Consider the following 115,343-nt stretch of genomic DNA (forward strand, 5'->3'; position numbering starts at 1 on the left):
CGACGTCGATCTCGACGACATGATTGCCCAATTCGAAAAGAGCGACAAGCTCGCCTGCTTTCTCGCTGTCAGACCGCCCCTCACCTACCACCTGGCGGAAATCGACGAGAGCGGAAGGGTCCGGGAATTTCGGTCGTCGGAAACATCCGATATGTGGATCAACGGCGGCTACTTCCTGATGCGGCCGGAAATTTTCGACTACATGCGCGAGGGTGAAGAACTCGTGCTGGAACCGTTCTCGAGGTTGATTTCTGAAGACAAATTGATGGCCTACAAACATGAGGGTTTCTGGCGGTCAATGGATACGCTGCGCGACTGGCAGACGTTGGAGGCGATGGTCGAGCGTGGTGACATGCCATGGATTGGAGACGATGGATCAATGGCACGCAAGTCGTCAAACACGAAACTGCTGCCATGAAAAACATGTCCCTCGCCTCCGCCGGTGATCGCCTGTCGATCCTTTGTCTAGGAGCTCACTCCGACGACATTGAGATCGGCGTCGGAGGCACCGTCCTCAGCCTGCTTTCAAAGGGCGTGTTGCTTGATGTCTATTGGTGCGTCCTCAGTGCCGGCAACGAGCGGGCCCTGGAAGCGCGCAGTTCCGCCGAAGCTTTTCTTGCAAAAGCAGCATCCTACTCGATTGAGCTCGCATCGTTTCAGGACAGCTACTTTCCCTCGCAAAGCCGCGAGATCAAGTCATGGCTGCTGACATTGCGCGACAAAGTCAGCCCTGACGTCATATTCACACATAGTCGCGAGGACGCGCATCAGGATCACCGCGAAATCAACAGGCTCACATCCAACATCTTCAGAAATCACCTGATCATGGAATACGAAATCCCGAAATGGGACGGCGATTTCGGCAGGCGAAATGCCTATGTGCCGTTGAGCGAAGACGCGATGAACATGAAGGTCGAGCTTCTCTTGCAGCACTTTGGAACACAGAGATCCAAGGACTGGTTTGACGCAGATACCTTTCGCGGCTTGGCGCGGCTGCGGGGAATGGAATGCCGTGCGCCTACACGTTTTGCGGAAGCCTTTACCGTCAGAAAGCTGACGTTCGCCTGAAACAGGCCAAAGCCTGTTGACGTTACGAAATCGACGTTTTTCGGAAATTAAAAGAAACCAAAAACAATACAGGGGGCATTTTCGTCATGATCCATAACCACATCTCCGAGAACCCACCGGAAGGCGCACCGCATCCGCAGGCCGCATCAAGTGCGGCTGGCTATATCGGCATCATAGATCGTCGCATGCTCGAGCGGGAATGCCTCGCCCATAGTCTCAACTATCAATATGCGGACAGGCGCATCCTGACCTTCTCCAATCTCGGCGAATGGCAACAGGCACGCGCGGAAATCGGCATGCCTGCGGCAGTTCTGGTCAGTGCCTGGCCTGGTCCGTCGGCAGAGACAAACAGCGAGCTTGCGGAGATTGTCGCTGCGGTTTCGCCGGCCGCCGTCGTCGTGCTCTCCGACGATCAGGATATCAATACTATCCTCGATACGATCGCTCTTGGCGTGCGCGGGTATATATCGAGTTCCGTCAGCGTCGATGTCTGCGTCCAGGCGATCAGTCTTGCAATCGCGGGCGGCCGTTTCATACCGGCCAGCAGCGTCATGAACATGAAAAGTCTGTTCGGCCTGACGGCACACGCCGCCATACCGCCGATGAAATTTACAAGCCGTCAATCGGCTATCGCGGAGGCCCTGCGGTGCGGAAAGGCCAACAAGGATATCGCTCTGGAGCTGAACCTTTGCGAAAGCACCATCAAGGTACATATCCGCAACATCATGAAGAAGCTTGGGGCAACCAACCGCACTGAAGTTGCCTGCAAGATCGGCGACATGGCGTACGAGCGCTAAGCACACGCCCCTCACCGACCGCTACCGAATGCTCCGCTCACAGCAGGAACCGTCATGATCCAGTCGTCATCATCTCCGGGTGAGCAGGAAGGTATTTCCCGCTTCATATCCATCCTGCGGGAGCGGCGCAGAGCCGTCTTCATCTGTTTTCTCGCCAGTTTCACAATCGCGGCAATCGGCTATGCGCGAACCCCGATCCGATACAAGGCCGAGGCGACCCTTGCACTTGATGTCCGCAAGCTTCAAGCACTCCCCACCGAATCCGTTGTCTCTCCACTGCCTCAGGAAAGCCCGGTGCTTCGAACCGAACTCGATATCATCGGGTCGAGGTCCATGGCCGAACGGGTTCTTGTCATCCTGCAGAAAGATCGACTGTTCGAAGGGCGGCAAACCAAATCAGACCGGGCGACCACCGACGCGACCGTGCTTGGCAACGACGCAGAGACATCGAAAATGATCGATAACCTCATGACCAACGTTCGTGTGATGAATGATGGCCGGTCGTATACAATTTACATTTCCTATTATGCCGGCGATCCGGCGCTTGCCGCGAAAGTCGCGAATGCGTTCGGGGAAGCGTATATCGACTATCAGATCGATCTCCAGACAACCGCAACCCGGCGTGTCAGCGCATGGCTCGGGGAGCGGCTGGTCAGTCTGCGGACGGAACTAGAGGAGTCCGAACGCCAGGCGTCGCAATTTCGCGAGAAATCCGGATTGATAGACACTGGTGGTCTTCCGCTGCAGTCGCAGCGTCTCTCAAGTCTGAACGTCGAGCTGACGACGCTACAGGCCAAACTGGCGGGGTCAAGGGCGCGCCTGGCCACAGCGCTCGAACTGCAGAAAAGCGGCGATGGGCTCGGGATCACCGAAGTTCTGTCCTCACCAACAATCCAGCTTTTAAGGGCCGAGCAGGCGAGGGTCATCAGAGCCATCGCACAGATCGATGAAAGCGGCGCTGTCATGAGCCCTGAGCGGCCGCAATTATCCTCCCAGCTCAGTTCACTTAACAAACAGATCGATTCAGAGATCGCCCAGATCATCGCTGCCTTGCGCAACGAGATCGAGGTCAACGAAAAACAGCGGCAGGAAGTCGAGGCAAGCCTCAATGATGTGCAACGCGCCATTTCCACGACGGATATGGCAATGGTTCAATCCGGGCAACTTGACCGGGAAGCAGCAGCGAACCGCTCGATCTACGAGACGTACCTGGCACGCTACAAGCAGACCATCGAACAGGACGGTATCGCTACTGCCGAGGCGCGGATCATATCGAGCGCCATGCCGTCCCGTAAGCCCACCAGTCCTGACGAGGGTCTCTGGGGCCTGATTGCGCTTCTTCTGGGCTGCAGCACCGGTTTGGCAACGGCTTTCATCCTGAATTTTACGGACCGGTCCGTTGGCTCCATCACGTCTCTTCAACAGAAAACCGCACTTAATGTCATCGGGCGCATTCCGCGCATTTCCTTCGGAGAGTTCCAGAACAAGCCCGGGAAATTCAGCAGCGGCGCGGCGGACTTCTACAGCGCGTTTGCCGACCTGCAGACCCACATACAGTTAGCCGAGAGCAAGGCCAAAGTGATCGCCTTCACCTCTTCGGCCGATGGAGAAGGCAAGACGTTCGTGATTGCCAACCTTGCCAGATCTCTTGCGATGAGCGGCGTGAAGCTGCTGCTGATCGATGCCAATCTGCGAAACCCGGCTCTCGGAGCGGAATTCGATGTGGGATCGACGTCGCATGTTGCCCAGGCGGTCAGCCGCGAGGTGTCCCTGGACGACGTCATACAACGCGATCAGGTCTCCGGGGTCGACATCATCGTCGCCGAGAAAAGCGACCTGCCGCCAAATCTTGTTCTTGGAAGCAAGCGCTTCGCCGGCCTGATTGCAGAGGCGAGACAGCGATACGAACTAGTATTGATCGAGGCCCCATCCGTTGCCCATGACCTCGACCTTTTGCGGATCGCCAGTCTGTCTGACGCCGTATCCTTTGTAGTCCGACAGGACGTCGCCGATGGCACGGGCATGAAAAACGCCGTCATCAAGCTGCGGGTCGCGGGCCGGCCGATCACGGGCATCATCCTCAACGGAATACGACGCCCGAGAAAGCGTCAACCCCCGGTCTGGCCGAGGATTTTCCGGGACTGGAATACTCATTTCAAGCTGCGGAAACGGGCGACCAGTCTGCGCCCCCCGGCTGTCGTCCATAGCGAGAGGTGAAACATGCGCTTCGTGACAAGGTCCAAGGGCTTTTCCCTGATGATGGCCAGCACCACCTTTCTGTCTCTGGCCGTTTGCCAATTACCGGCCGCTGCAGATGGCACCAACTACAAGGTCGCTACCGGCGACGTCTTGACGATCTCCGTCTATGGCGACCCGGGCCTGACCGGCCTCTTCCCAGTCAGTGCAGATGGAACGATCGGTTATCCGCTTCTTGGCAACGTCAACGTGGTCGACCAGACGGTGAACGAAATCGGTGCGCGGATCAGCCGCGATCTGGCAAGCCATGTGGCAAACCGCTCCGTTGCCGTCGCGGTCAAGGAATATGCTCCGATCTTCGTTGTCGGTGACGTCCAGAAGCCGGGAAAATATGAATACCGTCCCGGCATGATCGTGCTTGAACTCTTCGCACTCGGCGGGGGATTGCGCGAGTCGAATGCGCAGAGGGATACCTCGGGCATACAGTTGATCGCTGCCCAGCAGGAATATGAAGATATGTCGATGCAACTCCTGTCGCAGGATATCCGGCGCGTCCGGCTGGAAGCGGAACTGAACGACACCGAATTCGAATATAGGGGCGATGAAATCGGACTTGTCCGGGATCGCACCGCGTTGGAGAAGATCGTCTCATCTGAAACAAGTCTGTTTCGCCTTCGCCTCTCGGCGCAGCAGGACGAAAAGACCAATCTCGAGGTCCAACGACAGAACTTCATTCAGGAAATAGACACGCTTCAGAAAAGCAACGTCATGCGCAGCCAGCAACTGGAGTTGCTCGACATGGACGTGAACGCCTCGAAGGAACTTGTCACACGCGGCGCAGCCTCAGAGTCAGCCCTAAGAGAGCGCAAGCGCGAACTGCTATCCATGAACCAGCAGGTGCTGGAATCAACATCGTTCCTGGCGCGCGCGCAACAAAACAAGAGCGAGGTGGAGCGGCGTATTCTGGAGCTGAAGAGCAAAAGGCATAATGACGCCGCGACCGAATTGCGGGAGACCTCCCTGGACATTATGCGTCTGAAGAAAAAGCTGGCCTTCAGCCTTCAATCCATGGCCGAGATCGGCTCGACGGCGCGGCGGGTTTCCAGCCTCGAGGACATGATCCAAACCAAATTCTTCATCGTGCGTCAGGTTGCAGGCACATATAGCGAAATCGCTGCGGACGAGCATACGCAGGTCCGCGCGGGGGACGTCGTCCGTGTCCGCCTGTCGGTATCCGGCAGAGATCCGGTTTCGGCAGCCGTCGTCACAGGAAGCGTCAACTAGAGAGACGAGCGTCTCTGATGCCCTCGTTTGAGCGGCCCTGTAAAGCAGCTACCGCTTTTGGAGAACTATAGCGCCAAGTCGCAATTTGCTATCCTGAATAGTGCACTCCAACAGTCTTGTAGGAACCGCACCGATCAAAAGGGTTTGCCGACGTTCCGATCGGTAGGCTCCTTACTTCCTCCAGAGAACAGAAATAATCGGCACAAGTGTCGGGGGAGACGGAGATGGAATCTGCGATCGTTCCGGTTGGTTATCACATGGTCAGGCAGCGTGCCGTCATCATCATGAACGGCGAAAGAGGGCTGCAGCCCGTCCATGTGACGCAAGATGCCCTGAACGACATTCAGTCCCCACCGCAGTGCGATGCGCAACGTCTGGCGCAATTCGTCGATGTGTTTGCGACGATAGCGACATCCAAAATCGAGAAGGGAATGTTTGCGTTCGATGGGCAGATCTGGATCACGGCGACCGACGTCCGGGCCTGGCTCAATATGGCGACGGAAACCGGACCGGCCAAGTGACGTCTCTCAAACTCTAACGCTTTTATCCTTTTGCCGTTACCCAAAGCGCGAAAATTTGGCAGACATCAGATGGATGGATGTGGATTCTACCGCTTATAGCCAGATTGAACAGAAGCGATAAAAGCGGTTTGTAAGAGTTACCCGTCGCCCCCTGATACTTTGGCGGGTCCCTGGTTACCGGGGTTATCTGGTAACTGGGAGGGCTCGCTCGTTCAACCGGGCGAGCCTATTTGCGTTCTGCACATGCCGTCACCAGCGCCGCGCAAATCTTCTTGTGTCGACGGGTTCAGATTGAAATTTGCAGGAATGTCACCCCAGTCAAACGGAACCACAGACCGCTCGCCACTCATAGAGTAACGAACGATCCGTCGGTCCCCTCGCCTGAAATGAAAACCGCCGAGCCTGAATTTCAATGGCCCGTGGTATCGCATGGCCTTGATTTATTGAGCCATATTCGCCACTTTCCGGCAGCTCGTCAATTCACCGCAGATACGTCATTAGAGGTAGTTTGCCGGGATTTTCGCAGGAATGGACTCTGGTTCAATCAGGTGTTGGCCTTGCAGCATTGGAGGACGATTTAACGGTGCCGGCCTTAGGGCCCCCGTTTCCCATTGCAAAGCCGCTCCATGTAGAGCCGACATTTACCCAGCTGTTCTGCGGATGCATCGTCACGAAACCCGCACTTTGAACGGGCCCTGGCGTTCCTCGGGTAAAATGATTGTCGTAGAGCACCGTGTTGATCCGCCTTGAGCGTTCGTCCGGTCCGGCCTTGAAGCTGCCGTCGTGCGTCCACATGAGTTTGTAGGCATCTACGAAGCCGTAACGGACGTTGGCGAAGGTATTTCCATCAAAGACCGTCCCATTATAGTCGGAGCCGGGATGGTTCCAGGTTTCATATTCGACGCCGATATAGGCGATATCTGTGAACCTGTTCCTGCGATAAATATTCCCCAGACCGCCCCAGATGCCGGCAACCCCGGAATCCGCGAATGTCGTGCCGACATAGAGGCCGCTGTTGCTGCGTGTCACACTGTTGTTGGAATATTGCAGGAAATACGGGCTAAGTCCCCGCGTCGAGTCCAGCGCAACCGTCATCATGCCGTGTCGCATCTGAGAGATGCGGTTGCTGTCGACCACCACGTCGTAGACGTTGCCGTAGAGAAGAACGCCGGTGGAATCGGAATCATGCTCCGCATAGCTTGACCTGCCATCGAACACATTATCGTATATCACGGCTCTCGATGCGGTCGCTGCCAGAGCAAAACGGCTCGTTCGATCCGGCACGACATTCCAGGGTTGCTCGAGCAGAACGACAGAACCGCCCGTCGACGCGATGTGACGGTGCTGCCCGGCACCTCGCCCGCCAACGATGACGAGATCGAAGCCGCCCGGCTTGGCATCCCCCAGATCCGACAGGGACTTGAAGGTAACCGAGTTCGAGGAAGCGCGGACGAAATCGTTCTTAAGCTTGCTCCCGACGATCTCGAAGCAGATCTGTTCGCCCTTGTTGCAATCGACCTTGGCGCAGTCGTGGGGCGCGGCGTTTCGCGAGATGTTTTTCTCAAAATAGAGGTTTCGCATGCTCCCGAAATGGGCCTGGCCAACAAAAAAACGTCCGATGCCATGACCGTCGTCGCGGCTTTCATCCGCATTTGTCAGTTCGTTGCCCGTCATGGCGAAATCGCGCCCACCCCATAGCGCGACGACGGATTCGCCGTAACCCGTCATCCGGAATCGGTTGTTGGAGAAAAATACCTGCCGGCTCGCGCCGTAAAAGGATCCGTTCTCGATCAACTCGGACGCATGGACAAAAAGACCTACGGTGTCCTGGGCATCGAACGCCGGCACGCCCCAGGCGTCGATACGTACGGAATCCAGCCGTGTGTTTTTGGCGTTGCGCAAAGCAAGAAGAGGTTTACCCGCAATGTTGCGGTTGGCATTGAGGGTCAGGTTTCCGAACCGGGTGTCGTCGCCATTAACGACAACCATGCTCTGATCAATCCCGTGGTTCAGCCTGATCTCCGTTTTGTTCACCCCTTCCCCGAACCACGCCACATTGGCGGGCGCAATCAAAGGCTTTGTCACGAGATAAATCCCGGCGGGGAAATACAAAACCGATGGCGCCGTTGCGGCCGCGGCGTCGAGCGCGCGCAAAATGGCTGCGGTGTCGTCGGTCATGCCATCGCCCGTTGCACCGAACTCCCTGGCATCGATGCGCTTTTTATCCTGCGCCGCCCATGGCGATTGCGACAGGACCTCAAGCGTCAGCGGACCGCTCCAGCCGAAGCGGCCGCCATGCGTATTGTGAACCCAAACTTCATAGTTACCCGGTGGCAGAGCCGGCACCTCGAAATCGACCTTGAAGGGGTTGACGGAGATTGCCGGAACATACGAGCCGGCAACAGCGACCGGCTTGATATAGAGATAGGATTGGCTGGTCCCGTTGGACCGCGAAAGGTTGCGTCCATAGACCGAGACGATCGCTCCTGGCGCTGCGGCATCGGGCCCGATCCACCAGCTTTCCGTGCGATTGATTGCGAAGCTGCGCCCTTGAACAGTACCCCGCTGGGGCCTGATCAGGTAGGTGGACCATGAAGGAAGCGTGGCTGGCAGCAGCAGCGTCGCCGCCGTCGCGTCAGCCGTCAGCGACACCAACGGCGTCACGACGCCCTCCGCGACACCGGGGTTTTGCGAAAAGACTTCGAAACCCGTTCGTCCATCGAGATCGACACCGGTCATCGAGACAACCTCGCCAGGGCCCGCCGTTCTCGAAATTTCCGCGATTGCCGGACCCTTGCCGCCTACCTCTGTCCATGGCGGATCGAAGGCATCCGCATCATCCGGCAATCGTGGTTCTGGAACAGGTATCGCAAAACCGAACTTCCGTGGATCAGGTTGGCTGCCTTGCTCTTGCCCTCCCAGCATCGCAGGCTGCCCGGCAGACGGGAGACCCGAAAATGCGAGCACAAGGGCGGCAAGCAAAATCGATGATATCAGGGCATTTGGCGATCTCATCTTGCCGCTTGTCGTAACATATCCGATTGCAGCGACTTCGGGTGTCGCCACCACTCATACAAATCCTGAATTCCGTATCTGAGTTCGACCGTCGAGTTCCAGCCAAGCGCGTTGAGCCGCGAGCAATCGAGCAGCTTTCTGGGGGCTCCATCCGGTTTGCTGGTGTCAAAAACGATCTGCCCATCGTAGCCGACGATACCGGCAATCAGATGGGCGAGATTGCGGATGGATATCTCCCGCCCCGAGCCGATGTTGATCAGCGGAAAATGCGCCGATGATTTCATAAGGAAGCAACAGGCATCCGCCAGATCGTCCACATGGAGAAACTCACGCAGAGGACTGCCCGTACCCCACAGAACAATCTTGTTCTGACCGCTGATTTTTGCTTCATGCATTCTCCTGATCATCGCAGGAATGACGTGTGAACTTTGCGGATCGAAATTGTCGTTCAGCCCGTAAATATTGGTCGGCATGACGGAGACGCAATTCAGGCCGTACTGACTGGAGTAGAATTGGGAAAGCTTGAGCGCCGCGATCTTCGCAATCGCGTAGGCCTCATTGGTCGGCTCCAAAGGGCCTGTCAAAAGGGAATTTTCCGTGATCGGCTGCGCTGCGAATTTCGGATAGATGCAGCTAGATCCCATCCAGAGAAGCTTTTCAACACCGATATCGGCAGCTGATTTCATGATATTCATCGAAATTAGCGTATTGGTGTAAAGAAAGTCCGCCGGATAGGCCGCATTTGCTGCGATGCCTCCAACCTTGGCGGCAGCGACAAAAATGACCTCAGGTCTTGCCACCGCCATCCATTGCTCCGTCTCGTACTGTCGGGTCAGATCAAGCTCGCTGCGAGAGACTTTGAGAATTTCGCAATTTTCGCGCTGGAGACGTCGCACGAGTGCCGAGCCGACCATTCCGGTATGGCCGGCAACCCAGACGCGCTTGCCATTCAAGCTGAACGGGATTTCTTGCGATTTATGCGACGAATTCATTTCTTCCCTCTTCCAACATCACGAGGCGAAGATCCGCTTCGACCATTTCCTGAACGAGGTCACAAAAGGAAGTCGAGTGGCTCCAGTTGAGTTTCCTGCGCGCCTTGCTGGGGTCGCCGAGAAGAAAATCCACTTCCGCCGGACGAAAATATCTGGGATCGATTTCGATGATCGTATTGCCGGTTTTGGCGTCGTATCCCACTTCGTCACTGCCATCGCCGTTCCACTCGATGGTCTTGCCGACTACGCCGAAAGCAAGCTCAACGAATTCCCGCACCGTATGTGCCTCGCCGGTTGCGAGCACATAGTCCTCGGGTATTTCCTGCTGCACGATGCGCCACATGCCTTCAACATAATCGCGCGCATGCCCCCAGTCCCTCTTTGCGTCGAGATTGCCAAGACGCAGCTTGCTCATGAGGCCGCGTTCGATGGCGGCAACGCCGCGCGTGATTTTCCGCGTGACGAATGTCTCCCCGCGAATGGGGCTCTCATGGTTGAAGAGAATGCCGTTGGATGCGTGAAAGCCGTAACTTTCCCGGTAATTGACCGTCATCCAGTATGCGTAGAGTTTTGCCGCAGCATAGGGGCTTCTCGGATAGAACGGCGTACCCTCGTGCTGAGCAACAGTGCCCATCCCCCCGAACAGCTCCGATGTGGACGCCTGATAAAACCGGCAACGGTCTCCGAGGTTCAGAATGCGCATGGCCTCCAGCAGCCTCAGCGTGCCAAGCGCATCCGCATTTGCCGTATATTCCGGCGTCTCGAAGCTGACCTGGACATGGCTTTGGGCGCCGAGATTGTAGATCTCGTCGGGCTGGACCTCCTGAATGACCCGGCACAGGTTCGTGGCGTCCGTCAGGTCACCGAAGTGAAGACGAAAGCGAAGGTTTTCCTCGAAGGGATCTTGATAAAGATGATCGATCCGGCCGGTATTGAATGAGGAGGACCGCCTTTTCAGGCCGTGCACAATATATCCCTTGGCAAGTAGCAATTCACTGAGATAAGCGCCGTCCTGCCCGGTTACGCCGATAATCAAGGCTCTCTTGTCTACCATCCACCACATCTCCCAGCGGTTCCGGCCCCGGATGGCGCCTCCTTGAAAGGTATAACGAGGCCCTGCGCATCGGCAGCATACCAAAAGGGAGAGGACGGCCGGTCAGAACTGGCTGATTCACCGTCCACCACGTCGACATCTGCCTTTAAGAGGAGGCAGGGTGGGTATCCCCGCTTCCGACTTAAGCCTTTTGGTCGAGTTGCAGGTCACGTAGGCCGTGCCAGACTTCAAAAATACAACGCCGGGTCGCGCACGATCTTTACGATAACAGGGAGCGCGAGACGACATCATCTACGGTTCATGGAGGCGGATTGGATGGGTACGTTCGCGACGACCTACGAAAAAATGCAGAACTTCAACTGGCTGACGCGCTTTCTGCATGCAGGCCGCTATCGAAAGCTGCTCGAGGTCCTCGAAACAGTGCAGAAGGACGTCGGCAATCGGAAGGTCAGAATACTGGATATCGGCTGCGGCCCCGGAACCGCGGTCGGACATATTCTGGAAAAATTCGACGTTGAATACGTCGGTATCGACTACGATCCTATCTTCATCGAGGCCGCGCGCAATCGCTACAGCAACTACGAAAACTGCCGTTTCATCGTCGGCGACGCAAGCGACGAGAGCCTTTACGAAACGATCAAGGCCGACATCGTCATCGCGCTTGAAACGCTTGAACATATCCACCTCAACCGCACCGTACGTGTCATCGAGCACGTCTGCGCGATCGTTCGTCCCCGCATTTTCCTGGTTACGGTACCCGTCGAAGTCGGTCCAGCCGTATGGATCAAGAACTGGGGTTCGGCCCTGATGGGCTACAATCGGCAATCCGGCAATCTGAAAGAGACTTTTTGGGCAGGCCTATACCGGCTGGACCGGGTGCCCGCGCACCATACGTCACATCAGGGATTCGACTGGCGGTGTCTGGCGCAGCTTATCCGCGTCAACGCGCCCCTGCGGGAAATCCGCAGCCTGCCGTTTTCTTTTGTTCCACGCTTTCTCAGTCCGAACGTCGCGCTGATCGCCGAGCCGGTAAAATCGAGGATCGATCTGGCAAACGATGACCCCGAGGCATGGAAGATCAACCATGGCCAGACAACCTGGAACCAACAGCATATTGTCGAAGGTGCCGTTGCAACCGATGCTGCTCGCCACGCCAAGTCCTCGTCAACATGGTCGATGCGCCTCAAAGGATTACTGGGAATGGCCCTCGCCACCATGCCATTTGCCTGGCATCGCTGGTCCTACATTTCCATTTCGCCAGGCGAACTGCATTCATCGCATTTCCTGCTGACGATCGACAAACACTTGCTGCGGCCTCATCAACCGATGGAAGGCGACATTATCGTCCTTGCGGGGCAAGCCATTGTTCAACGCATTTCTGAAGCCAGCTATCTTCTGATCTAGGATCAGGACTTGTCAGCCGGAGCGAGCGCAGAGAAGACGAAAGTCGGACATGGATCGTTCCGGGTTGCGGACATCCACAGGGGGACCGCCAACGCCCGTCAAACCCGATATCGCAGGGCCTCCAAAACCCTGACGAACGCCGGTGATGCCTGGCGACGGCTGGGGTAATACAGGTAATATCCGTCCCAGGGCGGGGAATATTTCTGCAGCACGCGAACCAGCCGGCCGTCTGCGACATAAGGAAGGATCATTTCCTCCGGGATGTAGGCAAGCCCGAAGCCGTCAAGCGCGGCTTCCAGCGAATTGAAACTGTTGTTGAAGGCGAGCTGGCCATCGACCTTGATCTTGATCTCGCGGCCCTTGTCCTCGAACTCCCATACATAAAGGCCGCCGGCACTCGGCAGCCGGAAGTTGATGCAATCATGGCCGACCAGGTCCTTGGGATGCCTCGGGTGTGGTCGGTTCTTGAAGTAGGCGGGCGATCCGACGACAGCGAGACAAAAGTCGGGACCGATCCTTGCGGAGATCATGTCTTTCGCGAGATGTTCGCCCATACGCACCCCCGCATCATAACGCTCCGTCACGATGTCGGTCAGTCCGTTGTCGAGGATTAGCTCGACCTTGATGTCGGGATATTGAGGCAAAAATTTCCTGAGTTTGGGCCAGAGGACATAGGTGATCGCGTACTCGGCGGCGACGATACGGATCGTTCCCGCCGGCTTTTCCCTCAGTTCGTTCAACGCGTCGACATGCGCTTCGATCTCGTCGAAATGTGGACCGATCCCGTTTAGCAGCCGTTCGCCCGCCTCCGTCGGCGAAACCGCTCTGGTCGTCCGCATCAGGAGACGCACGCCCAACCTGGCTTCAAGCTGGCGAAGTGTGTGGCTCAATGCTGACTGCGATACGCCCAGCTTCGCCGCAGCCCGGGTAAAGCTCTGTTCTCGGGCAACAGCAATGAAAGCTGCAAGATCGTTGACGGTATCGCGTGCCATTCATGAGCCTCCTGCATCCAGACCTGTTGATTATGGCATAATGCTCATGTCGCACTAACGGAAAAAGAGCCCGCTTCGGCCGGGCTCCTGAGCTGTTACGTCACTGCAGGACGTATCAAGCCGACAGGTGCTGCTCAAAGAAGCTGGCGAGCTTGGTGAAGGGGATCACATCCATCTTGTCATAGAGGTCCGTGTGGCTGGCGCCGGGAATGACATGGAGTTCCTTCGGTTCGGCCGCCGCTGCATACGCGGTCTCCGCGAAATAGAGAGAATGGGCCTTCTCGCCATGAATGAATAGAACCGGGCGCGGCGAAATTTCCGCGATGTAGCTCAGGATCGGCATGTTCATGAACGAAATTGGCGTTGTTTGCGACCAGGCGTTCCGCGAGTTGACCGCCCGCTTATGATAACCGCGTGGTGTCGAGTAGTAGTCGTGATAATCGACCATGAACTGCGGCGCGTCGGGTCCGACTTCCGCGTTGTAGGCCGCCTGATAGGCAGGTGTACCCTTTTCCGCGTCGACCCACCGCTGGCGGCTCAACTGTTCCAGGGTCGCCGTGCGCTGCTCCAGCGTGACGCTGTCGTTGTAGCCCTTGGACATGACGCGGGTCATATCGTACATGGTGCTGGCAACCACGGCCTTCACACGCTTGTCCGACGCCACGGCATTGAGCGCCATGCCACCCCAGCCGCAGACACCGATGACGCCGATCCGTTCGCGATCGACTTCGGGACGCAGGCCGATGTAGTCCACAGCCGCGCTGAAATCCTCGGTGTTGATGTCGGGAGACGCGATATTGCGCGGTTCGCCGCCGCTCTCACCTGTATAGGAAGGATCGAATGCCAGAGTGACGAAACCGCGTTCGGCCATCGTCTGTGCGTAAAGGCCGGACGACTGTTCCTTGACCGCGCCAAACGGTCCGCTCACCACGATTGCGGGGTTTCCGACGCTGTTGCGGGTTTTGGGCATGTAGAGGTCGGCCGCCAGGATGATACCATAACGGTTTTTGAACGAGACCTTCTGGTGATCGACCTTCTCGCTCTTCGGAAAAACCTTGTCCCAGTCCTGCGTCATCTTCAATGTTTGCGCCTCTGCCTTCGATACCGCCATCACTGACGCCGCGCCAATCGCGGCGATGCCGACACCCGTAATCTTGAGAAGGCCACGACGGCCCATGTCCAGGCCCGCTCCCGTAAAAGCGTTTTCGTTCTGATTGCTCACTTCACTCTCCATTGTCGTTGCCGTGACGAGCGGCCGGTGGGCTGCTTTGAGGGGTGATGCAGCAGCGTCGTTCAAAAGATAGATCGGAGATTGTCGCGAGATTAGACCGCGGCAAAGGCATGCCGTCATGAGCGATATTCATGAATGAACCGAGCCCCTGCATCGACGTGGATAATACGCGAGTAGGCCGGGCGCGGCTAAACAAGACCCTTTGATGAACATCGTTCATGACTGCATCCCGTGACAGGCGGCTTATTGCAAGATGCTTCATGACTTATGTTTCACCTCGCTGCCTCCCATCAGCAGCGGAAGACTGTTGAAGAAATAGCCAAGAAAAGCTGCCGTACCATGTCGATAGAAACTACAATTTCCACAGGGGAAGCCAGATCCGGATCCGCAAATTGGGGCGGTGTGTTGGCGATGACGCTCTGCGTTTTCGCCCTGATCGCGTCTGAATTCATGCCTCTCAGCCTGCTGACGCCGATCGCGGAGGAACTGCGCATCAGCGAAGGATCGGCCGGACATTCGATCGCGATCTCCGGCGCTTTCGCCGTCGTCACGAGCCTCTTTGTCTCGTATCTCGCGGGAGAGTGGGACCGTAAGCTGCTGCTGCTTGCCCTGACGGCATTGATGGCCCTTTCTGGCGTGACCGTGGCGATCGCACCGAACTATGAAATGTTCATGGTCGGGCGCGCGCTCATCGGGATAGTGATCGGTGGGTTCTGGTCCATATCGGTAGCGACAGCCATGCGTCTTGTACCGGAGCATCTCGTTCCCCGAGCGCTTGCGATCTTTAACAGCGGTAACGCGCTGGCAACTGTCGTTGCTCCTCCGCTCGGCGCGTTTCTCGGATCGATCATCGGTTGGCGAGGTGCCTTCTTCACTGTCGTCCCCGTCGCGGCGATCGCATTCCTGTGGCAGCTGGCAAGCCTCCCTTCCATGAAACCCCTCCCCGGGAAAACGTCAAAGAATGCATTCAGGCTACTGAACCGTCCCTTGATCGCTATCGGCATGGCATCGGTCTCGGTTTTCTTTATGGGCCAGTTCACGCTGTTCACCTATGTCCGCCCGTTTCTCGAAACTGTGACACGAGTAGATATCTCGGTACTCACCTTCATTCTTCTGGGCATCGGAGTTGCCGGCATCGTTGGCACCAGCCTTATCGGTTACTTTCTCGCCAACCGCCTGTATCGCGTTCTGATCGTCATCCCGGCTCTGATGGCGGTGACGGCCGTGATACTTGTTGCATTCGGCAACAGTCTGCCTGTCGCGGCGATAGCGCTTGCGGCCTGGGGAATGATTGCCACCGCAGCGCCAGTGGGTTGGTGGGCGTGGCTCGCCCGCTCACTGCCGCAGGATGCGGAAGCCGGAGGTGGTCTCATGGTTGCGGTCATCCAGCTTGCGATATCAGCCGGTGCGATAGTGGGCGGATTTCTTTACGACGCATCCGGCTACCGCATGACTTTCCTGGCAAGCGCAGGTTTGCTCCTGGCCGCGTCAGCGCTGGCGTTCAAATCATCGAGAATATCCTCGTAAAGCAGTTCGGCATGAGAGCATTCCAATGATCGACAGGCGTCTATTTCTTGGGCTGGCTACCGCGGCCACAGCTTTCCCGTCCGCATTGTTCGGTCAGGTAACAAAAACGGAGGTATCCTTGATGAGTTTCCGAATGGCCTTTGGTGGTCACAGCATGACCGCGACCTTGTTTGACAACCCGTCGGCACGCGAGCTCATGAAAATGCTGCCGCTCGATCTCACGATCGAAGACTATTCGACCAACGAGAAAATCGCATATCTGCCTCGAAAGTTGACGCAGGTGACTGACACGCCGTTCGATAACGCACGTCCCGGCGACATCGCTTATTACGCGCCATGGGGTAATCTAGTCTTCTATTACGACAGCTACCGATACTCGAAAGGGCTGATCCGCCTCGGACGTTTCGATGACGGCTTCGAGCCACTTTTCACCCGAGGCGAATTCTCTCTGCGCATAGAGCGCGCCTGACACGCGCCTGCCAAAGGTAAATGCCACTAACGTCGGGAAAGCAAGCGGGCCATGGCATGATGGGGTGCCGGCTTATCGCTATCCGGTCCGCTTTCCCTTTCGAGACGTGCACGAATCTTTTCGATTTCCTCTTCCGTGAGGTGCTCGATCCCAATGAAGTCACCGCGCGCTTGCTCCACCGCCCGCAACAACTCGTCTAGTTTTGCTTCCATCGCCGCGGAATCCCTGTTCTGTGAATTCTGCACGAGGAAAATCATCAGGAAGGTGACAATGGTCGTACCCGTATTGATGACCAGTTGCCAGACCTCCGAAAAACCAAACAGCGGTCCGCTTATCCCCCAGACGAGCACGGTTCCGAGAGCCACCATGAAAGCCGTTGGAGAGCCGGAAAATGAAGCTATAGCGCTTGCGAAGCGAGTGAAGAATTTATTCATAACACGCTGCCCCTTGTTGCCATTTTAGGGATGCCAACCAACAAACAAAATGCACGATTGTTCCGGGGTGCCGTGACAGCAGAAGTTCCGATTTGCACTTCGATCCGCGGCAAGCCCTCATTGTGTTCGTTCTCGCCAAACTGGTCGGTGAATTCTCCCCAACGACAATGAGGCGGCCACCAACTCTCCTACCCCGGCATTCAAGCAGGTCAGCACAAGCGTCGGTGCCATCACCTCCGCTTGACTATTCTCCGAAGCATGGAGCCTCTCGCCTTGCGAGGAATGAGATCGATATCGCTGACAAGCTTTGCGCCCCCCTCCCGCCGTTCCAATGTGATCTTCCGGCTATGAAACGCTTCCAGTTCGGCACGATGCGCTACGCTTACGATCGTCGCATCGGGTAGCTCATCAATTACCGTCTGCATCATCTTGTCCTGACTTTTCTCGTCCAGAGCCGCCGTCGCCTCGTCCATAACGATGATGTCGGGGGCGTTCAGCAACAGGCGTGCGAAGGTCAGCCGTTGTTTTTCGCCACCTGATAACGTCTGGTCCCACGGCGCCTCGTCTTCAATCTTGTCCTTGAGTTGACCCAGACCGACCTTGTCGAGAGCGGCCCCGATCTCTTCCGGCGTCCAGCTCTCGGCCGGTTGCGGATAGCAGACCGCCCGACGTAGCGTGCCGGCCGGAATATATGGCCGCTGCGGCAGCATGAACAATCGGCTGCCGGCGCGAAAATTGACGCTGCCTCCACCCCATGGCCAGAGACCGGAAATGGCCCGAACCAGTGTGCTTTTGCCCGAGCCCGATTCCCCCGCGACAAGCACTCTCTCACCCGCGCCGATCTCGACATCCGTCTCCTTGACGACGGCCGTTCCGTCACCGAGAGAAACGGACACATCCTTGAGGCTGAGTATTGTCTCGCCTTCCGTTTCGCCTCGCACGATCCGACCGAGCGTGTCGCTCTTTTCGGCGCGCTCCAGGCCATCGAGCGACATCATCAGGGAGGCCACACGTCGCGCGCAGGCATTCCAGTCGGCCAGACGGGGATAGTTGTCGACCAGCCAGCCAAATGCGGATTGGACAATGGTGAAAGCGGAAGCAGCCTGCATTACCTCGCCAAGAGACATGCTTCCATCGAGAAACTTCGGCGCGCACAACAGAACCGGTACGACGGGGGCAATCAACATCGATCCATTCGATACGACCGTGGTGCGCATGTATTGCTGCGCCATGAGACGCCACTGCCGCCGGACATTGCCGAAGCGCTTGTCCAGATCGCTGCGCTCCTCGTCTTCGCCGCCAAGCAGGGCGATGCTCTCACCATTCTCCCTGACGCGCGTAAGCGTGTAGCGAAACTCCGCTTCAACCTGGTTCTTGACTTCGGAAACCTTGACGAAGTTGCGGGCAATGAAGGCGATGGAACTGGATGTGATGATTGCGTAGATAACAGCCGCAATCACGAGAAAGCCGGGGATCGTGATCCAGACACCCGCGATGGAGACCGTGAGAGCCCCACCAATCGTCCACAAGACAACGATAAATGTAGAGGCAGACACGAATGCAGCGATGACACCTGAAACAAAATCCACCGGCGCCTCGGTGGCAATACGCATATCCTCCGAGAGCCTTGCCTCGGGGTTTTGATGGTCACCATCGATCAAATTGAGCTGATAATAGCGGCCATTCGCAATCCATCTCCCAACGAGCGACTTTGTCAGCCAGGAACGCCAGCGCCGCTGAATGCGCATCCTGACATAGACCTGCGAGGTTACGATAAAGACACTTCCCAGGACGAGCAGCGGGAAGACGGATCCGAGAAAATAGACCGTCGACGCGTCGCGTTTCTCAATCGCGTCAAAAATCCCGCGATTCCAGACGTTGATGCCATACTGGAAGCCGACATTTATGCCGATCATAGCCAGAAGCCCGAGCGAAAACAGCCAGGCCAGCCGATCGCCGCGACGGCTCCAGAAACCTCGCGCGCTGATCCAGAAGCGCTTCAGCAGATATTTCCTGCGAGCCTCCTCGGCCTCCTCCGGCGTCAAGCCCAAAGCAGGTTCCATCTCCTCTGGCGGGAGCGGATCATCGTTTTCATGGGCATCGTTTTCGGATGCGGTTTGGGTGCCAGTCTCGTCGGCACCAACGACCGGCTTCGGTCCTGCGTCATTATCGATCATGGGCGCTAAACGAACGATGCGTCGAAAGGTTTCACGGCTTTGTGATGCGTCGTGAAATATAATTCCGTTGCTGCGCGGGGCTTTTCAAAAGCCTCTAAATACACGGCTTTCTGGCCCGCTGCCGACATACCGGAATCGCGCTGGCGGATATTCTGACCGTTGGTGGAGACGGTCCAGGTGCATCGCCATGGGGTGCCTGACTTGGCCCGCGGTGCGACAGATCATATTGACGGTTAACCGCGTGTTGACTTCCCGTTTGACGAGATGGCCTAACATAAGCAGACTCTGAAATTGGACCCCGCCGCACCCGGCTTTCATGCCGTGCGGCAAGCATACGGCGCCATCATGCGACTTAGTACCATCACGAACCTGGCTTATGCTGTCACCCTCGTGCTCACGACAGTATCGGCGACCACATTCATTCTATCGGCCAGAAGCGCTTCTCAAGAGCGGGTGGCAATCCAGAATCATCTCGAACTGACCGATCTCGCCGAAGAACTGGCGATCATTGCGGACGAGCGCACCGAGGAGGCGCGTCTTTACGTCATGCGGGGCGACGAGCAACATCTCGCAAAATTCTACGTCGACGAAGATCAGGAAAAGCACCTTGAAAACACCTTGGACAAACTCGCAGCTCTTGGTGTTTCGCCGCAAGAGGCAGGCTCATTTCAGGAAATCCGAAAGAGCGCCGACGCACTGGACAAGATGGAGCGCGATGCAATCGGTTTCTATCGAGCCGGCCGCCAGAACGATGCACAGCAGGTCCTGTTCGGCGATGAGCACTATCGACTGCATACGAACCTGCTGACAACCGTCGCGACGCTGAGAGAAGCCATTGCGGCCCGCTCGCAGGCGATGGTTGACCAGGCTAAAGACCGAAGCGATTTCTACGGATCGATCGCGAAAGTGATGCTTGCGCTCACCGCCCTGATGTTTGTGGCCGTACTCTATTTTGTCCTCAGCAGACGCGTTGCCTTGCCGCTTATCAAAATGAGCAACATCGTCACGCGCCTTGCCCGGCAGGATTACAGTATCGACCTACCCGACGAAGGCCGGCGTGACGAAATCGGTGAAATGAACAAGGCTATCAGGATCTTCCGCAGCAACGGGTTGGAACGGGAACGGCTTGACGCGGAGCACCGCAGGAATCAACGCATCAAGGACCTGATCCTGCAGATGATGCATCGGATTCAGGCCTGCCAGAATCAGGAAGAATTGTCCGACGTCGTTTCGAAATTCATGCCGCAAATTTTCCCGGCCATTGCCGGCCGCCTGCTTGTTCTCAAGGAAAACAGTTCGGTTCTCCAATCGACCGGACAATGGTCCGATCCTTCGTTTTCGGCCCCGGAATTTTCGATAGACGATTGCTGGGCTCTCCGTCGCGGACGTCCCCACGCCAGCAACCCGGGCGGAGACGATGTTGTCTGCCATCACCTACATGGCAGTTCCGGAACAGGCCTGTGCATACCACTCACCGCATTGGGAGAAACCGTCGGCTTATTGTATCTTGAAATTCCGCAGAGTAGCGAGACGCTGGAGTTAGAGCGGCTATATCTCGAACTCCTCGCCGAAAATATAGGCCTTGCCGTTGCAAACCTCCAGCTTCGGCAGCGGCTGGTTGGCATGGCACGGCAAGACGCACTGACTGGTCTTTTGAACCGTCGATCGCTTGATGAGACGCTGAACAGGCATATTGAAAAGCCAACCAATTCGCTTGCATGTCTGATGCTCGACATCGACCATTTCAAGCGCTTCAATGACCGGTTTGGCCATGATGCCGGAGATGCGGTGATGCAATATGTCGCCCAGGTGCTTTCGGAAGCTGTCGGCGATCTGGGTGAACTATTCCGTTTCGGCGGCGAGGAATTCACCGTGCTCATGCCGGCTGGAGGCATTGAAGATGCCATCAAGGTTGCGGAGAAACTCCGGCACGCGGTCGAGCGCGCACCTTTCACCTACCGGGGCCGTCTGCTTGACTCGATCACCATATCCATCGGTATCGCAACGTCACCGGGTGCCGGAACCGTGAGCAGCGTCCTGGAACGGGCGGACGCTGCGCTTTTGAGCGCCAAGCAGACAGGCCGGAACAAGTGGGTGTCGGCCGAGAAGCCTCCAACCGATTAGGTAGAGGCTACGCCGCACCGATTGCGTGGTTATAGAAGCAGCAGCCGACCTGGCATATTTGACCGGCTAGACGATGAGGTTCGGGTTCTTCCACAGCTGGAATCCGCCCTCGAAAGCAAGCGTATTGTCTCCGCGGCGGCATCCGGGCGGCAGGGTATCGAGTTTTTCGACATTACCACCGCCGATGACCACCTCATCCGGTTCAAGGGCGGCAGTCAGACGCTCTACGACATCAGTGACGCGCTTTTGCCATTTGGCATTGCCCTTCTCTTCGCGATACGCCTCCCGGAGATAGTGCTCGTACGTTTTGCCCTTCCGATAGGGAAGATGAGCGATCTCCATCGGCTGGGCCACGTTTTCGACGATCATCGCAGCCCCAAGGCCTGTTCCGAGACCGAGAAACAACATGCGCCCGCCCTGATAGGAGCCGATTGCCTGCATCAGCGCATCGTTAACGATACGAACGGGGCAGCGGAAAGCGCCGGCGTAATCATAACCGACCCAGCCTGTACCCAGATTGACCGGTTCGCGAAGCGGTTTGTTGTGGACGACCGGACCGGGATATCCCATGGCGATGACGTCATAGGTCATGTCTTTCGCCATGGCGGTTACGGCGATGACCATTTCTGGTCCAGTCATCGCCTTGCCGCTTTCGACCTTGCGCTCGTCGCCACCTGCACTTGAGCGGATCTTGACGTGGCTGCCGCCGATATCGATCGCTAGAACGATCCGATCCTGTGTCATTGAACTACCGTCCGTGGTATTTGCTGGCATGGGCGTCACTCCGGATCGACCCAACCGCCTGGCGGCGCGAAACTCTCCATCTCGACCGGACCCCAGCTTCCTACGGCATAGCGTGGCGGCACGGCCGGGTCGTCGAGAATGGGCTCAACGATTTTCCATGCGAGTTCTGCCGCATCCTGACGGGTGAAAAGCTGGCGTTCGCCTGCCATCGCATCGCCGATCAGCCGTTCATAAGGCGCCATGTCGCCGATGCCGTCATCGACAGCGCCCAGTTCCACCGCCTCGCCGAGCATACCGTCCCCGGCAGCCTTGCGGCGCGCGCCAATGCCGATGGCGATATCTGGCCCGAGCCGGAAGCGCACATAATTTGCGGCCGCCGCCTCAACATCGCCGAAGAGCGCTATCGGCGGCCGCTTGAAACGCACCACAACTTCGGTTGCATGGGCAGGCAGGTTCTTTCCGGCGCGGATGAAGAAAGGCACGCCGTTCCAGCGCCATGTGGCCACGCGAAACCGCACGGCGGCAAAGGTCTCGCGGCTTGAGCCGGGCGCAACGCCGGGTTCATCGAGATAACCGTCGAACTGGCCACGCACAACATCCTCGCGGCTGAGCGGTGGCATGGCTTTGAGGATCTGCACTTTCTCATCGACAAGATCATCCGAAGCGCTTGTTGCCGGTGGCTCCATGGCCAGTAGCAACAGCACGTTGATGAGATGGTTCTGGATCACATCCCGGATGCATCCAACCTCGTCATAAAACTTTCCGCGTCCCTTGATGCCAAAATCCTCGGCCATGGTGATCTGCACGCTTTCAACATGATCGCGGTTCCAGACCGGTTCAAGAAAGGCATTGGCGAACCGGAAATAAAGAAGGTTCTGAATCGCCTCCTTGCCGAGAAAATGGTCGATGCGAAAAATGGCGTCCTCTTCGAAAACCGCGTGCAGCGACTGGTTCAGCGCCTCCGCCGTGGCGAGATCGCGGCCAAACGGTTTTTCCACCATCAATCGTGCCGAAGCGGCTATCGCGGCCTTATCAAGCCCGGTCACGACGGTTTCAAACAGTGACGGCGGAATGGCGAGGTAATAAAGCGGATGACCGTGGTCACCGAGTGCAGCGCGCAGCTTTTCGAATGTCGCCTCGTTTCGGTAGTCGCCGGACACGTAATGCAGTTGAGAAGCGAATTTTTCGAAGACGGCTTCATCGATCTTGTCGACGTGGCTGGTAACCGCGTCGCGCGCCCTTGCGATCAACTGATCGCGCGACCAGTCATCGAAGGCGACACCGATGACTGGTGTTTGAAGCGCGCCGCGTTTCACCATGGCGTAAAGGGAAGGAAAGATCATTTTGTAGGCAAGGTCGCCGGTGGCACCGAACACTACGAGCACGTCCGATCGCTGCTTATCCATGGCCGGCGCCCTCATTTTGCTTTTTCCAGATGGCCACCAAAGGCATTGCGCATGGCCGAGAGTACCTTGCCGGCAAACTCCGCCTCACCGCGTGAGGAGAAGCGCTCGAACAGGGCGGAAGCCAAAACAGGCGCAGGAACACCCGTTTCGACGGCCGCCTGAAGGGTCCAGCGCCCTTCGCCTGAATCTGACACCCGCCCGCCATACTGGTCGAGATGAGGGTCCTGCTTCAGCGCCTCCGCCGTCAGATCGAGCAACCACGAGCCAATGACAGACCCATGTCGCCAGACCTCCGTCACGGCAGGAAGATCGATGTCGAACTGGTAATATTGCGGGTGGGCGAGCGGCGCCGTTTCCGCATCGGCCTCCCGGTGCTGCGTGCCGGCATTCGCGGCCTTCAAGATATTCAGGCCTTCCGCATAGGCGGCCATAACACCGTATTCGATGCCATTGTGAACCATCTTGACGAAATGCCCTGCGCCTGACGGTCCGCAATGCAAATATCCCATTGGCGCCGTGCCGGTGACAGGATCGGCCGCGATGCCCTGGCCCGCACCGGGAGCGAGCGAAGCAAAAATCGGATCGAGCCGCTGCACGGCACCCAACGGGCCACCGATCATCAGAGAATAGCCGCGCTCCAGACCCCAGACGCCACCGGATGTACCGGTGTCGATGAAGTCGATGCTACGGGGCGCAAATTCCGCCGCCAAATCGATGGCATCCCGGTAGAAGGAGTTGCCGCCATCGATAATGGCATCGCCCGCCTGCAGTCTGGCGGCAAAGTCACGAGCAATTTTCGGCGTTATTGCCGCCGGCAGCATTAGCCAGACGGCGCGTGGCGGTGACAGCTTCGCGACCAGGTCGTCTGGCGAGCTCGCGCCAACTGCGCCTTCCTTCACCAATGCTGCGACATTGTCGAGATTGACGTCGAAGACCACGCAATCATGACCCTGTTTCAGAAGACGGCGCACCATGTTTGCGCCCATTCGTCCAAGCCCAACCATTCCGATCTGCATGCTGACACTCCATTTGTCCAATGCGCGATATGTACTTCATTCGCCGAGGCGAACGGTGAAATCCTGGTTTTCCCAATTCCCTGTGTTTGGCCAAAAGAAAGTAAAAACGATTGCGTCGCCCGCCGCCATATCCTGAACGGGCAAGTCGACGAAATACGTGCCAAGGCCGGAAGCAATCGTTCTGGTGTCGCTGGTCGTCACCCAGCCATCCGCACTCCAGTGCACGACAGCATCATCCGTCAGTTCGAGCCGCAACATCTTGCCGGCCGGCATCCCGGCAATCTTGTTATTGAAACACCAGATCCGAAGGTGCGACGGCATCTTGCTGAGGATGTAGCGCTCCACACCCTGCGGCGGCATGTCGAAAACGGAACCATCGGCAAGCGACCGCAGAAGCTTGATATGTTCAGCATGCGCCCAGACCAGCGGCATCGCACTTCCTGAGGGCTGGCCGTAGAAAAGCTCGTATTCGGGGATGTCGGGCTGGTCCCAGAGCTGCTCGGGGAAAAGGCCGTTCCCACCGGCCGATTTTTCCAGCGTTACCAGCAGCGCTTCGGCCACCTCCCGCCTTCCCGCAGCAAGCTCGTAATGGGCGCGTTCGCCGGTCAAAAGCGGCCATGGCCGCCCCTGCCCGGTGCCGTCGAATGCTGCTCCATCGGCGTGCTCACCATATCCATCGCCCGTATATCTATACCATACAGGCCCCTGCGGCAGATCGGCACGCAGGCAATGGTCGATTGCTTTGATCGTCGCGAGAATATGCGGATCGTCAGGCGCGCGCAGGCCGAAGCGAACTAGGGCAAGCGCATCGGGGCTGATGACGTCGCTGGTCGGCAGCGTGGAACGGTCCGGCGTCTGGTTGCGGATAGGCGTATCGCCGAATGGTCGAGCTATGTCGGTCGCGTCAGGCGAAGCGATGCGAACATAGTGGCCGGAAATGCCAAGCGCGGCGCAGAATGTCTCGTCACCGGCAAAGGTCCATCGTTCGATCTGCTCGTTCCAGCAATCAGCCGTTTCCCGTAGATGCACGGCTTCGGCAGCATCACCGTCCATATCGATAAGGTCGGCAGCGGCAAGCAGCGCAGCGATCTCGACGGCAAGGGTGAAGGGACTGTAGCCGGCATCCTCTTCCCACCTGTCCTCACCGGTCGTCGGGCCGTTTGCCAGAATATAGGCCGCGGCGCGGTGGATCATCGGCATAAAATCCGCCCGCGTGGCATGATCCAGGTGACCATGTCGATGCAGCATATCCGCCAGCAGGATCGGAAAGGCGCATTCATCCATCTGGACGCCTGGCCAATAGGGTTTGCCATCCAGCCAGAGATTTTGCGGCCAGCGGCCCGATGGCTGCTGTACCTGACGAAGATAATTGAGGATCGCCAGCGCCTCGTGGTGATCGCCGGCCGCCAGAAATCCGCCGGCCGCTTCCACCAGATCGCGCGGCCAGACCAGATGATAACCACCGAGATCGTCATCGCTCTTCGATGCTCCCCAAGGGATCGACAGGCTTGCAACAACAGCGCCCGGTCGGTCGGCGGCACGATGTGCGGCGAGCACTGCTGTCGACACCCGATAGGAATTGATGCCGTGATGCGTATCGCGGTCGAGCGTTTCCAGCCGGTCTTGCCAGTTGCGCCAGTTGGCAACGTAGGCCTCGTGCGCCCGTTCAAAGCCATGCTTCAGACTATAAACGGCCGCCGCAGCCGCTTCATATTCCGTCTCGCCAAAGCCGAGCGCCAATGTTGCCGCGCCATTGACATCACTGAAGTCGATCTCACCTGCCAGCGAGACATTTCCGTCATCGGCTCGCTGGTACTCTTCAACGATGCGTCCGTGCCGATGCAACTGCTGCCAACCATCGGAAACACCCACGAAACCGGCGCTGACTGCCCGCCAGGGCAGATCGCAGACAAGCGCAAGATATCGTGAACGGCCGGTCGCGAAGAGGACCTGATGTCCCTCATAGTCGCCAATCCAAGCCGAGTTAAGATTGCCTGCATTGACGAGATGAGGTGCCAGCAGCGCAGTCACGCGATAATCCGAAATTTGTCCCTTCAGGGGAATGAACGAAAGCTGCTGAAGAACACTGGCTCGCGCGGGATCGCTGATCACCTGTTTCTCAATTCTGAACGAGCCATCCGTCGCCGTATTGGTAATGTGAAATGCCGGAATTCCACTTTTAAAAGGGCGGGTGACGGATACGCAGTCGCGTTTTTCTTCCGAAAAGTAACCCTCAGGCCCAGTGACAACAAAACCGAGATCGCGGGTGCAGGCACTGTCTATCCTCGGATAATAGACCTCGTTCAGAATGCCGTGGCTGAGCGTGAACCAGATAGGCGATGCTTCCGACAGCGCAGTGCCGACCCCGTTTTTGGCGCTCGACGTCCAGCGCGCTTCTATGCCAGGCGCGCCCGGTGCAAAATCCAGTCCGGTGCGCATCATGAAATGTCTCGGTTACGCTGATGAGGCAGACGAAAGTGGCGCGAATTGCAGTCCTGAAAAGTCATGACGGGGTATCTCGACCTTGAACCAAGGCTCTGTTCCTGGATAACAACAGGAAACGGGCTTACCGGTTCCTTGCTCATATCCACAACGGATGCAGCCTCGCCATAAAGCTAGGTATTGGCGAACTGGTACACAACTAAAGATTTGGTAATTTAAGCCGCGCCGCGCGTGGAGGTTTTGGGTTGCAGGACCAACACGCTCAGCCACCAAGCCGCCGCTGGAGCGGGCGGCCGTTGTGGATCACACCGATATTGCCGATGAACCGGCTATTCCAAGTGGACATCAACCGCCCGACCAGCCCCTCGCATTGCGTATGGCGCGTGCAAAGCGAGCGTGATCCGCTTCTTCGACCGATCCGTCGGGATTGAATATCTCGGCATCTTTTCGCATGGCGGTGACATCGATATCGCACAGTTCCGCGAGACCAAGCGCCGTCAACTCGCGCATGGCCGGAACGCAGATGGTCCGACCACTGGCAGCGGCCAGGAAACGGGCGAAATAGCGACTGTTCGACAGGCCGCCATCTATCGAAATCGTATCGCCGATGGGAACGAAAGTCTGCGCGGCTTCGATCAACCGAACCGTCAGCAACGCAATGCCCTCAAGCAGGGCGCGCACCATGTCACTCCGCGCCGTTGCGTGGTCCATGCCGATGAAAAGCGGTACGGCCTGTCTATCCCAATATGGCGCGGCAAGGCCCGAAAATGCAGGCACGAACACCAGCCCACGACGAACGGCCGATGAACCCTGAAAACCGTCAAGTTCAGTATTGTCAACATAAAGGCCGATCTTTCGCGCCCATTCCAGCGCGGCACCGGCGTCATAAACCCCGCCTTCTATGGCGAAAATGGCCGCGCCGCCTTGCTTTTGCCAGCCAATGGTGGGCAGAAGCTCCCCCGACAACGGGCGTTCGTGACCAGCGATGGCCAACAGAAAGGCGCCCGTGCCGAAGGTTATCTTACAATCGCCCGGTTTGCGGCAACCGTGCCCATAAAGCGCCGCCTGCTGATCGACGATGGAAACGCGAATGGGCGTTCCCTCGATGGAACCGAAGCCGCCATTAACAGGACCGATTGTGGGCAGGCAATCCAGCGGCACCCCATGAAGAGCGCAGAGTTCCGGGCTCCAGGCACCCGTTGCCAGATCAAGCAGTCCCGTCCGCGAGGCCGTTGCAAGGTCGGTGCGGAAACAGCTTGTAAGCCGATCCAGAAAGAATGCGTCGGTGGTGCCCAGGCGCAACCGCCCTTCGGCTCTCGCCCGTGCCACCGCCGGATTGTGCCTTAGCAACCACGACAGTTTGCTCGCCGAAAAATAGGGATCGAGCGGCAATCCGCAAATCTCTTTCGATCGTTCCGCAGCCGATTGGGGCAACGCGGCCAGGGCTTCGGCGGTGCGGGCATCCTGCCAGACGATGACCGGCGAAAGCGCTTCCCCACTCTTGGCATCCCACGCCAGGCAACTCTCGCCCTGGTTGGCGATCGCGATCGCATCTACCGGCCCGGCATCGGCCAGTACCGCGCGGATGTTGCGCAACAGCTCTTCCGGATCATGCTCCACATGGCCGGGGTTTGGATAGAACTGTGCATGACGCAGGCTTGAGACGAGTTGCGCCGTGCCATCGTCGCTTATCACAAGGCATCGGGTCGACGTCGTTCCCTGATCGATCGCCGCTATGCGCATCAATTCGTCTCCTGAAAGTGAAAGGCAATCTGGGTCGCCTCAACGGCGGCGCGGGGAATGGGCACAAGCACACGGCGTTCCGGCAGCCACCTGCCGGACTTGCTCCACACTTCCGTTCCATCAAGATGAAGCGAAAGCCTGCCTCGAACACGTCTGATGAAGCGCAGCTGAAAATCGAGAAAAGCCGGCCGGTCAAGTCCCCCCGATCGCACCATGGTGGGTACCGCGAGTTTGAGCGGGTCGGCGAAAGCGATACGCACTGCCTTTGCGTTGCAGAGTTCGCGGGTGAGATCGTCGGCAACGGCAGCACCCACGCGGCGGCCTTCGCGAAACGACCAGCCACCCGTTTCCACGGCCCGCAATACGTTCCCCGTGGCGAAGAACATCGGGTTGGCCATCCGGCCGTCCTGATCGATCGTAGGGCCATCGCTGCCTGCCGCCACATCAACAGGGGATGCGTTCAGAAGCGTTGCCTCCGGCGTGAACCGCCCGGTGAGGAGAACACCATCGCACTTGACGGTGAGGATACGGCCATCTGCCAGCCGGATGTCGGCCTCCTCGACACGACCGCTCCCACGAATGTCCACAAGTGTTGCGCGGCAATAAAAGGGCACTCCGACCAATCGCGGAAACCACCGGAAAAGCGACCGCGCCAGCGGTTCCGGCTCAGGCTCGATCATCGCCACCGGCCGCGCGCCATGCGTTAGGCATGTGAGAAGCGCGGAAAAGGAAACCAGTTCCGAACCAAGGATAAGCGGCCGGCGAAAGGGCATGATGCCGTGAAAGGCGACATAGGATTGCAGCGTGCCGGTGGTGATCACTCCCACCGGCCGGTCGCCCGGCAGGAGCCGCGCTGAGCGTGGTTTTTCCCGCGCGCCGGTCGCCAGCACAATGCGCCGGGCCTTCAACGTTTCCACGCCGCGCGCAGACGTAACCAGCAGCGTACCGTCCTGTCCGAGTTCCACCACGGCATGACCGGTGCGGACATCGACGCCCGCATCCTGCGCCTGCCGCTGCAGACGTCGCGCATAGGCCGGGCCGAAATAAACGCGTCCGAATTCGCGCATGCCGAAAGGCGAATGTGTGCAATGACGGGGTGCGCCGCCAAGCGCTGGCTCACGCTCGAGGATCGTCACACGCGCGACGCCGCGTGCTTTCAGCTCCAGCGCTGCCGCCAGGCCCGCCGGGCCGCCGCCGACCACGATTACATCTGCATCCGGAACGTTTTCTTGCATCTGCTGAAAAGGCTTCCGGGAGCTCATCGATCGTCTCCCGGACGGACCGCAAGCGGTACAGCCAGACGGTCGCCCGTCATCGCGGCCAGCCGGGCGTTGCAGTAAAATCCCTGACAGCGCCCCATGCCGGCGCGGGTGCGCCGCCGCAGACCTCCGAAATCACCCGGCGGCACCGGGCTGGAAAATGTCGCCTCGATCTCACGGCGGGTGACAAGCTCGCAATGGCAGACGATTTCGCCATGATCGGCGCGCTGCCAGTCCCGCTCGAAGGTTTCGCTCAGGTTCGGCATCGTCACCTGAGGCACTGCGGGCGGGGGCATGAAGCGCGTGCCGAAACTTTCGTGAAGCGCCAGAGCGTGCTGCGCCAGACCAAGTGCCGCACTGAGACCGGTGGATCGCACGCCGCCAAGCGTGATCGCGCGCAGGTCCGGCCGTGCGGAAATCCGGTAATGTTTCTTCTCGGAGGCCGGGCGCAAGCCGGCATAGATAGCGGTTACGGGAATGGAGGCGAGTGCCGGAACGATCTCCCTGCCGCGCGTCAGCAGCGCTTCCAGCGCCGCCGTTTCTACCGTCGCACGCTCGCGGTCATCCTGTTCTTCCGCCGTCGGGCCGATGAGAACGTTGCCGAAGGCAGTTGGACACACAACGATGCCCTTGGTGATTTCGGTGGGAACGGGCAGGACGATGCGCGGCACGTGCCGGCGGGCGGCCTTGTCGAGAACGACGAATTGTCCCTTGCGAGGCTTGATGGTGAAGTCTGGGACAAGCCCCAGCCGCGCATCGACGATATCGCCGAACAATCCGGCCGCATTGACAACGCTCGCCGCAAGAATCGGACCCGCCGTCGTCTCTATCCGCCACGCGCCATCAAACGCACCGGACAGGACTTCAGCGTTGCGCACCAGCTGCGCGCCAAGCGCCACCGCTTGCGTAAGATAGCCTAGCGGCGCGGACCAGGGATCGATGACATATTCACCCGGAACTTCGAGTGCTGCGACAAGACGGTCGGACAAGCCGGGCATGGATTCCCGGGCCTGCCGGGCCGTAAGCAGACCGAGCTCGGCAATGCCGTTGCGTCGCCCCTGCTCGGCGATCGCCTCCAGGCTTTGCGCCTCGTCGGGATTCCACGCACAAACCAACGCGCCGGTTTCAACGAGGCTAAGGCCCATCTGCCTGTGGATGGACAGATATTCTGCCCGACCCGCCTTCACCAATTCCAGTTCCAGACTGCCTTCGGGCGCATCGAAGCCGGTGTGGAGGATAGCGCTGTTGGCCTTCGATGCCCCGGAAAGAATATCGGACCCCTTCTCGACGATCACGACCTTCGCACCAGCCAGTGCGAAACGACGGGCAACCGCGCAACCGACCACCCCGGCACCGATGACGGCGACGTCGAATGCTGTGGAGAGGCTCTGGACCATGGACTTGCCTTTATTTTCGTGGTTCGAAAGCGAAATCAACAGGCGCAACGGATCGAGCCGATGCACCTTGCCGGATCGTGGCTATGAATGAGATCTGCTTTGTTTCTAGTCGGACAAAGCCGTCAGCGGCTTTTCGAATTCAACCAGCGTCACGCCACTTGTCTCCTGCTGGCACATGGCGCTGATCAGGGTCATGATCTTCCCCGCCGCTTCGACGGGCGGCACGCCACCATCACGAATATTGGAAATGCAGTTGCGTCGGGAGTCCGGCAGCCCGGTCTCCGGCCCGAAGGTGACATAGGCGCCAAGACTGTCGGCTGCCGAAAGGCCCGGCCGCTCGCCAATCAGGATCACCGCCACCTTTGCGCCGAGGACGGCTCCCACATCATCCGCCAGCGCAACCCGTGCCTGCGTGGCAAGTGTGATCGGCGCAACCGTCAATCCGTTGCTTGCGAGTGAATTAAGCAACGCCGTTGCCACCGGCACTGCATTCATCTCCACAGCCGTTGCGGAAAGCCCGTCGGCGATTACCAATGCGACATCGGCTCCCTTGGCCTGCCCGTCGAGCGCCAGACGGCCTTCGTCTGAAAGAGCACGGCCGAGATCGGGTCGGCGCAGGTAATCCGCACGGTCCTGCGCGCGGCTTGCGACATGCACGACATCCGCACCCGAAGCGCGCAAGTCACGCTCCATTTTTTCAATGTCCAGCGGACGCCACACGGCCTGGCGCGCCTGCGCATGATCCAACAGAAATGTCTGTACCGCGCGCGTGGGCGGGCTTGCACCCGTGCGGCCGAGCGCCACGCGTGCATCGGTTGCCACACGCAGGGCCTTGAGACGTTCGGGCGGGCTGGAGATGAGGGAGGGCCGGCGGTCACGCATCAGGCGGCGTCCCTTCCAAGAAAATCAAGTTCGCGAAGCCCGCGGTTCATCAGCGCAGGGTTCTCGATCATATGGCCGGCGGCATCCGTCACGCCCATATTCACCAGCCACTCCTCAAACTCCGGCGCAGGCCGACGCTTCAGCGTTTCGCGGGCATAGATTGAATCGTGATGGGAAAGCGTCTGGTAGTTCAGCATGACGTCGTCCGAGCCTGGCACGGTAATGACGAAGTTCACATCAGCGGCGCACAGCATGGTCAGCAGCACGTCCATGTCTTCCTGGTCGGCATCGGCGTGGTTGGTGTAGCAGACGTCGACACCCATCGGCAGGCCAAGCAGCTTTCCGCAGAAATGATCTTCAAGCCCGGCGCGAATGATCTGCTTGCCATTATAGAGATATTCCGGACCGATGAAGCCGACGACGGTATTCACCAGAAGCGGCGAGAATTCGCGCGCCACGGCATAGGCACGCGCCTCCATCGTTTGCTGATCGACACCAAAATGCGCATCGGCCGACAGGGCAGCCCCCTGCCCCGTCTCGAAATACATGAGGTCGCTGCCGATAGTTCCGCGCTTCAGCGACTGACCAGCCTCATGAGCCTCTCGCAGAACGGCAAGATCAATGCCGAAGCCCGCATTGGCCTTCTGGGAACCCGCAATCGACTGGAAAACTAGATCGACGGGTGCAGCGCGCTCCATCGCCCTGATAGCCGTCGTCACATGGCCAAGGCAGCAGGTCTGGGTTGGGATGTCCAGCCATTGCCGCAGATCGTCAAGCAACTGCACGACGCGGATATAGTCCGTCACAGCGCTGGTGGCCGGGTTAACACCGATCACCGCATCGCCGCTCCCCAGCAGCAACCCGTCAATGGCCGAGATGGCGATGCCACGGGAACTGTCAGTCGGATGATTTGGCTGGTTGCGGGTGGACAGGCGGCCGGAAAGACCAATCGTGTTGCGAAAACGGGTCACGACCTCCCGTTTGGCCGATACCGTCACGAGATCCTGCAGACGCATGATCTTGGAGACTGCCGCCACCATTTCCGGTGTCAAACCCCAACTTACCGCCTCAAGTTCCGCGTGCCCGACCTTGGAATTGAGCAGCCACTCGCGAAATTCGCCAACCGTCAGAGAAGACACCGGCGCGAAGGCCAGTGCGTCGTGCTGGCGCGCGATCAGGGCCGAAATCTCGTCCTCGTCCGAGGCGATCAATTCCTGTGCAACAAAGGTGGAAAGCGGCAGATCGGCCAGCGCCATCTGCGCCGCCAGTCTCTCCACCGGCCCTTCCGCCGCGATCCCGGCCAATTGGTCACCGGACCTTTCCGGCGTCGCCTTTGCCATCAGGGTTTTCAGATCGTCGAAACGATAGGTCGTGCCGGCTGCGATCTGTCGATAAGCCATTTTTCCGGCCCCTTACTTCACGAAAGTCTTCGTGAGGCCCACCGTGCGGTCCACGATCAGGACGACGGCAAGCGTGAGCACGATCAGAAGAACGGAGATGGCGGCAACAAGCGGATCAGCCTGGGTTTCGACATGCTGATACATGGCAACGGGAAGCGTCGTGATGCGCGGACCGGTGAGGAACAGCGAAATCACGGCTTCATCGAACGAGACGAGAAAGGAAAGCGCTGCCGTTGCAACGATGCCAGGCGCAATCATCGGCATGGTGACGCGGCGAAAGACGGTAAGAGGTGACGCCCCGAGCGTGGAGGCGGCCTCCTCGTAGATCAGCGGCAGGCCCGCAAGCGACGTGGTGAGTACACGCAGCGCATAGGGCAACACGATGATCAGATGCGCGATCACCAGACCCGTGAATGTACCGAGCAGGCCCGCACCGGCAAAGACGATTAGGATCGCAAGGCCAAGAACGATGGTCGGCAGAAGAAGCGGCGCGGTGAAGAAGGCGAGCAATGTATCCGCGCCAATCACCCGCATCCGCACGATGGCATAGGAGGCGGGCAGCGCAATCAGCATGGACAGCACGGTAACGATGACCGCAAGGAGCGTGCTGGTGCCGAGGGCGCCGATCATCTTGGAATTATGCATGAGATCCACATACCAGCGCAGGCTCCACCCGGAGGGTGGGAAGGTCATGTAGCTGTCGGCCGAAAACGAGATCGGCACGACGAGCACCACGGGCGCAAGGAGGAAAAGGAACATGATGAAGGCGACAATTTTCAGCGCCAGCGGAGCGGGACGTTCTTCCATCTTCGATTTCCTTTACAGAATGGCCCGCAGAAGCCGGGAATAGAGCACCAGGGCGGCACCGAAAATCACGAGGATGATCATCGAAAGCGTAGCGGCGAGTGGCCAGTTGAGCGTCACGATGGCCTGATCATAGATTTCTGTTGCCAGAAGGAAGACGCGGCCACCGCCGAGCAGCTTGGGAGTGATGAACGAACTGACGGCCAGCACGAAGGAGAGCAGGCAACCCAGGGCCACGCCGGGCATGGTGAGCGGCACGATGATCCGCCAGAACACTTTCCAGGGCGATGCGCCGAGCGTTTCCGCAGCTTCCTCGACGCGAGGATCAAGCCTGCCGAAGCCAGCGAGGAGCGCCAGGATCATATAGGGCATCAGGATTTCGGTAAGCCCGATGACGACGCCGATCTTGTTGAACAGCAGACGCACCCCGCCTTGCGCACCCAGTGCGAAGAGGATGTTGTTGATGAGGCCGTCATCCGCCAGGATTGCGATCCAGCCATAAGTGCGCACCACCGCCGAGGTGAGCAGCGGCGAAATGACCAGCACCAGCAAAAGTGTTTTCCAGCGACCCTGCGCCCGGTGAAGGTAGAGGGCGATGGGATAGGAGGCGAGCAGCGTGAGAACGGTGATCATAAGGCTGGTCAGAATGCTCTGACCAATCAGCTCGATATAAAAACCGTCGGTCAGTGTCGACGACCAGTTGTCGAGCGTATGGGCTTCCCCGAGACCGCCGCCGCCGAGGCTTTCGCGGAAGGAAAGCAGCAGCAGGTTGAAGACGGGCAACACGAAGGCCAGACCGTTGACCGCAATGATGGGTCCAAGAAGAAGAGTTGCGAGAAACACGATGGAAGAGGTACGGCCACCGGGAGCCGTGATCATGACCGCCGCCGTCATCGGTTTGCTCCGAAGACCAGAGTATCCTCCACGCGCCAGACGAGACTGACCGCGCTGCCTGCCGCGACCGGCGTTTCACCGCCGGAGGTCGCGCGCTCCACGGACAGGGTCTGCCCGCCAGCGGCGATCTCGTAGTGCAGGATGTCGCCTGCATAATAGACATCGCGGACTTCGCCGGCGATGCGATTGACGGGCGCTCCGTCGAAATCGGGGACGGCATCGCCAGCGACGGTCATGGCCATGCGATGCGGCCGTACCATCAGGTCGATCTTACCGCTGTGCGCACCGGGCGCTCGCAGCACCGCATCGCCAACCGTGATGCGGTCACCGGCGGCGTTGCCGACCAGCCTGTTGGTGCGACCGACGAAGGAGGCGACGAATCCCGTGGCCGGGCGCTCATAGAGATCGTGCGGCGTGCCAAGCTGTTCCAGGTGCCCGCCATTGAGCACAGCGACCTTGTCGCACATGCTGAGCGCCTCAACCTGATCATGCGTGACGAAGATGGAAGTGATGCCAAGCTGTTTCTGGATACGGCGAATCTCGGCGCGCATCTCGTCGCGCAGCTTTGCGTCGAGATTGGAAAGAGGTTCGTCAAACAAGAGAATGGACGGCTGGATGACGAGGGCGCGCGCCAGTGCGACGCGCTGCTGCTGGCCTCCGGAAAGCTGGGCGGGGCGACGGTCCTCGCGCCCTTCCAGACGCACCATGGCAATGGCCTCACGGGCACGGCGTTCCGCCTCGGCAGCAGGCACTTTGCGCATTTCAAGACCGAACATGACATTCTTGAGGACCGTCATGTGGGGGAAGAGCGCGTAGCTCTGGAAAACGAGGCCAATGTCACGCTTATAAGGCGCAAGTTTCGTCACGTCCTTGCCGTCGATCAGGATAGACCCCGAGGAGACAGGAGAGAGGCCTGCAATCATGCGCAGCGACGTCGACTTGCCGCAGCCGGAAGGACCGAGGAAGGCAACCAGTTCGCCCTTGGGAATCTCGAGATTGAGATTATCCACGGCGACGATTGTCTCGTAGCGCTTGGTCAGTGAACGGATCGAGAGGAATCCTGGCTGCATGATATCTGATGTTCCCATTCTGGCTTCTTGCCTTTCTCCAGACCATGTCCGACCCGCAGGGAATCGGAAATGCCTTGGCCCTTGATCTACGCAAGCGCGGCGAAAATTCGCTGCGCCGTTCCGCGGTGCCTCCCCTGGTGCAGGCCTGGGCCCCGCTCGGAATGCATGTCCGCGTCGGCTCCCACCTCTTCCGCCCCAGCGCCGACAGAGGAGATGAACCGAGGGTTTTGGTATGCTGCTTCCGCGACTGCCATGGGAGCCGCGGAAGTCCTTTCATTTTTTTGCGCTCTGCGCAGAAGTCTCAACGGCTGAGGGGAATGACCTTGCGGCGCCAGTCCTGCGTAATCTGGTCGCGAACCTTCGAGAGCCCAATCCAATCCACCGGGATGACCTTGTCCATCGCCTTGACGACCGTGCGCTCACTCACATCGGCAGAGACAGAGGACTTGGAATTGGTCGGCGCATAATACATGGCGGCGGTAAAGGCAGCCTGGGCTTCCGGGCTCAGCGCATAATCAACGAACTTGCGCGCAGCCTCGGACGACGGACCACCCTTGACGAGGTTGAGCGTGTTGATCTGGAGGATCGTCCCTTCCTTCGGAAGAACCACCTTCATCTTGCCTTTGGAACCGTCAGCATTCACCTGGCTACGGGCGTTCCAGCCCACGCCCAGCGAAACCTGGCCGTTGACAACGTTCGGATAGACTTCCGGCTTCGGCTCCCAGGTCTGCACATTCGGAGCAACTTCAGCCATCGCATTGATGCCGGCATCGATGTTCTTGATGAAATCAGTGCCGCCATTCATATGGTCCATGATGATGGTGGTACCGATACCGACGATATCGGGGGCGCTCAGCATGGCGACTTTACCCTTGAGGGCGCTATCCTTCAGAGCGTTCCAGCTGTCGGGAGCCGTCTTGATGGCATCGGTATTGTAGATGAGCACGAGATTGTCGAACGTTACGCCAACCCCGGCCACGCCTTCGAAGCGGGCATTAGGATAGAGGTCGGCGACATTCTTGGTTACGCTTTCGTCGATCTTGTCAAACAGACCTTCGTCCGTACCTGTTTTGGCGACGGAGACGTCCATCAGAGCGATATCGGACTGCGGCGCAGCCTTCTGGGCGCGCAGCGAGCCGAGCATTGCAGCAGAGCCCTGCTGCGGGAAATATTCGATCTTGATATCAGGGTTAGCCGCCATGAAAGGTTCGATGACGGCCTTGGTGTAACGCTCCTGGAAAAGGCCGCTATAGCCGAGGAACGTCACGGTCTGCTGGGCGTGCGCCGGCAGAGCGGCCGCGCCGAGCATGAGAATCCCACTCAGAAGTATTGTTTTCTTCATTGTCCTGTTCTCCTCTATTGTTATTTGGAGTGGCGGACTGATCCGCCACCCATAAGACGATGTCAGGCGCTCAGCTTGGCCTGAACGAGCTTGTTGGCGCCAGAAATGTCCGGCAATTTCTCACCGTTGCGCAGGCGCTGCAGAAGCACGAGTTCGGCTTCCTGCATGCCGATGGCGCGTTCAGCCATGGCTCGAGCCTGGCTTGGATGAAGAGCGACAACACCGCTTTCATCGCACAGGATCGCATCACCCGGATTGATCACCTGGCCGCCGACGCTGATCGGAACGTTGATCGCGCCTTCGAGGCCGAGGATCTTGGTGGTGATGGGCGAAGGACCACGGCACCACATCGGCATGTCGACCTTGGCGAACTCCGAGAAGTCGGTCGCCGGGCCATCAACGACACCGGCCTTAACGCCGGCCATCTTCATGGTGTTGGTGATAACACCGCCCCAGCAGGCGTGACGGGTATCGCCGCAACGGTCGATGAGGACGATATCCCCGGGACGCACGAACTGCGATAGATAGTGGAGCATGGTCGAATCCGCATTGGGGATGCGCAGCGTGACGGCAGTGCCTGCCACACGTTTGCCCGGAAGGACGGCGCGGATTTCAGGATCGACGAAGCCGGAGTGAAGCACGTGACCGATCGTTGCGACTTCGACCTTCTCAAGAAGCTCGATGATGTCGGCACCGATCTGTTCGGGCATGGGGTTGGCGATAAACATTGAGTCTTTCTCCGATCAGAGAACGTGGTGGTTCGCCACCGGTACGTTGGCGCGCACCTTGGCCGAATAGTCGAAGTCAAGGACGGCACCGGCCGTTCCAACGCTGTCGGAGCATTGGGCGACGATGTGGCCCCACGGATCGATGACCATGGAATGCCCCCAGCATGCCTTCTTGCCACCCGCATGGGTGCCGATCTGGCCGACGGCCAGAAAGTAGGTCTGGGTTTCGACGGCACGGGCGCGCGCCAGAACTTCCCAATGGTCCTTGCCTGTCATCAGGGTGAAGGCCGCTGGCAGAACGATGACGTCTGCACCTTTGTCCCGCAGGGCGCGAAACAGTTCAGGGAAGCGAATATCGTAGCAGATGCCACAACCGACCGTCTTGTCGCCGACCTTGTAGGTCACCACTTCTTCGCCACGGGCAACGGAGTCGGATTCGCGGTAGCTGATGCCGTTTGGCGTATCGACGTCGAACAGGTGCATCTTGCGGTAACGCGCGATCTGTTTGCCATCCGGCCCGAAAACGAGCGTCGAATTATAAAAGCGATTGCCTTCCTTCTCGACGATGGAGCCGGCATGCAGCGTGATCGCGTGCTTCTTGGCCAGCCCCGAGAGCAGCGTGTAAATCTCGCCGTCAGGGAATTCCTCCCCGCTCTCATGCATCTCCTGGGGATTATCTCCAAGAAATGCGAAGTATTCTGGAAGAACAACAAGGTCAGGATTATCCGCCTTGACTGCCTTCTCAATAAGATCGGCAGCAACCTTAAGGTTTTCTGCCTTGTCATTCTGGGTATTCATTTGAACAAGTGAGACTTTCACGTTGCTCTCCTCTCATGTTGCGAGGAGAATTAAGAACGGGAACTGTTTTCATTACAAACGGAAAAACTCTATCGAAACCCATAAGGTAAGCTTATAGATTAATCATTTTGCGTTGCAGCGCAAAATTTAGGCGGCAGCCGTCATCCATTGCGTGGTGGTTTCACTGACGATTTCCGTCGCCATATCGGCAATGGCCCGGGCAATCGCGTTGTCGCCACGCTCCTGATAAACGGTGTGAAATGTGAGGGGCGGTACTGACGGACTAATGTCGAGAATACGCGCCTCACCGGATTTGATGATGCCGTCCACCAGCACACGCGGCAAAGCGCCCACCCCAACGGCCGCGGCCACAAGGCGGGTCATGATCGACAGCGAATTGGAATTATAGATGCGGCTGTCGGACAACCCGTGAGAATCGAGCAACGCGCGCAACGCCTGATGTGGCTGCGAGCCTGTCGAGAAGGTAAGTAACGGAAAATGCGCGATATCTTCGAGTGTGACGCCCGTTTCCGGCAGCGGCAATTCGACCGCGCCAACCCAACAGGACTCGAACGTACAGAGCGGTGAATTGTAGATATTTGCAGCCATGATCGGCCCCATGATGAAACCGACATCCACCTCACCGTTTTGAATGCGCTGGGATAGTTTCAGGCTGGTGTCGATGGTCAGATCCAGGCTGACGCCGGGGTAACGTTCGTTCATGCGGCGAATGAGCAGCGGCAACCAGGCATAGACGATCGTGTCGGCAGCACCGATGCGCACGGTGCCTCTCAGCGCCTCCCGGCTACTCACGATCTGTCGGAACTCACCGGTCAGATTGACGATCTTTTCGGCATGCTGCAGCGCCAGACGACCAGCAGGTGTCAAGTTGACGCAGCGCACATCGCGCGTGAAAAGCACGACGCCAAGCTCCCTTTCGAGGGCGGCAATTCGGTTGGACACCGACGCCTGGGTGGTATTCAACCGTTCCGCGGCCGCCGAAAAGCTGTTCAGTCGTGCAGCCCAGAGGAAAGTTTCGAGAAATCGCGTATTCATGAGGTTAAAATCTTCCCGCATGGCTCCGCGAGCCGGCACTAACGTCGCTGGCTCGTCTTGCCCTTGGCCCTTTGTGGTTCGAGTGCAAGTATGTCCGATGCACGCCCCCATAAGCAAGGGATCAACGCCCTGGCCCTGGCACCGCTTTTTCGCACCGGCTGGGGCTGGGAAAAGGGATGACGGTCACAAGGATTTCAAATGAGTGGCCTGTTTTGCACCAGCTGCTTCCCAAACCATTGAACGCAAACAGGGCTCTGCGTCTCCTCGGAGCCCTGTTTCTTTAAATCTTTGATTGTCGGGCCATCAGCGTTGCACCGGATCGCTGTGACGAACGACAGATCGGCGAGACCTAAATCCTCGTGCCGCGAATACAGGACACAGCCCGCCTTAAGTCTGCAGGCACCCCTCCCCCAAACCTCACGGCTTCGGGATGACAGTTGCGAGCTTGCGGAACGGCGACAGGATTTCGAGGCGGCTTGGCACGCCCTTGGCGATGCTGATAATCGATCCGGGACCGATCTTCACCGGGTCGGCTTCGGCCTGCGAATACATAGCCTCACCCTCAACGACGACAAAAGTTTCCTCGAGGTCACGACCCGGATAGTTGTAGATGCCGGGCTCGGCCTTCCAGACTGCGACGATTGTGCCATTTTCGATCTGGTCCTGCCATATCTGGCGACGATACGAACCGCCTTCACGGCCTTCGGCGGGCATGGCCGGAACAAGATCCACGTCATCGGAAATATTGAAAATCGGCATGGTCACGGGAATTCTCCTTGCTTTGTCAATGTTGGCACGGACCTTGGGGCCGCGCCGGTTCAGGCATGGGGCGGCAGTTCCGCCCCAGCTAGTTTCGTGGATATGTTGTCGCGCAGCCGGTAGTAACGCAGCGCCATTGAGGGTGCGAAACCCATAAAGAAGGGAGCTGCCTTCAGTGGTTCCAGCTTCAGGGCAAGCTCGTTCTCCGGCTTGCCAAGCGCCCATTCCGAAAGAATGGAACCGAGCATCGAGCCGGTCGGCACACCACGGCCCGAAAGACCGGTCAAAGCCACCACGCCCGGCGCGAGACCATAAAACCGCGGTACGGTGCGATATTGCATATCGAGTTCGCCGAACCAGAAATACTCCCAGCGGATCTCTTCCCGGAGCTTTGGATGCAGCCATTTGAGCCGTTCGCTCATGACCTGTCTCGTATAGGCCATGTCGCGGCCGCGGCGTCCCATGGGAAACATCGATGCGACGATCCGGCCTTCGGCATTGTATTTGTAGACGTAGATATCGCCGCGACCATCATGAATGGTCGTGTTCTGCGGCAGGACCGTCCGGCGTGTCTCTTCGGACAAAATTTGCGTAGCGGCAACGAACACGCGTTGAATCTTGAAGGTTCGATCCAGCTTGGGCCAACCACCAACCGTATAAGCGCCAGTGGTAAAGATCACTTTCGACGCGACCACTTCTCCGCGATCGGTCTTGACCTTCCAGCCTCCGGTTATGTCGCGTTCGCAACCCGTCACCGCCGAGCCGGTAAATATCTTTCCGCGCTCCTGGATGACAGCACGGCCGAGACCGCGGGCGTAACCGAGCGGATTGAGGTGACCTGCCTCTTCGTGCAGCCAGCCGCCGTCGAAACGCGGACTGCCGGTGACCGCTTCCACCTCGTCACGGTCGAGCAGCCGGGTTTTCGCGCCCACGGCTTTATAGGTCTCGACCTTGCGCCTGATCTCATCCATGGCGCCCTTATGCGGTGCGCCCATCACATAACCGTTCTGTACCCATTCGCAGTCGATCTGATAGTCGCGGATCATGCTCGAGACGCGGTCATTCGCCCGCGTCTGCCGTTCGATCAGCCGTTCCGCCCAGGGCTCGCCCAGCATCCTGCGCAGCTCTGGCAGGCTATAATGGGTAAAGGTCGGGGTGCAATGTCCGGCATTGCGGCCCGAACCGCCGAAGCCGATTTCCTGCCGCTCCAGAAGCACGACATTGATGCCGGTTTTCGCCAGCTCCAATGCGGTCGTCAGACCGGTATAACCCGCGCCGACGATGCAGACATCGGCCCGCACGCGACCTGAAAGAGGCTCCGTATGCGGTGCTGAAGCTGCGGTCGCATACCACAGTGTCACATCAAAGGGTGAGAACGAAACCATCTACCGACACCTTCAGTTCAGGTCGCTGCGCGCATCGAGCGCATCACGAAGCCCATCACCGATGAAATTGAAGCTGGTGACGGCAAGCGTGATGGCGACGCCCGGCACGATGGCGAGCCAGGGCGCCTTGTCGAGATATTGCTGGGCTCCGTTCAGCATATTGCCCCAGCTCGGCAGCGGCGGCTGAATGCCATAACCGAGAAAGCTGATATAGGCTTCCAGAAGGATGGCACGCGCGACCGTCAGGGTCGCGGCAACGATGATGGGGCCGACAGCATTCGGCAGCAGTTCCCGGAACATGATCCAGCCATTGGGCAGGCCCAGCATACGGGCTGCCATGACGAAGTCGCGTTCGCGCAGAGACCGTACTTCCGCTTCAACCAGACGGGCAATTTCCATCCAGCTCGTGACGGCAATGATAACCGTGATCATGAACGGGCTCGGTTTGACGAAAGCAGCCAGAGCGAGAAGCAGGAAAATACTCGGGAAAGACAGAAAGGCATCGACGAAACGCATCAGTATCGCGCCGATGCGCCCGCCATAATAACCGGCAACGACACCGATGATGGTGCCGATCAGTGTCGACAGCACCATGGCGAAAAACCCGACCAGCAGTGAAATGCGGCCGGCATTGAAAAGGCGCGCGGCTATGTCGCGTCCGAGCGGATCGGTGCCGAAAATATGGTAACCGGTCATCGGCGGGGCAAAACGGGCGCGCAGATCGATGAACAATTCGTCGTAAGGCAAGAGATAGGGCCCAACCACGCAGGCGAAAATCATGACGGTGATCATGATGAGGCCGAGCACAGCAAGCTTGTGGCGGGCGAAACGGCGCAGCGTGCGGTTCTGCCACCAGTGGAACCGCGGTGCGGCTTGTGAGGGATGGAGGGTTGCAGCGGACATGGTCTTTCCTTCGATTGAGTGCGGCGTTTCGTCGATCCGGCCCTATCCGAGCCGGATGCGGGGATCGACGAGAGCAACCATGAGGTCAGCGAGCAGACTTCCGATGAGCACGAGGATTGCGGAAAACATCAGAAGCCCCATCACGACGGGGTAGTCGTGATAACCAAGGCTATCGAGGAACAGGCGGCCCATGCCGGGCCAGGTAAAGACCGTCTCCGTGACAAGCGCGCCGCCGAGAATCGTCGGGAGCTGGAGACCGGCAAGGGTGATCATTGGCAGAAGTGCATTGCCGACGACGTGTTTCATCAGAACCCGGCGCGGGGTCAGCCCCTTGGCGCGGGCGGTACGGACGAAATCCTGATTGATGACGTCAAGCGTCGCAGTCCGCATGTAGCGGCTCCAGACGGCGATGTTGACGAGGGCAAGTACCAGGCTCGGCATGATCAGGTGAATTGCATAGTCATAAAAAGACTGATCGCCGATCGTATACATGTTGCCCGCCGGTAGCCATTTCAGCCTGAGCGCGAAAACATAGATGGCCACCAGCCCGAACCAGAAGGTGGGAATTGACAGCGCGACCATGGCCCCGACCGTGGCGGTGTAATCGAACAGCGTGTAACGTTTGGTCGCCCCCTTGATGCCGATCCAGGTGCCGACAAGGATCGATACGACGGTTGATGAGACCATCAACAGCAGGGTCGCAAACAAATGCCCGGAGATGATATCGAGAACCGGACGTTGGTCGCGATAGGATTTCCCCCAATCGCCTTGCAGCAGGCGCCAGGCCCATTCGAGATATTGCACCGGCAAGGGTCGATCGAGACCCATCTGGTGGGCGATGCGATCAAGCGCCTCCCGCGTCATGCCGGGCGTCAGGGCAAATTGCGACAATGGCCCGCCAGGCGCGAGGTTGAGGATGGCAAAACCGATGATCGAGACAAGCAGCAGAAGTACGAGGCTCTGCCATATCCGATGGAGAAGAAAGGTCAGCATGATGAGACTCCAGGTCGCATCGTGGAACTGGCTAGCAACCATCCACGAATAGCCGTCAGAGTGCCGGCTGCTTCAAAGCCGGCACTTCACATGGATCGGGCATAAAGCCCTGTCTGCGGCAGGCTTTACGCCAGACGCCAGGTCGCAACGTTCCAGGTATCGATACGGTTATTGACGTTTGGCTTCACGTTTTCGACGCCCTGCTTGTGACCACGCACCGTTGCGTACTGGAACAGCGGCAACAGCGGCAGCTCCTTGCGCATGATCTCCTGGATCTTCAGGTAGACGGCCTTGCGTTCCTCCGGCACGAAGAGACTGCCGCCCTTGGCCAGAAGATCATCGACGTCCTTGTTGACGAACTGCCAGGTATTCTGGCCCGAGCCGCCTTTTGCAGCACTCGACGTCGAGCGGAAGAAGTCGGAGGTATCGGGATCCGGGCCGGTCAGGAAGTCGAGCCCGACGATAACCGAATCGAACTTCGACAGCATCCAGTAGTCACCCCACATGACAGCTGGCGGCAGGTTCGAAATGGTCATCTCCACGCCGATATCCTTGAAGGATTGCTGCATGTATTGCTGAACCTGTTCGCGGATGTGGTTGCCCGCTGTCGTGGAGCAGGTGAAGGCGAGCTTCACGCCATCCTTGGCGCGTATGCCGTCCGCCCCGGGCGCCCAGCCCGCATCGTCGAGCAGCTTTTTAGCTTTCTCGATGGAATATTCATGCTTGGGAAGATCTGGATTGTAATAGAAAGACTGCTGCGGAACGTAGCTTTCGGTTGGTGTGGGCAAACCGTAATAAAGTGCCTCGATGATCGACTGTTTGTCGATCGCCGCATAAAGCGCCTCTCTTACCGCCGGCTCCTTGAACTGTGGACGTTCCATGTTGAACGAGAGGGATTCAATCGTCGAGCCCGGCACGACGTTGACCACCTTGCCGGCGAGATCCTTGGCCTCGTCATAATGGTCGGGTGTGATCCATTGCAGGCCCACCACGTCTATGTCGCCGGTCTTGAACTGAGTGTACATCACATTCAGGTCGGGTACGTATTTGTAGACCAGACGCTCTATATGCGGGCCATCACCAAAATAATCGGTATTGGCGTCGAGCAGAATGTAGTCACCCGCAACCCGCTCCTTCCATTTGAATGCGCCCGTTCCGACCGGCGCGTTGTTATAGGCGGCGGTATTGCGGTCAGCTTCCGCACCTAGGAGGTGCTTCGGCGTAATAAATGTGGAAGCAAGGATCGAGGGATAGGGCGCGAATGGCTTTTCCATCTTCCAGGTGATTTCCGTCGGCGAAACCACGGTCAAATCCCTTACGAATTCGTGCCCGGTCTTGCGCCATGAACGGAAGTTGGGATCGACCAGAAGTTCAAGCGTGAACTTTACGTCTTCAGCGGTGAACGGCTTGCCGTCGTGCCATTTGACGTCGTCACGCAGCTTGACCTTCCAGTTGAGACCATCGGCGGAAATGCCGCCGTTTTCGACCGTCGGCACTTCGGCGGCGAGAGCTGCCACGAAGGCACCTTTCTCGTCGACATAAAACAGCGGGTCGAAGATGCTGAAATGAATGCCTTCGTCTACCTCAATATGCGGCATATGTGGATTGAACACGGTAGGCTCCTGCGAGAAGCCGACCGTGAGCTGGCCTTTGGCGGCCTTGTCCTGCGCCATGGCGCGGGAAAAACCCGGAAGACCGGAAAGGACGACGCCGGATGCGCCGAGCGCCAAAAGGCCGAGTGCCTGGCGGCGGGTGGTATTGATAAGCGGCTTGTTCTGGTCGGACATTTTTTAGTTCCCCTTGATCCGATGGTTGAACACGACGATTATTTTTGCTTCCGCCTCTTTGGGCGGTACTACTCCCATCAGCAGTTGCCTGCCTCATGCGTCAAAAGGATCGGCGGCACCTGACCGCCGGGCTTCTCATTTCAAAAGCCGCTGACCAGTTCGATCTTCGAACCGTCGCTGAAGCGGCTGAAACGGAAATCGCGACGATCGACAATCGGATTGCGGCCTGTGACGATATCAGCCATGAGTTTTCCAGCCGCCGGGCCGATGCCGAAGCCATGGCCGGAAAAGCCGGTTGCAACATGAAAGCCCGGAATGGCGTCGATATTGTCGATGACCGGAATAGCGTCGGGCGTCACATCGATCATGCCCGCCCAGCGCTGCGAAATTTCGGCCTTTTCGAAAACGGGGAAGGCCTTCTTCAGCTTGGCAAAGGCGCCGTCCGTCATGTCCATGGCCGGAACGGGATCGAGCACGCGGTTATATTCGAAGGGTGAAGCCTCATCGAGCGCCCAGCGGCGCGGAATGCGCCATTCATCGTAAAAGCGGCCAGTCAGGCGCAGGTCGAGCGAGCGCCACTCATGCCGCAGAGCCGGCAGGAATTTCAGTGCATAACGGAAAGATGCGGGCACGATGTCGACGATGTTCTGGAAGCCGTTCGCGATCGTATATCCGCCGTCGAGGCGCTTGCGGATCGCAAAACCGTTCGACCAGATTGCCTCTTCCGGACCGCCTTCCAGCGGCTTTGTGCGCAGCACGGAATTCATGACCTTGAGCTGCGGCAGATCGAGACCGTTGTTGCCGAGAAACAGGCTGGACCACGCGCCACCCGCCATGACCGCCGCCTTGCAGGCAATTTCACCGCGCTCTGTCACGACACCAGACACCTTGCCGCCGGAAAGCTGCAGACCACGCACGGCGCATTCGGTCAGGATGAAGGCGCCGCGGTCGCGGGCAGCTTCCGCAATGGCAGGCGCGGCGCGCTGCGGCTCGGCTCGGCAATCACCGGCAGTATAGAGCGCACCGGCGACATCCATGTTGGAATGAGGATATTTCGCCTTGAATTCCTTTGCACTCAGCATGCGGCTTTCAATCTGGTAGCCTTCCAGATTGCGGTTCCAGCGTTCGTGCTCGGAAAATTCCTTTTCGTTTGCGCATGTAAAGACGATGCCGGAACGCTTAAAACCAGTCTCCCGCCCTGTACGACGATTGAGATCCGCCCAGATGCGCAGCGATTCTGCCATCAAGGGCACCTCGCGTGGGTCGCGGCGGGAAATGCGCACCCAGCCCCAGTTGCGGCTCGACTGCTCGTGGCCGATACCGCCCTTTTCGCAAAGCGCAACACGCAGCCCCTGATCGACGAGTTCAAGCGCGGTGGAGGTGCCGATAATGCCGCCGCCAATGACGACGACATCGACTTCTTTCGGCAATTCCGCATCGCCATGGACGGGAACGACATAAGGACCGGGCATGTCAAAAAAACTCCTCAAGCTGGCAATTGATGGCGAATTCGGCGACGGAAGCCTCATTCGGTAAGGACAGCAGCATGGCAATGATGCGGGCAAGATCGGCGGGCTGGGTCATTTGATCCGCCGGCCGTTCGGATAAGGCGGTCGCCATATCTGTCGCAACGAAACCGGGGCATACGGCTGTCGCGCGCACGCCGCTTTCGAAGCCCGCCTGTCGGATGGCATGCGCAAGCGCGACCGCCGCGAATTTGGAGAGAGAATAGCTACCGGCAGATGCGGACTTCACCCGCTTGCCGGAGAGGGAAGCGAGGATGATGACCCGGCCACGACCGCTCTCGCTCAACGCCTCCCAGGCGGCCTTAACCAGCCTTCTCGGTGCCTTGACGTTGACCGCAAGCATGGCGTCGATGTCTTCGTCATCTGCTTCGATCACTGTCTTCGGTATCATGATGCCGGCATTGGCCACGACAGCATCGATACGACCGAAATGCTGATGCGCTTCATCGGCCCAGCGCTTCTCCGCACTCGCATCATTTGCGTCATAATGGGCAAGATGGACCTGTCCCTCGTGACCCACAGCCCATTGCGGCAGCGACGGGCTGCGCATACCAAGCGATACCGACCAGCCTTCGCCAAGAAGAGTAGCAGCGATATGGTCGCCTATACCCCGACTTGCACCGGATATGAGAGCAACGCGTTTTGTCGTTCGTTCCATCATGCTAGCCCCACAATATGGCGGTAGGCGCGACGCAAAATGTCGATAACCTGCTTCTGCTCGTCTTCCGGGATGAAGCTGAAGAAATCGCGCGATTGCTGCGGAACGATCTCCCGGATTTTCGTTGCAAGTGCCGCTCCGGCTTCGGTGATGTAAAGCTCCTGGGCGCGGCTGTCCTCCTGCGACACTTCCCGGCGTATCAGATCGTGCGACACCATCTGGTCGATGATCCTGCCCATTGCAGACCGGTCCCGCATCGTCAGATGAGCTATCACTGAAGGACGGATACCCGGGTAGTCATCGACAAGCAGCAGGGTCGTGATCTTTCCAGTTCCCTTCGCCACATCCAGCCCGTCCAGCCGGGCATCGAGATCGCGCGATACGGCAAGGTTGATCGTGCGGATGTAAAAGCTCAGCGTGTCTTCAAGCACGTCGAGATTGATATCAGTTGGCGATGTCGGCGGGTTTTCAGTTGGTTTGGACATGTAGTTTCCGTTCGAATGGTCAAAGATCGACATTGGCGCACACGCTTTCCCGGCGTGCCGCAGTGCAGGTTTTCGGCCATGTCGTATGTCAGTTTCGTGACTGAATGAAAGGATAATTAGTAGACAAACGCAACTACTTTTTATTCCTGAAATCATATTTTTATTATTTAAATCAGACCTTTAAAAGGAAAACCTCTGGCGCCGCCGGACCCACGATAATCCGGCGGTGCAATCGGTCTTTGATGTCGCGCGATGCAAAGTCTGACGAGGTGTCCGGCTCGTCAGACTTCGATGTTATGTGCCGACGGCAGTTGCCGCAGGTTCCCAGTCCGCACCGGGGATCGCAGCAACGAGTTTGCGGGTATAGGGATGGGCCGGCGACCGGAAGATTTTTGTCGGCGGCCCCTGTTCGACAACCGTTCCCTTGTGCATGACAAGCACATCGTCGCAAATCTGGCTTGCGACTCTCAAGTCATGGGTGATGAAGATCATCGCCACCTTCATTTCAGCCTGCACCCGCGCCAGAAGCTCCAGAACCTGCGCCTGTATGGAAACGTCGAGAGCAGACACGGCTTCGTCGGCCACAAGGACGACCGGATCAAACATCAGTGCACGGGCAATGCCGATGCGCTGGCGTTGGCCGCCGGAGAATTCGTGCGGGTAACGGTCATAGGCCTGTTCATCCAGCCCCACGAGCTTCAGAATTCCGAGAGCCTTTATTCTCGCCTCATGCACAGCCATTCCGTGGGCAACGGGGCCGACCGTCAAGATCCTGCCGATCGTATGGCGGGGATTAAGCGACGCGAAAGGATCCTGAAAAATCATCTGGATATAGGGTCGCAACGATCGAAACGCCGTTTCGTCCATCGCTGCTATGTCACGGCCATCGAAGCATATTGAACCGCCATCCGCGTCCAGCAATTTCAGCAGGACACGCCCGAGCGAGGACTTGCCCGACCCGCTTTCGCCAACGATACCAAGGGTCTGGCCCTTGTGAAGCTTGAAGCTGACACCTTTGACTGCCTTGACGATACGGGCCTTGCGGAAAAACGAGCCGGAGCTGCGATATTCCTTCTCAAGATTTTCGACCTTGAGAACGACGGGGCCTTCTTCGCTGACTGAACGCTCAGTGCTCCGCATCCGCGGAACCGCAGCGACAAGTCGCTGGGTATAGGGGTGAACGGGATTGACCAGAACCTGGTCCGCCCTTCCCTGCTCCACAAGATATCCCTTCTCCATCACCACGACGCGATCGGCAATTTCGGCAACGACGCCGAAATCATGGGTGATGAACATGACGCTCATGTTCTTGTGCTTCTGTATCTTGCGGATGAGCTCAAGGATCTGCGCCTGGGTGGTAACGTCGAGAGCGGTTGTTGGCTCATCGGCAATCAGGACATCCGGATCGAGTGCCAGTGCCATGGCGATCATGACCCGCTGGCGTTGTCCGCCAGACAGACGGAATGGATATTGCAGCCGCATCAGAGGCGGGTCGGGAAGACCGACTTCTTCAAGTAGATCCAGAACCTTGGTCTTGCGGGTTTCAGGCGTTCCATAGCCATGCGCTTCAAGCACTTCGGCGATCTGATCCCCGATTGTCATCAGCGGATTGAGCGCGGAGAGCGGATCCTGGAAAATGATTGAGACCGCCTGACCACGCAGCGGCCGGATTTTATCTTCCCTGGCCGCAAGTATGTCCATTCCCTTGAAATGGATTTCGCCGGAGCTGACTTTTATCACGGGCGACAAGAGCCCCATGATCGTGCTGGCAGTGACGGATTTGCCGGACCCGGATTCACCGATAATGCACAGGATTTCACCTGCGTGGAGGTCGAAAGAGATATTCTTGACCGCGTGGGTGCGCTCCATTCCCGGCGGAAGATCCACCGTGAGATTGCGAACGGACAGCACCACGTCGGCTGACGTGGTTGGATGCGACATAAGTTCCCCTTGTTTTTTTGTAACTTTGTTCGCTTTGGCCGACGCTTCATACGTCGGAAACAATATGGTGGACTATGTCTACTATATTGTCCAGTGAGTGGCGGCAGCTGAGACGCTCGAACCGGCACCGCGTTGGCGCTGCCCAGCATTCTTGACCTTTATGATCTGCAAAATGCCAGGCGGTCCCGTTTGATGTTTGGTCAGGAGCGGACCCGGCGTTTTGCGTTTTGGGACAAGTTCTCCAACTGTCCCGCTAGCGCCCACTTGCGGAGCAACTTTCGCGTGCTTAAAAGGCGTGCAGTTTCAAATCGCGTCGGAGAGGACCAATTTCGTGGAACAGGTAAATACCCAAACCGGTAAGGGCCGGACCAAAGCTTTATGGGCGGCGGTTGCGATTATTGCTGTTGCTGCTGCAGGCGTCATCGGGGGTAAGGCCTTCTACGAAGCAAAGGTCAGCGAACTCGTTGCTCGCACTGGCGCAACTGCCCGTTCCGTTGAGGTTGATTTCCTCGGGCAGATTCATATTCGCGAACTGGCCTTGCCGCTTGCCGATGGCAAGAACATCCGGATTGCCGCTATCGATGGACGTCCAAAATTTCCTTTCCTGGATGGCGCACTGGAGCTGAACGACATCAATGTTGATGTGCCAACCGGCAAGATCTCGATGGCGCATGCGCGTGTCGAGAATGCCGCGTTCACAAAACCGGATGCGGCTGAAGTATCCGGAGACGGAAATGCCAACTCTCTGCCTAAGCGCATAGAGCGCTTTGCAGCAGAGCGTATTTCCACGCCTGAGATGACATTCACGCAGTCCATCGCCACCACCGAGCAGAAGACTGTTTATAAGAACGTAGCCTTCTCGGACATCGCCAAAGGCCGGGTCGCCCGATATTCCATCGACAACGCCAGCTACGACATCCAGATGGATCTACCGGACAGCACTGGCGCGATGAAAAAGAAGCACTTGGTCGTATCGACCGGCGCCGTAGCCGGACAGGACTTCGATGCCGCTTACCTCGCAAGGCTCTATACGGAAAAAGCGGGTCCCGAAGATAAGGACGCAAAGCTTCTCTATGGTCCGCTCTCCGTCAGCAAAATCTCGTTCTCAGACGGAGACGGTCATTTCACCTACGATGAAATACGCAGCGACGGCTTCAGCGCCCGCATGCCGGCCGAGCCGCTTCTGGAAACGATGAACGCGCTTTCGGCGGCCAAAAATACCGACGAGCTTTCACCTCAGGAACGCCAGGCAATTTTCGCCAAGGCCCTGTCCATTCTCGATATGATTGGCAAGAGCAACATGCAGTTGCTCGGGTTCAAGGCCGACGCGCCTGATGAAAGCGAAGGGGCTGCCGGCAAAAGGGTTAAGGTCGGCATTGATCGTATCGATATGCAGATGGACAGCCGTAAGCTCGACTTCGGCCTGAATGGCATGTCGATCGGAAATGGCGTCGACACGATCGAAGTCGCCGAGGCAAGCCTCAAGGGCTTTGACTGGAGTTCCACAATCGAGAGTCTCTCCAAAATCGTCGGGCTTGACGACAAGCAGATCGAGACTTTCCCGTTTAATCACCTGATACCGGAACTGGGCACCGTCCGCGTCGGAGGCATCAATGTTGACGTCGCCGCCCCGGAACAGACAGACGACGAGACTGGTGAAAAGACGGAGGGCGTGCCTGAGCGCATCAAGTTCACGCTCAGGAATTTCGAGATGGGTCTGACAAAGCCCTTCAACGGCATACCCACAGATATCGTGATCAGGCAGGATGACCTTTCTCTTCCGATCCCGGAAGATTCGACCGAGGAAGTTTTTGTCGAAGCCCGCAAACTGGGTTTCGAGGCACTCGCCCTGTCTTATGCCCTTGCCGCCGGCTGGGATGAACCGAACAAGAACCTGGTGATCCGGGAAATCTCCATGCGCGGCAAGGATATTGGCAGCGTCAATTTTTCCGGTCTGGCGAGCGGGTTCACCGAGGAGTTCTTCTCCTTCGATACCAATCGTACTCAGGCCGCCCTCCTGGGGCTCGCGGGCCGCGAGGTAAAGCTGACGATCAAGGACGAAGGTATGATGGCCAAGGCTATCAAGCTTTACGCTCTGCAAAACGACATGACCGAGGATCAAGTGCGCGGTGTTCTGACACTCGTGGCAAGCGCGGGGTTGCAGCAGATCGCAGCTGAACAGCCCAAACTCAAGAGTGCGGTGGACGCGTTGCTTCGCTTCATCAACAACCCAGGTACTCTTACGGTTACCGCCCGCTCCACTGGACCAAATGGCCTTGGTCTTTTTGATCTGGTTGCAGCGTCTGAAAACCCGATGCTTCTTCTCGACAAGGTCGATATCCAGGCGACGGCCGAGTAAGTCGTCCGATCGCACCCCCAAACGGTTCAAGCTCCGGTTCTCGGAGCTTGAACACACCGGGCGCGGAGCTTCTAGCAAAGCTTAGATGTGCCGCGCCTTGATCGTGTTCATGACAAAGCTGGTCTCGATGGTGTCGACGCATTTCAGCTTCGCGATCTTCTCCTTGATGAAGCGCTCGTAGTCCTCGAGCCCACCGCACATGACCTTGAGCATGTAGTCCCTCGAACCCGTGACGAGGTGACATTCCAGAACCTCGTCCCAGTCCAGAACGGCCGCCTCGAACATCCGGATTTCGTCATCGTGCTGGCGACTGAGGCGGATGGATGCAAGCGCGGTCATCGTCCATCCCTCGATTGCCGGATCAACGATCGCGGAATAACCTTTGATCACCCCCGTCTCTTCCAGCCGTCGCAGCCTCCGCAGACATGCAGATGCCGACAAGCCGACTCGCTCGGCAAGTTCGTTGTTGGTGATCCTTGCGTCGGCAGACAGCTCCTTGACTATCCGCCGGTCGATTGGATCTGCAATTTTTTGCGACATAAAGCACTATTCTCCGCAATATATTGCTTCATCAGACATATCCACGCTTCAGAATGCAAGGTATTTTGGCTTGATTGGATGTAAGCTGCGGACAGTTCAACGTCTGTTGAGGAGGACCTTCCGCAAATGACCGCACCGCATCCGTCTAAAACCCATATTGGCAACCACGCTCTCCATCCTGAAACCCAGATGCTCAATTACGGCTACGATCCGGAATTGTCGGAAGGAGCGGTGAAGCCGCCTGTGTTTCTGACCTCAACCTTCGTCTTCAAGTCGGCGGAAGACGGTCGCGACTTCTTCGACTATGTCTCCGGCCGCAAGGAGCCGCCAGCAGGCAGAGGTGCAGGCCTCGTCTATTCGCGTTTCAACCATCCCAATAGCGAGATCGTTGAGGACCGCCTTGCCGTTTACGAACGCACCGAGAGTTGTGCGCTCTTCTCGTCCGGCATGTCCGCCATTTCGACGACGCTTTTCGCTTTCGTCCGGCCCGGCGACACCGTACTCCATTCCCAGCCTTTGTACGGCGGCACTGAGACGCTGCTGGCCAAGACCTTCCACAATTTCGGCGTTTCGGCGGTGGGTTTCGCCGATGGTGTCAGCGAGGCCTCGGTGATATCCGCCGCAGAGGCTGCGATGGCGAAAGGCAGGGTGTCCGTCATCCTCATCGAGACCCCCGCCAACCCGACAAACAGTATTGTCGATATCCCCATGATCAGCCGCGTTGCAGACGTGATCGGCCAGAAGCAGGGGCACAGGCCAATCATCGCGTGCGACAACACACTCCTCGGTCCGGTGTTCCAGCGGCCTATCGAGCACGGTGCCGATATCTCGCTGTATTCACTGACAAAATACGTTGGCGGGCACTCCGACCTCATTGCCGGAGCAGCGCTCGGTCGCAAGGATGTCATGAAGCAGGTGAAGGCATTACGCGGAGCGATCGGCACCCAGCTCGACCCGCATTCGTGCTGGATGCTCGGGCGCTCGCTTGAGACGCTACAAATCCGCATGGAGCGGGCAAACAGCAATGCCGAGGTGGTGGCCGAGTTCCTGAAGGCGCATCCCAAGGTCGAGAAAATCCATTATCTGCCGTTTCACGATCCGGAATCTCCGATGGGCAAGGTGTTTGCAGATCAATGCACCGGTGCGGGATCGACCTTCTCGTTTGACATTGCGGGCGGGCAGGCAGCGTCTTTCAAATTCCTCAACGCTCTCACGATATTCAAACTCGCGGTCAGCCTTGGCGGTACGGAATCTCTCGCCTCCCACCCTGCAACGATGACGCATTCGGGTGTTCCGGCCGACGTCCGCCAGCGCATTGGTGTGCTTGATTCCACGATCCGGCTGTCAATCGGCATCGAACATCCCGACGATCTGGTCGCCGACCTGACCCTCTCTCTGGATGCCGCCTGACGAAGAGGCAAATGCCGCTCCTCCCCGACTGCAATACCTATGGGTTTTCCAGTACATACGAAACACGGAAATCAACGTAGTGCAGGAAGGCTATAAGGGGAGCGGCGTTACCTTCCGCTACGAGTGGAGACGGTCCCGAACCGGCAATATGATACAGAAGCGGCGAATGACGGGTTGAGATGGCGTCGGGCAAAGGGTATCAGGTGCCTCAATTCCAGGCGGACCTCCCGCAAGCAACAAGGCTTATCCTGACATGATCCCGGATTTTCTCGTCACCCATTCCGGTGGCTTCCATGCCGACGAACTGCTGTCCAGCGTCATCCTGACCCGACTTTTCCCGCAGGCCCGCATCGTCCGCAGCCGGGCGCCGGAATGGATCACCCCCGGCGTGGACCGCATCATCTACGATGTCGGCGGCGCCTATGACGCGACAAGCAGGATATTCGATCACCATCAGCGTGGCGCGCCGCTGAGGGATGACGGTCAGCCATATAGTTCATTCGGACTAATCTGGAAGCATTTCGGTCGGGGCTATCTTGCCGCCTTCGGCATCCCCGATGAACATGTCGAAACCGTCCATACCTCTTTCGATGGCAGCTTTGTGCTGCCGGTCGATCTGGTCGACAATGGTGCGGTCAGCCCCTCCGTCGCCGGGCCGCTGGTTGCGCTGACGTTGCCTGTCCTGCTGGAAACTCTGAAACCTGTTTTTGACGAGACCGACCCCGAAGCCGATGATCGCAGTTTCCACGCGGCGCTCGTCATTGCCCGCAGCTTCGTCGAGGCGAAAATAGCCAAAAGCGCTGCGAAACTGCGCGCCGAGGCGCTTGTAATGCAGGCTATCGTCGATGCCGGTGAGGGTCATATTCTGGAATTGCCGATGGGCATGCCGTTTCGGCCCGCCATTGTGAAGGCGAGCGCCGACAATCTGCTGTTTGTCGTTCACCCGCGTGACAAGGACTGGTGTCTCACCGGTATCCGTCGCGCAGATGAAGGCTTTGAACTGCGGGCAGATCTGCCTGCGGCATGGGCTGGCCTTACAAATGGCGATCTGGAAGCCGTTTGCGGCATTGAAGGCGCGAGTTTCTGCCACAACGGCCGGTTTATTGCCGCCGCCAAAACCCGTGATGCCGCCCTCGCCATGGCAGAGCTGGCTGTGAAAGAGGCGATCTTGCCTGCTCCCGTAGTCTAGTTCATTGAACAACGGCACATGAGTAGGAGATCGCCCGGAAGGCGGGCCGGCGGAGCATATCAAAGGATATGCCCGCAAATGTTCTTCGGCCGCATCACTGGACTCTCCTCCTCCATGCCCAACCGGGAACACCGTGTTCGTTCCCGATAATCTACGGAGCCGTCACCTTGTCGGCGACCGCAGCACTATTGGGCAGCAGGAAAAGGACTGCGATGGCGCATAGCGTCGTCACCGCGGCAAGCCACCAGCAAAGTGTCGAAAACGCAGTCTGATAGGCATCCCGCAACAGGTCGTCCCCGATGTGGGACGATATTGCCTCTGCACCCGCGAGGTCGCCCACTGCCAGACGCTGACCTGTCTGATTCAAGAGGGGCGTAGACAAAGGCGCCAGCCGTCCGAGGGATGCCGAGGTTAATGCCGAGAGGGCGGCGCTGACGACTGCAAGCGCGATGCCCTCACCGGCAACCCGCACGGTACTGAATATGCCGGTCGCCATTCCCGCACGCTCCACCGGCACGACGCCAACGGACAAGCCATCCATCAGGCCCCATGGCAGACCGGCGCCCACCCCGATGACGAGCATGGGCAGAACGATCATGGCTCCATCCTCTGCCGTGAAGCCGGCAAGCCAGACGAGGCCAGAGGCGGAGATCAGCAGGCCGATGCCGCAGAGCATGCCCGGCGAAACATGACGCGCGAACATCGTCGCGACTATAGGCACCACCAGCATCGGAGCCGACAGTCCCAACATGATGAACCCCGCCCCGATTGCTCCTTGTTGCTCGATACCGATGAGGCGCAACGGAATGATAACAAGAAGAACAACGAAACAGGCGCAGGTGGCGATTGGCAATAGCTGCACCCCCACGAACCGCGGATAACGGAACAGCGATAAGTCCAGCATTGGCCGCGCTGCCCGCATTTCGATCAAGACGAAGGCTGCAAGCGAAAACGCAAATCCTGTGCTGAAAGCGATGATACCGTTAGACCCGAGAACAGGCAGTTCGATCATCGCAACGGTGAAGAGGGTGAGTGTGAGGGTAAAGCTTGCAGCGCCCAGCCAGTCGAGTTCCGCCGCATTGGGATCCCTCGTTTCACGCATCCGTGGCGGGCCGAGGATCAGGGCAAGGAGGCCGATCAGGCCGCCGGCAAGGAATATTGCCCGCCATCCGACCGTTTCGATCATCAATCCCGTCAGCAGCGGACCAGATGCAAGACCGACGCCGAAGGTCGTTCCAAGCAACCCAAAGGCGCGCGTCCTAGCGTGGCCGTCGAATTCCTGCGCAAGTGCGGCCGTCCCTCCGGCCAGGGCAGCGGCGGCGCCCACGCCTTGACCGGCACGTAGCAGATCGATGATCCACACCGAAGGCGCAAATCCAAGCGCAAAGGAGAAGCCGGTAAACAGCGCAAGGCCGATCAAGAACACCCGCCTTCTGCCATATCGATCGGCCAGCGCGCCTGCCGCCATCAGAAGACTTCCGAAAGCCAGCATGAAGGCATTGGTGATCCAGGTCAGGGATGCAGGCGATCCCCCGAGGTCCTGCCCGATCGCCGGCGTGGCAACCGCACCGGCGGAGAAGTTCAAAGGAAGGGTCAAGGCGGCAAGACACACCGCCACCAATACCGAATTCCGGCTGGCTGAGGCTCTATGAGGGGCGTCGTTCATGCGAACTCCAATCGTGAAATGGGGTCGCGACACCAAGGTCGCGTATCGGCATCCATCCTCATCAGACGACATCAATTCGACAATCGGCCTCACGGGCCTTTCATTGCGGATTAAAATTCTCTAATCAGTGACAATGGATAAGTTGAGCGAGATCGATGCCTTCGTCCGGGTTGCCGAAAGGCTGAATTTTGCCAAGGCCGGGCAGAGCCTGGGCCTGTCACCTTCTGCTGTCGGAAAAAGCGTTGCCCGACTGGAGGCATCTCTGGGCGTACGGCTGTTCAATCGCACCACCCGGCAGGTCTCCCTGACCAATGAAGGGGCAATGCTGTTTGAGCGGTATCGGTCCATCCTGACCGATCTGCGCGACGCACATGAAGCAGTCATGGACAATCTGGCCCTGCCCCGCGGCAGTCTGCGCGTGACGCTTCCGACAATCGGATACCGCTTTCTGCTGCCGATAGTGCCTGAATTTCGCCGGCGTTATCCCGATATCGATCTGGAACTCGACTTTAACGACAGGCGCGTCGATCTGATCGAGGGCGGCTTCGATGCTGCAATCCGCAGTGGCGAGCTTGATGATTCCAGCCTGATAGCGCGGCGTCTTGGTCCATTCCGCTTCATTTTATGCGCGTCGCCGGACTATTTTCAACGAATGGGCACACCCCTGCACCCCAGCCAATTGCCAGAGCATGATGCATTGCGCTTCCGCTTTCCGACCTCCGGCAGGTTTCAAGAATGGCTGCTGGAAAACGGCGACAACCCCCTGTCGAGCATGCGTATCGCCCTCACCTGCGGTAATATGGAGGCGATAAGGGCGGCGGCGATTGACGGGATGGGGCTCGCTTACATGCCTGAATTCCTGGCGACGGACGCCATCAGGGATGGCCTGCTCGAGACGGTCTTGAACGAACATCTCGCCGCACCAGGCCAGTTTTCAATTGTCTGGCCATCAGCCCGCTTCATGGCGCCGCGGCTGCGCGCTTTCATCGATTTTGCGATCGAAAAGCTGTTTGTCGAAACCTGACTGGAGTATCTGCGCATGACAGATGCTGGCGGGCTTATGCGCGCCGGTGGAGTTCGTCCATTGAAGCCATCGGCGGACTTGTACGGTGCATTTCTTGACCAATAAGACAGTGGCGGGTAAATAAGGGATGCTGATGAGGAGTTTATGACCATGGACAAAGATCGCCGATAATCCGGACTTACGTCGATGACAGCGCAGTCTTTTTAAAACGACGCGTTGGCTAGCTCAGCATTTGCATCAAAGGAACATTCATGCCCAGACTTTCTGGAAAGACCGCACTCGTGACCGGCGCGGCGCGCGGAATTGGTGCGGCTATCGCCCAAGCGTTTGCTGACGAGGGGGCACAGGTCATCGTTACCGATATAGACGTGGATGGCGGCTTGTTGACCGCAGACTCAATCGGCGGGAGGTTTGTCCGTCTCGACGTCGCATGCGAGGCAGACTGGGCGAAAATTGCCAGTCAATTTCCCAAGATGGACGTCGTCGTCAACAATGCGGGAATAACAGGCTTTGAAGGACCATTCGAAGGGGCCCCGCCAGCCCATGATCCAGAAAATGCCCAACTTGCTGATTGGCACAAGGTCCATGCGGTCAACCTGGATGGCACCTTTCTGGGCTGCCGTTATGCAATCCGCGCCATGCGAGCAAATGGTGCGGGGTCGATTATCAACATTTCCTCACGCGCAGGGCTTGTCGGAATTCCAATGGCAGCGGCCTACGCCTCATCCAAGGCCGCCGTCCGCAACCACACCAAGAGCGTGGCCCTATATTGCGCCGGTCAGGGCCTGAACATCCGGTGCAATTCAATTCACCCTGCAGCCGTGATGACACCGATGTGGGAGCCGATGTTGGGAAATGGCCCGGATCGCAAAGATCGTGAAGCCGCGCTGGTCAAAGAAACGCCCATGCAACGCTTTGGCAGAGCCGAGGAGGTAGCCGCACTCGCAGTCCTGCTCGCATCTGACGAGGCAACTTATATGACTGGGGCCGAACTGAACATCGATGGCGGCATTCTTGCAGGATCAGCCGCAGCACCGGGAAACTAGAATAACGGGCTATGGAATGACCGCACCTTCTTGGTCCATTGCCCCCATTATGATGGAAGATAGTAAAGGTCGAACTTCCACCGACCAGTTCTGTGGCACTCCCGGCAAACGCGTCAAAACCTTGGATCATTTGGGAAGAGTTCGGCCCAAATGATTTATGACGGCAATTGGCGCAAACCGATCAATCTATGCGTTGACGATCGTCGCTAAAAACTCAAGACGCACCCAGATGGAAAAGGCCCTCCCGGTTCGGAGAGGGCCTGTTTTCATTACCATCGATAGTCGCGACGGTCTCGCCATTCGCGATGTTCGCGCCAATCTCTGCGCTCGCGCCATTCTCTGCGGGCCTGACGTTCACGCCACTCCCTGCGGGCTTCCCAGCGATCACGTCTGTCCCAGCCGCGCTCATATCTCGGCGGTCCATTGGGCCGGCAATATCCGCGCGGCGATAGATGAAAGCCGCGTCCGCAAGCATAGTCCACACTTTGAACGTTGGATGCCAAGGGTGCGGCCGGTTGACCGACAGGCATAGCGTTCGCGCCACTGCCGAACAGGGCACCGAGAATTATTCCAGCGCTTAAAATCATCTTACGCATTTCATCTCCCTCCTTCCGGGATGGAGGGATTTAGCGCCCTTGCCGGTGAACTGTGGCTGAATGAATCTTGATGTTTTCGTGGCAAAAACTCCACAATTGTGGCAGATAACGGCTTCGCGTTCCGACCGCTGCGAAAGGGTGAAGCGGCGTCAAGGCGGCGCGGCTCACTGCCCCGCCCCAGTCAATGCTGACCTGTTATTCTTTTATGTGCCAGTGGTTTGAAGGGGCGCGATGTATCCCCTCCGGTTGCAGTCCCGCGGTTTTCGTCATAGTCCTCAAGCGAATGAGGAGACGGTGATTGAACCCCAATCTGGACACAAAGCCCGAACCAAAGCCAAAGAGCAAACGCCTCATCTGGCCTTGGGTGCTGTTGGTCGTTCTAACGCTTGCAGCCGTTCTCACGCTTGCGGGCATCTATATTTACAGGGAGCTGACATCGACGGCCGAGGATCTGGCTCGAACCTGGCGCGACCTCGTGCAATTGTTCTGGCTGATAATGCCGGACCGTCAGCCCTAATCTTGGGTAACAGAAAGGCGCTAGTGGCAAAGCCTCAGCGCAGCATGGAATCCCAAAAAAATTGAAGAGTTTGCGGCGGCGGTGTATCGGATCGCAAACTCTGTTTTTGGGAACCTGAATGCAACCGTCTTTTAGATTGCCGCCGCTGGAGGCGCTTGTTGTTTTTGAGGCAGCGTCCCGTTTGGGCAGCTTCTCCCGCGCGGGCAACGAGCTGGGCCTGACGCAGAGCGCCGTCAGCCGGCAGATCGGCAAGCTGGAAGCGTTCATTGGCTCCAAGCTTTTCGAGCGCGTGCCGACAGGCGTGCGACTGACGACCATCGGCGAAAACTACTCGATCGATATATCGCGGCTGATCCTCGATATCGCAAGTGTCACGGACGGCGTCCGCTCGTGGACCGGCGCCAGCCAGATCACCATCGCCTGCTCTCGCGGGATTGCGGATCAATGGTTCATGCCTCGCCTGCAGAAACTGAAACGCGATATTCCCGGCATCGAATTGCGGGTGCGGGTAACTGACGATGTGGCACATCTGCGTCTGGATGAATTCGACCTGGCTATTTTCTATCGCAAGGAAAGACCGATTGGCGTCTGGCTATCGGAACTCGGCCAGGAGGAGGTCGTCCCCGTTTCTGCCCGCGGCATGACCAATCTTATGGAGCAGAGGGCACCGGTTTTGATCTCCATCGAAGATTCGATGCGGGAATGGCAGGATTGGAGCGACTGGTGGCGCTCGTCACACCTGTTGCCGCCACAGGATGCAATCCAGTGGAAACTCGGAGACTATGGCCTCTGCGTCGCGGCGGCATCGCAGGGGCTTGGTGCAACGCTTGGGTGGACCTGGCTCATCCGCGACCAACTGGATAGCGGAGCGCTCGTTCCTGTGCATTCCCATGCCATGCGCTCGGAAGGCAAATTTTACCTGATGCGACCGGCAGATCGCCACCAGCGTAAAATTGTGCGCGAGGTTTCCGATTGGCTGATTGCAGACAACCATAAAACCGCGCGCTGAAACCCGTCATGCCTGCGCAGGAGGTGTCTTGCGGCGCCGGTCCAGGAGGAACCGCGCGTAGCCGATGATGGTGAACAGCAGCCAGGCGACCTGTGAAATCAGCGAGCCGAGGTTGAAATTCCATATCAGCGAGTAGATCAGAAACACGCCACCCAGAACGTTTAAGAGAGTGTAGCGCCAGTCTTCTATCGTCAGAAGTCGTAGCTGCAACAGGGCATAGGCGAAGAGATAAAAAAACGCTCCTGCAAGGCCGACAAGATCCGCTAGCCCCATTTGTATCCACTCCATAAACACGCCCGCCCGGCGAGCGCCTGCTACACCGGACCCGCTCCGGCGCATCCCTTTACTCCGCTTCGCAGATAACCGGATGCGCTCAGATTTCATGACCCCATGCGCAAAAATCATACCCCCCTGCGCGCATCGGTATCTAGTGCCGAACCGTCGAGTACGATACGCCACTGCCAGCCGCGCCTCGTCCGGCCCCGATAAAAAACAGGGAACCCAAACATGACATCCTCCCCCTTTTCCTTCTCGCTCGACCGGCGGCATTTTCTTGCCGGCGCGGCCAGCCTCGCGGCGCTTTCTGCCGGTTTCATCACAGACGCCAGTGCGCAAGGCGCGGACACACCGAAGAAGGGTGGCGTTTTGAAATTGGGTATCGGCGGCGGCAGCACCACGGATAACCTCGATCCCCGCATCCTGAAAGACTGGGTGCCGGTCAATCAGGCCTTCATGATCATGAACGGCCTTGTCGAGATCGATGCCAGCAATCACGCTGTGCCTGAATTGTTCGAAAGCTGGGAAGCGCAGCCCGGCGCCGTGGAGTGGGTCTTCAAGCTGCGTCAGGGTGTCACCTTCCACAACGGCAAGACCCTGACCGTGGAAGACGTCATCTACTCCATCAACCTGCACCGTGGCGAAACCACCTCTGCAGCACGCTCGGTTGCGTCTGCGCTTAAGAGCGTCGACAAGCTTTCCGACACCGAGGTCAAGATCGTCCTCGAAAGCGGCAATGCCGACCTTCCTTACATCTTGTCCGACTACCATTTCCTCGTTGTGCCCGAAGGCTGGACGGATTTCAGCAAACCTGTCGGCACCGGGCCATTCGTGTTCGAAAGCTACGATCCGGGCGTTCGTTCGCGCTTTACACGTAATCCGAATTACTGGAAGCCGAATGCCGCTCACGTTGACGCCGTGGAAGTCATCGTCATCAACGATATCGCCGCACGCACCAATGCCATGATGTCGGGTCAGGTCCATGCGATCAACCAACTCGACTTCAAGACAGTAGACCTGCTGCGCCGTAACCCCAACCTCAACATCGTCCAATCGGCTGGCGGCCAGCACTTCACATTCCTGATGGATTGCACGCAGGCGCCATACAAGGACAACAATATCCGCCTTGCCATCAAGCACGCCATCGACCGCGAGCAGCTTTTGAAAACCGCGCTGCGTGGCTACGGCCGCATCGGGAACGATCATCCGATCCCGAGTTCTGACCGCTTTTATGCCGCGGATCTGGCGCAGCGTCCCTACGACCCCGAGAAGGCGAAGTTTTATCTAAAGCAGGCTGGCCTCGATACGCTCAAGGTTGAGATTTCCGCTTCCGACGCCGCCTTCTCCGGCGCTGTGGATGCAGCGGCGATTTTCCGCACGAGTGCGGCCAAGGGCGGCATCGATGTTTCTATCAAGCGCGAACCCGCCGATGGCTACTGGGACAACGTCTGGATGAAAGCTCCATTCTGCATGTCATACTGGGGCGGACGCCCAACAGCAGACCAGATGCTGACCATCGCTTACCAGTCCACCTCGGCGCAAAATGATACGCACTGGAAGAACGAAAACTTCGACAGGAAACTCATCGAGGCGCGTGCACTTCTCGATGATGCGAAGCGCAAGGAAATCTATGCCGAGCTTCAGGCGCTCATCTCCAATGAGGGTGGCGCCATGATCCCGATGTTCGGAGATTATCTGGATGCGACATCCAAGAAACTGAAGGGCGTGACCACGCATCCGATGTTCAACTTCATGGGTGCCCGTCTCGCTGAAAAGGTCTGGTTGGACGCATAATGACTAAGCTTATCCTGAAGCGCATTGCTTTGGGTATTTTGACGCTTCTGCTGGTGTCGGCGCTTATTTTCGCCGGCACTCAGCTTCTTCCCGGAGATGTGGCGTCGGCAATACTCGGACAGAATGCGACTCCTGAATCTCTCGCCGTGCTGCGCGCCGATCTCGGTCTGGAGCAGCCCCTTCTGCAACGTTATCTTTCCTGGCTCGGCGGTTTCGTGACCGGCGACCTTGGAAATTCGCTGGCAAACCACCAGCCCGTTGCAGCTCTCTTATGGCCGCGGTTCTGGAACACCATGGCGCTGGCGCTGTATGCCGCCGTCGTGTCCGTTCCGTTTGCCGTACTTCTGGGTCTGTTCAGTGCCATCTGGCGCGGCAGCCTGTTCGATCGGGCTGTCAACATCGTTGCGCTGGGCTTTGTTTCCCTTCCGGAATATTTTCTGGGCCTGTTGCTGATCCTTTTCGTGTCCGTGCAGTACAATCTTTTGCCGAGCCTTGCCGACACTTATCCGGGCATGGGCTTTGCGGATTGGCTGAAAGCCACCACGCTTCCTGCTCTGACGCTGGTTCTGGTGACTGTGGCGCAGATGCTGCGCATGACCCGTACCGCCGTTCTTGCGGTGATGGATCAGGCCTATGTCGAAACAGCCTATCTCAAGGGGTTGCGGACCAAACGCGTGGTTCTCCGCCACGCGCTTCCCAACGCCGCGGCCCCGATCGTCAACGTCGTATCGTTCAACATCGCCTATCTCATCACCGGTGTGGTGCTGGTAGAGGCCGTGTTCAACTATAACGGCCTTGGCCGTTTCATGGTCGATGCCGTTTCGAAGCGGGACCTTCCACTGGTACAGGCGGCAGCCCTCGTTTTCGGCGCAACCTACGTCATTCTAAACATCATTGCCGATGTGTCGGCAATTGCGCTTAACCCGCGCCTGAGGCATCCCCGATGAAAATGCTCCGCACCATCACCCCAACCGCATGGGTCGGTCTTTTCATCATTTCGGTCAACATCGTCCTGTTCGCAGCCGGTCCGCATATCGCGCCTTTCGGGCAGGAGGAGATCGTCGGTTCGCCTTTCGATCCGCCTTCGGCAATGCACTGGTTTGGCCTTGATCAGAACGGACGCGATATGCTGTCGCGCCTTTTGGCCGGTGCGCAAATCTCCATCGGCGTTTCGCTGGCGGCGTCCCTGCTCTCCTTCACAATCGGCATCACGCTTGGTTTCATCGCGGCCATCTTTGGCGGCTGGCTCGATATGGTTCTCTCGCGCATCGTCGACACTGTCATGTGTATTCCAGTGCTGATCTCGGCTCTTGTCGTGCTGCAGGCGCTAGGCTCGTCCATCCCCGTGCTGATAGTGACCATTGCGCTTCTGGATTCCACCCGCGTCTTCCGTCTGGCGCGCATTGTCGCCCAGGGCGTGAATGTGCTGGAATATGCCGAGACCGCGCGCCTGCGCGGAGAAGGCCTGATCTGGCTGGTGTTCAGGGAGATACTGCCCAATGCCCTGCCGCCGCTCATTGCGGAATTCGGCCTGCGTTTCTGCTTCACCTTTCTGTTCGTGGCCGGTCTGTCCTTTCTCGGGCTTGGCGTTCAGCCGCCTTTCGCAGACTGGGGCGGCATGGTGAAGGACAACCAGCAGGCCATTCTTTACGGTCTCTACGCACCGCTATATCCGGCCGCTGCCATCGCCGTTCTCACCATCGGCGTCAATCTCGTCGTGGACTGGCTGCTGGCTGGCCGCAGCGCAATTCAGGGAGCAGACCGATGAGTAACAATGAAGTCCTGCAAATTCGCGGCCTGAAAGTTGCTGCGCCGAATGGAGCAATTCTGGTTGATGGTATCGATCTGGATCTCAAGCGCGGTGAGGTCAAAGGGCTGATCGGTGAATCCGGCGCCGGTAAATCCACCATCGGGCTTGCCGCCATGGGATATGGCCGAAACGGTTGCCGAATCGTTGGTGGAGAAATCGTCGTGAATGGCGTTTCGCTGATGACGGTGGATCGCGCCGGTCGTGAGGCGGCGCGCGGTGCGCGCATCGCTTATGTGGCGCAAAGTGCAGCTGCGGCGTTCAACCCTGCCATGAAGATTGGCGAACAGATTATCGAGGGGCCACTTTACCACGGCGTCATGAACCGGCGGGAAGCCGAAGCCTGGATGCTGGAACTGCTGCAAGCGCTGCAACTTCCCGATTATCAGAATTTCGGCGACCGTTACCCGCATCAGGTCTCCGGTGGGCAGTTACAGCGCGCGATGGTGGCCATGGCGATGTCATGCCGCCCTGACATACTCGTGCTGGACGAACCCACAACGGCACTCGATGTCACCACGCAGATAGAGGTTCTGGCCCTGCTCCGCAGCCTCATCCAGCGCTACAATACCGCCGCCCTCTACATCACGCATGACCTTGCCGTCGTCGCGCAGATTGCTGACAGCATCATGGTCTTGCGCCATGGCAAAAAGGTAGAAGCCGGTTCTGCCGAGGATATCCTCGAGCACCCGCAGGAAGACTATACGCGCCGCCTTGTATCCGAACGCCAAGCCAGCATGTCCGGCGAATCCGTCCAGAACAGGGGTGGTGAAATCCTGCTGGAAGCGCGTGGCGTCACCGCCTACTACGGTCGCAAGAAGGTGCTGGACAACGTTCACTGCGAAATCCGAAAGGGCGAAACACTGGCAGTCGTGGGTGAATCCGGTTCGGGAAAATCCACTTTGGCCAGGGTTATTGCCGGGTTGCCGCCGCAATCCTCCGGAGTCATTTCGCTGGCTGGACACCGGCTTGCGGACAAGTACTCCAGGCGTTCGCGCGAAGATCTTCGCCGTATCCAGCTCGTTTACCAGCTTCCGGATGTGGCGCTCAATCCGCGCCACACCGTCGGCGAGATCATCGGCCGTCCCATGTCGTTCTATTTCGGAATGAATGACGATGAGCGCGCCTCCGAGGTGAACCGGTTGCTGGACCTGATCGGTCTGCCCCGGGAGTTTGCAGAGCGCCTGCCAAAAGCGCTTTCCGGGGGGCAGAAGCAGCGCGTGTGTATCGCACGCGCACTTGCCGCAAGACCCGATCTTATCATCTGCGACGAGGTGACATCGGCACTTGATCCTCTCGTGGCGGAAGAAATTCTCAGACTGTTGCGCTCGTTGCAGGATGAACTGGGCGTCTCCTATCTGTTCATCACCCATGACCTCGGCGTCGTTCGCCGGCTCGCCGACAGGACGATGGTGATGCAGCATGGCCGCATTGTCGAAACCGGCACGACCAAGGAGGTTTTTGCACCTCCTTACCAACCCTATACCGAACAGCTCATCACCTCGGTCCCCGAACTGCGGCGCGACTGGCTGGATGGCGTGCTGGCAAGACGTGGCCTCCCCGCCGCATGATCTGCGGGGCGGTTCACTCTTTGATGGGTGTCGCCTCGCATTCTTTCATTGTTGTCTCCCGGCAAAGCGATGCCCGCTTCAAATGACCCGACTGGAATACCCCAAATGACAATACGTGTTGAAGAACATATCTGGATTCCCATGAGCGATGGCGTACGCCTTGGTGCTCGCCTTTGGCTGCCGGAGGGCGCGGAACAATCGCCGGTTCCCGCCATTCTCGAGTATATTCCCTATCGCAAGCGAGACGGAACCCGCGGGCGCGACGAGCCGATGCACGGCTATTTTGCCAGCCAGGGATATGCCGCAATTCGCGTGGACATGCGCGGCACCGGCGAATCCGATGGCCACATGGCAGACGAATATCTGAAGCAGGAACAGGACGACGCACTCGAGGTGATCGACTGGATTTCCCGCCAGCCGTGGTGCACCGGCAATGTCGGCATGATGGGCAAGAGCTGGGGCGGCTTCAACGGCCTGCAGGTCGCCGCCCGCCGTCCGCCGGCACTGAAAGCCGTTATCACCGCCTATTCGACGGACAACCGTTATACCGACGACATTCACTACATGGGCGGCCTGCTGCTGAACGACAATCTGTGGTGGGGCACCATCATGCTTGCTTATCAGAGCCGTCCGCTTGATCCGGAGATCGTCGGTGACACGTGGCGCGACAGCTGGATCGAGCGCCTGGAGAAGCTCCCCTTCTTTCCCGCCCTCTGGCTGGAACACCAACGTTACGACGATTACTGGAAACACGGCTCGGTCTGCGAAGACTGGAGCGCAATTGAATGCCCGGTCCTTGCCATCGGCGCATGGGCGGACAGCTATACCAATGCCGTCCCGCGGCTTCTGGAGAACCTTCAGGTCCCGCGTCGCGGCATCATCGGTCCGTGGGGCCATATCTACCCCCAAGATGGTGTTCCCGGTCCCGCAATTGGCTTCCTGCAGGAAGCAACGCGCTGGTGGGACCATTGGCTGAAAGGCAAGGACACCGGCGTCATGGACGAGCCGATGCTGCGCGCCTTCGTCAGCGACACGATCGAACCGACCGGTACGCGCACGACGACGCAAGGCCGCTGGGTGGGTGAAGCAACATGGCCTTCGCCCGAAATTGCAACCCGCTCACTTTACCCCGGTGCAGCGAAGGAACTGCGCGATACGGCAAGCGAACCGGCAATTCTCAGCATTCGTTCGCCGCAAAGCCACGGCAAGGCGGGCGGGGAATGGATGGCGACCGGATGTCCCGGTGAACATCCAACCGATCAGCGGCTCGACAACGGTGGCGCGCTCGTTTTCGAAACCGCCTTGATGGAAGAGGATTTCGATATTCTCGGTGCGCCGGTAGCGCGTCTGCGTATTGCCGCAGATTGCCCTGTCGCGCAGATTTCACTGCGCCTCAACGACGTCCTGCCGGATGGCCGTGTCACACGTGTCAGTTATCAGGTTTTCAACCTGACCCACCGCGATAGCCACGAAAATCCGGAAGCATTGGAACCCGGCAAATTTTACGATGTCAAAATCAAGCTCAATGATTGCGGTTATCGTTTTGCCAAAGGGCACCGGCTGCAACTCGCCATCGCCACGGCCTACTGGCCGATGGTATGGACATCGCCTTACGATGCGACGATCAGCATTTCCGTTGCAGAAAGCGCGCTTGACCTGCCCGTGCGTGCCACCTGTGACGACAAGCCTGTGCGTTTCGAGGCCCCTGCCCACGGCCCATCGACACCCATGACGCAGGTCGATCCCGGCACGGTCCGCCGCTGGACCGAACAGGACCATGAGACGGGTATCAACACCTATGTCACGGAAGGCGTGGGCGGCTTGTTCGGCGAGGGCGTGTTGCGGTTTGACGACATCGACACCGAACTCAGCCATAGCCTGCGGCGTGAATTGACCATTCGCGACGGAGATCCCCTCTCCGCGAAATACGTCCTCACCCAGACATATGAAATTGGCCGCGATGGGTGGCGCATCAAGATCGATAGCCGCACCGAGATGCACTCCGACAGGGAGAATTTCTACCTGACCGGAGAACTTTCGGCACTCGAAAATGGCAGCCTCGTCAAAACCCGGAAGTGGGATGAGCGCTACAAACGCGACCTCATCTGATGTTGCATGGCCCCTGCAGCTATTTGCGGGGGCCTAAAACATGCCATTGTCTCGGTACCGTATCTGTCAGCTTTCCTGTTTAGGAGCGATCAATGTCACGGTTGGGAAACAGGATCGATATCGGCCTACGTCTCGTGTCAGAAGCGGGAGACCTTGAACTGCGGCATGAGCCCCAACAAAAGAGTCTGGCAAAACGTCTGTGCGGGATCCGCCTGCACGGCGATACTGCGTGAAGACCTTCCCGCTAAAAACAATGCGGAGCGAGTAAAAGGGATGGCCAAGCACAACTTTTTGTCGAGACGCAAAAATTAGAAAAACTAATAGTTGACGCAACCGTGCAAGCACGCTATAACGAACCATCGAATTTGCTTGCTTAGCTTTGCTTGTTGCGCGATTGGCACCGCGTTCTGAACGAACCTTTCCTTTCAAAATCGCTATCAATGTTCGCAGCGCTTCTCAGTGCTGTGGGTCCTCTATCGCTATGAAAGGGTTCATCATGACCACTGGCACAGTTAAATGGTTTAATTCCACTAAAGGCTTCGGCTTCATTCAGCCTGACAACGGCGGCACAGATGCCTTCGTTCATATCTCCGCTGTTGAGCGGGCTGGTATGCGCGAACTCGTCGAAGGCCAGAAGATCGGCTTCGACCTGGAACGCGACAACAAGTCCGGCAAAATGTCGGCCTGCAATCTGCAGGCTGCCTAACGGGTTTTGCTTCCCTTTGACCACGGATGTACTGGCACTGCCGGAAGCACCCCGAACCAATCAAGGCCAGGCAAATTGCCTGGCCTTTTGTTTTCCGCTCGCATGTCGAGCCTTACCACCGGAACACCCATGACAGAAAAATACAGTATCTCGCGCCAGAAGGCCGAGGTTGCCTTCAGCAACATCCAGACGCCGTTCTTCGCAAAGGACAAAGCGCTCGACGAGCTTGATTCGATCACGCAGTCCCGCGACGCCAAGACTTTGCGGCTGCGGGAAGCACGTCTTGCAAAGGAACAGTCTGATCGCATTTCTGCGACATCCGCTCTTCTTGCCAAGCGTGCCCGTGCACGATGATGGTTTTGACGGCATCGTCAGAACAGGTGCCTGAAGCCAATTCGTATCGGACGGCTTCCTGACCACCCCGGTATATACAGACGCCGGGCCTTGAGCTGTTGCATGCCTGTCAACTCCCTGGCAAGCTTACGTTCCAGCTGCCCAAGCGCGGCGCCAGTTATATTAAATCACTAAATTAGAATTATATTTAAAAACCGAAGCTATCGGCGTTTACGTCTCGCTCCAGGTCATCGTGTAACGCGTTCCCTTGGCCTGTTCCGGGTGCGTATGCGTTTGCTCGACGCGAGCACCAATGTTCTGAGCCATTGCCATAATCAGCTTTGTTCCGAGGCCAGTACCACGCGGAGATGCGTCGGGCTTTGAACCGACACCATCGTCTTCGACAACGAGAACAAATTGCCGATTTTCTTCCGAAAGTTCGACGCGAACCGTGCCGGATTGATCTGGATAAGCGTATTTCAGCGCGTTGGTCAGCAGCTCGGTGATGATGACACCCAGAGCTACGGCATGGTCTGCCTTGAGGCTGATGTCACAAAGCGATGTTTCGACGGTAATGGACGAAGATCCGGGAACCGCCTGAAACAACCCATCGATGATCGACGTCAGGTACGAATTGAGCGATACCAGACCTATATTGTCGGTATTGTAAAGGCTGCGGTGAACGCCGGCGATCGCCGAAATCCTGCTTTGGGTTTCCAGCAAGGCGACTTCGGCTTCCTCAGACTTGATGGTGTTTATCTGCAGGCGAATCATGGCGGATACCAGCGAGAGGCTGTTGGCGACCCGATGGTTCATCTCCTTCACCATCATTTCCGCATGTTCCTTGGCCTTTACCAGCAACCGGTCGGATTCCTCCTTCGTCTGACGCAGACGATGGTTTTCCAGCGACTGATCGATAGCCGTAAGCAACAGCGGGAAAAAGTCGTCACCGACATTCTTTATGACGTAGTCGGCGGCACCCGCCTTGAGGGCGTCGATCGCGATCTGGGCTTCGTTCGATCCCGTTACATAAAGAACGGGAACCCGCCCCGGCAAGGACTGAATCGCGGCAAGGAACTCCATTCCCGTCGATGTCTGGAAGTAATGGTCCAGAACGACGATATCGAACTGCTCGTCTTGAAACATCTTGAGCCCGGACGCCACGGATGCGGCATGGACCACCTCCATTCCGTGACGACCAAGGATCCGGCTGGAAAGCCGCGCCAGAGCCGGATCATCATCAACATACAAAACGCGCAATGCCATCATGCCTTCAAGGTACTTGAATTACGGAGAAGAACAGGCCGAGGTTCTTTATCGCACTCGCAAAGCCTTCGTAGTCGACCGGCTTGGTTATATAGACATTTGCACCAAGGTCATAACATTTCTGAATCTCGGTTTCGTCATCCGTCGTCGTCAAAACGACCACCGGCAAACGGCGCGTATATTCGTTACTCTTGATCTCCTCGAGAATTCGGATACCCGACATATCAGGGAGGTTAAGATCGAGCAAAACAAGAAGATATCGATCTTTGCTGACAACGCCATCGCGGTTTTCACCGAGGATGTAGTCGAGTGCCTTTGCACCGAGCGTAAAGGGCATGATCTCGTTATTCACACCTGCGCGACGTACGTTCTTCTCGATCAGCCGAGCATGACCTTCGTCATCCTCGATCATAATGATCGTTACCTCTTGACCGGTTGCCTTCATTTTTCGCCTTCTTTCGTCACTTTTCTGAGATCGCTCGGCAGCAGCAATGTAAATGTACTGCCTTTGCCAAGTTCGGAACTCACCTTAATGTCTCCTCCTAAACTTCTTATTAGCGACCGAACATGGGCAAGGCCGATGCCTTCCCCCGGTTGATCCTGATCACCGGCGCGGCGAAAGAGTTCGAACACCCGTTCCAGATCATGCTCGCCAATGCCACGCCCGTTGTCGCTGACTTCGATGCTGATGGCACCCCGCCCGGACGGATAAGCACGGGCAGTCAATCGCAGCGGTCGTCCCGGAATCTGGTATTTCACCGCATTGTCGAAAAGATTGCCAAGGATTTGGTCGAGAGAGATACGATCCGTCACGACTGTCAGCTTTGATGTCTCGACACTGATCTCGCCGCCATTGGCATTGATCTGGTGACGAACCGTCTCGGAGAGCGATGACAGCAATGTCTCTATGTCGACTTTTTCCGGCTGCAGCTTTCGCTGACCATCGCGCGATATCTTCAAGATCGCATTGATCAGCTGGTCCATCTTGCGTGTCGAAGAGCGGATGAAACTGATCGCCTCGGGAAGATCCTCCTCGACAGCCAGTCTGGCATCCCGAACCACGTCGTCGGAAGGCATTTTGCCGTCTGCGAGCACATAGGCGGTGACCGGCTTCAGGGACGTATCGAATTCGGAGAGGAACCCCATGATATTGACGAGCGGCGCACGCAAATCATGCGTGACGATATAGGCGAAGCGCTGAATTTCCTGATTGGCGCTGCGAAGATCACGGGTTCTTTCCTCAACCCGCTCCTCCAGATGGCGATTTAGCTCGTCAACATCTTCCCGAGACCGGTTCAACGCACGGATATATGTGAAAACCAGAAAAATTGAACCGCCGACAACAAGCAGGATCGCCAGCGTGCCGCCGAGCGTTACCCATTGCAATGTATTGGCGGCGCCAAGTTGGTCTCCGACGATGATGCGGAGCCGGTCGTCGGTCTGCGATTGCAGCTTCGACAAGATCGCCCTGATTTCGTTCATGAACCGTTTGCCGTCATTCTCACGGACGACTTCGACTGCCTCGGTGATGCGTCCTGCCTTTTGCAGATCGATGGTTTCCTGGGTTTCAGCCAGCTTGTTGGCGACGGCATTACCGAGATCCGTCAGATCCTGCTCGTATTGCTTCTGGTCCTTCAGCACTTCGAGAAGTCTGGACTGCCTCTGCGGCAACAGGCTCAAGGCCTCCTGATAAGGGCCCAGATACTCGATGTTGTTGGTCAGCAGATAACCCCTCTGCCCCGTTTCAATGTCCTGCATCGACGTCAGGATATCGAGAATGGCTGCCCGCACACGGCGCAACTCGGCTGTTTCTTGCGAGTACCGGTTGTTCACCTGCACTAGCCACAGCGAAGTGGCGACCATTCCGGTCAATATTGCAACACCCACAGCGAGCATAAACAGGCTTCGCTGAGCAAAAGGCGAAAAACTAATCACAGTTGTAAATTCCCGGCATGCACCTCATTCGCGCGCAAACTAGAATATGCGGCGCATTGAATCGAACGTTTTATTTTCGATTCATATGGGAACCACTTTTGACGACGCGCGTTAAGCTAGGCTGTAAAAATTATTCCGCTCAGAAAAGCGGATAGCTGTGCGAAACTTCACGGTTTTTCAATCCGGAATGCCAGAATTGCCTTAAACAACCTGAACCAGATGGCCCGGGGAAACGGTTTTATAGTTTCGCGTCGGCGTTTGAAATCCCATCGGCCGTATCGGGCTTTTCAGTTCATCGTTGGATATGCCGCGCTTTATTCCGCGTCGCGCCGGATCGGGTACCGGCACTGCCGCCATGAGTTTCTTCGTGTAGGCATGTTGCGGATTGTCGAAAACAGCAGCGCGCGGACCGATCTCCACAATCTCACCGAGATACATCACCGCGACGCGATGGCTGACACGCTCCACCACCGCCATATCGTGGGAGATGAAGAGGAAGGCGAGATTGAGGCTCTGTTGCAGGTCGAGGAGCAGGTTGCAGACCTGCGCCTTGATCGAAACATCGAGAGCCGACACGCTTTCGTCGGCAACAATGACCTTCGGATCGAGGGCAAGCGCACGGGCAATCGCGATGCGCTGGCGCTGGCCGCCGGAAAATTCGTGAGGATAGCGGCTCGCCATGTCGGCGGTTAGACCAACCTTTTCGAGGAGATCGGCAGTCTTTTCCTTCGCCTGCTTCGTGGTGCCCAGTTTGTGCTTGATGAAGGGTTCGGAAATCGCCGTACCCACCGTCATGCGCGGATTGAGCGACGAAAACGGATCCTGAAAGATCATCTGTACGGACTTACGCATATTGCGCAGGCCGACTGTATCGAGCCGCATCACATCGTAACCATCGAGCGAAACCTCGCCGGCCGTCGGTTCGACAAGACGCATGATCGAGCGGCCGGTCGTCGACTTTCCGCAACCGGACTCGCCGACCAGTGCAAGCGTCTCCCCCTGAAACAGATCGAAGGAGACGTTTTCGACCGCGTGAACCGCACCCGTCTGCCGGGCCAAAAGGCCGGAGCGGATGGGAAACCGCGTCACGAGGTTCTTGACCGACAGGACAGGTGTCTGTCCGCTCGCAACCGTTTCGGCCACTTCTACCGGCTCGGTCGACAGGCCGGTTTTCATGTCGAGGACCGGAAAGCGCGTCGGCCACTGCCGGTCGCGCATCGAGCCGAGCTTCGGCACCGCCGAAAGCAGCGCCCGCGTATAGGGATGCTTGCCGCGCTGGAATATATCCCCGGTAGGTCCGGTCTCGACCTCATCGCCCCGGAACATCACAATGGTGCGGTCGGCGATCTCCGCCACGACGCCCATATCATGAGTAATGAAGAGGACCGACATGCCCTCCTCTTCCTGAAGCAGTTTGATCAGATCGAGAATCTGGCCCTGAATGGTGACGTCGAGCGCGGTCGTCGGTTCATCGGCGATCAGCAGTTTCGGCCGGGAAGCGAGCGCCATTGCGATCATCACGCGCTGGCGCATGCCACCGGAAAACTGATGCGGATACTCGTCAAAGCGACCGGCCGCGTTGGGAATACGAACCTTTTCGAGAAGCCGGACCGTCTCCGCCCTTGCCTGCTGCTTCGAAAAGCCCTTGTGCCGGACGAGGACCTCGGAAATCTGGCGGCCGATCGTGAAGATCGGATTGAGCGACGTCATAGGCTCCTGAAATATCATCGAGACGTCGTTGCCCCGCACGCCCCGCATTTCCTTCTCGGAAAGCGCCAGAAGATTGCGCCCGTTCAAGAGAACTTCACCCTCAATCCGGCTGAAAGCGGGGCTAAGCAGGCGCATGATGGACAGCGAGGTGACGGACTTTCCCGAACCGGACTCGCCGACAATCGCGACGGTTTCGCCCGGAGCAACATCGAAGGAGACGTTACGGACGACGCTCTTCCAAGCATCATCGACTAGAAAAGAAGTGGTCAGGTTTCTAACGGAGAGAACAGGTGTCGTATTCATGATGTCATCGTCCCACAGCATAGGCCTGCATCAGTCGCGGGGTTGCGGCGGCCCGCAGCAGGCCATCGGCATCCCGCTTTGCGGCAGTCAGGCGGCCCACCGACCACGCATCGGCAACGGTGACCTTGTGTCCGCGGCGGCGAAGCTCCTGCAGCGTGATATCACCCACGGTGCTTTCCACCATGATCTCGCCCGGCGAACTGGTGCGCGGATAAAACGAGCCCGGAAAATGCGAGGTATGGAACAGCGGCATGTCGATGGCCGCCTGCAGGTTCTTGCCGTGATGTGCATAACGCAGGAAGAAGGGCAGCTGCCACTGATCCTGCTGATCGCCGCCCGGAGTACCGAACACCATGGAAGGGCGTCCCTGATGCAGCGCGAGCGAGGGTGTCAACGTGGTGCGCGGGCGTTTTCCAGGTGCAAGCGAGGTCGGCAGGCCTTCCTTTAACCAGAACATTTGGGCGCGGGAATTGAGCGCAAAGCCCAATCCCGGAACAATTGGCGATGATTGCAGCCAGCCGCCGGACGGCGTGGTTGAGACCATGTTGCCCCAGCGGTCTATGACATCGATATGCACGGTATCGCCGCGTTTTTCGGTAAGATGCGACATGGTGGGCTCGTAGACGGTGCCCTTGCCGCTCATTTCGGCGAGCATGGCCATGGTGGCGTCCACCTGCTTCTCGTAACCCGGCACGATGCCGGGACGCAGATCGAGCGATGCCTCGCTGCCGATAAGTTTACGACGCCCGGCATTGTAGCTTTCAGAGAGAAGATATTCCGTCGGAATCTGGCCGAAATCAGGATCGCCGTAATAGACCTCACGGTCGGCAAAGGCGAGCTTCATGGCCTCAACGATGGTGTGGATGAAATCGGGGCCGGACGGGTCCATGGCCGCAAGATCGAAGCCTTTCAACAGGGCGAGCGACTGCAACAAAACCGGTCCCTGCCCCCAGGCAGGCGTCTTTGCAATCGTCCAGTCATGATAATCAAGCGTCTGCGGAGCTTCGATGGTCGCGCTCCAGTCCGCCATATCCTGCGCCGTCAGCACGCCCTTGTGCTTGGTGCCGCTTGCATCCATGACTTCAGCGGTCTTGACGTAAGTGTCGATCGCTTCCGCTACGAAACCCCGATAGAAAGCGTCGCGTGCGGCCTCAATCTGGTTTTCGCGACCCGAACGCGCTTCGGATTCAGTGACGATCCGCTTGTAGGTTTCCGCAAGTACAGGATTCCTGAAAAGGGCGTGGGGCTCGGGTGCGGCACCACCCGGCAGCCAGGTCTCGTAGGATGTCGGCCATTCCTTCTCGAAGAATTCCGCCAGCCCCTTGATGGTGGCGGAAACGCGCGGCAGGGTCGGATGTCCGTATTCGGCATAATAGATGGCTGGTTCCAGCACCTCGCGCACGCTCATCGTGCCATAGTCGCGCAGCATCAGCATCCAGCCATCGAAGGCTCCGGGAATGACGGTTGCAAGCAGACCATCGCCGGGGATCAGCTTAAGCCCCTCCGAGGTATAGTGCTCGATGGTGGCGCCACTCGGAGCAGGCCCCTGCGCGCAGATGACTTCGACCTTGTCCTTCTTCTTTGAATAAAAGACGGCAGGCATGTCGCCGCCGGGGCCACAGAGATGCGGTTCGACGATCTGCAGCACGAAGCCGGTGGCAACCGCTGCGTCGAAGGCGTTACCTCCCTTTTCGAGGATTGCCATGCCCACGGCCGATGCGATCCAGTGCGTCGAGGTGACGACGCCGAATGTGCCAAGGATCTCGGGGCGTGTGGTAAATTCGGTCATTCAGTCAGTTCCTTATGAGAAATCATGCTTCGCGCGGATCGAGCGCATCACGCAGGCCATCGCCCAGGAGATTGAAGCCTATGACGACGAGGAAAATTGCAATGCCGGGCCACATCGTCATCCACGGTGCCTGGCTCAGAAAGTTCTTCGCGGTGTTCAGCATGGAACCCCACGACGGCGCCGGTGCCTGCTGGCCAAGGCCGAGGAAGGACAGGCTCGCTTCCGCAATGATGGCCGTCGCAACCGTCAAGGTCGCCTGCACGATGATGGGAGCAAAGACATTTGGCAGGATGTATCGTGTCATGATGTCGAAGTGGTTGAGGCCAATCGACCTTGCCCCCTCGACATAATCTTCCATCTTGACCGCCAGCACCTGACCACGGGTCAACCGAACGAAAATCGGCATGGCGGAAAGCCCGATGGCGATCATCGCGTTGGTAAGGCTCGGGCCGAGGAAGGCCGCAAGGGCAATAGCCATGATGAGGAACGGCATAGCCAGCAGCGCTTCGGTGATGCGCGAGATGACCATATCCACCCAGCCACCGAAATAACCGGCGATCAACCCGAAGGGCACGCCGATCACCACCGCGATCATGACGGAGACAACACCGGCCATCAGCGAGGCCCGCGCGCCATAAATCATGCGCGAAAGGATATCACGGCCAAGATCGTCGGTGCCGAGCCAGTGGGCGGCGGACGGCGCCTTGCGGATGGCCGACCAGCTGGTCGCAATAGGGTCAGCAATCGGCAGGATCGGTGCTGCAACGGCAAGTACCGTGAAGAAAAGCACGATAATCAGACCGGCCAGCGCCGATTTGTTGCGCTTCATTTTCTTCCAGGCGCGGCTTTCTTGCCGCGGCACCGGTACGGACAGGTTTTGATCGAGAGCGGTCATGATATCAGGCCTCAGATCGTCGCCCTGAGGCGAGGGTTAAGCAGGACATAGGCAATGTCCGCCAGCAGGTTCATGAGGATGAAGCCGACCGCGGTGCAGAGCACGATGCCCTGGACGACGGCGTAATCGCGGGTGAAGACCGCATCGACGGTCATCTTGCCGAAGCCGGGAATGGTGAATATCTGCTCCGTCAGAACCGCACCGGCCAGCAACTCACCGAAAAGCAGTGCCAACAGCGTGATGACGGGTAGAAGCGCGTTGCGAAAACTGTGCGACAGGATGATCTCGCGCGGCGAAAGCCCCTTGGCGCGGGCGGTGCGGATATAGTCTGAACTCAAAACCGCGACCATTGCCGAACGCGTGTGGCGCATCAACGTTGCCGCAAGCGCATTGCCGAGCACGAAGGCGGGCATGATCATCGTCTCGATGGAGCGAACGGGGTCGACGAATATCGATTCATATCCGGATGCCGGCAGCCAGCCGAGCTTCACTGAAACCAGCAGGATCAGCATGATGCCGAGCCAGAAATTCGGGATCGACAGGCCGGAAAGCGCCACGATATTGGCGGTGTAGTCGATCCATGTGTTTTTCTTGACGGCGGCCAGAATGCCGATCGGAATACCGATGACCATCGCAAAGAACATCGCCATCACAGCCAGCTGGATGGTGACCGGCAGCTTCTGGCCGATCAGTTCCAGCACCGGCTGGTTGGTCCTCAGCGAAATACCGAAATCGCCGGTCACCACGCCGCCCAGCCAGTTGATGTACTGGAGCGGTACCGGGTCGTTCAGGCGATACTTCTCCCGCAGGAATTCAATCGTCGCCGGATCACGCTCCTCACCCGCCATGGCGAGAACCGGATCACCCGGCAACAGTTTCTGCAGCGAGAAGACGAAGATGGAGATGATCAAAAGCGTCGGGATCGCGACCAGCAGTCGCTTGCCGATATAGACAGGCATGGCATTGCCCCCGTTCGTGCACGTTCTGGAGGGCCGCACGGCAAGCCGTGCGGCGGATTTGAAGCGCTTAGTCCTTGCTGACGCCGAGAAGGCGGATCATGCCATCAGGCGAAGGCTCCCAGCCCTTGACCTTCTTGGAAATGGCATAGGCATAGGGCTGGTGGCCGAGATAGATGATCGGCATGTCGTCGTTTAGGATGACGCTTGCCGCATCGTATTTCTCCTTGCGGACCGCATCTTCAGTCGAGGCGCGTGCTTCGTTCAGCAGCTTGTCGACTTCAGGATTACAATATTTCACATCGTTGATGCCGCCCTTGCAGGTGACGAACTGGTGAAGATTTCCATCGGGATCGATACGACCAGACCAGTCGGAACGGCTGAGCTGATAGTTGCCGGCGGTCTGTTCGGAAAGAAGCGTCGCAAATTCGGTGGCCTTCAGCGTCACGTTGAAGCCAGCCTCCGCCACCATCGACTGGATCACCTGCATCATCTGCGTCTGCGTGGTGTTGTTGGCGTGCTGAAGTTCGATATCGAGCTTCTCGTAGCCAGCCTCCTTCATCAGCTGCTTGGCTTTGTCGATGTCGCGGGGCGGCACCGGCAGGTTCTGGTTGAACCATGGGCTTGTCGGCGGGAATGACTGATTGCCGGCCTTGGACGTACCCTCAAACACGATCTGGCCGATCGCTTCGCGGTCAATCGCATAGGAGAAGGCCTGACGCAGGCGCTTGTCCTTGCCGAGCGGATTGTCAGCGCGCGCGCCGTTGTTGATGTTGACATACATGGCCATGTAGCCCGGACCGATCACGTCCGCATAGGTCAATTTGGGGTCATTCTTGACGGATTCCGCATCGGACGCCGAGATACGTTCGGCAATGTCGAGATCGCCAGAGCGGAGGTTTGCAAGCTTCACAGTTGTATCGGGAATTGGCAGGTAGACGATCTTGTCGACCTTGATCTTGTCCTTGTCCCAATAATCCGCGAATTTTTCGAGGACGATACGGTCCTGCTGAATGCGCTCGACGAATTTGAACGGTCCGGCGCAAACCGGCTTGGAGCCGAAATTCGCGCCCAGTTCCTTGGCGGCTTTCGGCGCGACGATCATGCCCGCGCGATCTGAAAGCTGGGCAAGCAGCGTGACATCGGGCGTCTTCAGCGTGAACTTGACTTCCAGCGGCCCGGTGGCCTCAACCTTTTCAACCGAGGACAACTCGCTCTTACGGCGGGATTCCGGAAGGGTCATGTTGCGCTCGATGGTGGCAACGACGGCGGCCGCATCCAGGGTCTCGCCGTCGTGGAACTTCACGCCGTCGCGAATTTTCATCGTCAGCACCTTGCCACCCTCGGACCAGCCCCATTCGGTGGCAAGCTGGGGAACGATCTTCATGTCCTGCGAGATATCCACCAGCTTGTCGCACATGGAGGTGTAGACGATACGGCCGACGAAGGTGCGCGATTGCGCGGGATCAAGCACGTCCGCGTCATCGTTGAGGCCGATGCGCAATTCGGAAGACATGGCTGGTGCGGTCAGAAACGCGCTTGCCAATAGCGCCGCAGTCAGTGTGTAGATTTTCTTCATGTTCGATCCTCTGGTCTGGTTTTCTTTGACTTTTGTCATTGGCCAGCCCCGAAGGACCGGCGGGTTTTCGTCCGCGGCCTATGAGGCCGGAGTAAGCGGATTGTCGGCTTCGTTGATGCTCTTCGCCGCACGGTCTTCCGCAGCCGTCTCCTCCTGAAACCCGAGCGAAGTGGCGCGGATCAATCGTTCCTGATGCATGAGAAGGTGCTGGCGCATCGCCTCTCCGGCACGCGCCGGATCGCGATCGGCAATGGCATCGACGATGGCGACATGCTGTTCGAAAGACGCCTTGCCATTCGTGCCACTGCGCCGGGCGAGTTCGCGTATCGACTGCCAGGCATCGTCCTGACGAATACGGTTCACGACATCGAAGATCGACAGGAACAGCTTGTTGCCAGCACTCTGGGCTATCTGGCGGTGGAGCGAGCCGTCCCACAATTCCTTGGCATCGGCATCCGTGCTTTCGCCGGTCTTCTTGACGAGCGCGCGCATGCGCTCCACCTCGGCGGGCTTGGCGCGCATGGCTGCAAGCTGCGCCAGTTGCGGTTCGATGCGCAGGCGGACTTCCATGATTTCCATGATATCGGTGCTGGCGACCATTTCGGTCACCTGGGTGGACCAATCGTCCGGCTTTTCACCCACAAAGGTTCCGGCCCCCTGGCGACGCCATAAAAGACCCTCGGCCTCCAAAACCTCCAGAGCACGGCGGATTGACCGGCGGCCGACATTGAAGGTCTCGGCAAATGCCCGCTCCGTCGGCAGGCGGCCGTCATTCGCGAGATTCTTCGTCTGAATATACTCGCGAAGCTTCGCCAGAGCGTAGTTTGAATTGTCGTTAGGGTTTGTCGCCAAGCCGCACCATTTGTGTGAACCAATCGAACATTGGTTCATTTGGTGAGAAATTTCGGCAGACGTCAAGCCCATTTTTGAGCCTTGATTACAAGCGCTCAAAATATGGGCATACGCCGATTTTCAGGGACGGAAATGCATGCTTTCAGGGCAAGGAAGACAATGTCGGCGAGCAAATGAATTACGACCGAAATGCCACCCTTGTCCTGTACGCGTTTACGCCAGCATTGACATCATTCGGAGCTTTTGAGTCCGTTCAAAATCTCGTAGGCCACGGCAACACGATCCTCATTGGGATAGTTTTTATTGGCCAGAATGACGATACCGAGTTTTTGCTCCGGTATGAACGCCACATAGGCGCCGAAACCGTTGGTGGAGCCGGTCTTGTTGATGAAGACATCGCCACGCGGCTTTATCGGCGGCGAAATTTCCGATACCGGCACCGTCTTGAGCAAGGCGCCGGAGTTCGTTTCGATCAGTGTTTTCAGCGCGGCTGGGTAGGCATATTGCTCCCAGATCATATCCTGCGTCATCGCGCCAACGCTGAAATATCCCGTATGAGTGTTGGCGATCGCCTGCTGGAGTTTTCCGTCCAGCTTTTCCAGCCCCATATTCGCATTGACGAAACGGATCATGTCGGTCGCCGTCGATCTGACCCCGTAAGCCTCCGATGAGAGAATGGCTGGCGTCATGCGGGCCGGTTCGCCGGTTCTCTTATAACCCTGCGCATAATCGGCCATCTTTGCCTTGGGCACCACGGTGAAGGTGCTCTTCAATCCAAGCGCCGGAAACAGTACGTCCTGCATTGCGCTGTCATAGCTTTGGCCCATGGCCTTTGCGGTGACGTATCCGAGCATTCCGATGCTGGGATTGGCGTAGGTTCTGTGCGTTCCCGCCTTGTATGCGGGCTTCCAGGCCTTGAAATAGGCCAAAAGCTGCGGCTCCGTCTTGACACTGTCCGGTACCTGCAACGGAAAGCCGCCGGCGGTGTGGGTGCCAAGATGCATCAGCGTGACATCGCCAAACGGCTTGCCCTTCATGGAGGGAAGATAGTCTTCGACCTTGCCTGATAGTGACAGTTTCCCCTGCGTCTCCGCATAGGTACTGAGCGTGACCGTGAATGTCTTGCTGATGGAACCCAGCTCGAAAAGCGTCTGCGGGGTAACCGGCTGGCCCGTAGTTTTGGACATGACACCGTAGGTGAAGACGTGATTTTCGCCATCGACACTGATGCCAACGGCCAGACCCGGAATACCGTTCTTCTCCATCACCGGCTTGATCGCTGCATCCGTTATCGCTTTCAGCCTGGCATCATCAGCGGCAAAAGTCTGCGTGAACAGGCTCGTCGAGATCAATGTGGCCAACGCAATATGTCTGCGATTAAGTTTCATCTTTCGTGTTCTCCAAAACCTCAAGTGGATTTTCGGCGCCTGCGCCGTCCCCAGCGAAAGACGTTTAACCGCCCTACATTGCACGAACAAATCATGATATCTCGGACGAGGCATAACAAAATCTAGGTCTTGAATGGTTCGGCAATTTCTTCCACTGAACGGCTTGAGGGCATTTGAGGCATCAGCGCGGCACCTCAGTTTCACCCGCGCGGCCATAGAACTCTGCGTGACGCAGGCGGCTGTGAGCCAACAGGTGAAGGGCCTCGAAAAACGACTGGGGGTTTCCCTTTTTCAACGGCTTCCAAGAGGCCTGAAAATCACCGCGGAAGGCGAAGCCCTGCTACCGACGGTCACCAGCTCTTTCGATCAGATGGCGATCACGCTCGACAGGATCGAAGCCGGTCAGGTGCGCGAACTGCTGTTTCTGGGCGTCGTGGGAACCTTTGCCGTGGGCTGGCTGCTGCCGCGGCTGAGGGAATTTCAAAAGCGGCACCCGTTCATCGACGTGCGCGTTTCCACCAACAACAACCGCGTGGACATGGCCGCCGAAGGCCTGGATTTCGCCATTCGATTTGGCCAGGGCTCCTGGCATGGCACGGATGCATTCCGGCTTTTCGAGGCGCCCCTTTCGCCTCTCTGTACGCCGAAACTGGCGGAGACACTGAAATCCCCCGCTGATCTCGCGGACGCCACGCTGTTGCGCAGCTACAGGTCTGACGAATGGGCCACGTGGTTTGCAGCGGCTGGCGTAACACCGGTGGCGCAGGTGAATGCCGGCATCGTTTTCGATACCTCGCTCGGCATGATGGAGGCCGCATTGCAAGGGCTCGGCGTGGCGCTCGCCCCGCCATCGATGTTCTCCCGGCATCTGGCATCCGGGGCTATCGTCCAGCCCTTCCCCGTCACCATATCGCTCGGCAGCTACTGGCTGACGAGGCTGCAATCAAAGCCGCCGACACCAGCCATGCAGGCCTTCTCGGACTGGATGTTTACCAATATCGGTCCTGCGCAAGACGGCCTATGACAGGGCGAGCAGAACGCCACCAATCGCGCAGATGACCACCACGATCCATGGCGGCGTCTTCCACACCGTCAACAGGATGAAACCCGTCAGCGCAAGTGCAAAATCCTTCGGCATGAAGATAGCGCTTGTCCACACCGGATCATAAAGCGCGGCCCCGAGAATGCCAACGACGGCGGCATTTGCGCCGCGCATGGCAGCCTGCGCCAGAAGGTGCTTGCGAAACTCCTCCCAGAAGGGCAGCGCACCGACGAGCAATAGCATGCCCGGCAGAAAGATCGCGACAAGCGCAATGACTGCTCCCGCAATACCGTTCGGCTGCGGCCCCGCCACAGCGCCGAGGTAGGCCGCGAAGGTGAACAGCGGGCCGGGAACGGCCTGGGTTGCACCGTAACCGGCGATAAACGCATCTTCCGTCACCCAGCCCGTGGAAACCACTGCCGATTGCAGCAATGGCAGCACCACATGGCCGCCACCAAAGACAAGGGCGCCGGCACGATAGAACGCATCGAACAATGAGAGGCCTTGCGAGCCGGCCATCGCCGCGAAGACCGGCAGGAAGGCCAACAGGAGCGCGAAAGTGGCAAGCGCAATGTATCCGACACTTTTCGGCACCCGGAATGCGAGATGGGAAGCCTGACGCGCGGCCTCGCTGCGGCAGAAGAAAAGCCCCGCAATGGCACCCAAGGCAAGCGCCAGAATCTGGCCAAAAGCGCCCGCGACAAACACGACGCAGATGATGCCGACGAGCGCGATGCTGGCACGCTGTCTATCTGGAGCAAGGCTCTTTGCCATGCCCCAGACGGCCTGCGCCACCACGGCGACCGCAACGATCTTGAGGCCATGCAACAGGCCGTTGCCGACCGGCGCTTCTATCGACGCGGCGACCATGGCGAAGAGAAGCAGGAGGATAGCGGATGGCAGGGTGAAGGCCATCCAGGCCGCCAGCGCACCGAGCGGCCCTGCCCGCAGCAACCCAAGGGCAAAACCGACCTGGCTGGAGGCCGGCCCCGGCAAGAACTGGCAGAGCGCCACGAGATCGGCATAACCCGCCTCGTCGATCCATTTGCGCCGCACGACCAGCTCATCGCGAAAGTAACCGAGATGGGCGATGGGACCGCCGAAGGAGGTGACCCCGAGCTTCAGGAACGCCATAAATACCTCGCCGGGCGTGCCGCTTCGAGGGGTGGCCGCTTCAGTGCGGATGGTTTGCGTTGACGACTTCACGAAAAAGCTCCCTGAGCGTGCAACGGCTGTTCGTCTACACAATGTCCGTATCAAAAACGATATCGATATCAGACACTATTATGACAGGGATATGAAGAGGCTGGAGCGCGTCCTCGATGAAAGGGATCGTTCGACGCGCGCCATATCTTCGTTTCACGCCTTTTCGAGCCTCAGACGATCAGTCCCTTCATGGGCCGGATGGCCTCCGAACCGGGAAAGACCGCCTTGTCGAGCATGGCAGCGCTTGCGCCGAGATGATCGACCGCGAGACCCTTGATGATCGCGCGAATATCCGTCGTGGGCGCAAGGTCCCGCCCATCTCGCAACTGCGCGAGCTTGAGGCCGGGCCAATCGGCGATGACACGCCCGCCACGGATGCTGCCGCCGGCGAGAAAGGCCGTTGTTGCCGTTCCGTGGTCAGTTCCTTCCGTACCGTTGATACGGGCGGTACGGCCAAATTCCGTGGCGACCAATATGGCCGTATCCTTCCAGACCGGCCCCAGCTCCTGCTCGAAGGCGGCAAGCGCATTGTCCAGCCCGCTCAACAATTTTGAAAGACGCTCGACCTCATGGGCATGGGTGTCCCAACCCTCGAAAGCCAGCGCCGCAACGCGCGGCCCTTCTGGGTGCGCAATCAGCCGTGCGGCACCCCGCGCCATCTGCTCCATGCCAACAGGATCACCCGGACCACCGCGCGCCTTGATATCGACGCCGGAGGCGATCCTGCCGGTTTCGATGCCCTCGGCAAGCAATGCCGCCAGCATCGGGTCCGTCTGGCCGTAGAGATCGGCAAGGCGCGGAGCGAGATCGCCATCGGCGGGTTTGAGAACGGATGGCGCCCATCCCAATATCGGTGCCTTGCCGCGAATGACAAGCGGAGCGCTGGCGCCAATGGCAAGGCCGCTCACCCGCTGCCCGGCCGCAGCTGGATTGATGGTTTCACCCGCCGGCAACTGTTCGAGCAGACGGTTCAGCCAACCCGTCTCGACATGGCCGGGGGTCGGAAAACCAGATTCCAGCACATCCTGGCCATCAAAATGCGAACGGTCACGATAACCGGTGGCGCTGGCGTGGACCACCGCTGCCTCGCCCTTCCGGTACAGCCGCTGGAAATTGCGAAGGGATGGATGGAGCGCAAAGAAACCATCCAGCGCGAGGGATGGATTGTCGCCTTCAGTGCGCATGGCGATCTGTTGCCTTAGCGCCTCATAGTCGGGGTCGCCGACGGGCGGCACGGCGGTCAGCCCGTCGAGCGCGCCGCGCAGGATGATGGTGACGAAACGTGGGTCGCGCCCGCCGGCAGCAAAAGCAAAGCGCGGCATGAAGGCCCAGGCAAAAAGCGCGCCGCCTGTGCCAAGAAGAGCGCGGCGGGTTGGGGAAAGATGTTCACACAGCATGGTCAACGCCTCTGGAATTCGGGGGAAAGGAAAGCAATCGTCAGTCCCTGCGGTTTGCTCTCAGCCCGCTGCACGGCCTTTTTCGTCTCCTCGGACAAAAGCGGCCCCAGCCGGTCTGCGACGAAGTCGCGCGGATCGGTTGAACCCGCAACCTGATGGGCGAACAGACTGGCGGCATCGATACGCGTCGCCAGCCCCTCGGAAGAACCCCAGCTATCGGTGACATCGGCAAAACCGTTCGGGCCGGAGGGGTTCCACAGCGGCTGACCCAATGCGTTGAGCACGGAAATTACCTGCTCGGGTTTTGGCACTATTCCACTCGCCCTGATGACGGTCGTCACGAAATCTAACGGGGGTCTGAGCTTGGTCAGGGTCGGGCTCCACGACTGTTCAGCCTCGATAAGCGCCATATAGGTGGCGGAAAGATCGCCGTGGCTCTTGGTGTAGGCGGCAGCAAGTTTCGCCACCAGTTCCGGTGGTGGATGGTCGCTGACGAAATGCCGTACCAGCTTGTAAGCGAGATGGCTGGCCGTCGCCGGATGATGCGCGAGATCTCGCAGCGCCCGCCGCCCCTGCTCTACCCCCGCTTCACCATAGGTGATGCCCATCACGGCATGGTCGCCGGGTTCATGGTTGTTGGCGTTGAAGGAAAATCGGCCAAGCGGACCCGGACGCTTCTCGTCGCGATAGACGCTCCAGCCGGTGATGATGCGGGCAAGTGCTGTAACATCAGCCTGACTATAGCCGCCATCCACCCCGAGCGTATGCAGTTCCATGATTTCGCGCGCGAGGTTTTCGTTGAGCCCGCGCTTGCCATTCCTGTTGGCCTGCGAATTCGGTCCGATCGATTGCTGATTGTCGAGAAAATACAGCATGGCGGGATGGGTCTCGACTGCGACCAGCATATCCTCGAAATTGCCGAAGACATGCGGACGGATCGCCTCACGCTCGAAAGCGCCGGCGAGAATGTGCACATCACCGCCCTTGCCGGTGGCAACCGCGAAGTGGTTGGCCCAGAACATTGCCAACCGCTCGCCAAAACCGATCAGCGGCTGGCGTATCGTGCCGTTGAAGCGGGCGTCCGCCTCCGCAAGCAGTATCTGCTGGGGAAAATAGGGGCGCTTGGTGGCGGGCACGTCCGGCTTCTTGTCCTGTGAAGCACTGGCAGGCGGCACCATGCCCGCATTGTCCATAGCGTTTGCGGCAATTGCCATTGCCGGCGATGGTGGGCTCATGGCCCCTGCGGTCGCACCCGCGGCGCCGGTGGTGGCCGCGACGGCAAGGACAGCAGGTTTTTCACGCTCGGCCTTGATCTCCTTGTTATACGCCATCAGCGATATCAGAAGATCGGCGCTGGAATGAAGCTGTGCGCCGACAGGAATTGGTGTGGCGCGTTCGGTAATTTCCAGCCGCAACAGATCGCGCGGGTCGTCTTTGATCGCCTGGATATCGCCTTCACGCGCGCCGAGGCCGAAACGCCACAGACAGAGTGCTGCATCCAATTCCCTGGAATTTGACATGGCCGATACGAACTCCGTTTCGTTATCGACCATTCAACGGGCGCCAGGGCCAAAATCCGTCGCTGTTGAAATGTGATTATTTCGTGGCCGGTTTCGGCGCCTCACGGGCAAGCAAGCCTTCCGCCAGCCGGCGCCGCGCCTCTAGCGACAATGTGCGGGCGAACTCCACGGCCTGCATCTCGGTTGCGGCGCGGACCTCATATTCCTCCTTGCGGGCACGCTCAAGCGCTGCGGACAATGCCTCCGGGTCAAGCGTTTCTGCCCCCATCAGGGACGCCGCCTCGATACGCGCCTGGCGCGCCTCGGCGGAGGTTTCCCGCATGGTCCTGCGTGCATCGCTAAGGCTGCGCCGGAAGGCCTCCCTTTCGGTCTTTGGCAATTGTTCGCCCGCAAGCGGCATGCGGGCAGCGGCAGCGGCCGGGTCGTTCCGCAGATAAACGAACCCTGCGCCGGCAAGCGCGCAGACAAGAAATGTATTCGCCACGAGAAGGACAACGACTATCCAGCGGAAATTCTGATCGCTCATTTCGTCTCCTCGGTCATTTCGTTTTCGGTTTGCAGGTTTCCGAACGCGGTCAACGTATCGCCCAATGTCAGGGCGGGCGGTGGCGTGAGGTTGATGACGGCAACCGCTCCCGTCAGCGCGCCCGCAAGGCTCATGCCGATCATGCCCGCACCCAGCCCGTACCGGACGATCCATCTGCGTCTGGTGGTCTGCGCCTTTGCCTGCGCCATGATCTTCGCGTTGAGCATGGCCGAAGGGTCGCGAAGACGATATGCCGACAGCGTAAAATCGAGAGGTGCCGCCTGCGCAATCAGGCGCCTGCCATCTGCCGTCTCCGCATAAGCCATGGCCTCCAGCCGCCGGTCTTCCGGCCAGCGTTGTGGATCGGCACCATAGGCCGCCACAAGATCGGAAAAAACCTTGTTATCCATGAGCGTCTCCTTCGCCCCGTTCATTGGTCGCCCTCATTCAAAATCGCATGGAGTGCCCGGCGGCCACGCGCCAGAAGGCTTTCCAGTGCGTCCACACTGACATGCATGACGTCAGCCGCCTCGCGGTTCGACATCTCCTGATAGTAGACCAGAACGATCGCCTCCCTTTGTCGCGCGGGTATGGCCTGCAAGGCGCGCGCCACGGCACCGCTCTCGTCACCATCATATGGCAGGGCGGCATCGGGCAGCACACTGCCGTCAATCTGTTCGGGCGGCTCAGCAACCGATATTTCCCGGCGCTTTCGCAACCGGTCGTAACAGAGGTTCAGCGCCACCCGGTGGATCCATGTGTCGAATTTCGCACGCCCCTGCCGCCACGTGCCTGCATGTTTCCATATGCGCAGGAAGGTCTCCTGCGCGATGTCTTCCGCCTCTGCCGGATCACCCAGCATACGCGTGGCAAGCGCCATGATCCTCGGCAGTTTGGCCGTCACCAGAGCCTGCATCGCTCGGACATCTCCCGCAGCGACATCCGCCACCAAATCTGCATCCGGATCGCTTACCATGTATCGGGCTTTGTCTCCGTACTGTCCTGTCGGACACGGGCGAAATCCATGCGGAATGACGGCGGCTTCAGTGAGGATGTCCCGCACCTTGCCACTTTAACGCAGACCCGCGCAAAATCCGTCGCCGATTTCTGGGAAATATTCGCGTGCATTTTACGGCAGACCGCGTCACCGCCCGAACACATTGGAACGGCTGTTTCAACCGTCCACAGACACCCCGGAAAGCCTGTCCGGCCCGAACGCTTCAAGCAATCCGCGATAGGGCTTGGCGAGTGGCGTGGCATAGGCGCCGCGCTTGGCGGTCGAAAGCCCCATCGATACCAGCGATTCCGCCTGTTTCACCGCCGCAGCGACTCCATCGATAACAGGCACGCCGAATTCGCTGCGCAGCTCGGCGGTCAGATCCGCCATACCTGCACAGCCAAGCACGATCGCTTCGGCGCGATCTTGACGCAGGGCCAGTGAAATCTCTTCCCGCAGCCTGTCCCTGGCATTTGATGCCGGATCTTCCAGCGACAGGACGGGAATATCGGCGGCACGCACATTGCAGCGGGCAGACATGCCATAACGGTGAACGAGATGTTCGAGCGGCAGCCGCGAACGCTCCATCGTCGTAACGATCGTAAACCTCTGCGCGATGAATGCCGTGGCTGAAACCGCCGCTTCGCAAATCCCAATTACGGGTATGTCGGCGAGCGCGCGGGCCGCATCGAGTCCGGTGTCGTCGAAACAGGCGATGACGGCTGCCCTGGCACCAAGCGTCGGCGCCTTGGCAAGCTCGAGCAGCAGGCCGGGTACCGCGAAAACCTCATCGTAATATCCTTCGATGGAGACAGGCCCCATGGAAGAGGTCACTGCCAGGATTTCCGTATCGCAACTCGCCGCCCGCGTCGCCGCGTCGGCGATCGTCGCTGTCATGGATTGCGTCGTATTCGGATTAATGACGAGGATGCGCATGTTCTGTTTTTTCATCAACGCGAATGGCGACGGTTCAGAGTGACGATCAGGCCAAGCGTGGCCGCAATAACCAGGAAGGAGAAAAGGGTCGTGACGGCTCCGAGCGCGTAAAGCACTGGCGTCGTGACGTTGGTGGTCATGCCGTAGATTTCCAGCGGCAGGGTGTTGTAGGTGCCTGACGTCATCAGCGTACGGGCAAATTCGTCATAGGAAAGCGTAAAGCCGAACAGGCCGACGCCTATCAGGCTCGGTGCAATCATCGGCAGCACCACATGGGCAAAGGTCTGCCAGGCGGATGCCCCGAGATCGCGGGCGGCTTCTTCATAGGATGGAGAAAAGCGGTTGAAAACCGCCAGCATGATGAGCACGCCGAATGGCAGCGTCCAGGTCAGATGCGCGCCAAATGCTGATGTATACCATGAAGGTTCCAGCCCAAGCTGTTGGAAAAGAACGCCGATACCGAGTGATATGATGATCGATGGCACCACGAGGCTTGCGACGGAAAGATAGAATAGCGGCGTCGCGCCGATGAATTTGCGACGGAAAGCGAGACCCGCCAAAAGCGAGACGAGCACCGTGACGACCATGACCATGACGCCAAGCCCGAAGGAACGGCGGAACGAGCCGCCAAAATCGCCGACCGCCTGCTGTTCGAAAAGATTGCCGAACCAGTGCAGCGAAACGCCGTTGAGTGGAAAGGTCAGTCCGCCATTCGGCCCCTGAAAGGCCAGGATGAGGATTGCCGACAGCGGGCCGTAGAGGAACAGCACGAAGAGCAGAAAAAAGAAGGCGAGGACATAGAATTCACGTCCGCGTTTTTCCGAATGCATGGGTCACAGCTCCTTGCGGATATCGACGATGCGCAGGATGCCCGCGACCATCAGAAGAACGAGGATGAGCAGGATGACGGCATTTGCGGCCGCCGCGGGATATTGCAGCAGCGACATCTGGTTCTTCATCATCAGTGCCACCGATGCGCTCTGCCCGCCGGACATCACCTGAACCGTGGAGAAATCGGCCATGACAAGCGTCACGACAAAGATGCTGCCGATCGCCATGCCGGGTTTGGCAAGCGGAATGATAACGTTCCAGAGGGTCTGCCAGCCAGTCGCCCCGGCATCGCGCGCCGCTTCGATCAGCGATTTATCGATGCGCATCAGCGTGTTGAAGATGGGTGTGACCATGAACAGCGTATAAAGATGCACCATGGCCAGCACCACGGCAAAATCCGAATAGAGCAGCCATTCGATTGGCGCAGGTACGATGCCGGCGCTGACCAGCGCGCTGTTGACCAGCCCGTTGCGCCCGAGAACGGGAATCCAGGAAATCATGCGGATGATGTTCGACGTCAGGAAAGGCACGGTGCAGACGAGGAACAGAACCATCTGCATGGTGGTGGTGCGGATATGAAAAGCGAGGAAATAAGCGACCCAAAAACCGCAGAACAGCGTGATCGCCCAGACGATGGCGGCGAATTTCAGCGTGTTGATATAGGTTTGCCACGTGACCCAGGAACCAAGCGTCTCGGTATAGTTGAAGGTCACGAAACCCGGATACATCTGGGCAAAATCATAATCCCAGAAACTGACGACGGCGATCATGACGATCGGTAAAAGCAGGAAAAAGCCGAGGATCAGGAAAAGCGGTGTGGCCTGAATATAGGACACAAGCTTCTGCGGCAGGGCGAAGCTGCGGGACGGCTTGTCCTTTTTTTCGCTCACGCCGATGAATCTGACTGTCACCAAGGCTTTTCTCCTGCTGGCTGCCTGTGAAAGAGAGGCCGCGTCGGCGCGGCCTCATGTCTGTGAAAGGCGAGAAGATCAGGCCGCGATGAACTCGTTCCAGCGACGAACCATGTAGCGGTCCTCGTCCATGACGGAGTTCCAGCAGGCGACCTTGCCCATGCGCTCCTGGAACGAACCGCCGTCGCGCACTGCACCGGCCTTTTCCATGACCTTGCCATCAGGCGCGATGATATCGCCCTGCGCGGGCTTGCCTTCGACCCAGTAACCCCACTCGTCGGCCGACATATGTTCCTTGGCCGTATCCATGGCGGCGGAGTAATAGCCCTGACGGTTGAGGTAGGCGCCAACCCAGCCGGAGGTGTACCAGTTGATATACTCGTAAGCCGCATCCAGCTTTGCGCCGGAGAGGTGCTTGGCAAGGCCAAGGCCGCCGCCCCACGAGCGATAACCTTCCTTGAGCGGCTGGTATTTGCAGGCGATGCCCTTGGAGCGAACGGCGGCGACGGCGGGCGACCACATGGACTGGATCACGACTTCACCCGACGCCATGAGGTTGACGCTTTCATCGAAGCTCTTCCAGAAGGCACGGAACTGGCCGTCCTTCTTGGCCTTGATGAGGAAGTCGATGGTCTTGTCGATCTCCTCCTTCGTCATGTTGCCCTTGTCGGCATATTTGATGTTGCCCATGGCTTCCATGATCATCGCCGCATCCATGATGCCGATGGAGGGGATGTTGAGGATAGAGGCCTTGCCCTTGAACTTGGGGTCCATGATATCGGCCCAGCTGGTGATATCGCGGCCGACGAGATCGGGGCGAATGCCGAGCGTATCGGCATTGTAGATGGTCGGAACCATGGTGAAATAATCGGTTTCGCTTTTCGCAAACTTCTTGTCGCCGGGCTTTTCGACGAAACCGACCGTGTGCGGGGCGGTACCCTGGGCCACAACGCTATCGGGCGTCAGCTTGCCGTTTTTAAACAGCGGAACGATCTTGTCGTAATATTTCAGCTTCTTGATTTCCATCGGCTGAATGACACCCGCCGGGTAGACCTTCTTCAGGATCCAGTATTCGATATCGGCGATATCGTAGGAGTTCGGCTGGGTCACGGCGCGCTGCGCGGCCGCATCCGAATCCGTCGCCGTCATCTCCAGTGTGATACCGAGATCAGCCTTGCACTTTTCGGCAATCGCATTGAGGTTCGAAACACCCGTGCCGAACTGGCGGATCGTGATCGGGTTCTGCGCCCATATGGTCGGGAAACCGGTGACAAGGCCGGAGCCGATGGCCGCGCCTGTTGCGGCGGCACCTGCCTTTAGAAGGCCGCGGCGGGACAGGCCCTTGTTGCTGTTGGAGTTGTCGGTCATTTCAAAGTTCTCCTCTGGTTATTTTTGGGGTCACTTCTCTACCCGGCCGAGCACGATGGCATCGGCCGCATTCCATGAAAGCGGTATGGCGTCGCCGGTCTTCACCGGCTTTTCGAAGAAGGCGACGTCGCTGAGGATGGCGTTGAAATCCTCAATGCCCGCGCCGGTCACGGCGATCTTCACGCTTGCACCGCGATATTCGACATTCGAGACGATACCGGTAAAACCGAAACCGGGTTGATCCGCCTCGCCGACGCGCACACGGTCGGTACGAACGGCGATATCGACCGCGCCGTCATCCGGGGCAACGCCGCCTGCCGTGAAGGTTCCGCCGCCTGCAACCTCCAGCGTGACGAGATCGCCGTTCTTTTCCTTGAACCGGCCGGAAATGACATTGTGATCGCCCATGAAGCGGGCGACGAAAGCGGTGGCCGGGCGCTCAAACAGCTCGCGCGGCGTCGCTGCCTGCTCGATGCGGCCATCATTCATGACGACGATGACGTCGGCCAGCGCCATTGCCTCTTCCTGACTGTGTGTGACGTGAACAAAGGTGATGCCGAGCGAGGTTTGCAGCTTCTTCAGCTCGGCCCGCATACGGATCTTGAGGAAAGGATCGAGTGCCGAAAGCGGCTCATCCAGCAGCAACGCCTCGGGGTCGGTGATAAGCGCGCGAGCCAACGCCACGCGCTGCTGCTGCCCGCCGGAAAGCTGGGCCGGGCGCCGGGTGGCATAGGGTTCGAGCTGCATCAGCCGCAGCATCTCCAGCGCCTTGGCGCGGCGCGCTTCCTTGTCCACCCCCTTCATCTTGAGGCTGAAGGCAACGTTGTCGACGAGATCGAGATGCGGAAACAGCGCATAGGACTGGAACATCATTGCCGTGCCGCGTTTGGCGGGCGGCAGATCGGTGACGACCACATTACCAAGCCTGACATCGCCGCTTGAAATGCTTTCGTGGCCGGCGATCATTCGCAGTGTCGAGGTCTTGCCGCAGCCCGAAGGACCGAGCAGGCAGCAGTAACTTCCTGCCGGTATCTTGAGGCTTATGGCATGCACCGCGGTGGTGTTGCCATAAATCTTGGAAACGGAAGCGATGTCGATTGCTGCGGCTTTGCTCATGAACACTCTCCTGCGACGTCTTTGTCATGCAGGAGCCGTGCCAATCGGCTTTGCCATTGATATAAAAAGGGAATTTCGATGTGCCCACCGGTCCCGTCACCGGCCTGCTCAAATTTACATCGATTGTTTTCGATTTGGTGCGGAAATTGTATGCGATCTGAGCGACCGACAGCGAAACATGAAATCGGGAAAAGAGTGCCATCGAAACGAACTGGCTGACACCACTGGAATGGCGGACATTTTCCCGGCAAACACAACACAAAGGCTACTGCCGACGCACGCACCGCTCCGGTCGCGTGCGTCGGTACTGTGCTTAGATCATGCCAAGGAACTGCTTGAGTTCCGGCGTCTGGGGATTGGCAAAAACATCTTCCGGCGGGCCGATCTCGTGCACGCGGCCCTGATGCATGAAGACGACGCGCGAGCAGACGTCGCGGGCAAACTTCATTTCATGCGTCACCATCAACAGGGTCATGCCTTCCTTTGCCAGTTCGCGCACGACGGCTAGCACCTCAGACACGAGTTCGGGGTCGAGCGCCGAGGTAATCTCGTCACAGAGAAGGGCGATAGGCTGCATGGCAAGGGCGCGGGCAATCGCCACGCGCTGCTGCTGGCCTCCGGACAGTTCATCCGGATAGGCATCGAACTTGTGCGCCAGCCCGACACGCTCCAGCATCCTGCGCGCCGTCACCTCGGCCTCCGGCTTGGTGACCTTTTTCACCACCATCTGCGAAAGCATGACATTGCCGCCGGCCGTCAGATGCGGAAAGAGGTTGAATTGCTGGAAGATCATGCCGACCTTCAGCCGCAATGCCTTCAGATGCAGCTCATCGTCCAGCAACTGCGCACCCGCCACCTGGATCGAGCCGGCGCTGATCGTCTCCAGTCCGTTGATGCAGCGAAGCAGCGTCGATTTTCCAGAGCCGCTTTTGCCGATGATGGCGATCACCTCGCCGGGTTCGACATCCAGATTTATGCCCTTCAGCACCTCATTGTCGCCAAAGCTCTTGTGGACTTCAGTGATTTCGATGAGCGACATTGAGCTTCCTTTCTAGGAACTGGCTGGATTTCGACAGCGGCCAGCAGAGGGCGAAATAGATGAGAGCAACCAGCCCATAGACGGTGAAGGGCTGGAAGGTGGCATTGGTGACGATCGTGCCGGCCTTGGACAGTTCAACGAAACCGATGATGGAGGTGAGTGCTGTGCCCTTGACGACCTGCACGGAAAAACCGACCGTTGGCGGAATGGCGATCTTCAGCGCCTGCGGCAGGATGACGTAACGCATCTGTTGCAGGCGGCCCATGGCAAGGCTGGCGGACGCCTCCCACTGGCCCTTCGCAATCGCCTCAACGCAGCCGCGCCAGATTTCCGCAAGGAAGGCAGCGGTCCAGAGGATAAGCGCCACGCCAGCCGCAAGCCAGGCCGGAACATCGACCCCGAGGAGACCGAGGCCGAAAAAAGCGATGAAAAGCTGCATCAGCAGCGGGGTGCCCTGAAAGACTTCGATATAGATGCGGGCAGCACGGTTCAAAGCCCGGCGCGGGCTGATGCGCAACCACAGAAGCACGATGCCCACCATACCGCCGCCGATGAAGGAAACGAGCGATAGCAACAGCGTCCAGCGGGTGGAGAGCAGCAGGTTGCGCAGAATGTCCCAAAAGGTGAATTCAGTCATCGTGCCGCCCTCCTCGGGAAAAGAAAGCTGCCGAGCGCCAGCATGCCCTGCCGCAACAGGATGGCGAGCAGCAGGTAGATGACAGTTGACAGGATGTAGGCTTCGAAGGCGCGGAACGTGCGCGACTGGATGAAGTTCGCCGCAAAGGTCAGGTCTTCCACCGCAATCTGCGAAACGACGGCCGAGCCGAGCATGACGATCACCACTTGCGAGGAAAGCGCCGGCCAGATGCGTTGCAGCGAAGGTGTAAGCACCACATGGCGAAACGTTTCGAAGCGCGTCATGGCAAGGCTCGCGCCCGCCTCGAACTGGCCCTTCGGCGTCGCCTGAATACCGGCACGGATGATCTCGCAACTATAGGCGCCCAGATTGACGATCATCGCCAGATTGGCCGCGGTCAGCTCTGTAAGCTTGAAACCAAGTGAAGGCAGGCCAAAGAAGATGAAAAACAACTGGATCAGAAAAGGCGTATTGCGGATGAGCTCCACATAGGTGCCGACTATGGGCTTCAACCATGAAGGTCCGAGCGCCCGGGCCCAGGCGCAGGCGATGCCAAGTGAAACGCCGACCACGCCGCCGACCAGCGTGAGTTGGCTGGTAATGGCGATGCCTTTGGCAATTTGCGGCCAATATTCGCCAAGCCACAGGAAATCAAATTGATAGCTCAAGAAACAGTCCCCTTGCGCCGGTGGAGAAAGGCGTCATCCCGGCGGATCCGGGATGACCATGGCAAACGATGATCAAAGGTCTTTCGGCAGATCCTGGCCAAGCCACTTGGTGGCGATCGCATTCAGCGAGCCGTCGGCCTTGGCCGCAGCTACGGTGGCGTTGACCTTTTCCAGTAAGGCCGGCTCGTTCTTGTTGAGGCCGATGTAGCAGGGAGAGTTCTTGATGAGGAACTTCAATTCCGGACGCTTCGGCGGGTTCTTGGCGAGGATGGCGGCTGCAACCACGTTGCCGGTCGCAACAACTTCCACCTGGCCCGAAAGGAAGGCCGAGATGGTGCCGTTATTGTCCTCGTAACGCTTGATGGTGGCGTCCGAAGGCGCGACCTTCGTCAGTTCCAGGTCCTCGACGGCACCGCGCGTGACGGCGATGGTCTTGCCCTTAAGGTCTTCGGCCTTGGAGATCGCGACGTCGGCCGGGCCGAAAACGCCGTTGAAGAAAGGCGCGTAAGCATCAGAGAAATCAATAACTTTTTCACGATCTGCATTCTTGCCGAGGCTGGAGATAACGAGATCGACCTTGTTGGTCTGGAGATAGGGAACACGGTTGGCACTGGTGACCGGGACGAGTTCCACCTTCACGCCCAGCTTGTCGGCGATCATCTTGGCCATGTCGATGTCATAGCCCTGCGGGGTCATATCAGCAGCAACGCTGCCGAAGGGCGGGAAATCCTGCGGTACGGCCACACGCAGCGTGCCGCGTGCGGTGATGTCGGCAAGGGCATCCGCCTTGGCGGGCGCGGAAAGACCAAAGGCGGCAGCCATGGCGGCGGCAGCGATGAGGGTCCGTCTGAAGATCATATGTCATTCTCCTTGTGTTGATTGTGTTGCATGTGAATTTTATCCGGATCGCCGCCATTCATTTCCGGTAGGGCGAGCGACCGGCGAAGGCCGGCGAGAGGATCGGGGCGTCGTGTGAGGTCGAGGCCGGTTTCCACCTCGTCCAGATGCTCGATGGAAAGCTCCGCCGCCCTCACGAAATCGCCCGCAGCCATCGCGTCGAAGATACGGCAATGCCCCTCATGGGACTGGAGGGCATGAAACTCCGACTGGTAGAGCATGGAGATCAGAATTGTCCGGGCGGTCAGATCGCGTAGCAGCTCGATGAGCACGGCATTGCCGCAAAGCTCGGCGATGCGGATATGAAAATCGCCCATGAGGCAGGTAAGGCGCTGGCGGTCACCTGCGGCTATTGCGACTTTCTCTTCCTCAAGATGCGCGACGAGGACCTTGCGCCCCTCCTCCGACAGCATCCGCATGCTGCGAAGCAATCCGGATTCGATAATCCGCCGCGCCTCATAGATGGTCATCGCCTCCTCGGCGGAGGGCTCGACGACGAACCACCCTCGCCGCGCGCTGACATGGACGATGCCACGTGTTTCCAGCCGCATCATCGCCTCCCGTACCCGCGTACGTGAAACGGAGAAGAGTCCAGCCAGCTGATTTTCGCTGAGCCGCGTGCCCGGCCGGATGCGCGCCGAAAGAATGCCGGAAACGATGGCTTCTTCGATGTTTATCTGACGGTCCTGCTTGGTATGTAAATCTTGCATACAAGACTGAAAGCAAGGCCCGTGCCAGAACGGATATTGTTTTAAAATCAAAATGCAGCGAAAAAGCTCGCGCCTACCCGCTCAAATTTTGAGCAAGAAAATCGACAAACATCAAAAAAAACGCAGAGCTGTGCAAACTTGACGGTACGGCCGTCGCGGTTTCTTTCTATCCGGCTTTGAACCGGTCGAATGCCGTCAGATACTTGACCGTGGGATCGGCGTCCCAGCGGTAAATTTCGGTTCGGAGGAAATGCAGCTCTTCCTCGAGCTTTTCCTCCGCCAGTTCCACCCACCAGGATTTGGGCCGGCCATCGGAACCATCAGACCAGCGATTGCCCCGCTTTTTCAGATGATCCTTCATGTCGAACGGGCTGTTCTCCGCGTAAATGCGAACCCGGGAGTGCTGGCTGGCTTCATGGAGTTCCATGAAGGGCGTCCCGCTTTGGCCGGCGCGTACCTGTTCCAGCACCTCCAGCAGAGCGAAACAATCGTCGACTGCTCGGTGGCCGTCATGGAAATAGCCGGATTGCCCGATGAGGTAGGCGAGCTTGCTGCCCTCAAAACCCCGACCACTCCAGTCAATCTCAGAAACGGAGCAGGCCCAGGCCTTATTGCGGAAGATCGGCGAGAAGGCCTCGCAAAACGGACGATCGAAGCCGGCATTGTGGGCAATGATCAGATCAGCACCGTCAACAAGGGAGGTCAGCCGGTCGATGTCTATCGTCTGTCCGGCAACCATTTCATCGGTGATACCCGTCAGGCGCGTGATTTCTTCCGGGATGGAAGTGCCCGGCTGTCGCAGACCGCCATAGACCCCGGTGACATCCCCAATCGTGCCCTGATCGTCGAATGTGAAGGTAATGGCGCCGATTTCGATGATCTCATCGGTTCGGTGGTTGAGGCCCGTGGTCTCGGTGTCGAGGATCACGCCCTGACGTGGAAACCCCGGTCGGGGCTGCTCGCAGATCGCGCGCGGCTGCAACTTGCGCAGGACGCGGTAATTGCCTGTGGATTCGAGATGTGCGGCCAGAGCCTCATCGTCATGAACCGATTTCAGCGTCGTTTCACGACCATCCGCTTTTCGCCCGCGCTCAGCCTGAGGAAGCCGCGCAGTCGCGGAAGCGAAAAAATCCAACTGGGAGGTCATTGTTATTCTGTCCGCTTTGGCCGGAAATCGATATTGAGTTTTCCAACATATGCGCAGAGGCTCACACTAACAACAGCGGTTGCCGTGATCCACAGAAACCGGGCGGCGTCCGTTTGGCATTGCCTGCATCGGATTCAGAAAGGGGGCGGAATGTTCCGCCCCCTTTCTGCATTACCGTTATCGATCGAAATACCCGTGGTCAGCGTGTGTGGTGAACCGCTTGCAATGCATAGACAGGTGTAGGAAGCCCCTCCATGCGCGCTTTCAACTGCAAGGCGAGATATTGCGAATAATGCCGCGACTGGTGCAGGTTGCCGCCGTGGAACCACAGCGCCTCCTGCTGCGTCGGCTTCCACATGTTGCGCTGCTCGCCTTCCCACGGCCCCGGGTCTTTCGGCGTATCCGAACCGAGACCCCAGACCTTGCCGACCCTGTCTGCCGTTTCCTGATCGATGAGATCAGCGACCCAGCCATTCATCGAACCATATCCCGTCGCATAGACAATGACGTCAGCAGGAATCTCCTTGCCGTCAGAGAGTTTGATCGAGTTTTCGGTGATCTCGTCCACCTGACCGGCGGCAAGCTTCACCTTGCCATCGATGATCAGCTGCGAGGCGCCGATATCAATATAATAACCGGAGCCGCGCCGCAGGTACTTCATGAAGAGGCCCGAGCCATCCGCACCCCAGTCTAGCTGGAACCCGGCTTTTTCCAGTGCGGCGTAAAAATCGGCGTCGCGCTCCCTCATCTTGTCGTAAAGCGGGATCTGGAACTCATGCATGATCCGGTAGGGCAGCGACGCGAAGATGAGATCGGCCTTTGCCGTCGTCACCCCATTCGCCAACGCCTGTTCGGAATAGAGCGCACCGAGCCCTATATCCATCAGCGTATCGGATTTGACGATATGGGTCGTCGAGCGCTGGATCATGGTCACATCGACACCCGCTTCGTGGAGTGCGGCGCAGATATCATGGGCCGAATTGTTGGAACCGATCACGGCGACCTTCTTGCCCTTGTACCCATCCGGCCCCGGATGCTGCGAGGAATGGTGCTGATCGCCGTTGAAGCGCTCGCGCCCCTTGAAATCCGGAATATTAGCCTTGCCGGACATGCCGGTGGCAAAGACCAGTTGCTTTGGCCGGAGCACGACTTCCTCGCCATCGCGATCGACGACGATCGACCATTCCTTCGCCGCCTCGTCCCACTTGGCGGATTTGGCAGTGGAGCGGGTCCAGTAGTTCAGTTCCATCACCTTGGTGTAGAATTCGAGCCAGTCACCGATCTTGTCTTTGGGGGCAAAGACCGGCCAGTTCTTCGGAAAATCGATGTAAGGCAGATGGTCGTACCAGACCGGGTCATGCAGGCAGAGCGACTTGTAGCGCTTGCGCCAGCTGTCACCCGGCCGCTCGTTCTTTTCGAGTATGATCGTCGGCACGCCGAGTTGGCGCAACCGGGCGCCGAGCGCGATGCCGCCCTGTCCACCGCCGATGATGACGGTATAGGGCTGCTTGTCATAACCGAGCGTGCGCGCTTCCTCCTCGCGCTCCTCCATCCAGGTTTTGGCACCAAGGTTCTGGCCGTGCCTTGCGCCGAGCGGCCGGGTGAAGCCCGATTTTTCCTCATGGCCCTTCAGTTCGGAAAGCGCCGTCAGCAGCGTCCATATCTGCCCGTTCCTGAAGCGCACGAGGCCGTAGCCGCGCCCTGTCGCCGTCTCGAAGGTGATCCAGCTTTCAAGCACACCATCCGCCTCCGTCGCCTCCTCGCCGGTAGCGATGCGCCAGTTTGTGGGTCTGGCCGTCGAAAGCTGCGCCTGCAGCATGTCGCGCACCTGATCGCGACCTTCAACGGTCTTGATGTTCCAGGTAAAGGCAACGAGGTCGCGCCAGTAGCAATCCTCGGCAAACAGATTAACGGCATCATCGATGCGGCCAGCTTCGAGTGCTGCCCCGAACGTATCGAGAAGCGCCTGAAGGCGGGTGGTGGGGGTCTTGTCGAGCATGTATTCCTCCTCCTGCTCAATGTGGAAACGGGACGGCTCCTCAACCGCCCCGCACTTCAAATCGGCCTATCGCGACAGGTCGATCAGGATCTTCAGATGCTTGCCGGCCGGGTCGAGCAGCTGGTCGAACCCTTCCGTGACCGCCTCGCTGAGTGAGACGTTTTTGGTAACGATCCGGCTCGCCGGGATCTGGCCGCTGGCAATCAGCCGGGCAACACGCGGCCAGTAGTGAGTCGGATAGGCCCAGGAGCCGCGGATATCGATGTCCTTGAAAGTCACGTCGAACCAGTTCAGCGGGTTTTCGCCGGGGTGGAGGCCGGTCTGCACCACAACGCCCTGCTTGCGCACGGCGTCGGCGCAGTTCTTCAGCGCATATTCATTGCCGACGCATTCGATGGCGACATCGCAGCCAACATTGCCTTCGGTCTCGGCGCGGATGACATCGCCCACCTTTTCCGTCTTGGGATTGATCGTGCGCACCTCGCCAAGCGCCGCCCGCGCCAGCGCCAGACGCGTGTCGTTGAGATCGGAAAGAAATATCTGCGAGGCACCGGCCGCCCTGGCCGCCATGGCGACGAGAATGCCGATCGGCCCGGCACCGGTCACAAGCACGCTGCTGCCGGCCGTGACACCGCCACGGTCGCAGGCATAAACCGCGACTGCCGTCGGCTCGATGAGGGCCGCTTCCTGATCGGAAAGCGCATCGGGTATCGGCTGGACGTTATAGTCGTTGAGAAGAGCGGCCTGCGCCATGCCGCCGGAATGCCAGGACAGACCGGCGAGAGCGAGATTTTTACTCAGGTGATAAAGACCGCGATCAGCATAATAGTCGCCATGACGCGGCATGATGAGCGGCTGGATCGATACCCGGTCGCCGGGCTTTACATGGCTAACGCCCTCGCCTACGGCCTTTACGACACCGCCGAATTCATGACCGAGAATTTGCGGCCCGTGCGCGCCGGTGAAAGGATGCGGCTCCTTCGGCACGAAGATCGGGCCATAGGCATATTCGTGCAGGTCCGTGCCGCAGATGCCGCAGAACTTGTTTTCGACGAGCACCTCACCCGGACCGGGCTCGGGTGGCATATCCACATCCTCGATGCGTAGGTCCTTGGCGGCGTGAAAGCGCAGTGCTTTCATTGCATTTCCTCCTGTAGTTCTTGCACAGAAGGATCAGCAAGCGGCATGCCAGAATGGCTTGCGCCATATCTTGACGTATTTTCAATTGGTTACAAATTCAGCTCTGAGGCTCGCCGGCAGAATGCAACAGGTTCCGTGCAACAGGTGTTGCAATGGTCGCACCGGTTCGGACGCAGTCAATTCAGGCGTTTGAGACGGCGGTGAATGGTGGAGCGGTTGACGCCGAGGCTTCTCGCCAGCGCCGAGACGTTGTTGCCGCAGTCCTTCAGCGCCCGGCGCAGATCGTCGTCATCGCGCAAAGCATCATCGGTGGAGACTTCGGCAAAGAGGTGTTCAGGCAGGCAACCCGGATCGATCTTGCCGCCATCGGAAAGCGCGGCTGCAACCCGCAGTGCATTGAAGAGTTCGCGCAGATTGCCCGGCCAGTCATGGTTAAGCAGAATTGCCCGTGCCGCCTTATCGATCCTGTAGGTCTCGCCGTTTTCCTTCTCGATGCGGCGGAGAAACTGATCGATCAGCCAGCCGAGATCCTCGCGCTCCCGCAGCGCCGGCAGCGTCACGGTTGCGGCGTTCAGGCGATAATAGAGGTCCTGCCGGAAACGGCCTTCCTTCACCAGTTCGGCAAGATCGCGGTGCGATGCGGACAGTACTCTCAGACGCACCGGCTTGGCTTTCAATGCGCCAACCGGCTGCACCTCGTTTTCCGAAAGCACGCGCAGCAGGCGGCTTTGAAGGGAAAGCGGCATGTCGCCAATCTCATCCAGGAACAAAGTGCCGCCACTTGCCTCCTCGATGAGACCGCGCTTGCCCTTCTGGCTGGCGCCGGTGAAGGCACCGGGCGTATAGCCGAACAATTCGGATTCGATCAGATGCTCCGGGATTGCCGCACAATTGACGGCGACGAAATTGCCGTCGCTGTTGCAGCTGTCATGGATCGCCCGTGCCAGATATTCCTTGCCGCTGCCCGTCTCACCCTGAATGAGGATGGGAATATCGCGGGCGGCAAGCTTTGCTGCCCGCGCCTGCACCTTTTCCATCGCCGGATCGCCGTTGCTCATGTCCCTCAGCGCTCGCGGCAAGCGTGGCTCTGGCGTGACAGGAGCGCGAATGCTGACGGCGGGCGCGATCGCGCTGGCAAAAAGCACCAGACCGTTGCGGGCGCGCAAAAGCCGCTCGCCATTCGGCCGCCCGCGCATAAAGCGCGGCAGGTCGTCCACATCGATATCGAAGACCGAGGAAATCGGCTGGCCGAGAAAATCGCGGGTGCCAAGGCCGTGCATGTTCATGGAGCGCGCCAGCGCCCCGAAGCCACCATGGGTCATGCCGGTGATACGTCCGCTGCCATCAAGGGCGATCGCCGCATCGGGATCGACGTCAAGAAACTCAGGTGAACGTGCAAGACGCAACACCCAGTCATTGCGGGTGCGGGTCATGAGATTGGCAAGCTCGATGCGCCGCGCGGTGGAGGCAACGAGATGCAGCGCCAGTTGCTGGCTGGCCTTGGCCGTCGGCGAGCGCAGCTGGGAAATGTCGAGCACGGCGGTGAGATCGCCGAGCGTATCGAAGACGGGCGCCGCAGTGCAGGTCAGCCCGATATGGCTGGTATCGAAATGGTCATCCTGATGGATGATCACCGGCTCGCCGGAAACGAGGCAGGCGCCAACAGCGCAGGTGCCGGCCCGGTTTTCCGACCATTCCGAGCCAAGGTAAAGCCCCGCCCGCCGCAACTGGTTGTCGAAGGTCGGGTCGCCCATGAAATCGACGGTAACGCCGCGCGCATCCGACAGCAGCAGGACGTAATTCTGCTCGGCAATCTGGTTGAACAGGGCTTCGAGACCGGAGCGGCCGATACGGATGAGCTCCTCGGCCTGCTCGCGATGCTCCCGAAGCTTCAGCTCGGGCACGATATAGGCTTCCTGCGCAATCGTTGGGTCGAGCTTGTAGTCATTGAGGCAGCGCAGCCAGGACTGGATGACCGGCGTATCACGCGGGCTGACCGCGCCCATGCCGACACGTTCGATCTCCCGTATATGCGACAGCGTCGATACCATGCACGCATCCTCCGGCACGGATGGTCGCATATTAGGAGATCGCCCACAATCCACCTCTTACGGTGGTTCGGTCGTTCGAAGCGATGTAACAGTCTCGAATGCGACCGCCTCAGGTGTTTGGGCGATTGATAATGTTCTCGCAATTGGCCGGATTGCCGATGATTTCGCTGGTCTTGATGGTGGAAGCGGGATCCGCGGTGATCTTGATGATGCAGTCGCGGCGATGCTCCTTGATCTTCATGCCTTCCGTTTCCGATATCCGCACCTGCCCGTTCAAGGTGCGGATTTCCCGCTTGTTGGAGAGGCCGGCATAGGTCTCAACATCCACCTTCAGCCAATAGGATTCCGTCGCACCCTTGTCGATGATCACCTTGTTAGGGCGGCCGAGTCTGGCGATAGCCGCATCCAGGGGCTGGCCCACGAGGCTCGCCACCGTTTGCGATGCGTCCGTCTGCCCGGTCGTGGCGCACCCAGAAATAGCGGCCAGCACGCCGACCAGACATCCCGTTTCAAGCCATCTCATTTTCAGTTTTCTTCCCTCACAGAATACCATCAGCCGACACGTTCCGTCGTCAGCGTTGCAATCTAGGCTCGATAATTTCGCTCTGAAAGGAGGTGCGACCCAGATGCTGATCAACTTGTTATGATCGACAGGGTCATACAGGTGTTCTCATCTGTTGCGGAACACGGTGCAGGGAATGCCGGCCTGGCGGATTTCGCCGCAAAGCTCGTTGGCCTGGGCGCGTGTATCGCGGCCGATGCGGGCGGCATAACGCGGGCGCGAACCGAAATTGCCGCCTCGCTGCCGCACGATCAAAGCCCGCTCGGCATTAAGCGGCCCGGATAGTTGGCCAATGGCGCGGGTAAAAAGCCGGTTCGCCACCGCCGGATTATAATGCGCGGCAAGCTGCACGCCCCAGGGCGCCCAGTCGGCCGACGAGATGAGGACAGGATCGTTCATCGTTCGCGTATCGGCCAGACGCAGACAGGCATCGATGAAAGAGCGGGTCTCATCCAATGCCGGGGCCGCCTTTTCCGGCGGGTTGTCCTTCCATTTCTCAACCGGATATCCCGTTATCGCAAACACATAATCCCGGGTTTCCGTCGGCAGCCGACCGGTCGCGATAAAATTCCGCAATCCCGCCTCGCCCGCATTATAAGCTGCGGCGGCGAGACCGAAATTGCCAAACTGCGTATTCAACTCGGACAGATACCGGGAAGAGGCCTCGAGTGCGGCGATTATGTTGAAGCTGTCTTTGAGACCACGCAGCTTTGCGGTTCCAGGCATGAACTGTGCTATGCCTTCCGCGCCCTTCGGGCTGACCGCATTGGCCCGGAACAGGCTTTCCCGCCAGATGAGCCGGGCGAAATAATCCGGCGGAACGGCGTGGCGCCCGGCCAGAACCTCGATGGCGTGACACAGGTCATTATTGTAGCTTTCGACACGGATGCACAATTCCGGCGCGACATCATGGGTGTAGGTGCAGGAGACTTTGCCATCGGCCTTCTCCTCGGCCCCGGTCGTGCCACTGGCAAGCGCCAGCAACCACAGAGCAAGACTCACGCAGCGTGTCGATATCCCCGCCAAGCAAAACTCCCCGCAAATCCCACGCCCGATACGCCGATTATCAGGCATTCTGCAAGATATGCCCAGCCCTACGGCTCTTCTTCAATGGAAGCTTCGGTTTGGGCCTTGCCGAGGCTTCCATGCGTCCAGAATAAAGGTCGCATTTCCGCGTCGGCAAGGCCATCTTGTGTGCTTAGAAGTCCTGCCAATCCTCATGTTCGACGGCGACTGCAGCGGAACCGCGCACCGCAAGCGGGCGGGATGCCGGGCGACGCGGAGTGGCAAAGGTAGCCTGCTGCTCGAAGCCGCTCCGCGACGACGATGTCGAGTGCGATGCGTCATCGAACCGGAATTGCCCTAAAAGCTCAAACAACGCTGCCGCTTCCCGTGCAAGGCTGTGGCTGGCAGCCGTCTGCTCCTCAACCATCGCGGCATTCTGCTGCGTTCCCTGGTCAACGGTGTTGACCGCCTGATTTATCTCGGCGAGCGCGGTCGACTGTTCGCGCGCGGCATCGACGATCGCTACGACATTGGTGTTGATGTCGCGCACCTGTTCCGCGATTTCCTGCAAGGCAGAGCCCGCTTTGGTAACAAGGCCAACGCCGTTTTCAACCTGCGTGCCAGACGCGTTGATCAAACTCTTGATTTCCTTTGCGGCAGTCGCCGAGCGTTGCGCAAGTTCGCGAACTTCCTGCGCAACCACGGCAAAACCCTTGCCTGCTTCGCCTGCGCGGGCAGCTTCCACGCCTGCATTCAGCGCAAGCAGATTGGTCTGAAAGGCAATCTCGTCGATAACGCCGATAATATTCGAAATCTCACGCGACGATTTTTCGATCTGGTCCATGGCACTGATCGCATCGCGCACAACCTGACCTGAATGTTCGGCATGGTCGCGGGCACGGCCAACGATTTTTCCAGCCTCTTCCGCACGGCGGCTTGAATCATTGACGGTGGTGGTGATTTCCTCGAGGGCTGCAGCCGTCTCCTCGATAGAGGCAGCCTGCTGTTCCGTACGTCTGGCGAGATCGTCGGCCGCGGATCTTATTTCATTCGACCCCGAAGAAATGGCGCCGGCATTTTCAGAGACCAGCGTCATGGCCTTCTTGAGCTTTTTCGAGGCTGCGTTGAAGTCGGACCGCAATCTTTCAAGCGAGGGGATAAAGGGTTTGTCGATGCTCTGCGAAAGATCACCGTCAGCCAGATTGGTCAGGGACTGCGCGAGCTTTTCGACATTTTCAACACGTCCGGTCACGTCGGTGGCAAATTTGACGACCTTGAACACCTTGCCGGACAAATCGAAGATCGGATTATAGGAGGCCTGAATGAAAACCTTGCGACCGCCCTTGCCAAGCCGCATGAATTCATCCGCCACCAGATCGCCGCCAGCAAGCCTTTTCCAGAATTGCGCATATTGTGGGGACTGCGTGTAGGCGGGTTCGCAGAACATCGAATGATGCCTTCCCTGCACCTCGGCGAGCGAATAGCCGAGCGCCGCCAGAAAATTCTCGTTGGCCGTCAGGACCTCGCCGTTCGGAGAGAACTCGATGATGGCCTGCGCCCGCGACAGGGCGTCGATCTTGCCCGCATCTTCCGCCGCCTTCAGCTTGCGCTCGGTAATATCCGTGGCGATCTTGACCACTTTCACCGGCTTGCCGCGACGATACACCGGATTATAGGAGGCCTCGATCCAGACTTCCCTGCCACCCTTGCCAATGCGCTTGTACTGCCGCTGATCGAACTGGCCGGCCGAAAGCTTTGACCAGAAGGCCTTGTAGTCCTGCGATGACACGACTTCAGGTTCAACGAACATGCTGTGATGTCTGCCGACTATTTCCGCCAGCTCGTAACCGAGCGCACGACAGAAATTCTCGTTGGCGGCGAGAATCTTTCCGGCCATATCAAATTCGATGATGGCTTGAGATTTGGAGAGCGCGGCAAGAACCGCGAAAGCATTGGCACCACGATCAAGAAAACTCACGCGCGATCCTCCGATGGCAGCTGGACGGTTTCTACTGAAAATCGTTCACCAACAATATGATTACATTATTAAATAATATTTAAGGATAATCTTGACGTTGATCACGCGAGTTGATGGTACGGGCGAAATTTGGGCAATACGCGTCTTCCTGCCGCAAAAATCTGCACATTAGATCAAGCACGCGCTTCACGTCACAAAGAGACATAGTTTCATATTTATTCTTCAGAACGGGCGCGGCTGGGCCCGGCATATGATGCCTATCGCCGAAAGGTGAGACGCTGGATTTAAATATCCATGCGCGTCGCGTTTGATCATCGCGCCGGCGCCGTCATGACGCACAACCCTTATTCCTTTGCAAAACTGCACCTTCCCGCCTCCTTTCGGAACGATCGGCGCATGGCGACATTGTTTACCGAATGGGACTTTCTTTTGGGAGGAACACGCCGTGAAGAAGAACATGATCTGCATCTGGTACGATAGGGATGCCGAGGCCGCAGCCAGATTTTATGCCGAGACCTTTCCCGACAGTACCGTCAATTCCGTCTATCGGGCGCCGGGCGATTACCCCTCCGGCAAGGAGGGGGACGTGCTGATGGTGGAATTCACGGTGGCAGGCGTCTCTTGTATCGGCCTCAACGGTGGACCGACATTCAAGCACACCGAGGCTTTCTCGTTCCAGATTTCGACTGAAGATCAGGAAGAGACGGACCGATACTGGAATGCCATCGTCGGCAACGGCGGAGAAGAAAGTGCCTGCGGCTGGTGCAAGGACCGATGGGGCATCTCCTGGCAGATCACCCCGCGGGTGCTGATGGAAGCAATGTCCGCCGGCGGCGCCGAGGCCAAACGTGCCTTCGCGGCAATGATGGATATGAAGAAAATCGACGTCGCCACCATCGAGGCGGCACGTCGGGGTTGATACTAACAAGTCACTCAGCGAAAAGTAGCGAAGAAAGACATTTCAAGTAAAGAACTGAAAAGCAACGGGAAATCAGATAAAACCCGTTTATCTGATTTTCCCTGGACGCCTATGCGTGCGTGTACCTTCACTCATCACAAAACGTTCAACAAAGTGTAAGCGATCCGTCAAAGACGGCTGCTAGCAGAGCCCGTGGCTTCGTGTTGGGGACGTGACGTCCTCGCCGGTCATGCCATTACTCCATCAACGGGGCTCAACTTATGAAATCTTCCGCTCTGACCTCTTTCGTGGCAGGCGTTGCCATTGCCGCCGCCTTCGGCGCCACGGCTGCCCAAGCAGAAAAGACCAAATTCGAATTCTGGCACGGCCTTTCCGGCGATCTCGGCGACCGCGTTCAGGAAACCTGCAAGAAGTTCAACGACTCCCAGGCTGAATTCGAAATCGTCTGCACGTCGCAGAACGACTACGACGCCACGCTGCAGAACACCATTGCCGCCTACCGCGCCAAGAAGCAGCCCGCCATTACCCAGATCTACGATGCCGGCACGCTGGACATGATGTTGTCCAAGGCTTTCGTTCCCGCCAAGAAGCTGATGGCAGACAACGGCTACAAGATCGACTGGAACAACTATTTCCCCGGCATTGCCAATTATTATGCAACGGCTGACGGCGAGCTGAACTCCTTCCCCTATAATTCGTCCACCGCGGTCTTCTATTACAATGTCACCGCTTTCGAAAAAGCCGGCATCACCTTCAAGCCCGACACATGGGAACAGGTTGAAGAAGCCGCCCGGAAGCTCAAGACGGCCGGTTTCGAATGCCCGCTGGCCTTTAATTTCGACACCTGGATGCTGATGGAACAGTTCTCTGCCATCCACAACCAGCCAATCGCCACCAAGGGCAACGGTTATCAGGGCCTCGACGCCGAACTGACGATCAACAAGACGAAGTTCGTTGATCAGGTCAAATTCTTCAAGAAGATGCAGGACGAGAAGCTGTTCGTCGTCAAGACCAAGCAGCTCGGCATGGACATCCTGCCCGCTTTCACCTCGCAGACCTGCCAGATGTTCATGTCCTCGATTGCGGGCCACGGGACCGTCGGCAAGACCATGCCTGAGGGCGTGAAGTGGGACGTCGCCATGCTGCCGATCTGGAAGGGCACCGAGCGCCACAACTCGCTGGTTGGCGGCGCTTCGCTCTGGGTCATGGCTGGTCGTCCGGAAGCTGAATACAAGGGTGCGGCCGCATTCCTGAACTTTATCGCGCAGCCTGATATGGTTGAGTGGTGGTCGACCGTTACCGGCTACATCCCGGTCACCAAGACCGGCTTCGACGCCATGAAGGCCAACGGCTTCTACGACAAGGCGCCTTATAAGGGCCGTGAAAAGGCAATCGAAAGCCTCACGTTTACGCCGCCTTCCGAATATACCCGCGGCATCCGCCTCGGCGGCTTCACGCAGATCCGCAAGGAAGTCTCGACCTCGCTCGAAGCCATCTTCATGCAGAACGCCGATATTCAGACCGAACTCGACAAGGCTGTCGAGCGCTCGAATGCCGGCCTACGCCGCTTCGAAAAGACCTATGCCGGCGCCAAGCTGAACTAAGCGGTCCTTTTCGCCTGGGTTTGCCCGTCTCCGCGCGGGCAAACCCTTAATGCCATTTTCTGTTTCGGATATTTCATGGAAAAGCGCGCCGTTTTCAAAAGCACATGGTTGCCGCTGCTGTTCGCATTGCCGCAGCTGGCACTGATCCTCCTGTTCTTCTACTGGCCCGTGGCGGCGGTGATCAACTGGGCCTTCACCCTCCAGCCGCCCTTCGGCGGCGCGGCGGAATTCGTTGGTTTCGCCAATTTCCAGGAAGTCTTCTCTGATCCATTCTACTGGCATTCCGTTACCGTCAGCCTGATCTTCGCGACCGTCGGCCCCTTCGTCGCCATCCTCATCGGCCTCACCCTGGCGCTCTCCGTCGACCGCCAGCTTCCCGGCTCTGGATTTTTCCGGGTTCTGTATATCCTGCCCTTCGCCATCGCAGGTCCCGCCGCAGGCATGGCCTTCCGCTTCATCCTGTCGCCGGAACGCGGGTTGGCCGCTTCACTCAACGCCGCCTGGCCAGATATCTGGAACCCGGCGAAATACGGCGAACATGCACTGGCGCTCGTCATCGCCATCTTTATCTGGAAATGGGCGGGCTACACTTTCATCTTCCTGTTTGCCGGCCTGCAATCCGTGCCCCGTTCGCTGACGGAAGCTGCGGCGATGGATGGCTCCGGCCCGATCCGCCGCGCCATAGACATTCAGGTGCCGTTGCTCGCACCCACGCTGTTCTTCCTGATGGTGACGATGATGACCGAGGGTTTCGTCGGCCAGGACACGTTCGGCATCGTGCATTCGCTGACGGCGGGCGGCCCCAACCGCGCCACCGATGTGATGGTTTACCGCATCGTCACCGAGGCCTTCGAAGGGCTGAACTATTCCGGTGCCTCGGCACAAACCATCGTCCTCATCGGCCTCATCATGGTCTTCACCTTCATCCAGTTCCGCTTCATCGAGCGGCGCGTCCATTACAAGTGAGGCCTGAGAGATGATACAGCGCACGCCCTATGCCGACGCCTTTACCTACGTGGTCATGGTCGCGGGACTTCTGCTTCTTATCGGCCCCTTCATCGTGGTATTGGCAGGCGCCAGCCAGACGGTGCAGCAGGTGAACCACACGCCCTTCAGCTTCATGCCGCAGGGCGAGCTTTTCAAAAATCTCAGCACCGCCTGGAACCGCGCCAATCTGGGCAACGCCATGTTCAACAGCCTGGTGATGGCCTCGCTCGTCACTGCGGGCAAGGTAGCCCTTTCCGCTCTGACCGCCTTCGCCATCGTGTTTTTCCGCTCGCCGCTGAAACACCTGTTTTTCTGGTCCGTCTTCATCACGCTAATGCTGCCGCTCGAAATTCGCGCCGTTCCGACCTATGCCGTGGCAGCGGATGTGTTCCAGCCGTTCCGTTACCTTATAGCGCTGGTGATCGGTGTCGAAGTCAACATCGAATGGAACCTGCTCAATTCCTATGCGGGCCTGTCGCTGCCGCTTGTCGCCACGGCCACCGGCACCTTTCTCTACCGGCAGTTTTTCATGACCCTGCCTGATGAACTTGCGGAGGCGGCGCGCATGGATGGCTCCGGCCCCGTGCGTTTCTTTTTCGACGTGCTGCTGCCGCTCTCGCGCACCAACATGCTGGCCCTCACCACCATTCTCTTCGTCTCCTCGTGGAACCAGTATCTGTGGCCGCTGCTGATGGTCACCGACCCCTCCTACAAGACGGTGATGATGTCGTTGCGTGCCCTTTTGCCTTCGGAGGACGGCACGCCGGACTGGAACGTCACGCTTGCCGGTTCCCTCATCATCATCATGCCGCCGCTTCTCGTCGTGGCGTTCCTGCAACGCTGGTTCGTGCGCGGTCTCGTGTCATCCGACAAGTGACGACGCGACGCGTGGCTCTCAACAACAAGGTTCTTAATATCATGGCTCAGATCGATATTCGGCAGGTCCGCAAATCCTATGGCAAGACCCCGACCCTGCACGGCGTGGATCTCACTTTCGAAACCGGCGAATTCGTCGTCATCCTCGGCCCCTCGGGCTGCGGCAAGTCCACACTTCTGCGAATGATCGCCGGGCTGGAGGATATCACGTCAGGTGAAATCGCCATTGGCGGGCGCGTCGTCAACACGCTGGAGCCGCGCGAGCGCGGTTGCGCCATGGTGTTCCAGAACTACGCGCTTTATCCGCATATGACGGTATCAGGCAATATCGGTTATGCGCTGAAGGTCGCAGGCGTTCCCAAGGCTGAACGCCTGCGCCGCATCGAGGAAACGGCCAAGATCGTTGGCCTTTCCGACTATCTCGAACGCAAGCCTGCCGCCCTTTCCGGTGGCCAGCGCCAGCGCGTGGCCATGGCCCGCGCAATCATCCGCGAACCGCAGGTATTCCTGTTCGATGAACCGCTCTCCAACCTCGATGCAAAGCTGCGTGTGACGATGCGCGCCGAAATCCGCAAACTGCACCAGCGCCTGTCGGCCACCTCCGTCTTCGTCACCCATGATCAGGTGGAAGCCATGACGCTGGCCGACCGGCTGGTGGTGATGAACAAGGGCAATGTGGAGCAGGTCGGTCATCCGCTCGATATCTATCACCGCCCCGCCAGCACCTTCGTAGCCTCCTTCATCGGCTCACCGGCGATGAACCTGTTCAACACGCGGGTGGAGGTCGAATCTCCATCCGTCATGCTGGGCGGCCAGCCGGTGAAACTCTTCCCCGAGACCGCGCTGGAGCTGCGCGGGCGCGACGTGACAGTCGGCATTCGCCCTGAACAATGCCTGGTCAGCATCGAGGGTGCGGGCGTGCCCGCAACCGTGGACTTTGTAGACGAGCTGGGTTCCGGCCGCATCGTACATGCGGAAATCGCCGGCGAAACTTTCTCCGCAGCCATCGGCGAAGATCTGTTGGTCAAACCCGGCCAGCGCATCCACTTCGAACTGCCCCCGGCCCACCTCCACTTTTTCGATCCGGCCACCGGCAAGCGCATCGAAACGGAGGGTGCCATCGAGACAACCCGCATCGGCAACGAAAAGCTGCTGGCAGTTTGATGGCGGACGTTTGAGCACGGATCAGTCCGGCGCGGTTTGGGGGTGTCCCAACCACGCCGGATCTCCAAACGACGTTTTCGATCTCGAACTGCGATTTCGAAATAATCCAGTACATTAGCTATATCGACCAATATTTTGAATTTACGTCATTTTCTCATTAGAATCATTGCGCGAAATACGTCGAAATTTGCTTGGCGATCACCACGTGAAGCACATCGCCTGCCGGATATTACGTCAACACGATGAGGCAAACCCGTTGCAGGCAAAGCGATCTTGCGAAATGAATGATTTCAGGAAAAATCTTTCTGTTTGGAAATCATAATCGCAATAGTCTTTGCCGCACCGAGCCGCCAGCAAGGCTATCGTCGCGATGAGGACCGAGCCGGTCTTCGATCCTTGGCGGCCGACAGAGAAAACGCTCGGGTCAAAACTTCAACGAAAGAGTGAAGCCCAATGGCAAACGATCGCAAACTGCACCTCGGCGCCTTCATGCGGCCCGTCAGTCTTCACACCGGTGCGTGGCGTTATCCCGGATCCTTCCCGGACGCGAACTTCAATTTCGGCCATCTGGCGCGATTTGCGCAACAGCTTGAAGCCGCGAAATTCGATGCATTTTTCATGGCCGATCATCTGGCGGTGCTGAACATGCCGACGGAAGCACTGCGCCGCAGCCATACCGTCACGTCTTTCGAACCCTTCACCCTGCTTTCGGCGCTCGCCGCCGTCACCTCCCGCATCGGGCTGGTTGCCACCGCCTCCACAACATTCGATGAGCCCTACCA

At 58.4% G+C, this 115,343-nt stretch carries 100 protein-coding genes and 1 pseudogene (2 of these 101 cut by a window edge); 31 read left to right on the forward strand and 70 right to left on the reverse strand.

Annotation, left to right across the window (positions count from 1 at the left end; all coding sequences use genetic code 11):
* The 6 genes from AC1DCP_RS16935 to AC1DCP_RS16960 form a co-directional block, all read left to right on the forward strand.
* Positions 1 to 418, forward strand: the 3' portion of a protein-coding gene (locus AC1DCP_RS16935; RefSeq protein ID WP_060642731.1) for a glucose-1-phosphate cytidylyltransferase. It extends 395 nt beyond the left edge of the window; the window shows 418 of its 813 coding nt (coding positions 396–813); its start codon lies beyond the left edge, outside the window; its stop codon occupies positions 416 to 418.
* Positions 415 to 1,068 (forward strand): PIG-L deacetylase family protein, encoded by a 654-nt coding sequence (locus AC1DCP_RS16940; RefSeq protein WP_026330955.1) that lies wholly within the window; start codon positions 415 to 417, stop codon positions 1,066 to 1,068. The genes AC1DCP_RS16935 and AC1DCP_RS16940 overlap by 4 nt, the downstream gene beginning before the upstream one ends.
* An 86-nt stretch (positions 1,069 to 1,154) precedes the next feature.
* The gene (locus AC1DCP_RS16945) at positions 1,155 to 1,865 is read left to right on the forward strand and encodes a helix-turn-helix transcriptional regulator (protein ID WP_060642730.1); all 711 of its coding nucleotides are present in this window, start codon (positions 1,155 to 1,157) and stop codon (positions 1,863 to 1,865) included.
* A 54-nt stretch (positions 1,866 to 1,919) separates the two neighbouring features.
* Positions 1,920 to 4,082, forward strand: a complete 2,163-nt coding sequence (locus AC1DCP_RS16950) for a GumC family protein (protein ID WP_112391049.1) — start codon at positions 1,920 to 1,922, stop codon at positions 4,080 to 4,082.
* Between the two features lie 3 nt (positions 4,083 to 4,085).
* Positions 4,086 to 5,345 carry a polysaccharide biosynthesis/export family protein gene (locus AC1DCP_RS16955; RefSeq protein WP_060642728.1) on the forward strand — a complete coding sequence of 420 codons (1,260 nt, stop codon included), beginning with the start codon at positions 4,086 to 4,088 and terminating at the stop codon, positions 5,343 to 5,345.
* A 224-nt stretch (positions 5,346 to 5,569) separates the two neighbouring features.
* On the forward strand, positions 5,570 to 5,866 hold the full coding sequence (locus AC1DCP_RS16960; protein ID WP_060642727.1) for a hypothetical protein: 297 nt from the start codon (positions 5,570 to 5,572) through the stop codon (positions 5,864 to 5,866).
* A 540-nt stretch (positions 5,867 to 6,406) separates the two neighbouring features.
* On the opposite strand, the gene AC1DCP_RS16965 is transcribed toward AC1DCP_RS16960, so the two are convergent.
* From AC1DCP_RS16965 to gmd, 3 genes are all read right to left on the reverse strand, one after another.
* Complete coding sequence (locus AC1DCP_RS16965) at positions 6,407 to 8,713, reverse strand: glycosyl hydrolase family 28-related protein (protein WP_476774487.1); 2,307 nt, start codon at positions 8,711 to 8,713, stop codon at positions 6,407 to 6,409.
* A gap of 164 nt (positions 8,714 to 8,877) precedes the next feature.
* Complete coding sequence (locus tag AC1DCP_RS16970) at positions 8,878 to 9,873, reverse strand: GDP-L-fucose synthase family protein (protein WP_062599815.1); 996 nt, start codon at positions 9,871 to 9,873, stop codon at positions 8,878 to 8,880.
* Complete coding sequence (gmd, locus tag AC1DCP_RS16975; protein WP_019566379.1) at positions 9,857 to 10,927, reverse strand: GDP-mannose 4,6-dehydratase; 1,071 nt, start codon at positions 10,925 to 10,927, stop codon at positions 9,857 to 9,859. Before gmd ends, AC1DCP_RS16970 begins: the two co-directional genes overlap by 17 nt.
* Before the next feature lie 42 nt (positions 10,928 to 10,969).
* On the opposite strand from gmd, the gene AC1DCP_RS16980 reads away from it, so the two are divergent.
* A complete protein-coding gene (locus tag AC1DCP_RS16980; protein WP_236775192.1) occupies positions 10,970 to 12,331 on the forward strand; it encodes a class I SAM-dependent methyltransferase in 1,362 nt (453 codons plus the stop codon).
* A 98-nt stretch (positions 12,332 to 12,429) separates the two neighbouring features.
* On the opposite strand, the gene AC1DCP_RS16985 is transcribed toward AC1DCP_RS16980, so the two are convergent.
* A complete protein-coding gene (locus tag AC1DCP_RS16985; protein ID WP_013761305.1) occupies positions 12,430 to 13,323 on the reverse strand; it encodes a LysR family transcriptional regulator in 894 nt (297 codons plus the stop codon).
* Between the two features lie 115 nt (positions 13,324 to 13,438).
* Positions 13,439 to 14,500 carry an alpha/beta hydrolase gene (locus AC1DCP_RS16990; protein WP_112176461.1) on the reverse strand — a complete coding sequence of 354 codons (1,062 nt, stop codon included), beginning with the start codon at positions 14,498 to 14,500 and terminating at the stop codon, positions 13,439 to 13,441.
* A gap of 465 nt (positions 14,501 to 14,965) precedes the next feature.
* On the opposite strand from AC1DCP_RS16990, the gene AC1DCP_RS16995 reads away from it, so the two are divergent.
* Both AC1DCP_RS16995 and AC1DCP_RS17000 read left to right on the forward strand, forming a co-directional pair.
* Positions 14,966 to 16,081: an MFS transporter gene (locus tag AC1DCP_RS16995; protein ID WP_065705396.1), complete on the forward strand. Its 1,116-nt coding sequence runs from the start codon at positions 14,966 to 14,968 to the stop codon at positions 16,079 to 16,081.
* A 25-nt stretch (positions 16,082 to 16,106) separates the two neighbouring features.
* Positions 16,107 to 16,550, forward strand: a complete 444-nt coding sequence (locus AC1DCP_RS17000) for a cyclophilin-like fold protein (protein ID WP_236735842.1) — start codon at positions 16,107 to 16,109, stop codon at positions 16,548 to 16,550.
* 26 nt (positions 16,551 to 16,576) lie between these two features.
* On the opposite strand, the gene AC1DCP_RS17005 is transcribed toward AC1DCP_RS17000, so the two are convergent.
* Positions 16,577 to 16,984, reverse strand: a complete 408-nt coding sequence (locus AC1DCP_RS17005; protein ID WP_013761309.1) for a low affinity iron permease family protein — start codon at positions 16,982 to 16,984, stop codon at positions 16,577 to 16,579.
* A 230-nt stretch (positions 16,985 to 17,214) separates the two neighbouring features.
* Complete coding sequence (locus AC1DCP_RS17010) at positions 17,215 to 19,161, reverse strand: ABC transporter ATP-binding protein/permease (RefSeq protein ID WP_038493635.1); 1,947 nt, start codon at positions 19,159 to 19,161, stop codon at positions 17,215 to 17,217.
* Between the two features lie 345 nt (positions 19,162 to 19,506).
* Here AC1DCP_RS17010 and AC1DCP_RS17015 point away from each other — a divergent pair, with 345 nt between their 5' ends.
* Positions 19,507 to 21,285, forward strand: coding sequence for a diguanylate cyclase (locus AC1DCP_RS17015; protein WP_065705526.1), 1,779 nt, complete (start codon positions 19,507 to 19,509; stop codon positions 21,283 to 21,285).
* 66 nt (positions 21,286 to 21,351) lie between these two features.
* Here AC1DCP_RS17015 and AC1DCP_RS17020 read toward each other — a convergent pair whose 3' ends face one another.
* The 25 genes from AC1DCP_RS17020 to AC1DCP_RS17140 all read right to left on the reverse strand — a co-directional run bounded on the left by AC1DCP_RS17020 (position 21,352) and on the right by AC1DCP_RS17140 (position 50,703).
* Positions 21,352 to 22,029, reverse strand: coding sequence for an ROK family protein (locus AC1DCP_RS17020; protein ID WP_041694617.1), 678 nt, complete (start codon positions 22,027 to 22,029; stop codon positions 21,352 to 21,354).
* Between the two features lie 35 nt (positions 22,030 to 22,064).
* The gene (gene zwf, locus AC1DCP_RS17025; protein WP_035252586.1) at positions 22,065 to 23,435 is read right to left on the reverse strand and encodes a glucose-6-phosphate dehydrogenase; all 1,371 of its coding nucleotides are present in this window, start codon (positions 23,433 to 23,435) and stop codon (positions 22,065 to 22,067) included.
* 11 nt (positions 23,436 to 23,446) lie between these two features.
* Positions 23,447 to 24,451, reverse strand: a complete 1,005-nt coding sequence (gene gnd / locus AC1DCP_RS17030; protein ID WP_003517664.1) for a phosphogluconate dehydrogenase (NAD(+)-dependent, decarboxylating) — start codon at positions 24,449 to 24,451, stop codon at positions 23,447 to 23,449.
* 36 nt (positions 24,452 to 24,487) lie between these two features.
* Positions 24,488 to 26,893 carry a glucan 1,4-alpha-glucosidase gene (locus tag AC1DCP_RS17035; RefSeq protein ID WP_065705392.1) on the reverse strand — a complete coding sequence of 802 codons (2,406 nt, stop codon included), beginning with the start codon at positions 26,891 to 26,893 and terminating at the stop codon, positions 24,488 to 24,490.
* A 345-nt stretch (positions 26,894 to 27,238) separates the two neighbouring features.
* Positions 27,239 to 28,636 (reverse strand): FGGY family carbohydrate kinase, encoded by a 1,398-nt coding sequence (locus tag AC1DCP_RS17040; protein ID WP_065705390.1) that lies wholly within the window; start codon positions 28,634 to 28,636, stop codon positions 27,239 to 27,241.
* A complete protein-coding gene (locus tag AC1DCP_RS17045; protein ID WP_065705388.1) occupies positions 28,636 to 29,898 on the reverse strand; it encodes an FAD-dependent oxidoreductase in 1,263 nt (420 codons plus the stop codon). The genes AC1DCP_RS17040 and AC1DCP_RS17045 overlap by 1 nt, the downstream gene beginning before the upstream one ends.
* Positions 29,895 to 31,292 (reverse strand): NAD(P)/FAD-dependent oxidoreductase, encoded by a 1,398-nt coding sequence (locus AC1DCP_RS17050; RefSeq protein ID WP_065705524.1) that lies wholly within the window; start codon positions 31,290 to 31,292, stop codon positions 29,895 to 29,897. The genes AC1DCP_RS17045 and AC1DCP_RS17050 overlap by 4 nt, the downstream gene beginning before the upstream one ends.
* 105 nt (positions 31,293 to 31,397) lie before the next feature.
* Entirely contained in the window at positions 31,398 to 32,174 is a 777-nt protein-coding gene (gene eutC, locus AC1DCP_RS17055) for an ethanolamine ammonia-lyase subunit EutC (protein WP_112492988.1), read from the reverse strand.
* Positions 32,174 to 33,574: an ethanolamine ammonia-lyase subunit EutB gene (locus AC1DCP_RS17060; RefSeq protein WP_065705387.1), complete on the reverse strand. Its 1,401-nt coding sequence runs from the start codon at positions 33,572 to 33,574 to the stop codon at positions 32,174 to 32,176. Before AC1DCP_RS17060 ends, eutC begins: the two co-directional genes overlap by 1 nt.
* Before the next feature lie 12 nt (positions 33,575 to 33,586).
* Positions 33,587 to 34,381, reverse strand: coding sequence for an ABC transporter permease (locus AC1DCP_RS17065; protein ID WP_013761321.1), 795 nt, complete (start codon positions 34,379 to 34,381; stop codon positions 33,587 to 33,589).
* A gap of 12 nt (positions 34,382 to 34,393) precedes the next feature.
* Positions 34,394 to 35,272, reverse strand: coding sequence for an ABC transporter permease (locus AC1DCP_RS17070; protein ID WP_003517681.1), 879 nt, complete (start codon positions 35,270 to 35,272; stop codon positions 34,394 to 34,396).
* Complete coding sequence (locus AC1DCP_RS17075; RefSeq protein WP_476774488.1) at positions 35,269 to 36,342, reverse strand: ABC transporter ATP-binding protein; 1,074 nt, start codon at positions 36,340 to 36,342, stop codon at positions 35,269 to 35,271. The genes AC1DCP_RS17070 and AC1DCP_RS17075 overlap by 4 nt, the downstream gene beginning before the upstream one ends.
* Before the next feature lie 301 nt (positions 36,343 to 36,643).
* Entirely contained in the window at positions 36,644 to 37,684 is a 1,041-nt protein-coding gene (locus tag AC1DCP_RS17080; protein ID WP_003517684.1) for an ABC transporter substrate-binding protein, read from the reverse strand.
* A gap of 62 nt (positions 37,685 to 37,746) precedes the next feature.
* A complete protein-coding gene (locus AC1DCP_RS17085) occupies positions 37,747 to 38,412 on the reverse strand; it encodes an RraA family protein (RefSeq protein ID WP_003517685.1) in 666 nt (221 codons plus the stop codon).
* Between the two features lie 15 nt (positions 38,413 to 38,427).
* Positions 38,428 to 39,210: a carbon-nitrogen hydrolase family protein gene (locus AC1DCP_RS17090; protein ID WP_003517686.1), complete on the reverse strand. Its 783-nt coding sequence runs from the start codon at positions 39,208 to 39,210 to the stop codon at positions 38,428 to 38,430.
* A gap of 147 nt (positions 39,211 to 39,357) precedes the next feature.
* Positions 39,358 to 40,266: a LysR family transcriptional regulator gene (locus tag AC1DCP_RS17095; protein ID WP_003517687.1), complete on the reverse strand. Its 909-nt coding sequence runs from the start codon at positions 40,264 to 40,266 to the stop codon at positions 39,358 to 39,360.
* A 417-nt stretch (positions 40,267 to 40,683) separates the two neighbouring features.
* Entirely contained in the window at positions 40,684 to 41,025 is a 342-nt protein-coding gene (locus AC1DCP_RS17100) for a cupin domain-containing protein (RefSeq protein ID WP_212509374.1), read from the reverse strand.
* Between the two features lie 59 nt (positions 41,026 to 41,084).
* Entirely contained in the window at positions 41,085 to 42,410 is a 1,326-nt protein-coding gene (locus AC1DCP_RS17105) for an NAD(P)/FAD-dependent oxidoreductase (protein ID WP_476774489.1), read from the reverse strand.
* Positions 42,411 to 42,422: 12 nt separating this feature from the next.
* The gene (locus AC1DCP_RS17110) at positions 42,423 to 43,313 is read right to left on the reverse strand and encodes an ABC transporter permease (RefSeq protein ID WP_003517690.1); all 891 of its coding nucleotides are present in this window, start codon (positions 43,311 to 43,313) and stop codon (positions 42,423 to 42,425) included.
* A 42-nt stretch (positions 43,314 to 43,355) separates the two neighbouring features.
* On the reverse strand, positions 43,356 to 44,306 hold the full coding sequence (locus AC1DCP_RS17115) for an ABC transporter permease (protein ID WP_013761327.1): 951 nt from the start codon (positions 44,304 to 44,306) through the stop codon (positions 43,356 to 43,358).
* A 125-nt stretch (positions 44,307 to 44,431) separates the two neighbouring features.
* A complete protein-coding gene (locus AC1DCP_RS17120) occupies positions 44,432 to 46,093 on the reverse strand; it encodes a peptide ABC transporter substrate-binding protein (RefSeq protein ID WP_025596018.1) in 1,662 nt (553 codons plus the stop codon).
* Positions 46,094 to 46,233: 140 nt separating this feature from the next.
* Positions 46,234 to 47,565, reverse strand: a complete 1,332-nt coding sequence (locus AC1DCP_RS17125) for an NAD(P)/FAD-dependent oxidoreductase (RefSeq protein WP_035199278.1) — start codon at positions 47,563 to 47,565, stop codon at positions 46,234 to 46,236.
* Position 47,566: 1 nt separating this feature from the next.
* Complete coding sequence (locus tag AC1DCP_RS17130) at positions 47,567 to 48,277, reverse strand: SDR family NAD(P)-dependent oxidoreductase (protein ID WP_019566403.1); 711 nt, start codon at positions 48,275 to 48,277, stop codon at positions 47,567 to 47,569.
* Positions 48,277 to 48,762, reverse strand: a complete 486-nt coding sequence (locus AC1DCP_RS17135) for a MarR family winged helix-turn-helix transcriptional regulator (protein WP_026330963.1) — start codon at positions 48,760 to 48,762, stop codon at positions 48,277 to 48,279. The genes AC1DCP_RS17130 and AC1DCP_RS17135 overlap by 1 nt, the downstream gene beginning before the upstream one ends.
* A 294-nt stretch (positions 48,763 to 49,056) precedes the next feature.
* Positions 49,057 to 50,703 carry an ABC transporter ATP-binding protein gene (locus tag AC1DCP_RS17140; RefSeq protein ID WP_476774490.1) on the reverse strand — a complete coding sequence of 549 codons (1,647 nt, stop codon included), beginning with the start codon at positions 50,701 to 50,703 and terminating at the stop codon, positions 49,057 to 49,059.
* A gap of 331 nt (positions 50,704 to 51,034) precedes the next feature.
* On the opposite strand from AC1DCP_RS17140, the gene AC1DCP_RS17145 reads away from it, so the two are divergent.
* Positions 51,035 to 53,062 carry a hypothetical protein gene (locus tag AC1DCP_RS17145; protein WP_019566406.1) on the forward strand — a complete coding sequence of 676 codons (2,028 nt, stop codon included), beginning with the start codon at positions 51,035 to 51,037 and terminating at the stop codon, positions 53,060 to 53,062.
* Positions 53,063 to 53,143: 81 nt separating this feature from the next.
* Here the strand turns inward: AC1DCP_RS17145 and AC1DCP_RS17150 are convergent, their stop codons facing one another.
* Positions 53,144 to 53,602: an Lrp/AsnC family transcriptional regulator gene (locus AC1DCP_RS17150; protein ID WP_065705377.1), complete on the reverse strand. Its 459-nt coding sequence runs from the start codon at positions 53,600 to 53,602 to the stop codon at positions 53,144 to 53,146.
* Positions 53,603 to 53,728: 126 nt separating this feature from the next.
* On the opposite strand from AC1DCP_RS17150, the gene AC1DCP_RS17155 reads away from it, so the two are divergent.
* The gene (locus AC1DCP_RS17155) at positions 53,729 to 55,012 is read left to right on the forward strand and encodes a cystathionine gamma-synthase family protein (protein WP_112673904.1); all 1,284 of its coding nucleotides are present in this window, start codon (positions 53,729 to 53,731) and stop codon (positions 55,010 to 55,012) included.
* Positions 55,013 to 55,265: 253 nt separating this feature from the next.
* Entirely contained in the window at positions 55,266 to 56,201 is a 936-nt protein-coding gene (locus AC1DCP_RS17160; protein ID WP_476774491.1) for an MYG1 family protein, read from the forward strand.
* Positions 56,202 to 56,352: 151 nt separating this feature from the next.
* Here AC1DCP_RS17160 and AC1DCP_RS17165 read toward each other — a convergent pair whose 3' ends face one another.
* The gene (locus AC1DCP_RS17165; protein ID WP_236773626.1) at positions 56,353 to 57,867 is read right to left on the reverse strand and encodes an MFS transporter; all 1,515 of its coding nucleotides are present in this window, start codon (positions 57,865 to 57,867) and stop codon (positions 56,353 to 56,355) included.
* 133 nt (positions 57,868 to 58,000) lie between these two features.
* Here AC1DCP_RS17165 and AC1DCP_RS17170 point away from each other — a divergent pair, with 133 nt between their 5' ends.
* Positions 58,001 to 58,891, forward strand: a complete 891-nt coding sequence (locus AC1DCP_RS17170) for a LysR family transcriptional regulator (protein ID WP_142851537.1) — start codon at positions 58,001 to 58,003, stop codon at positions 58,889 to 58,891.
* A 251-nt stretch (positions 58,892 to 59,142) separates the two neighbouring features.
* On the forward strand, positions 59,143 to 59,937 hold the full coding sequence (locus AC1DCP_RS17175; RefSeq protein ID WP_476774492.1) for an SDR family oxidoreductase: 795 nt from the start codon (positions 59,143 to 59,145) through the stop codon (positions 59,935 to 59,937).
* A gap of 269 nt (positions 59,938 to 60,206) precedes the next feature.
* Here AC1DCP_RS17175 and AC1DCP_RS17180 read toward each other — a convergent pair whose 3' ends face one another.
* The gene (locus AC1DCP_RS17180; RefSeq protein ID WP_013761339.1) at positions 60,207 to 60,533 is read right to left on the reverse strand and encodes a GCG_CRPN prefix-to-repeats domain-containing protein; all 327 of its coding nucleotides are present in this window, start codon (positions 60,531 to 60,533) and stop codon (positions 60,207 to 60,209) included.
* Positions 60,534 to 60,831: 298 nt separating this feature from the next.
* Here AC1DCP_RS17180 and AC1DCP_RS17185 point away from each other — a divergent pair, with 298 nt between their 5' ends.
* Both AC1DCP_RS17185 and AC1DCP_RS17190 read left to right on the forward strand, forming a co-directional pair.
* Positions 60,832 to 61,050: a hypothetical protein gene (locus AC1DCP_RS17185; RefSeq protein ID WP_320187698.1), complete on the forward strand. Its 219-nt coding sequence runs from the start codon at positions 60,832 to 60,834 to the stop codon at positions 61,048 to 61,050.
* Positions 61,051 to 61,168: 118 nt separating this feature from the next.
* A complete protein-coding gene (locus AC1DCP_RS17190) occupies positions 61,169 to 62,059 on the forward strand; it encodes a LysR substrate-binding domain-containing protein (RefSeq protein WP_013761341.1) in 891 nt (296 codons plus the stop codon).
* A gap of 6 nt (positions 62,060 to 62,065) precedes the next feature.
* On the opposite strand, the gene AC1DCP_RS17195 is transcribed toward AC1DCP_RS17190, so the two are convergent.
* Positions 62,066 to 62,332, reverse strand: coding sequence for a CBU_0592 family membrane protein (locus tag AC1DCP_RS17195; RefSeq protein WP_003517727.1), 267 nt, complete (start codon positions 62,330 to 62,332; stop codon positions 62,066 to 62,068).
* Positions 62,333 to 62,566: 234 nt separating this feature from the next.
* Here AC1DCP_RS17195 and AC1DCP_RS17200 point away from each other — a divergent pair, with 234 nt between their 5' ends.
* The 5 genes from AC1DCP_RS17200 to AC1DCP_RS17220 all read left to right on the forward strand — a co-directional run bounded on the left by AC1DCP_RS17200 (position 62,567) and on the right by AC1DCP_RS17220 (position 69,616).
* Positions 62,567 to 64,129: an ABC transporter substrate-binding protein gene (locus AC1DCP_RS17200; RefSeq protein WP_013761343.1), complete on the forward strand. Its 1,563-nt coding sequence runs from the start codon at positions 62,567 to 62,569 to the stop codon at positions 64,127 to 64,129.
* Positions 64,129 to 65,076: an ABC transporter permease gene (locus AC1DCP_RS17205; RefSeq protein WP_065705367.1), complete on the forward strand. Its 948-nt coding sequence runs from the start codon at positions 64,129 to 64,131 to the stop codon at positions 65,074 to 65,076. The genes AC1DCP_RS17200 and AC1DCP_RS17205 overlap by 1 nt, the downstream gene beginning before the upstream one ends.
* Entirely contained in the window at positions 65,073 to 65,897 is an 825-nt protein-coding gene (locus tag AC1DCP_RS17210) for an ABC transporter permease (protein ID WP_019566413.1), read from the forward strand. Before AC1DCP_RS17205 ends, AC1DCP_RS17210 begins: the two co-directional genes overlap by 4 nt.
* Positions 65,894 to 67,507, forward strand: coding sequence for an ABC transporter ATP-binding protein (locus tag AC1DCP_RS17215; RefSeq protein ID WP_065705364.1), 1,614 nt, complete (start codon positions 65,894 to 65,896; stop codon positions 67,505 to 67,507). Before AC1DCP_RS17210 ends, AC1DCP_RS17215 begins: the two co-directional genes overlap by 4 nt.
* Positions 67,508 to 67,612: 105 nt before the next feature.
* Positions 67,613 to 69,616 (forward strand): CocE/NonD family hydrolase, encoded by a 2,004-nt coding sequence (locus tag AC1DCP_RS17220; RefSeq protein WP_476774493.1) that lies wholly within the window; start codon positions 67,613 to 67,615, stop codon positions 69,614 to 69,616.
* A 66-nt stretch (positions 69,617 to 69,682) separates the two neighbouring features.
* Here the strand turns inward: AC1DCP_RS17220 and AC1DCP_RS17225 are convergent.
* A pseudogene (locus AC1DCP_RS17225) lies at positions 69,683 to 69,888 on the reverse strand (type II toxin-antitoxin system VapC family toxin); the annotation flags it as partial.
* Positions 69,889 to 70,112: 224 nt separating this feature from the next.
* Here AC1DCP_RS17225 and AC1DCP_RS17230 point away from each other — a divergent pair.
* Together AC1DCP_RS17230 and AC1DCP_RS17235 are read left to right on the forward strand one after the other, a co-directional pair.
* The gene (locus AC1DCP_RS17230; protein WP_003517737.1) at positions 70,113 to 70,322 is read left to right on the forward strand and encodes a cold-shock protein; all 210 of its coding nucleotides are present in this window, start codon (positions 70,113 to 70,115) and stop codon (positions 70,320 to 70,322) included.
* A gap of 129 nt (positions 70,323 to 70,451) precedes the next feature.
* Complete coding sequence (locus AC1DCP_RS17235) at positions 70,452 to 70,676, forward strand: hypothetical protein (protein ID WP_003517740.1); 225 nt, start codon at positions 70,452 to 70,454, stop codon at positions 70,674 to 70,676.
* A 210-nt stretch (positions 70,677 to 70,886) separates the two neighbouring features.
* Here the strand turns inward: AC1DCP_RS17235 and AC1DCP_RS17240 are convergent, their stop codons facing one another.
* The 10 genes from AC1DCP_RS17240 to ampC form a co-directional block, all read right to left on the reverse strand.
* Positions 70,887 to 71,924: a sensor histidine kinase gene (locus tag AC1DCP_RS17240; RefSeq protein WP_038493696.1), complete on the reverse strand. Its 1,038-nt coding sequence runs from the start codon at positions 71,922 to 71,924 to the stop codon at positions 70,887 to 70,889.
* Positions 71,925 to 71,928: 4 nt separating this feature from the next.
* The gene (locus AC1DCP_RS17245; RefSeq protein ID WP_003517744.1) at positions 71,929 to 72,366 is read right to left on the reverse strand and encodes a response regulator; all 438 of its coding nucleotides are present in this window, start codon (positions 72,364 to 72,366) and stop codon (positions 71,929 to 71,931) included.
* A complete protein-coding gene (locus tag AC1DCP_RS17250; RefSeq protein WP_476774494.1) occupies positions 72,363 to 73,817 on the reverse strand; it encodes a sensor histidine kinase in 1,455 nt (484 codons plus the stop codon). The genes AC1DCP_RS17245 and AC1DCP_RS17250 overlap by 4 nt, the downstream gene beginning before the upstream one ends.
* Positions 73,818 to 74,057: 240 nt before the next feature.
* Positions 74,058 to 75,869 (reverse strand): ABC transporter ATP-binding protein, encoded by a 1,812-nt coding sequence (locus tag AC1DCP_RS17255; protein ID WP_174068766.1) that lies wholly within the window; start codon positions 75,867 to 75,869, stop codon positions 74,058 to 74,060.
* Positions 75,870 to 75,873: 4 nt separating this feature from the next.
* Positions 75,874 to 77,658 carry a gamma-glutamyltransferase family protein gene (locus AC1DCP_RS17260; protein ID WP_019566417.1) on the reverse strand — a complete coding sequence of 595 codons (1,785 nt, stop codon included), beginning with the start codon at positions 77,656 to 77,658 and terminating at the stop codon, positions 75,874 to 75,876.
* Positions 77,659 to 77,680: 22 nt separating this feature from the next.
* On the reverse strand, positions 77,681 to 78,553 hold the full coding sequence (locus AC1DCP_RS17265) for an ABC transporter permease (protein ID WP_013761355.1): 873 nt from the start codon (positions 78,551 to 78,553) through the stop codon (positions 77,681 to 77,683).
* Positions 78,554 to 78,564: 11 nt separating this feature from the next.
* Positions 78,565 to 79,512, reverse strand: a complete 948-nt coding sequence (locus AC1DCP_RS17270) for an ABC transporter permease (protein ID WP_003499573.1) — start codon at positions 79,510 to 79,512, stop codon at positions 78,565 to 78,567.
* 67 nt (positions 79,513 to 79,579) lie between these two features.
* On the reverse strand, positions 79,580 to 81,088 hold the full coding sequence (locus AC1DCP_RS17275; protein WP_065705517.1) for an ABC transporter substrate-binding protein: 1,509 nt from the start codon (positions 81,086 to 81,088) through the stop codon (positions 79,580 to 79,582).
* 78 nt (positions 81,089 to 81,166) lie between these two features.
* Complete coding sequence (locus tag AC1DCP_RS17280) at positions 81,167 to 81,979, reverse strand: FadR/GntR family transcriptional regulator (protein ID WP_476774495.1); 813 nt, start codon at positions 81,977 to 81,979, stop codon at positions 81,167 to 81,169.
* Between the two features lie 191 nt (positions 81,980 to 82,170).
* Positions 82,171 to 83,328: a class C beta-lactamase gene (gene ampC / locus AC1DCP_RS17285; protein ID WP_065705351.1), complete on the reverse strand. Its 1,158-nt coding sequence runs from the start codon at positions 83,326 to 83,328 to the stop codon at positions 82,171 to 82,173.
* A 133-nt stretch (positions 83,329 to 83,461) separates the two neighbouring features.
* Between ampC and AC1DCP_RS17290 the strand changes: the two genes are divergently transcribed.
* Positions 83,462 to 84,352 (forward strand): LysR family transcriptional regulator, encoded by an 891-nt coding sequence (locus AC1DCP_RS17290; protein WP_035199295.1) that lies wholly within the window; start codon positions 83,462 to 83,464, stop codon positions 84,350 to 84,352.
* Here AC1DCP_RS17290 and chrA read toward each other — a convergent pair.
* The 23 genes from chrA to AC1DCP_RS17405 form a co-directional block, all read right to left on the reverse strand.
* On the reverse strand, positions 84,347 to 85,576 hold the full coding sequence (chrA, locus tag AC1DCP_RS17295) for a chromate efflux transporter (RefSeq protein ID WP_476774496.1): 1,230 nt from the start codon (positions 85,574 to 85,576) through the stop codon (positions 84,347 to 84,349). The genes AC1DCP_RS17290 and chrA overlap by 6 nt on opposite strands.
* Positions 85,577 to 85,746: 170 nt before the next feature.
* On the reverse strand, positions 85,747 to 86,973 hold the full coding sequence (locus AC1DCP_RS17300; RefSeq protein WP_112673884.1) for a DUF1501 domain-containing protein: 1,227 nt from the start codon (positions 86,971 to 86,973) through the stop codon (positions 85,747 to 85,749).
* Positions 86,974 to 86,975: 2 nt separating this feature from the next.
* Positions 86,976 to 88,493, reverse strand: a complete 1,518-nt coding sequence (locus AC1DCP_RS17305) for a DUF1800 domain-containing protein (protein ID WP_244517184.1) — start codon at positions 88,491 to 88,493, stop codon at positions 86,976 to 86,978.
* A gap of 76 nt (positions 88,494 to 88,569) precedes the next feature.
* Positions 88,570 to 89,019, reverse strand: coding sequence for a periplasmic heavy metal sensor (locus tag AC1DCP_RS17310; RefSeq protein ID WP_476774497.1), 450 nt, complete (start codon positions 89,017 to 89,019; stop codon positions 88,570 to 88,572).
* Positions 89,016 to 89,429, reverse strand: a complete 414-nt coding sequence (locus AC1DCP_RS17315; protein ID WP_476774498.1) for a hypothetical protein — start codon at positions 89,427 to 89,429, stop codon at positions 89,016 to 89,018. Before AC1DCP_RS17315 ends, AC1DCP_RS17310 begins: the two co-directional genes overlap by 4 nt.
* A 20-nt stretch (positions 89,430 to 89,449) precedes the next feature.
* Positions 89,450 to 89,995 (reverse strand): RNA polymerase sigma factor, encoded by a 546-nt coding sequence (locus AC1DCP_RS17320; RefSeq protein WP_019566427.1) that lies wholly within the window; start codon positions 89,993 to 89,995, stop codon positions 89,450 to 89,452.
* A gap of 198 nt (positions 89,996 to 90,193) precedes the next feature.
* Complete coding sequence (locus AC1DCP_RS17325) at positions 90,194 to 90,952, reverse strand: aspartate/glutamate racemase family protein (RefSeq protein WP_112673882.1); 759 nt, start codon at positions 90,950 to 90,952, stop codon at positions 90,194 to 90,196.
* Positions 90,953 to 90,966: 14 nt separating this feature from the next.
* A complete protein-coding gene (locus AC1DCP_RS17330; protein ID WP_003517782.1) occupies positions 90,967 to 91,782 on the reverse strand; it encodes an ABC transporter permease in 816 nt (271 codons plus the stop codon).
* Between the two features lie 3 nt (positions 91,783 to 91,785).
* Positions 91,786 to 92,697, reverse strand: a complete 912-nt coding sequence (locus AC1DCP_RS17335; protein ID WP_019566429.1) for an ABC transporter permease — start codon at positions 92,695 to 92,697, stop codon at positions 91,786 to 91,788.
* A 75-nt stretch (positions 92,698 to 92,772) separates the two neighbouring features.
* Positions 92,773 to 94,062 carry an ABC transporter substrate-binding protein gene (locus tag AC1DCP_RS17340; protein ID WP_003517786.1) on the reverse strand — a complete coding sequence of 430 codons (1,290 nt, stop codon included), beginning with the start codon at positions 94,060 to 94,062 and terminating at the stop codon, positions 92,773 to 92,775.
* Between the two features lie 30 nt (positions 94,063 to 94,092).
* Positions 94,093 to 95,178 (reverse strand): ABC transporter ATP-binding protein, encoded by a 1,086-nt coding sequence (locus AC1DCP_RS17345; RefSeq protein WP_019566430.1) that lies wholly within the window; start codon positions 95,176 to 95,178, stop codon positions 94,093 to 94,095.
* A 313-nt stretch (positions 95,179 to 95,491) separates the two neighbouring features.
* On the reverse strand, positions 95,492 to 96,217 hold the full coding sequence (locus tag AC1DCP_RS17350) for an amino acid ABC transporter ATP-binding protein (protein WP_019566431.1): 726 nt from the start codon (positions 96,215 to 96,217) through the stop codon (positions 95,492 to 95,494).
* Entirely contained in the window at positions 96,195 to 96,854 is a 660-nt protein-coding gene (locus tag AC1DCP_RS17355) for an amino acid ABC transporter permease (RefSeq protein WP_019566432.1), read from the reverse strand. The genes AC1DCP_RS17350 and AC1DCP_RS17355 overlap by 23 nt, the downstream gene beginning before the upstream one ends.
* A complete protein-coding gene (locus AC1DCP_RS17360; RefSeq protein WP_003517793.1) occupies positions 96,851 to 97,522 on the reverse strand; it encodes an amino acid ABC transporter permease in 672 nt (223 codons plus the stop codon). The genes AC1DCP_RS17355 and AC1DCP_RS17360 overlap by 4 nt, the downstream gene beginning before the upstream one ends.
* 72 nt (positions 97,523 to 97,594) lie before the next feature.
* Complete coding sequence (locus AC1DCP_RS17365) at positions 97,595 to 98,380, reverse strand: transporter substrate-binding domain-containing protein (protein ID WP_060642688.1); 786 nt, start codon at positions 98,378 to 98,380, stop codon at positions 97,595 to 97,597.
* Entirely contained in the window at positions 98,377 to 99,129 is a 753-nt protein-coding gene (locus AC1DCP_RS17370; RefSeq protein ID WP_003517798.1) for a GntR family transcriptional regulator, read from the reverse strand. Before AC1DCP_RS17370 ends, AC1DCP_RS17365 begins: the two co-directional genes overlap by 4 nt.
* A gap of 166 nt (positions 99,130 to 99,295) precedes the next feature.
* Positions 99,296 to 100,276 carry a 3'-5' exonuclease gene (locus AC1DCP_RS17375; protein ID WP_476774499.1) on the reverse strand — a complete coding sequence of 327 codons (981 nt, stop codon included), beginning with the start codon at positions 100,274 to 100,276 and terminating at the stop codon, positions 99,296 to 99,298.
* Positions 100,277 to 100,475: 199 nt separating this feature from the next.
* Complete coding sequence (locus AC1DCP_RS17380; protein ID WP_173997389.1) at positions 100,476 to 102,275, reverse strand: NAD(P)/FAD-dependent oxidoreductase; 1,800 nt, start codon at positions 102,273 to 102,275, stop codon at positions 100,476 to 100,478.
* 66 nt (positions 102,276 to 102,341) lie between these two features.
* A complete protein-coding gene (locus AC1DCP_RS17385) occupies positions 102,342 to 103,415 on the reverse strand; it encodes a 2,3-butanediol dehydrogenase (protein ID WP_035199305.1) in 1,074 nt (357 codons plus the stop codon).
* A 176-nt stretch (positions 103,416 to 103,591) separates the two neighbouring features.
* Complete coding sequence (locus tag AC1DCP_RS17390) at positions 103,592 to 105,466, reverse strand: sigma-54-dependent Fis family transcriptional regulator (protein ID WP_476774500.1); 1,875 nt, start codon at positions 105,464 to 105,466, stop codon at positions 103,592 to 103,594.
* 109 nt (positions 105,467 to 105,575) lie between these two features.
* Positions 105,576 to 105,989: a hypothetical protein gene (locus tag AC1DCP_RS17395; protein WP_019566437.1), complete on the reverse strand. Its 414-nt coding sequence runs from the start codon at positions 105,987 to 105,989 to the stop codon at positions 105,576 to 105,578.
* A 147-nt stretch (positions 105,990 to 106,136) separates the two neighbouring features.
* Entirely contained in the window at positions 106,137 to 107,030 is an 894-nt protein-coding gene (locus tag AC1DCP_RS17400) for a lytic transglycosylase domain-containing protein (RefSeq protein ID WP_003517809.1), read from the reverse strand.
* Positions 107,031 to 107,226: 196 nt separating this feature from the next.
* Positions 107,227 to 109,011 carry a methyl-accepting chemotaxis protein gene (locus tag AC1DCP_RS17405; RefSeq protein WP_003517811.1) on the reverse strand — a complete coding sequence of 595 codons (1,785 nt, stop codon included), beginning with the start codon at positions 109,009 to 109,011 and terminating at the stop codon, positions 107,227 to 107,229.
* Positions 109,012 to 109,456: 445 nt separating this feature from the next.
* Here AC1DCP_RS17405 and AC1DCP_RS17410 point away from each other — a divergent pair, with 445 nt between their 5' ends.
* The 6 genes from AC1DCP_RS17410 to AC1DCP_RS17435 form a co-directional block, all read left to right on the forward strand.
* Positions 109,457 to 109,930, forward strand: coding sequence for a VOC family protein (locus AC1DCP_RS17410; RefSeq protein WP_025595986.1), 474 nt, complete (start codon positions 109,457 to 109,459; stop codon positions 109,928 to 109,930).
* 260 nt (positions 109,931 to 110,190) lie between these two features.
* Positions 110,191 to 111,534: an extracellular solute-binding protein gene (locus AC1DCP_RS17415; protein WP_306623751.1), complete on the forward strand. Its 1,344-nt coding sequence runs from the start codon at positions 110,191 to 110,193 to the stop codon at positions 111,532 to 111,534.
* 75 nt (positions 111,535 to 111,609) lie between these two features.
* Complete coding sequence (locus tag AC1DCP_RS17420; RefSeq protein WP_003517818.1) at positions 111,610 to 112,500, forward strand: carbohydrate ABC transporter permease; 891 nt, start codon at positions 111,610 to 111,612, stop codon at positions 112,498 to 112,500.
* Positions 112,501 to 112,510: 10 nt separating this feature from the next.
* A complete protein-coding gene (locus AC1DCP_RS17425) occupies positions 112,511 to 113,398 on the forward strand; it encodes an ABC transporter permease subunit (RefSeq protein WP_112673864.1) in 888 nt (295 codons plus the stop codon).
* A 41-nt stretch (positions 113,399 to 113,439) separates the two neighbouring features.
* The gene (locus AC1DCP_RS17430; protein ID WP_476774501.1) at positions 113,440 to 114,561 is read left to right on the forward strand and encodes a sn-glycerol-3-phosphate import ATP-binding protein UgpC; all 1,122 of its coding nucleotides are present in this window, start codon (positions 113,440 to 113,442) and stop codon (positions 114,559 to 114,561) included.
* A 453-nt stretch (positions 114,562 to 115,014) separates the two neighbouring features.
* On the forward strand, positions 115,015 to 115,343 hold the beginning of the coding sequence (locus AC1DCP_RS17435) for an LLM class flavin-dependent oxidoreductase (protein WP_306623748.1). Its footprint extends 1,000 nt past the window's final position; only the first 329 of its 1,329 coding nucleotides appear in the window; it begins with the start codon at positions 115,015 to 115,017; its stop codon lies beyond the right edge, outside the window.

The organism is Agrobacterium sp. 10T429, assembly GCF_056393925.1.

Excerpts from the sequence above, each read along its gene's own strand:
- AC1DCP_RS16940 (WP_026330955.1), top strand. The coding sequence starts at position 415 with ATGAAAAACATGTCCCTCGCCTCCGCCGGTGATCGCCTGTCGATCCTT.
- AC1DCP_RS16945 (WP_060642730.1), top strand. The coding sequence starts at position 1,155 with ATGATCCATAACCACATCTCCGAGAACCCACCGGAAGGCGCACCGCAT.
- AC1DCP_RS16950 (WP_112391049.1), top strand. The coding sequence starts at position 1,920 with ATGATCCAGTCGTCATCATCTCCGGGTGAGCAGGAAGGTATTTCCCGC.
- AC1DCP_RS16955 (WP_060642728.1), top strand. The coding sequence starts at position 4,086 with ATGCGCTTCGTGACAAGGTCCAAGGGCTTTTCCCTGATGATGGCCAGC.
- AC1DCP_RS16960 (WP_060642727.1), top strand. The coding sequence starts at position 5,570 with ATGGAATCTGCGATCGTTCCGGTTGGTTATCACATGGTCAGGCAGCGT.
- AC1DCP_RS16970 (WP_062599815.1), bottom strand. The coding sequence starts at position 9,873 with ATGAATTCGTCGCATAAATCGCAAGAAATCCCGTTCAGCTTGAATGGC.
- gmd (WP_019566379.1), bottom strand. The coding sequence starts at position 10,927 with ATGGTAGACAAGAGAGCCTTGATTATCGGCGTAACCGGGCAGGACGGC.
- AC1DCP_RS16985 (WP_013761305.1), bottom strand. The coding sequence starts at position 13,323 with ATGGCACGCGATACCGTCAACGATCTTGCAGCTTTCATTGCTGTTGCC.
- AC1DCP_RS16990 (WP_112176461.1), bottom strand. The coding sequence starts at position 14,500 with ATGGGCCGTCGTGGCCTTCTCAAGATTACGGGTGTCGGCATCGCCGCG.
- AC1DCP_RS16995 (WP_065705396.1), top strand. The coding sequence starts at position 14,966 with ATGACGCTCTGCGTTTTCGCCCTGATCGCGTCTGAATTCATGCCTCTC.
- AC1DCP_RS17000 (WP_236735842.1), top strand. The coding sequence starts at position 16,107 with ATGATCGACAGGCGTCTATTTCTTGGGCTGGCTACCGCGGCCACAGCT.
- AC1DCP_RS17005 (WP_013761309.1), bottom strand. The coding sequence starts at position 16,984 with ATGAATAAATTCTTCACTCGCTTCGCAAGCGCTATAGCTTCATTTTCC.
- AC1DCP_RS17010 (WP_038493635.1), bottom strand. The coding sequence starts at position 19,161 with ATGATCGATAATGACGCAGGACCGAAGCCGGTCGTTGGTGCCGACGAG.
- AC1DCP_RS17015 (WP_065705526.1), top strand. The coding sequence starts at position 19,507 with ATGCGACTTAGTACCATCACGAACCTGGCTTATGCTGTCACCCTCGTG.
- AC1DCP_RS17020 (WP_041694617.1), bottom strand. The coding sequence starts at position 22,029 with ATGACACAGGATCGGATCGTTCTAGCGATCGATATCGGCGGCAGCCAC.
- zwf (WP_035252586.1), bottom strand. The coding sequence starts at position 23,435 with ATGGATAAGCAGCGATCGGACGTGCTCGTAGTGTTCGGTGCCACCGGC.
- gnd (WP_003517664.1), bottom strand. The coding sequence starts at position 24,451 with ATGCAGATCGGAATGGTTGGGCTTGGACGAATGGGCGCAAACATGGTG.
- AC1DCP_RS17035 (WP_065705392.1), bottom strand. The coding sequence starts at position 26,893 with ATGATGCGCACCGGACTGGATTTTGCACCGGGCGCGCCTGGCATAGAA.
- AC1DCP_RS17040 (WP_065705390.1), bottom strand. The coding sequence starts at position 28,636 with ATGCGCATAGCGGCGATCGATCAGGGAACGACGTCGACCCGATGCCTT.
- AC1DCP_RS17045 (WP_065705388.1), bottom strand. The coding sequence starts at position 29,898 with ATGAGCTCCCGGAAGCCTTTTCAGCAGATGCAAGAAAACGTTCCGGAT.
- AC1DCP_RS17050 (WP_065705524.1), bottom strand. The coding sequence starts at position 31,292 with ATGGTCCAGAGCCTCTCCACAGCATTCGACGTCGCCGTCATCGGTGCC.
- eutC (WP_112492988.1), bottom strand. The coding sequence starts at position 32,174 with ATGCGTGACCGCCGGCCCTCCCTCATCTCCAGCCCGCCCGAACGTCTC.
- AC1DCP_RS17060 (WP_065705387.1), bottom strand. The coding sequence starts at position 33,574 with ATGGCTTATCGACAGATCGCAGCCGGCACGACCTATCGTTTCGACGAT.
- AC1DCP_RS17065 (WP_013761321.1), bottom strand. The coding sequence starts at position 34,381 with ATGGAAGAACGTCCCGCTCCGCTGGCGCTGAAAATTGTCGCCTTCATC.
- AC1DCP_RS17070 (WP_003517681.1), bottom strand. The coding sequence starts at position 35,272 with ATGACGGCGGCGGTCATGATCACGGCTCCCGGTGGCCGTACCTCTTCC.
- AC1DCP_RS17075 (WP_476774488.1), bottom strand. The coding sequence starts at position 36,342 with ATGCAGCCAGGATTCCTCTCGATCCGTTCACTGACCAAGCGCTACGAG.
- AC1DCP_RS17080 (WP_003517684.1), bottom strand. The coding sequence starts at position 37,684 with ATGAAGAAAACAATACTTCTGAGTGGGATTCTCATGCTCGGCGCGGCC.
- AC1DCP_RS17085 (WP_003517685.1), bottom strand. The coding sequence starts at position 38,412 with ATGTTTATCGCCAACCCCATGCCCGAACAGATCGGTGCCGACATCATC.
- AC1DCP_RS17090 (WP_003517686.1), bottom strand. The coding sequence starts at position 39,210 with ATGAATACCCAGAATGACAAGGCAGAAAACCTTAAGGTTGCTGCCGAT.
- AC1DCP_RS17095 (WP_003517687.1), bottom strand. The coding sequence starts at position 40,266 with ATGAATACGCGATTTCTCGAAACTTTCCTCTGGGCTGCACGACTGAAC.
- AC1DCP_RS17100 (WP_212509374.1), bottom strand. The coding sequence starts at position 41,025 with ATGCCGATTTTCAATATTTCCGATGACGTGGATCTTGTTCCGGCCATG.
- AC1DCP_RS17105 (WP_476774489.1), bottom strand. The coding sequence starts at position 42,410 with ATGGTTTCGTTCTCACCCTTTGATGTGACACTGTGGTATGCGACCGCA.
- AC1DCP_RS17110 (WP_003517690.1), bottom strand. The coding sequence starts at position 43,313 with ATGTCCGCTGCAACCCTCCATCCCTCACAAGCCGCACCGCGGTTCCAC.
- AC1DCP_RS17115 (WP_013761327.1), bottom strand. The coding sequence starts at position 44,306 with ATGCTGACCTTTCTTCTCCATCGGATATGGCAGAGCCTCGTACTTCTG.
- AC1DCP_RS17120 (WP_025596018.1), bottom strand. The coding sequence starts at position 46,093 with ATGTCCGACCAGAACAAGCCGCTTATCAATACCACCCGCCGCCAGGCA.
- AC1DCP_RS17125 (WP_035199278.1), bottom strand. The coding sequence starts at position 47,565 with ATGCCCGGTCCTTATGTCGTTCCCGTCCATGGCGATGCGGAATTGCCG.
- AC1DCP_RS17130 (WP_019566403.1), bottom strand. The coding sequence starts at position 48,277 with ATGGAACGAACGACAAAACGCGTTGCTCTCATATCCGGTGCAAGTCGG.
- AC1DCP_RS17135 (WP_026330963.1), bottom strand. The coding sequence starts at position 48,762 with ATGTCCAAACCAACTGAAAACCCGCCGACATCGCCAACTGATATCAAT.
- AC1DCP_RS17140 (WP_476774490.1), bottom strand. The coding sequence starts at position 50,703 with ATGTCGCATCCAACCACGTCAGCCGACGTGGTGCTGTCCGTTCGCAAT.
- AC1DCP_RS17150 (WP_065705377.1), bottom strand. The coding sequence starts at position 53,602 with ATGTCGCAAAAAATTGCAGATCCAATCGACCGGCGGATAGTCAAGGAG.
- AC1DCP_RS17155 (WP_112673904.1), top strand. The coding sequence starts at position 53,729 with ATGACCGCACCGCATCCGTCTAAAACCCATATTGGCAACCACGCTCTC.
- AC1DCP_RS17160 (WP_476774491.1), top strand. The coding sequence starts at position 55,266 with ATGATCCCGGATTTTCTCGTCACCCATTCCGGTGGCTTCCATGCCGAC.
- AC1DCP_RS17165 (WP_236773626.1), bottom strand. The coding sequence starts at position 57,867 with ATGAACGACGCCCCTCATAGAGCCTCAGCCAGCCGGAATTCGGTATTG.
- AC1DCP_RS17170 (WP_142851537.1), top strand. The coding sequence starts at position 58,001 with ATGGATAAGTTGAGCGAGATCGATGCCTTCGTCCGGGTTGCCGAAAGG.
- AC1DCP_RS17175 (WP_476774492.1), top strand. The coding sequence starts at position 59,143 with ATGCCCAGACTTTCTGGAAAGACCGCACTCGTGACCGGCGCGGCGCGC.
- AC1DCP_RS17180 (WP_013761339.1), bottom strand. The coding sequence starts at position 60,533 with ATGCGTAAGATGATTTTAAGCGCTGGAATAATTCTCGGTGCCCTGTTC.
- AC1DCP_RS17190 (WP_013761341.1), top strand. The coding sequence starts at position 61,169 with ATGCAACCGTCTTTTAGATTGCCGCCGCTGGAGGCGCTTGTTGTTTTT.
- AC1DCP_RS17195 (WP_003517727.1), bottom strand. The coding sequence starts at position 62,332 with ATGGGGCTAGCGGATCTTGTCGGCCTTGCAGGAGCGTTTTTTTATCTC.
- AC1DCP_RS17200 (WP_013761343.1), top strand. The coding sequence starts at position 62,567 with ATGACATCCTCCCCCTTTTCCTTCTCGCTCGACCGGCGGCATTTTCTT.
- AC1DCP_RS17205 (WP_065705367.1), top strand. The coding sequence starts at position 64,129 with ATGACTAAGCTTATCCTGAAGCGCATTGCTTTGGGTATTTTGACGCTT.
- AC1DCP_RS17210 (WP_019566413.1), top strand. The coding sequence starts at position 65,073 with ATGAAAATGCTCCGCACCATCACCCCAACCGCATGGGTCGGTCTTTTC.
- AC1DCP_RS17215 (WP_065705364.1), top strand. The coding sequence starts at position 65,894 with ATGAGTAACAATGAAGTCCTGCAAATTCGCGGCCTGAAAGTTGCTGCG.
- AC1DCP_RS17220 (WP_476774493.1), top strand. The coding sequence starts at position 67,613 with ATGACAATACGTGTTGAAGAACATATCTGGATTCCCATGAGCGATGGC.
- AC1DCP_RS17230 (WP_003517737.1), top strand. The coding sequence starts at position 70,113 with ATGACCACTGGCACAGTTAAATGGTTTAATTCCACTAAAGGCTTCGGC.
- AC1DCP_RS17235 (WP_003517740.1), top strand. The coding sequence starts at position 70,452 with ATGACAGAAAAATACAGTATCTCGCGCCAGAAGGCCGAGGTTGCCTTC.
- AC1DCP_RS17240 (WP_038493696.1), bottom strand. The coding sequence starts at position 71,924 with ATGATGGCATTGCGCGTTTTGTATGTTGATGATGATCCGGCTCTGGCG.
- AC1DCP_RS17245 (WP_003517744.1), bottom strand. The coding sequence starts at position 72,366 with ATGAAGGCAACCGGTCAAGAGGTAACGATCATTATGATCGAGGATGAC.
- AC1DCP_RS17250 (WP_476774494.1), bottom strand. The coding sequence starts at position 73,817 with ATGCTCGCTGTGGGTGTTGCAATATTGACCGGAATGGTCGCCACTTCG.
- AC1DCP_RS17255 (WP_174068766.1), bottom strand. The coding sequence starts at position 75,869 with ATGAATACGACACCTGTTCTCTCCGTTAGAAACCTGACCACTTCTTTT.
- AC1DCP_RS17260 (WP_019566417.1), bottom strand. The coding sequence starts at position 77,658 with ATGACCGAATTTACCACACGCCCCGAGATCCTTGGCACATTCGGCGTC.
- AC1DCP_RS17265 (WP_013761355.1), bottom strand. The coding sequence starts at position 78,553 with ATGACCGCTCTCGATCAAAACCTGTCCGTACCGGTGCCGCGGCAAGAA.
- AC1DCP_RS17270 (WP_003499573.1), bottom strand. The coding sequence starts at position 79,512 with ATGCCTGTCTATATCGGCAAGCGACTGCTGGTCGCGATCCCGACGCTT.
- AC1DCP_RS17275 (WP_065705517.1), bottom strand. The coding sequence starts at position 81,088 with ATGAAGAAAATCTACACACTGACTGCGGCGCTATTGGCAAGCGCGTTT.
- AC1DCP_RS17280 (WP_476774495.1), bottom strand. The coding sequence starts at position 81,979 with ATGAACCAATGTTCGATTGGTTCACACAAATGGTGCGGCTTGGCGACA.
- ampC (WP_065705351.1), bottom strand. The coding sequence starts at position 83,328 with ATGAAACTTAATCGCAGACATATTGCGTTGGCCACATTGATCTCGACG.
- AC1DCP_RS17290 (WP_035199295.1), top strand. The coding sequence starts at position 83,462 with ATGGTTCGGCAATTTCTTCCACTGAACGGCTTGAGGGCATTTGAGGCA.
- AC1DCP_RS17300 (WP_112673884.1), bottom strand. The coding sequence starts at position 86,973 with ATGCTGTGTGAACATCTTTCCCCAACCCGCCGCGCTCTTCTTGGCACA.
- AC1DCP_RS17305 (WP_244517184.1), bottom strand. The coding sequence starts at position 88,493 with ATGTCAAATTCCAGGGAATTGGATGCAGCACTCTGTCTGTGGCGTTTC.
- AC1DCP_RS17310 (WP_476774497.1), bottom strand. The coding sequence starts at position 89,019 with ATGAGCGATCAGAATTTCCGCTGGATAGTCGTTGTCCTTCTCGTGGCG.
- AC1DCP_RS17315 (WP_476774498.1), bottom strand. The coding sequence starts at position 89,429 with ATGGATAACAAGGTTTTTTCCGATCTTGTGGCGGCCTATGGTGCCGAT.
- AC1DCP_RS17320 (WP_019566427.1), bottom strand. The coding sequence starts at position 89,995 with ATGGTAAGCGATCCGGATGCAGATTTGGTGGCGGATGTCGCTGCGGGA.
- AC1DCP_RS17325 (WP_112673882.1), bottom strand. The coding sequence starts at position 90,952 with ATGCGCATCCTCGTCATTAATCCGAATACGACGCAATCCATGACAGCG.
- AC1DCP_RS17330 (WP_003517782.1), bottom strand. The coding sequence starts at position 91,782 with ATGCATTCGGAAAAACGCGGACGTGAATTCTATGTCCTCGCCTTCTTT.
- AC1DCP_RS17340 (WP_003517786.1), bottom strand. The coding sequence starts at position 94,062 with ATGACCGACAACTCCAACAGCAACAAGGGCCTGTCCCGCCGCGGCCTT.
- AC1DCP_RS17345 (WP_019566430.1), bottom strand. The coding sequence starts at position 95,178 with ATGAGCAAAGCCGCAGCAATCGACATCGCTTCCGTTTCCAAGATTTAT.
- AC1DCP_RS17350 (WP_019566431.1), bottom strand. The coding sequence starts at position 96,217 with ATGTCGCTCATCGAAATCACTGAAGTCCACAAGAGCTTTGGCGACAAT.
- AC1DCP_RS17355 (WP_019566432.1), bottom strand. The coding sequence starts at position 96,854 with ATGACTGAATTCACCTTTTGGGACATTCTGCGCAACCTGCTGCTCTCC.
- AC1DCP_RS17365 (WP_060642688.1), bottom strand. The coding sequence starts at position 98,380 with ATGATCTTCAGACGGACCCTCATCGCTGCCGCCGCCATGGCTGCCGCC.
- AC1DCP_RS17370 (WP_003517798.1), bottom strand. The coding sequence starts at position 99,129 with ATGCAAGATTTACATACCAAGCAGGACCGTCAGATAAACATCGAAGAA.
- AC1DCP_RS17375 (WP_476774499.1), bottom strand. The coding sequence starts at position 100,276 with ATGACCTCCCAGTTGGATTTTTTCGCTTCCGCGACTGCGCGGCTTCCT.
- AC1DCP_RS17380 (WP_173997389.1), bottom strand. The coding sequence starts at position 102,275 with ATGCTCGACAAGACCCCCACCACCCGCCTTCAGGCGCTTCTCGATACG.
- AC1DCP_RS17385 (WP_035199305.1), bottom strand. The coding sequence starts at position 103,415 with ATGAAAGCACTGCGCTTTCACGCCGCCAAGGACCTACGCATCGAGGAT.
- AC1DCP_RS17390 (WP_476774500.1), bottom strand. The coding sequence starts at position 105,466 with ATGGTATCGACGCTGTCGCATATACGGGAGATCGAACGTGTCGGCATG.
- AC1DCP_RS17395 (WP_019566437.1), bottom strand. The coding sequence starts at position 105,989 with ATGAGATGGCTTGAAACGGGATGTCTGGTCGGCGTGCTGGCCGCTATT.
- AC1DCP_RS17415 (WP_306623751.1), top strand. The coding sequence starts at position 110,191 with ATGAAATCTTCCGCTCTGACCTCTTTCGTGGCAGGCGTTGCCATTGCC.
- AC1DCP_RS17420 (WP_003517818.1), top strand. The coding sequence starts at position 111,610 with ATGGAAAAGCGCGCCGTTTTCAAAAGCACATGGTTGCCGCTGCTGTTC.
- AC1DCP_RS17425 (WP_112673864.1), top strand. The coding sequence starts at position 112,511 with ATGATACAGCGCACGCCCTATGCCGACGCCTTTACCTACGTGGTCATG.
- AC1DCP_RS17430 (WP_476774501.1), top strand. The coding sequence starts at position 113,440 with ATGGCTCAGATCGATATTCGGCAGGTCCGCAAATCCTATGGCAAGACC.